The following is a 115,343-nucleotide window of genomic DNA, read 5'->3' on the forward strand; positions in this document are numbered from 1 at the left end:
TGGGGGTTTTTTTATGGGCCAATATTACAAAAGGTCTTTCCCTCAGAAATATTCCAAACAAAGGTGTAAGTCTAAACACGCTTTATCGTCTTATCGCAGATAGAACAAGATGATTTATGAAGTTTGCCTTATTTCTTACCTCTTTACTTATCCTAAGCTTATCCTATACAGGCTATGCACAAGAAACTACCGGAAGCCTAGAAGGCCGTATCACCGATGCCCACAACCAACCTATTGCCTTTGCAACGGTATTGATCGTAGACACGGCTACCAATGCCAAATATGGTGCCATTAGCACCGAAAATGGCCATTATTCCATTCAAAACCTGAGTCCGGGTTCAGCATATAAACTGGAAGCTTCCTTTATAGGTTATCGAAATTTTGAATTAGAACCGGTTACCATTTATTTGGGAGAGGTAACTAGGCATCAAATTCAACTTCAAGAAAGCTCATTGGACTTAGACGAGGTAATAGTAACCGCAGCTGAAGGCCAATCCAAAGGAAACTTTACAGTTTTAAATAAAAAGGCCATCGATAGAACCCCTACCATTAATCGTGGGATTCAAGACCTCACCCGAAACATACCCCAAAACAATCTCAATTCTTTTGCGGGGGCCAGTAATCGTTTTAACAACCTCAATATTGATGGTATCGCCAATAATGATGTGATTGGTTTTCAGGAGCCTGCCAGTGGCGCGGCTGGTTCTGCGGCCAACGGAACACCAGGGAGCCTCTCCCAAAGTCAACCTATTGGTTTTGGGGCCATTAAACAACTCTCCGTAAAACTAAGTCCGTTCGATGTCTCTGTGGGCAATTTTAATGGGGCCAATGTAAATGTGGTTACCAAAAACGGTACCAATACGCTCAGTGGAGAGGTTTATGGTTTTGGGAACAATCAGGTTTTGGTGGGCAAGTATGCCGATGGAGTCGCCCAAGATAGAAGCGGATTCTATGACTATCAGTGGGGCTTGGGTATCGGAGGTCCAATACTAAAGGATAAACTGTTTTTTTATTTGAATTTTGAACAGGGAGCCTCCAAAAATCCAGTATTGAACGCCCCGGGTTCGGCGAACTCGAATATCTCCTTAGATGATGTAACCCGAATTTCGGAACATTTACAAAATAACTATCAGTATGATCCTGGGACTTATGAAAGTGCGCAATTGCGAACATCAAGTACCAAACTTTTTACCCGATTGGATTATAATCTTTCCCAAGTACATAAGCTCACCCTTCGGAACAATTTTGTGGATAGTTATGCAGATAACCTGGAATGGAACAGCAGTATTTTCAATTTTGGGAACCAGGGCTATCGACATAATAGCAAGGCCAATAGTTTGGCGCTGGAACTAAAATCGAATTTTCAGAATAATTGGACCAACAACCTAACCCTAGGGTATAATACCGTACAGGAAAACAGGACTTTTAACGGACGGGTTTTTCCGCATATCCAAATCGCTTCCAATGCTACCAATCGTATTTTTGCCGGTACCTATCGCGAAGCATCTGTATATAATACCGATTTTTCCACAATTCAAATGGCCAATAAACTTACCCGAACCTTAGGGAAGGGACATTTGACCTTTGGTGGACTTTTTCAATACAACAAGGTGGATTATGGATTTCTTTCGGCTTGGAATGGTCGTTGGGAGTATGCCTCCGTAGATGACTTTCTGGCTGACCAGCCTAGAAGGGTCCGTGGGGTGTACCATGTATCGAACAACGACTACGATTTCGTGTCTAACCGTCCATCAGCCTCTATCGGGATTATAGAATCGGCCCTGTATTTACAATACAAAACCCAATGGAACGATAGATTCAATACTCAGTTTGGGTTACGAATGGATGGGCAATTTTTAACGGAACCCATCCCTATAGCGCCAGAAGTTTTGAATACCCCGGAATTCAGTCATTTTACCAACGAAATATCGAAAAAACCACAATTGAATCCTCGCTTTGGTTTCAGTTATGCCTTGGATGCCGATAAAAATTATACCCTAAAAGGAGGCACGGGATTGTTTTCTGGGCGTATTCCGTATCTGTGGTTTGCCTATGCCGAGTATATCTCAGGAACTGAATATTTGAATATAGATTTGAGGCCAACGGAAAGTTTGGAGTTAACCGAAAACCTAGGAGAATTGCAAAACCAACAGCCCAATCTTACCGAAATAAACCTGATAGATACCGATTTTACCTTTCCTCGTGATTGGAAAAGTACCTTGGCCTTGAATGTAAATCTGCCCAACCAATGGAAATTTAACCTCGAAGGGAGTTATACCAAGGTAATTGAAGGCCTGTTTTTCAAATCTATAAACCGTAAAGAAGTTTTTGAAACCTACGACGGAGCCGATAATAGGCGCTACTATAGCCTGCCGAGTGATGAAATAAAGGTCAACCCCAATTTCACCAATGTATTCGTATTGTCCAATACCAATAAAGGCTATCGATACAATCTAAGCTTTGGGCTGGACAAAACTTGGGGCAAATATGTGGGCTATCTGGGGTATACCTATGGGAAGAGTAAAGATGTTTCGAGTACGGTACGCAATTCGCCAGCGGCCAATTATGAATGGAACCAGGCGATTTTCGGTAATGACCCGGAATTGGCCTATTCCAATTTCGACCTAAGACATCGCATAGTTTCTACCCATAGTTATGAGTTCGATTTAGGTACGAAAAGTTCCCTTCTAGGCTCTCTTTTATATACGGCTAGGTCAGGAAGCCCGTATTCTTTCGTTTATCAGGGCGATGTAAACCGAGATGGTTCTTCACGTAACGATTTGGTATTCGTTCCTGCACAGCAAAACGACATACAACTGGTTCCCATAACCGATAGCGATGGTAATGTGGTGGTGACTCCCGAAAGCCAGTGGCAAGCCCTGGATGCCTATATTGAAGCTAATGGGTACCTTCGGGAAAGACGAGGGACTTACGCTGAAAGAAACGGGGCCAAAACCCCTTGGAACCATCAATTGGATATGAAATGGGTGTATTCTAAACGATTGGGCAAAGGTCAACGGCTTTCGGTGTCTTTGGATATGTTCAATGTGTTCAATTTTATCAATAAAGATTGGGGGCGCCTGGTGTATGTACCCAATGTATTGAATTCGAGTTTTAGCCTATTGCGGTTTGCAGGTGTGGCCAACAATGTACCCCAATACCAGTTCAATATCGATCCCAACGATCAACCCTGGTTGATCGATACCGAAAGCTCGCGTTGGAAAGCCCAATTCGGAATCACTTATGCCTTTTAGCAGTCGACTTTGGGTTACCTTTGCCAAAATAAATTGACGTGGATCAAATCGACCCCAAAGAAGAACGCCTGAATGTTATCACCCATGCCCTTGGTGCCATTTTGGCGGCCATTGGTTTTGTCTTATTGTTGGTAAAAAATTCAAATAAAACCGAGTATGCTACCCTGGCCGTGGTATTGTTCGGTCTTTCGGCGGTTATCCTGTTCACATATTCTACCCTTTACCATGCCGCCTCCGGGGCCATGATTCGTAGAAAATGGCGCATTATGGACCATGTGTCCATTTATTTGCTAATTGCGGGTACCTATAGCCCCATGGCCTTGATTTCGCTGGAACAAGGTAACGGCTGGCTGATTTTTGGGATAGTTTGGACCATTGCGCTGATTGGGGCTATTCTAAAACTATTTTTTACGGGAAGGTTCGGAAAAATCTCCCTGGCCTTGTATTTGGCCATGGGCTGGCTGGTGGTTTTCGATTTCAAGAACCTAAAGGAGGGGTTGAGTGCTACCGGATTGGAACTTATCTTTTTAGGCGGCGCTTTTTATACCCTAGGCGCCGTATTTTATGCGATTAAGAAAATTCCCTATAACCACGCTATATGGCATGTATTCGTTTTGGCCGGTTGGGCCAGTCATTGGGCCGCGATTTATTTTGAGGTGGTTTAACTCGATAATCGAGATTAGATTTGGGGTAATCGGTATTCCAGGTTTGAAGCCAAAACTCGAAGCTCGAATTAGTTTTGAAGGGTAGAACTCACTGCAATAACTCCCTATAATCCTCAAAAAAAGCTTCCATCTTATCCATATTGTCTTTGAGGAACAACATAGTCTCTTGCCAAGTGTCTTTATTGTGGATGCAAACTCCATTTAACCGAATGTATGCCCGAGAGATTTCCTTTCCGTTTGGAAGAATGAAATAATCTTCGAAAACCAATTCGGGAAGGGTTTCTTGCATTACGGTTCTTAGGCTTTCGACCTTTTCCCAGAGTTCGATTCGGCGTTCCAAGGGCACATCGCTAATCTCCAGGGCCACCTCAGCCTTTTTTAAATCGAAATGGAAGCGGAAGGCCAAGCCTTTGATCTTGGTATTGTACAACAACCATTTCCTAGGGAACGATTTTCCGAAGGAGATCCAAAAGTCTTGGCGTAGTTTTTTCGAAGCTTCCTTGCTGAACATTACAACAGATATGCGGTTCCCATTCCGAGCAGGATTACCACTAATTTTTGAAGGTTAAAACTGTGCCCCTCCGAACTTTCGAATAAGATAATGGTCGAAATGTGCAGGAATACCCCAATGGTAAGGGCCGTAATCTGGTTTTTGAATTCCAACAAGAAAGGGGCTTCATGGGCCACAAAGCTGCCCAAGGGGGTCATACCGGCAAACAATAGCATAAAGGCGAGCATACGCGGCATACCAACCTGGGCCGAGCGCAGATACACCCCTAAAATAAAGGCTACCGGAATTTTATGGATCATTATGCCATAGACCAATGAGCCGTGGTCGTGCAAGGGTAGGCCTTCTATAAAGGAGTGGATACATAGGCTTATGGTGAGGGCCAGCGGAAAACGGGCGCTGGCTTCCTGCATATGCACATGACCGTGTTCGGCCCCTTTGGAAAAGAATTCCAAAAATATCTGGATCAATATCCCTAGGATTATGAAAACCCCAATGGTTTTGGGAGAACCCGAAACATAAACCTCAGGTAGAAGTTCGAATAACGTAAGTGCCAACAGAAAGGCACCACTGAAAGCAAGTAGTAACTTAAGGCTTCCTTGTTTTTTCAAGGTAATCCATCCCGAAAGTAAAAAGCCGATGAATACGGCCAAAAAAGGTAATAAATAGGTCATGTATAAATGAAATTACCACGAATGCAGTGCACAAAAATACTGTATTTTTGCCGCATGGAAGGCAATTTCAAAATGATGGCCAAAACCTTTTATGGGTTTGAGGAAATATTGGCCAAAGAACTGCGGAACCTGGGCGCCATGAACGTGAAAGCCGGGGTGCGGGGGGTAACCTTTGAAGGGGATACCGGTTTTATGTATAAGGCCAACCTTTCGCTACGTACGGCCCTTAAGGTGCTAAAACAACTAAAATCATTTCCGGTAAACGATGTAAATGATCTTTATCGGAAAATCTACCAAATCGATTGGAGCCGTCATTTTTCGGTAGACCATACCTTTGCCATAAGCTTTACGGGGCGTTCGCAGGGTATTGATAATACGGTATTTGCGGCTCAAAAGATCAAGGATGGTATCGTGGATCGTTTTCGGGACGACCATGGTAAACGTCCTTCGGTAAATACACGCGAACCTGATTTCCATTTTGTGGTGCATGTGCAAAAAGGCCGTTGTTTCGTTTCCCTCGATAGCTCGGGCAGTTCGCTGCACCATAGGGGGTATAGAACGGCAACCAATATAGCCCCGATCAACGAGGTGTTGGCTGCCGGTATTTTGTTGTTGAGTGGCTGGGACGGACAGTCCGATTTTTTAGATCCCATGTGTGGTAGCGGTACCTTTTTGGTAGAGGCGGCCATGATTGCCTGTAATATTCCGGTAAACATTAACCGAAAAGGCTTTGCCTTTGAAAAATGGCCCGATTTCGATGCCGATCTCTATGAAAAGATATTGGATTCCTGCTGGAAGAAGACCCGGGAGTTCCACCACAAGATTATTGGGTACGATAAGGCCCCTTCGGCCGTAGAAAAGAGTATAGACAATGTCGTAAATGCCAATTTGGATGATTATATCGCCGTACGGCGGCAAGATTTCTTTCAATCGGAAAAACCGGTGGACGGACCCCTGCATATGGTTTTCAACCCACCTTATGGTGAACGTTTGAACATTCAGATGGAAAAGTTTTATGCCCGTTTGGGGGAAACCTTAAAACATGGGTATCCGGGGTCGAAAGTATGGTTCATTACCTCGAATCTGCCGGCTATTAAACATGTGGGGCTTAGGCCGAGTAGAAAAATTAAACTTTTCAACGGCAAACTGGAATCGAGACTATTGCATTTCGAAATGTATGCCGGTAGTAAAAAAGCGAAAAAACAATCTCATGGGACTCAAGACTAAATCGATATTGTACAATTTTTTGGCTTTTGCCCCGACCTATATCATTTTAAGGTGGCTATTCCAGTACTTTTTAACCGAGAATACGCTGGTATATACCTTGGTACCCGCCTTGATTGCCATGGTTCTGGCCCCAAGGTTCAAAGCTGTTAAAACCGAAGCTGGCGAAGGTTTGTTTATGCGATGGACCTTTATTAAAGGGGTTCGCCGCATCGATTAGATTGAGCTATTGTTGGTTGGGAATACGTTAAAAAGACCGGTTTCTATCTGATTATTCCTCCACCTCCTTGGGGGCTTTCTTCTTTTTATACAGCGGTAAAAAATAAGTAAGCGAGTAGTTGTAGGTGGCACCAAAACTACTTTCGTCCGTAACTTTTTGGAAGCCGGGAATCCATAGGTTGGGAAAATTATCGGCTGCCTTATCGTTTACCAAATAGCCGAGACGGATAGAGCCTCCCAAATAGAAATTGGCGAAAAGCTCGGCCTTTATACCCAAAACGGCTTCGATCCATAGGGCATTCAGCCCATCGTGTTTCCCGATTTCGGCAGTGCCTGGAACGAATTCATCAGGGCTCCACACCCGGTTGGAATCGTAAATGCGGTAATTCAAAACTTCTTGGCTATGGGTACTATAGGCCACACGACCGCCAACATGTATCATATTGCTCATACCATACCAATTATCGTACACATTATAATCGACCCCGGCCTTAAAATAGGTGCCCGAGGTGGTATACTCGTATAAAGTGGTTTGGGTATTGTTTTCTTCCGATCCCAAGGTTTCCTGTTGGGTGAACTCCTCCGTACCGAATTCGCCAGCGAGATATAGTTTTTCCTTTAAGCGGTAATCGGCCACAAATTCCAAGCCGGTATAATCCTCATTCAAAAATGAACGTACGATTTTACTTAAATCGATACCGGCCCTTAGTCCATAACGTTCCGATTTGGGTAGGGTATCGCCAACGACTTTGTCTTGGGCATTGACCCAAAGCATACCACAAAGGCAGAGTAGACTAATGAAAGATTTTGACATGGGTATCATTTTCGTTCGTTATTGTATCTACTACCACTTCAATGGAATCTATCCAATTGCCATTGGAACCCAATTCATTCGTTAAATCGTCGGTGACGCCTTCGTAATTAGCAACAAAACCACAGGCCCTGGAAACAAAACGGTCTTTTACCATATAATCAAAAGCGAGTTCATCAATGTTTCCGGTTTCATTGTTCGCATCTTGCGCAGCATTAATAATAAATCGAAACTCGGTTCGCTCTGTGTTTACCTTAAGAGGTAATTCGACTTTATTGAGACTCTGACGGTTTACAAGAATAGTGTCCTTTTCCCCATTTTCACCAATGATACGCAGATTGGGCACCGGAAGCAGATTATCGACATTATCGGTATCGTAAAACTCAATGATCAATCGGGGGGTATCGCCATCGACACAGATATCGTCTTTTTCGCAAGACGCTAGCCAAAATAAGCCACTCAGTAGAACTAGGGCAAGGAGACGTTTTAGCAGCATAGGTTAGGGTTCGATTTTAGGGTTTTCCCGTTTCTCCAAAAGTACGACATTTTCAACATGATGTGTTTGCGGAAACATGTCTACCGTTTGTAGTTTACTTACTTGGTAAATATGGTCCATTAAGGCCAGGTCACGGGCTTGTGTAGCACTGTTACAGCTTACATAAACCACTTTTTGCGGGGCGATCTTCAATATCTGGGCCACCACATCTTTATGCATGCCATCGCGTGGCGGATCGGTTATGATCACATCGGGTATGCCATGGGTATCTAAAAATTCTTGGGTAAAGACCTTTTTCATGTCCCCAACAAAGAATTCGGTATTGTGTATTTGATTGTTTTCAGCATTTACCTTGGCATCGGCAATGGCTTCAGGTACGGCTTCGATTCCAATCACTTTTTTGGCTTTTTGGGCCACGAATTGGGCAATGGTACCCGTACCGGTATACAGATCATAAACCAATTCGTCGCCTTTGAGATCGGCAAAATCGCGAGCTACCTTATACAGTTCATAGGCTTGTTCGGGATTGGTCTGGTAGAACGATTTGGCGGTAATTTTAAATTTTAGGCCCTCCATCTCTTCAAAAATGTGATCCCTTCCGGCAAAGACACGCACGTCTTGATCGTATATGGTATCGTTCTGTTTGGTGTTGATAACATACAACAAGGAGCTAATGGCCGGGAAGGTTTCCTGCAAATAGGTCATTACTTGGTTATGTCCGTCAGGGTCTATTTCACCAAACTGTACTAAAACCATGAGTTCGCCCGTGGTGGCGGTACGTATCATCAGGGTGCGTAATAGCCCTGTATGTTCTCGTGGGTCGTAAAAAGTAAGCCCGTTAGTATGGGCAAAATCGCGAAGTCCGTTTCGTATGTCGTTGGAGGGATCGGGCTGTAAATGACATTTTTTAATATCCAATATCTTGTCCCACATACTAGGGATATGGAAACCCAAAGCGTTTTTGTCGGTTATCTCTAAATCGCTCTCCAATTCTTCTTGTGATAACCAACGTTTGTTGGAAAAGGAGAACTCCATTTTATTGCGGTAGTAGTATTGCTTTTCCGAACCTAAGATCGGAGGCGTTTCGGGTAGGTCTACCCCCCCAATACGTTCTAGATGCTGAACCACCTCTTTTTGTTTAAAGAACAATTGCGAATCGTAGGCCATATGTTGCCATTTACAACCCCCGCAACTGCCAAAATGTTCGCAAACCGGCTCGGTTCGCCTGTCGGAATAGCTATGGAAATGTACGGCCTTGCCCTCAAAATAATTCTTTCGTTTTTTAAAGGTCTGTACATCGACCACATCACCCGGAATGGCGTTGGTCAAAAAAACCACCCTACCATCGGGGGCTTTGGCTACCGATTTTCCTTTGGCCCCGGCATCTACCACTTCCAGTTTTTCGAACAACTGGCGTTTGTTTCTTTTACGCATGGCGCAAAAATAGCTATTTTAAGGGTTTCCCAATCCTAAATAAACCCTAATGACGGTCTGGAATGAATAGCCTTGGGAACCTATGAGCTAAAACACCGTCTATAGTATAAAAGAAGTAGTTGGATTCACGTAAAACCATAGACGCTTGGTTGGTGCAAGAGTATAAAAATGGCCATAAAAAGGCCTTGGGGCTCTTGGTCAAATATTGGCATCCGAAATTATGTAGGCAGGCCTTGTGGTATGTCAAGGATTTACATTTGGCAGAAGATGTGGTTCAAGAAGCTTGGCAGGTAATCATTAATCAAATAATACGCTTACGGGATCCCCACCAATTCGGAAGTTGGGCCTATACCATTGTAACCAATAAGGCTAAAGATGCCTTACGTTTACAGCAAAAGGAACGGGTGAAAATGACGGCCTATTGGAAATCGGAACCCGGAATCGGAATGGAGGCAGAAGGGGATAGCAAGACCATTAAGCTCCAATGGATATTGAAGGCCATAAAGACCTTGCCTTTGGAGCAACAAGAGGTGTTGAACCTGTTTTATCTCGATGCCTACCACATTAAAGAAATAGCACAGATAACCGGGGTAACGGAACCCACGGTAAAGACCCGACTGTTTCGGGGCAGGGAAAAAATCAAAGAACTTTTAAAATCTAGGAAACATGAGCAAGGAAATGGATAAAATCGATAAGCTGATCAAAGAAGCTTTGAGTAAAGAAGAAGCCGCTTTTTATGACGAATTGGAAGAGCAAGGGTTGTTGGCCAAATTAGGGGCCGTTCATAAGGGTAAAATGGGATGGCTGGTTATAATGATGAATTTGGTAACCTTGGCAGCTTTTGTGTTCCTGATCTATTGTGGCATTAGGTTTTTCAACAGCGATCAAACCAACGAGATTATCCGTTGGGGCAGTGGGGCTTTTTTATGTATGATGTTAATGAGTATGATGAAGCTGTATATCTGGCTTCAAATGGATAAAAACGATATCATTCGGGAGTTGAAACGATTGGAATTGCAGCTGGCCGCCATGGCCCATAAAAAGTGAACCGGGCAAGATTAATGCTTGGGTTTCGGTTTGGGGTAGGTACGATTAAAAATAGTACCAACAGCTAGTCTTTGTTCTTTTGGTCTGAGGCCATCAAGTTACGGATGACCGTGAATGGATGTTGATGTGCCTCTAAAAATATTTTGTAATTTGCGCCTTCTTAGGGATGATTTCTCTCCTACGCTGAATTTCCGAGCTCTCGGAAGGATAAAGGTACAGCAGGAATAGTAGTTTTATTCACATTAACTTTTATTTAGAATGGCAGTTTTAGAACATTTGACATCGCAAGATGCCATGGCTTTGGAGAATCGGTATGGTGCCCACAATTATCACCCCTTACCTGTGGTTTTGAGCAAAGGAGAAGGCGTATATGTATGGGACGCCGAAGGTAAACAGTATTACGATTTCCTTTCGGCCTATTCGGCGGTAAACCAAGGGCATTGTCATCCCAAGATCGTTGGGGCCCTTACCGAACAGGCCCAAAAATTGACCTTGACCTCAAGGGCTTTTTACAACGATATGTTGGGGCGTTACGAAAAATACGCTACCGAGACCTTTGGTTTCGATAAGCTTTTACCCATGAATACCGGGGCCGAAGCCGTAGAAACCGCTTTGAAGCTTTGTAGAAAATGGGCTTATGAGAAAAAGGGTATAGCCGAAAATGAGGCACAAATCGTGGTTTGTACCAATAACTTTCACGGGCGTACCACTACCATCGTTTCTTTTAGTAACGACCCTGTGGCCCGCAAGAATTTTGGTCCATTTACCAATGGCTTTATAAAAATCGAGTACAATGACTTAGAGGCTTTGGAAAAGGCCCTGGAAAGCGATAAAAATATTGCTGGTTTCTTGGTGGAACCTATTCAAGGTGAAGCTGGGGTGTACGTACCTTCAGAAGGTTACCTAAAAGGCGCCAAAGCCTTGTGTGAAAAACACAATGTGCTGTTTATTGCCGACGAGGTACAGACCGGGGTGGCCCGTACGGGACAACTTTTGGCCGTGGATCACGAAGATGTAAAACCCGATATTCTTATTTTGGGCAAGGCCTTAAGTGGTGGGGTATATCCGGTTTCCGCCGTTTTGGCCAACGACCCAATTATGGAGGTGATCAAGCCCGGAAACCATGGTAGTACCTTTGGGGGTAACCCTATTGCTGCGGCTGTGGCCATGGCCGCCCTTGAAGTCGTGAAAGAAGAAGGTCTGGCCGAAAATGCCGAACGTTTGGGGCAATTGTTCCGTTCAGAAATGGACAAGTACATCGCTACCAGCGCTATCGTAAAATTGGTGCGTGGTAAAGGTTTGTTGAATGCCATCGTTATCGATGATACCGAAGAAAGTGAGACCGCCTGGAATATCTGTGTGGCCTTAAAGGAAAATGGTCTTTTGGCCAAACCGACCCATGGCAATATCATTCGTTTTGCACCGCCTTTGGTAATGGACGAGACGCAGTTGATGGATTGCGTTAGAATAATTACCGAGACCTTACAAGGTTTTGAGCGGTAATTGTTATACAGTAACTAAAGTCAAAATGCCACTGAGGATTATTCTTTGGTGGCTTTTTGTTTTAAAGGCATAATCGGCGACTTCAAATCCTGTAAATCTTCCGGTTTAATCCCTTTTTTGTATCCGTCAAAGCTAAATTTAGATGGGGTGTAGGGCCCTACAAAATCGATATTCAGGTTGGGCTTGATCGCTTTTTCCATACCCAAGGCCCAAAAGTGGGCGTTGATCAACAACCTTCTAAAGTCGTCGTTTAAGATATCTTCCGAGGCCCCATGGGTGGTGGTAAATACTTTTCCCTTGGCGCCATTGTCCATCGAATAGGTACGGGTCCAGACTACGGGCATTTCCCTTTTGCTGGTATCTTTGGGCGACTCGGGGGTCATGCCATTAAGGATGCGGCCAAGGGCCAAAACTTCGAGGTCCGGACCAATAGGCCAGGCCCTATACCCACCGCACTGTACCCAGGGTTGGGTAACCCCACTTAAAATAGGATGTGCTTTTTGGGACTCCTCTAGGATCAAAAGTGACGATTGTTCGTGATTTTTACCATAATGCCCTACCCAGGTTTCTCCGAGTATGCGCTCGCCAAAGCCCCCTTTCCAAGTCGTTTTATCCCCTTTGTATTGGAAATCGTAATGGTTCCAAGTTTGGTTTTCCTTGTTTTTGAAGGCATGGGTGCTGGTACGTAGCCCGATTACCGGTCCGCCCCGTTCCAAATAATCGTTCAAATGTTGCATTTGCGTATCGGGGAAATCCGCGAAACGCACGAACATGACCATAAGGTCGGCTTCTTTTAAGGCCTCGAAGCCGGCTATGTTGGAGCTACCCGGATGTATGTTCCCGTCAGCGTCCAATGCCCAAATCACGGTACATTCAAAGCCGTGGTGCTCGGCGAGTATGCGGGCCAAGGCAGGTAAGGTTTCTTCACCCCGGTATTCGTGGTCCGAGGCGATGAAAACTATTTTTTTACCTAGGCCCGGACCTGTGGAGCCCTTATAGGTTATACTATGTTTGTTCTGGGCGTTTCCTAGGGTAAAGCCCAATATCGTAATGAGTAATACTAAGTTTTTCAAGTTATTTCGGTTTGGTTAAAGAACTGCTTTTTCAAGTAGGGTTATAAGACCCGTATTTGCATCTAATCGGGCTTGTATTCCAATGGGTAGGGTCTGGTTGTGTTTTATATGTCCAAAACTGAGTCCGTAGGCTACAGGGATACCCATGGGCCCGAGTCTATCGCGTATCACTTCTTTTAGGCTAAACCCATCGCTGTTTGGCTTTTTGTCACAATCGTTAAAAATGCCTAGAGCTATTCCGGCAGCCTTATGAAAGCTCGGGGTCTGTAGCAATTGTGTAAGCATGCGGTCTATACGATAAGGAGCCTCACCCACATCTTCTAATAAAACGATGGCATTGGTAAAGTCGATTTCGTATGGGGTGCCGATCATGGCGTTGATCAAGGTGAGACTACCACCCACAAGTTTTCCGGTGGCTTGCCCACCAGTAACCGTATAGGGTGTATAGGCTTCCGGTAGCTCTTTCTCATTCTCGGGGATCTCGAATTCGGCATTGTCCAAAGTCAATGGAGCCGTCGGTTCAAAAAGTGTTTTCTCTACCCATTTTAAACTAAAAGGGTCGTCAATGGTACTGCCCACCGGACCGTGGAAACCTATGAGGCCTGTTTTTTGGTGTATCCCATTCAACAAGGCGGTTACATCGCTAAAACCCAGTAAGATCTTAGGTAATAGTTTTATCTGGTCAAAATCGATTAGCGGAAGAATACGAGTACAGCCATAGCCACCACGGGCGCACAAAATAGCATCGATATCGGGGTTGGCGAACATTTCGTTTAAGTCGGTAGCTCTTTCGGTATCGGTATTACTGAAATAGCCCGTTTTATTAAGAATTCTATGTGTATGTACAGGAACCAATCCTAAGTTACGGAGTACTTGGCTCGCACTATCCAAGATTTCGGGGGTTATTGCAAAACCAGGGGCTATTAAACCTACCGTATCCCCTTTTCGTAGACGTTTGGGTTTTAGGGAGGGTACACTTTCCAGACTATCAAACCCCATAAGGCTAGGTGTTACCATACCTATTGCTCCTGCAGCGATACTTTTTTTAAGGAAATCCCTTCGTTGCCCCATTTTCGGTTTTGGGCATGAAGATACGTAAATCAGGGTATACTATTGCCTTGGCGGGCCGTACGTTTTAATTGCCGTTGTATTTTACGAATGGCCGATTCAATGCTTTTTTCAGGTTCAATTATATTGTACTCACCCCAAAATTGTGGATCGGAAAAACCAATGGCTTCGTCGCTAAGGATAATGGATTGTTTTAAACGGTCTTTCGCCTTCGGAATTTCGCCACTGGTGTTTGGTCGCCAGTCGGTAATGGCCATTTCGGCATTCATACGATAGGGCGAGCTAAAGAGTTTGTTGTCCCATTTTACACGGAATTCGAGTACCACGTTACTATACCCGTAATACCATCTGCCGGCTTTTTCCCTATAATCTACACGGTAGGCCACATCGGTAGGCCAAACCTTAACATCTCTGGGCTTTTTACGGACGAATAAAGCCGCAGCCCGGTTTTTGTCGGTAATATTCAATGCATAAACCGCAGAGGTTAGAATCTTTTTTTCGGCATCTATATACAAAGTACCTCGGTACAAGGGGTCGCTGACCTCGGGTTTTTGATTAAAATCGATTATGTATATCAGTTTATTGTTTATTTGGGTAGACCCTTTAAAACTGAAATCATAGTAATCTAAACTACCCTCTGAGAAGACATAATCTGGGTATTTTACTAAATCCACGAATAGGGTATTAAAGGGCCCACCCTGTAGTTTAAGAGCAAGGGTGTCTAATTTGGTGTAGTCTGTACTCTTACGGGCTTTGTACAATTCTATTTTATCTTTTCGAATACTACCATAGGGGGCTTTGTGTATGTTTACCACGGCCTCGGATAACGAAACGTTCTTTTTCCTTTTTTTTATGGTTTCTCGATAAAAGGCGGTCATTACCGTTTGCTGGGAAAAATAATTCTCCCCTCTTTTTTTAAGGGCTTCCTCAAAAAGCCCACGGGCATCTTTAGGGGCACTTATATTCACACCTGATAGCTCTGTAATGGAAACGTTCAAAGCAATTTTACCGTTTTCCCGGTCTAAACTCGATAGGGGAATGTTCTCATTGGTATAGCCCAAAAAAGAAACGGTAATACTTCCATTTTCAGAAGAAGTTGGGACCTTTAATAAATACTCGCCTTCGGTATTGGTAATGGTGCTTACGTTGGTGCCATCTAGGCTTAAAGTGGCAAATACCAAGGCTTTTTTCGTTTTTTGGTCGGTAACCTTACCACTGAATTGTATAAATTCGGTGTTTTGCGACCAACCCAATCCGGCGGCAAGAATAATCAGTAGGTAAACCAAGTGTTTTTTTAGGATAGGAATTATAGTTGCCATGGCCTTTCTCTTTTAGTCTAATTTAATGAAAACGTAACGTTTCCCCAAAAATGAGTAGGCCAGGGGCTGTTTTCCTTACATCCTTTAAGGGTATAGGAAGTTTTTCGTTTTATACTTGCTGCTTTTCAGTGAATTGGTATGACACCAAAAGAGTGATGTTTAAGCAAGTTAAGCTATTGTTCCTTATGCCATGGGGGTTCCTTTCAAGTGTAGGGTGAACTCTCGTTTTGTATTCAATCGCTGTAATCAGAAACTAAAACAGGTTCTAAAGCTGCTGTGATTTTTATTAATATTATATTTCAAGGCCATACAAACTTCATGGTTTATTGGGATAGTATCTTTTTCCTTTTCTGGGAACATGATTCAAAATACTGCGTTAAAATCGGTTATAGCTTACCATTTAATACATTTTAAATCGGGTAATATTGAGTTCAATCTGTTATTGTTCTTAATGAACTTGTTTACAATAATTACCAAAGCGTAAAAATTATAAATGAGTTCATATAGAATATAGAACTTTTATATTTTTGTCTTAATGGATTCATCAAAAATTGTGGCCCCAAAAGTTTCTGTGATCATTAGCACGTATAATGCGGAAGCTTGGCTGCAAAAAGTACTGTATGGCTATAACTGCCAAATTTTTCGCGATTTTGAAGTGGTTATAGCAGACGATGGATCTGGGCCTAAAACCAAGGCATTGTTACAACAGCTACAACAAGAGGTTTTTTATCCCATTGTACATGTTTGGCAAGAAGATGAAGGGTTTCAAAAATCGAGGATACTGAATAAAGCGGTTTTGGCCTGTAATGCACCCTATATAATTATGAGCGATGGCGACTGTATTCCGCGTAACGATTTTGTAGGGGTACACCATGAGCATAAGAAACCCGGCTATTTTATTTCTGGTGGCTATTATATGCTTACTATGGGGGTTTCGCAAGAGATTACCCAGGCTGATATTGAGGCACAACGGTGTTTTAATGTGGCGTGGTTAAGGGAAAGGGGTATGCCCAAGTCTTTTAAAGATAGAAAGTTGACCTCGAAAGGTTTTGCCTCTACATTGTTAAATAGTGTTACCCCAACCAATGCGAGTTGGAATGGACATAATGCCTCGGGTTGGAAGACAGATATCCTTAAAATAAATGGCTTTGACGAACGTATGCAGTATGGCGGTCAAGATCGTGAACTGGGCGAAAGGCTGTTCAATTTAGGATTGAAATCGAAGCAGTTGAGATATACTGCGGTCGTTATTCATTTAGATCATAAAAGAGGCTATAAAACGCCAGAGTCGATCGCTAAAAATAAAGCGATACGAAAAGAAACGCGGAACCAGAAAAAGGTTTGGACCGATTTCGGCATCTCCAAATAAGGGAGTAACCTTGGTTTTACCTCAAATTTCGCATTTAAAAAAGCCCTCGTGTATAAAGAACTATACATGAGGGCTTTTTTAGTTTAAGGGATGCCGATTTATGTTAAGTTGTGAAACCTTAGCCCATTAAAAAAACCTTTAAATCGGCATAACTAGCTATCTTGATGAATTCTTTTTGCTTATCCATCAGCGTTTTGATGTTTTCGGGAAGGGCAATCTCAAAATCGAATACGCTTTCCATAACATCCAGAAATTTAATGGGATGCGCGGTCTCTAGGAAAATACCGAGTTTGTCCGGATGGTCTTCCATATACTTTTTTAACCCTAAATACCCAACGGCACCGTGAGGATCCATGGTGTAACCTGTACGCTTTTGTACATCGGCCATGGCTTCTCGGGTAGCATCGTCGGAAAAGGAAGATGAAGATAAATGCCCTTTTAGGCGGTCGAAATCATTACCATATATCTTTCGGATACGGATAAAGTTACTGGGGTCGCCCACATCCATGGCATTCGAGATAGTAGCAACCGATGGTTTAGGTTCGTATTGGCCTGTAGCCATAAAATCAGGGACCACTTGGTTGGCGTTGGTTGCAGCCACAAAATGGTGTACCGGCATACCCAATCGGTGGGCCATCATTCCGGCACAGATATTACCAAAGTTTCCGCTAGGCACAGAAAAAACCAATTCCTTGCCTAAGGCTTTGGTTTGTTTGTACGCCAATAAAAAGTAGAACATTTGGGGCAGCCAACGGGCCACATTTATCGAATTGGCCGAGGTCAACTGTCTTTTTCCGGTAATGTCGGTATCCAAAAAAGCCGATTTCACCATATCCTGACAATCATCGAAGGTACCATTGACCTCCAAAGCCGTAATGTTCTGCCCCAACGTGGTCAATTGACGTTCTTGAATATCGCTTACCTTGCCTGAAGGGTAAAGAATAACCACTTTTACCCCGGGTACGCCTAAGAATCCATTGGCTACGGCACCACCGGTATCGCCCGATGTGGCTACCAAAACCGTAACTTCTTGGTCTTGGTCTTTTGAAAAGTAGCCTAGGCAACGGGCCATAAAGCGGGCTCCGACATCTTTAAAGGCTAAAGTAGGGCCATGGAACAATTCCAAGGTTGAAAGGTTGCCATCAACGGGAACTACCGGAAAGTCGAAATCCAACACTTCAGAAACAATTTTTCGAAGTTCAGCTTCCGGAATAGCATCGCCAACAAAGGGCGAAATGGCCCGGTAAGCGATTTCTTCGGTTGAAAGGGTCTCTATGTTTTCGAAAAATTCGGGTTCCAGTTGGGGTATTTCCATAGGAAAATACAAGCCTCTATCCGGGGCTATACCTCGGATTACCGCATCTTTAAAACTGGTGTTGGGCGATTGTCCGTTTAAACTGTAGTACTGCATGTTTATAAGATTTTTACCCCACTTGGGTTTATGGGGCTTCTATGGATATCGAATTCGATACCGGTTTTTGAATAGACTTGATACATGGCCTCGGCCACTTTTTCGGCATTTTCAGTACCTTCGCTTAGAGCGAAAATAGATGGGCCCGATCCCGAAATACCCGAACCTAAAGCACCCGCCTCTAAAACGGCTTGTTTTACTTCTTGGAACTGCGGGATTAAGATCGCGCGTAAAGGTTCTACGATATGGTCTTCGAGGCTACGACCGATCAAGGCGTAGTCTTGGGTGTACAGCCCGGCGATCAATCCGCCCAGGTTGCCCCATTGCTTTATCCCATCTTTAAGCGATATCGATTGTTTGAGAATGTTTCTCGAATCGGCGGTCTTTACCTGTATCTGCGGATGTATGACCGTGGCATGTAATTCGGCCGGGGCATCTATTTTAATGATATCCAAGGGGTCGTAGGAGCGTACCAAGGTAAAGCCACCATACAGGGCAGGCGCCACATTATCGGCATGGGCGGCACCACTGGCCAATTTTTCGCCTTCCATGGCAAAACGTACCAAATCTAGGGTATCGAAAGGGGTACCCAATAGGTGGTTTACGGCCCAAACGGCACCTGCCGAGCTAGCGGCACTACTGCCAATTCCGCTTCCGGGTTTTATGCGTTTATCGATCTTAATATCGATGCCGTTCTTGAAACCTCCCTTTTCCAACAAGGCCTTTACGGCTACCCCAGCTACGTTTTTATCGGCTTCCAAGGGTAGGTCTTGTCCCAGTATTTCCGTAATCCGAACCTCTCCGGAATTGGTCTTGGTCAGGGTCATTTCGTCGCCGACCGTGTCTAAGGCCAATCCCAAAACATCGAAACCACAAGATACATTGGCCACCGTTGCCGGACAGAATACTTTTATGCTATCGCTTGCCATAACAGCTGGTTTATTGAGTTAAATAACGGCATTTTTTCCATGGCATTAAAAGTTTCCGATGCGGATGATGTCGGCAAAAATACCGGAAGCCGTAACATCGGCCCCAGCGCCTGCTCCTTTTACGATCAAAGGTTGCTCGGGGTAACGGTCGGTAAAGAACAATACGATATTATCGCTGCCTTCCAGATTGTAAAAATCGTGTCCTTGCGGAATATGTTGTAGGCCTACATTGGTCTTACCGTCCACGAATTCGGCCACATACTTTAAACGACTGTTTTCGTTTTGGGCGGCTGAGAATAGCTGTTGGAAATGTGCTTCGTTTTTCTCTAAACTGGCAAAGAAATCGGCATTATTGGTGGTGTCCAAGGCCTCTTGGGGCAAAAAGGAACGGTTTTCTATATCGTCCAGCTCCATTTGATGGCCACTTTCACGGGCCAAAATCAAGATTTTACGCATAACATCGACCCCGCTCAAATCTATTTTGGGGTCGGGCTCGGTATAGCCTTGGTCCATGGCTTGTTGCACTACCTCTTGGAAAGTAATGCCATCATTAAAGTTGTTAAACACGAAATTCAATGAACCGGAAAGTACGGCCTGTATCTTACGCACCCTATCCCCTGAAGCTATCAGGTTCTTTAGGGTATCGATTATGGGCAGTCCTGCACCGACATTTGTCTCAAATAAAAAGGGCGCATTGTATTTTTTAGCCAAGCTTTTCAATTCGGCATAATTACCATAATCGGCTGAACAGGCGATCTTGTTACAGGTAACCACCGAGATACTGTTCTTTAGATAGTTTTGATAACTTTCCGAAACGGCGGCACTGGCGGTATTATCTACAAATATGCTGTTGCGCAGGTTTAAGGTTTGTATTTTTTCGAAAAAAGAACCCTGGTCAGCTTTAGCTCCAGCGGCCAAATCGGCTTCCCATTGGTTAAGGTCTATACCTTCTTCATTAAAAGTCATGGTACGCGAATTAGCGATACCTATTACCCGAACGTTCAGTTTCAGGTTCTCTCGAAGGTAGCTTTGCTGTTGTTTAATCTGGTTCAGGAATTTACCACCCACATTACCTACCCCCATAACAAAGAGGTTGAGTTGCTTTATGTTTTCTTCAAAGAAACGCTCATGCAGGGCATTCAAGGCCTTTTTTACATCTTCTTTGCGTATAACGGCAGAAATATTCTTTTCCGAGGCCCCTTGGGCAATGGCCCTAATGTTCACATTGTTTTGGCCTAGGGTGCGGAACATTCGACCGCTTAAGCCCTGATGGTGCTTCATATTATCGCCTACCAATGCGATTATGGCCAATTGGGTCTCTACCTTAACCGGCTCTATTTGATTGAGTGATATTTCGTGTGCAAAAGCTTCGTTGATCACCTGTTCGGCTTTTTGTGCCATACTTTCCGAGATGCCCACACAAATAGAATGTTCCGAGGAGGCCTGGGTAATCATGACCACACTGATATCGGCCTGTGATAGAATCTGAAAGAATTTCATGGATACCCCAGGGATACCGATCATTCCCGGACCTTCCAACGAAAGTAGGGCAATACCATCGATATGACTGATGCCCCTTACGGTTTTGCCATTGCCATTGGTGTTTTCCGAAATCAAGGTACCTGCCTCTTCAGGGGCAAAGGTGTTTTTGATTACAATCGGAATCTTTTTTTGTAGCACGGGTTGTATCGTAGGCGGATAAAGCACCTTGGCACCAAAGTGGGAGAGCTCCATAGCCTCTTCATAAGAGATATGAGGTATGGCACGTGCTTGTTTTACCACCCGTGGGTTAGCCGTATACATACCACTGACATCGGTCCAGATTTCCAGTATTTCGGCATTGAGAGCAGCGGCGTAAATGGCGGCGCTGTAGTCAGAACCACCACGACCTAATGTAGTAGCGGTTCCCTGGGCGGTAGCGGCAATGAATCCGGGAGCTAAGACAACATTATAATCTTTAAAAAAGGCATCGCACTGGGCTTGGGTAGCTTCAAAATCTACTTGGGCCTTGCCATGTTGGTCGTCTGTGACAATGAGTTTACGGCTATCGGCATATTTGGCGTCAAGTCCCTCGGAGATAAAATACTGGCAGATCAAGTAAGACGATAAGAGCTCGCCGTAGCCCACGATCTTGTCTGAAAGCTTGGGGGTGATCTCCCCAATTAAAAAGGCACCTTCCAATAGGGTCTCCAGAACATTGAGTTCCTTTTTAATGTGGGCTAAAACCCCCGATTGGGCGGTTACTGGAATCAATGCCTTGGCCGCATCGAAATATCGGGTCTCAATAGCCTCAAGGGTCTCTTTATAACTTGTGTCCTGGGCCGCGGCCAAAGCTGCGGTCTGTAGTAGTAGATCGGTTACCCCACCCAAAGCGGAAACGGTTACCACGCAAGGCTCGTTATGGGACGATACAATCTTTTTTACTAAGCTTATGTTGTTGGCATTGGCTACGGAAGTGCCGCCGAATTTTAAAACTTTCATTCTGAAAATATTGTTGAGTGTGCCTTAAAAAGGATTAGAGGCTGTTTATATTTTGTTTTTGGAATTTGTTATAGGCGATTTTTTTGTCAAATGAGGCTTAAAAAGCGGAGTTTGGCAACGCCATATGAGCATTTTTATAACAAAAAGTGGCGAAAAAAGGGTCATAACAAAACTGAAGGGTAAAACTTAAACAGGCTCTTATTTAATGTAAAAACATTGGGAGGTTTGGAAACCTAAACGGAAGGAAATATACAGACTACCCCAAAGGGGTAATACCGGTAATAATAATGAAAATGCCCCTTCCGGAAACGGAAGTGTCAGTGTTGATCGAATTTTGCAATCTCGGGCACATAATCAAATGATATAGGTTCAAAAGTAGTACTTTTGATGTGCTGTGCAAGCGCTCTCACAAATTTTTCAATAATCGATAATTTTTCCGACCTAAATTTTAAGAATGAAGATTTTTAATGCCCAACAAATATATGATGCGGATAAATGGACGATACAGCGACAGGGTATCTCCAGTGATGAGTTGATGGAACGGGCTGCCATGCAGTTGTTTAATTGGATACATTCCCGATTGCAAGGTGGTGGTACACCTCTCTATATCTTTTGTGGGATTGGAAATAATGGGGGCGATGGTATTGCCTTGGCCCGGCATTTGGTAGAGCATGGGTACCACGTAATGCCCTTTGTGGTGAATTATAGCGAAACCCGTTCTAAGGATTTCTTGCACAATATGGAGCGTTTGAAGGAGCGCAAGGTGTGGCCGGTTTTTTTAAACGATGCCGATGACCTTCCAGAAATACCTAAAGAGGCTATAGTAATCGATGCCATTTTTGGTATCGGTCTAAATAGGCCTCCGGCCGATTGGGTGGTGAAACTGATCCAGCATATTAATGGTTCGCAGGCCTTTACTTTGTCGGTGGACATACCCTCCGGAATGTTCGTCGATAGGCCGGTCGCCGATTATAATGGCGTAATACAGGCAAACTTCGTTTTAAGTATACAAGCCCCGAAACTCGTGTTCTTTTTACCGGAAACAGGAAGGTTCGTGAATCAGTGGCAGGCTTTGGATATTGGACTTGATCCGGCCTTTTTGGCCGAAATGTCTACCGATTTTGAGTTTATAACCAAATATGAGCTGCTGCCGGCCTACCGATCTCGGGAACGATTTACCCATAAAGGGCACTATGGCCATACCCTGGTTATAGGAGGAAGTTTGGGTAAGATTGGGGCGGTGGCTTTGGCTTCTAAAGCCGCATTAAAGGCCGGGGCCGGCTTGGTAAGTAGTTATGTGCCCCAATGTGGACTGGTGCCCTTGCAGTCGCAACTTCCGGAAGCTATGGTCATTGTAGATCAAGGTGAAGGGGCGATTACTAATATTAAGTTTGATGTTGCGCCTACCGTAATCGCGATGGGTATGGGGCTCGGAACCGATGATAACACCAAAAAAACGGTGGGCGATTTTATCGAAGACACCGAGATACCCGTAGTATTGGATGCCGATGGGGTTAATATTTTGGCCCAAAAACCAGAACTCTTGCTAAAGTTGCCGGCCGGATCGGTACTGACACCGCATATCGGGGAATTGAAGCGTTTGTTGGGCGATTGGGGCAATGATTTTGAGAAGTGTGAAAAGGCCAAAAATTTCAGCCTACAATACGATGTGGTTTTGGTGATGAAAGATGCCTACACCATTTGTTGGTACAAAGGCAGGGGGTATATCAATTCTACTGGAAACCCAGGCATGGCCACAGCCGGAAGTGGTGATGTGTTGGCCGGCATCATCGCCGGTTTTATGTCCCAGGGTTACGATGCCCTTACGGCGGCATTGTTCGGGGTGTACCTGCATGGGAGCTCAGGCGATATAGCTGTCGAGGGTATGGGGTATCAAGCATTATTGGCCTCGGATCTGGTCGATAATCTGGGGAATGCTTTTCTAGCGCTTTTTGAAGTACCCCAAGCGCCACCGCAAGAAAGTGGTGGACAGAATGGGCAAGGCGGAAATCAAGCATAAAAAAACCGCACCCTAGGGTGCGGCCTTTCCATTTTCATGTTGTTCTCGAAATTTTCAGTCTATTTTACTTAGACTTTAGTTTTGTTTTTACCCATTCGATCGCGTTCTCATAATCGATAAAGAATTTCATCGGATTTTTGTAGAAAAGCTTTTCGATATTAAAATTATGCATATCGATCTGCTTTAACGATACGACCGCAAAGGCCTTTAAATTGTCCAATTGTCTTAGGTAGTTGTATACCGTAGGATCAATGGCATATGAGTTCTTTCGTAAACTGACATAGCCAAAATCCTTGTCCCTAAAGTGGATTTCCGAGATTCCGATAATTTGGTACATTCTTTCGAGGGTCAGGGTCGCTCCCTCATTAAAAATCGCTACCATATAATTGTCGTAAACCAAGACTTTTCCCAACTCCAACGCATATTCCCTAACTAAAACTTGTTTCTTAGTTTGCCCCAAGTTCATTCCATGTGTTTTTTTAGTCCTTTTTTAAAGGTCACATGAACATCCGGTCCGGTCATTCTTTTCATTTTAGAATGCTCTTTTCAGATGTTTCATCTTTATTACAGTGTCCGAAGCGAAAGTAAGGGCAATGCCATCATTGTTGAAAAAATTTAGATTAAAAGCCTAAATATCGTGTATAAGGTTAGCCAGATGATAATATTCTAAAAAGGTTGCGTGTTAGGGCCAAAAAAAACGCCCCTAAAAGTAGAGGCGTTTACGGTTTTAAAAATTGAAATATTCTAAGCTTCCGAAGACTCTTCCTTCTTTTTGATATCGATGGTCAACTCCTCCTTTTTGGCATCCATATCCATAAGAATACTGTCACCTTCCGATAGTTTCGCGTTTACGATCTCTTCGGCAAGGGCATCTTCTATATACTTTTGAATGGCCCTTTTTAATGGTCGTGCCCCGTATTGTTTGTCGAAACCTTTGTCGGCAATAAAGTCTTTGGCGGCATCGGTAAGGGTTAGGTTGTAACCTATGTCCTTGATGCGTTCGAAGAGTTTCTTTAGTTCTATGTCGATGATCTTATGGATGTCTTCACGCTCTAAAGCGTTGAAAACGATAACATCGTCTATACGGTTCAGGAATTCAGGAGCAAAGGCCTTTTTTAGGGCATTTTCGATAACGCTCTTACGGTGGCTATCTTCCTGTGCCTTTTTAGCGGCGGTACCAAAACCTACACCCTGACCAAAATCTTTTAACTGGCGGGCCCCGATGTTCGAGGTCATTATAATAATGGTATTCCTAAAATCTATTTTTCGACCTAGGCTGTCGGTCAAGAAGCCGTCGTCCAATACCTGAAGCAGCATATTGAATACGTCTGGATGGGCTTTTTCAACCTCGTCGAGCAATACTACCGAATATGGTTTTCTGCGGACTTTTTCGGTCAATTGCCCCCCTTCTTCATAACCTACATAACCCGGAGGGGCCCCAACCAATCGGGAGATGGCGAATTTTTCCATGTATTCGCTCATGTCTACCCGAATCAAGGCATCTTCGGAATCGAAAAGTTCCCGGGCCAATACTTTGGCCAATTGAGTTTTACCGACACCGGTCTGTCCTAAAAAGATAAACGATCCAATGGGCTTATTCGGATCTTTTAGTCCGGCCCGGTTACGCTGAATGGCTTTAGCTACCTTGGCCACGGCCTCGTCTTGACCAATGACATTGTCTTTGATCAATTGTGGTAACTCGGCCAATTTGTTACTTTCGGCTTGGGCAATTCGATTTACGGGTATACCACTCATCATCGAAACCACATCGGCCACATTGTCTTCGGTAACGGTTTCGCGATGAAGTTTACTTTCTTCTTCCCAACGTTCCTGTGCCTGGGCCAATTCTTTCTCCAACTTCTTTTCGTCGTCACGTAGTTTGGCGGCTTCTTCGTAACGTTGCTTTTTGACCACCGAATTTTTCAGCTCTTTTACATCTTCGAGTTGTTTTTCCAACTCCAAGATCTGTTGGGGCACATCCATATTAATTATATGTATGCGCGAGCCGGCTTCATCCAGGGCATCTATGGCCTTGTCTGGTAAAAAGCGGTCGGTCATATATCTGTTTGTCAAAGTAACACAGGCTGCCAAGGCCTCGTCGGTATAATTGACGTTGTGGTGGTCTTCGTATTTACCTTTAATATTCTTAAGGATCTCAATCGTTTCCTCTACAGAGGTAGGCTCTACCATTACCTTTTGGAACCTGCGCTCCAAGGCACCGTCTTTTTCAATATACTGACGGTATTCGTCTAAAGTGGTAGCTCCAATACATTGAATTTCGCCACGAGCCAAGGCTGGCTTGAACATATTGGAGGCGTCTAAGCTTCCCGTAGCACCACCGGCACCAACTATGGTATGTATCTCGTCTATGAACAAGATAATGTCGTCGTTCTTTTCGAGCTCGTTCATAACGGCTTTCATCCGTTCTTCGAACTGCCCTCTGTATTTGGTTCCGGCCACTAAAGAGGCCAGGTCCAAGGTAACCACCCGTTTGTTATACAAGATGCGACTTACCTTTTTGTTTATGATGCGCAGGGCCAAGCCTTCGGCTATGGCACTTTTACCCACACCAGGCTCCCCGATCAATAGGGGGTTGTTCTTTTTACGGCGGCTAAGAATCTGTGATACCCGTTCTATTTCCTTAGTACGGCCAACCACTGGGTCTAGTTTGTTTTCCTCCGCCATCTTGGTAAGGTCGCGGCCAAAGTTATCCAAGACCGGGGTCTTCGATTTTTTGTTGGCTTTTTGACCTTGGTTGCCACTGCCACTAAAACTGCTACCTCCTTTGTCGTCTGCCATATCGTCAGAGTCTTCCGGGAAAGATTCGGCCCTTGGTGATCCAGAAAAGTCTTCTTCGCTGGTAATCATTGACTTAAATTGGTCTTTTACATTGTCATAATCTACTTTTAAACGATGCAAAAGCTTGGTGGTCGGGTCGTTTTCGTTCCGTAGGATACACAACAATAAATGGGCCGTATTTATTGAGGAGCTCTGAAACAACTTCGCTTCAAGGAAGGTGGTTTTCAGGGCTCTTTCGGCCTGTCGTGTTAAATGTAGGTTCTTTTTGTCTTTTTGTGCCATTTCGACACTTGGGTTGGCAGGACTCAGGATTTCGACCTTTCTACGTAGGTTATCAAGGTCTACATCCAGGGCGTCCAATATGCTGATGGCCTTACCGCTTCCGTCTCGTAACAGTCCCAGCATCAGGTGTTCGGTGCCAATAAAGTCGTGGCCTAAACGCAAGGCTTCTTCCTTACTGTAGGCGATCACGTCCTTAACCCGTGGGGAAAAATTATCATCCATATAAATGCCTTTCAACAATAAAATTACTAAATGTAAACGTAAAAAAAGCAAATACCGTACCTAGTTTCGTTAAACTATGGCTAAAAGCCGGAAAATGGGATTTTTTTTCATTTTCCATAGGCCATAAATCGGTTTTTATCGTAGATAAAGGGTGTTGATAAATTCTTTAACAAAAGAACGTTTATCATCGGGTGGGAAGTGCCTATTTACGTATATTGGCATAATTTTTTAACCAATTTGATTCAGTGATTTAATATGGCGGAAGGAGAAAAGTTAATTCCCATAAATATTGAGGATGAAATGAAGTCCGCTTACATTGATTATTCAATGTCAGTGATTGTTTCTAGGGCCCTGCCCGATGTACGCGATGGTTTAAAACCGGTACATAGAAGGGTGCTCTTCGGTATGCATGAATTGGGAGTTAGATCTAGTAGTTCCTATAAGAAATCGGCGAGGATCGTTGGGGAGGTGCTCGGTAAGTACCACCCACACGGAGATACATCGGTTTACGATACCATGGTGCGTATGGCCCAAGAGTGGAGCTTGCGATATATGATGGTGGATGGCCAAGGTAACTTTGGTTCTATAGATGGCGATAGCCCTGCGGCTATGCGTTATACGGAAGCCCGTATGCGCAAGATCTCAGAAGAGATGTTGGCCGATATCGATAAGGAGACCGTTGATCATCAGTTGAACTTCGATGATTCTTTACAAGAGCCCACCGTATTGCCAACCCGTATACCTAATTTATTGGTAAACGGGGCTTCGGGTATTGCTGTGGGTATGGCTACCAATATGCCACCACACAACCTTACCGAAGTGGTAGACGGTACCGTGGCTTATATAGATAATAACGACATAGAGGTCGATGGCCTCATGGAACATATCAAAGCACCCGATTTCCCAACAGGGGGGATCATATATGGTTATGATGGGGTGCGCGAAGCCTTTAAGACCGGTAGGGGGCGTGTGGTAATGCGTGCCAAGGCCGTTATCGAAGAGGTACAGGGTCGTGAATGTATCGTGGTCTCCGAGATTCCGTATCAGGTGAACAAGGCCGATATGATCAAAAAGACGGCCGAACTGGTAAACGATAAGAAAATAGAGGGTATCTCTACCATCCGCGACGAGTCGGATCGTAAGGGAATGCGTATCGTGTACATCTTAAAACGCGATGCCATACCTAATATCGTTTTAAATACCTTATATAAGTATACGGCCCTACAATCTTCTTTTAGTGTCAACAACATCGCCTTAGTTAACGGAAGGCCCGAATTGTTGAACCTAAAGGATATGATCCGCCACTTTGTAGATCATAGACATGAGGTAGTGGTGCGCCGTACGGAATTCGAACTTAAAAAGGCAGAAGCTAGGGCGCATATCTTAGAAGGTTTGATCATTGCCTCGGACAATATCGATGAGGTAATCGCCATTATCCGTGGCTCTTCAAATGCCGATGAGGCACGAACCAAATTAATGGAGCGCTTTAAACTTACCGAGATCCAAGCCCGTGCCATCGTAGAAATGCGATTACGTCAGTTGACCGGACTGGAGCAGGATAAGCTGCGTTCTGAATATGACGATATCTTGGCGGCCATTGAAGACTTTAAGGATATTTTGGCGCGTAAAGAGCGTAGAATGGATATCATCAAAGAAGAATTGATCGAAATCCGTGACAAGTATGGCGATGAACGCCGTTCCGAAATAAACTATGCCGGAGGTTCTTTGAATATTGAAGACATGATTCCGGATGAGCAGGTGGTAATTACCATTTCGCATGCCGGATATATTAAGCGTACCTCGGTAAATGAATACCGTACCCAAAGTAGGGGCGGGGTTGGTCAGAAGGCCTCCGCAACACGTAACCAAGACTTCTTGGAGCATTTGTTCGTGGGTACCAACCACCAGTATATGCTGTTCTTTACCCAAAAAGGGAAGTGTTTCTGGATGCGGGTGTTCGAGATTCCGGAAGGTAGCCGTACTTCTAAAGGCCGTGCCATCCAGAATTTGATCAATATAGAACAAGACGATAAGGTAAAAGCCTTTATCTGTACCAAGGATCTTAAAGATTCGGAATACATAAACAGCCATTATGTAATTATGGCTACCAAAAAAGGAGTGGTCAAAAAGACATCTTTGGAACAATACTCACGTCCGCGACAGAATGGTATCAATGCCATTACCGTGCGCGATGGCGATGAGTTGTTAGAAGCCAAATTGACCACGGGTACCAGTCAGATCTTGCTCGGACTTAAGTCTGGGAAGGCCATTCGATTCGACGAGGCGAAAACCCGACCTATGGGCCGAAACGCCTCTGGGGTACGCGGTATAACCTTGGGCCACGATGCCGATGAGGTAATTGGCATGGTTTCTGTAAACAACCATGATGAAAACATTTTGGTGGTCTCTGAAAAGGGCTACGGAAAACGTTCCAGCCTTGAAGATTACCGCGAGACCAACCGTGGTGGTAAAGGGGTAAAGACCATTACCGTAACAGATAAGACCGGTGGGTTGGTAGCGATCAAAAGTGTTTCGGATGAAGACGATTTAATGATTATCAATAAGTCGGGAATCGCCATTCGAATGAGTGTTAACGATCTTAGGGTTATGGGCCGTGCCACCCAGGGGGTACGTTTGATAAACTTAAAAGGAAAAGATTCTATTGCCGCAGTTGCCAAAGTAATGAAGGAGGATGAGGCTGTAGAAGGAGAAGATGTAAATGATATGGATGTTGATGTAGATACCAACGATAATCCGCAACCAACGGAAGAATAAAACACTAAATTAAATAATTCAATTACTAAGAAATGAAAACAACAATTTCGATAATCGCGGCTTTGGCCTTTACTATGGTCGGTTTTGCTCAAAAAAATGAGATCAAAGCTGCTCAAAAAGCCATCAAGAAAGGTGATTTTGCCGCTGCAAAAACCGCATTGGAAGGAGCTTCTTCTTTGATAGGGGCCGCTGACGATAAAACAAAGGCGCTTTATTATTATACACAAGGGACGGCCCTTAAAGGCTTGTCTGCCACCGATAACAGTGTGCTTAAAGATGCCGTAGCTGCTTATAAAGAGTTAATGGCTGTTGAAGAAAAGAGCGGTAAAAAGAAGTATTCGGCTATGGCCCAACAAGACCTTCAGGTAATGACCGGAGAGGTGGTTAATGCTGCCGTTGCCGATAACAACGCCAAGAATTTCAAGGGGGCTTCGGAGAAATTATACATGGCCTATCAAATGAGCCCAACCGATACCCTTTATCTTTACCATGCCGCAAATTCGGCGATTAGTGGTCAGGATTACGAAGGGGCACTTGGCTACTACAATGAGTTAAAAGAAATCGGTTACGATGGTAGTGGGGTTAAGTATACGGCTTTGAATACGGCTTCAGGTAAACGTGAGGAAATGGACAAGATGCAGCGTGATCTGATGATCAAGTCCGGTACCTATAAGGATCCTAAAGATGAAAAAATCCCATCTAAACGTTCTGAAATCATCAAGAACATTGCTTTGATCTATACCCAATTGGGACAAGATGAAAAAGCTTTGGAGGCCTTTAAAGATGCCCGCGCCAGTTACCCAGGCGATGTAAACTTGATCTTAAGCGAGGCCAACCTTCATTTTAAGCAAGGTAATAAAGAAAAGTTCAAGGAGTTAATGGCCGAGGCCATCGCCTTAGAGCCAGGTAATGCCGATTTACACTATAATGTGGGTGTGATCAATATGGAGCAAGGTAATAACGAGGAAGCTAGAAAGGCGTATAATAAAGCCTTGGAAATCGATCCCAGTTATGTAAATGCTGCTTTGAATATTTCTACTTCCTATGTTAACGAAGGGAACGAATTGGTAAACCAAATGAACGAATTGGGTAGTTCTAGGGCCGATATCGCCAAGTACGATGAGCTTAAGGCTAAAAAAGATGATTTGTTCAATAAAGGGGCCCAGATTTTGGAGGATTCAGTAAAGAGTAATCCTGACAACCAAAGTTTATTGACCCAGTTGAAAAACATTTATGGGGCTTTGGGTGATACCGAAAACTTTATGCGCGTTAAAAAGTTATTGGGCGAGTAATCCCAGTTTCAAATACATAAAAAAGCCTCGGAAAATTTCCGAGGCTTTTTTTTGCGATGACCGGAAATAGTCATGTATTATCTGGTCAGTACTACTGCCGAAGCGCCGCCCCCACCATTACAAATGGCGGCAGCACCGTGCTTACCATCGTTTTGCTTCATAACATGGATCAGGGTAACCAATATTCGGGCACCTGAACAGCCCAGCGGGTGTCCTAAGCTTACGGCGCCTCCATTTACGTTCACATTACTGTCGTTTAGGCCTAAAATCTTCATATTGGCCAAACCAACCACTGAAAAAGCCTCATTTAATTCAAAATAATCGATATCGTCCAATGTCAGCTTGGCCTTGTCCAGGGCTTTAGGTAGGGCTTTGGCAGGTGCAGTGGTGAACCATTCGGGTTCATGGGCCGCATCGGCATACGAAGAAATGGTAGCCAAGGGAGTAAGGCCTAACTCGGCCGCTTTATCGGCACTCATAAGTACCAGTGCGGCGGCCCCATCGTTTATGGTAGAGGCATTGGCAGCCGTAACCGTACCTTCTTTGGTAAAGGCCGGACGCAAGGCTGGAATTTTGTCCATACGGACATTCTTGTACTCTTCATCTTCAGCGACGATAACAGGGTCACCCTTACGTTGGGGTACGGAAACCGGTACTATCTCTTCTTCGAATTTACCAGCTGCCCAAGCATCGGCCGAGCGTTCGTAAGATTGAATGGCAAAAGCATCTTGATCTTCCCTGGAAAAGCCGTATTCGGTGGCACAGGCATCGGCACAAACCCCCATGGCGTTTTGATCGTAAGCATCGACCAAACCGTCCCTTTGCAGACCATCCTCCATTTTGGCCGGACCAAATTTGGTGCCTTTACGCATGTGTACATAATGCGGTATAGAACTCATATTCTCCATACCACCAGCTACTACGATATCGGCATCGCCCAAGGCTATGGCCTGGGCTCCTTGCATTACGGCTTTCATACCAGAGGCACAGACCTTGTTTACGGTGGTACAGGGTACGGTATCGGGTATACCGGCATAAATAGCGGCTTGTCGGGCTGGTGCTTGGCCCGTGCCTGCCTGTACCACATTACCCATCAATACCTCGTCTACCTGCTCGGGTGCTAGGCCTATTTTATCAAGTGCTCCTTTAATGGCGGTAGCGCCCAATCGGGGGGCAGGGATACTTGAAAGTGATCCTAAGAAACTTCCCATGGGTGTGCGAACCGCGGAAACTATTACTACTTTGTTCATGTGCATTTAGTTTTGATTCCCAAATTTACGAATTGCCGGGCATATGCTTTGCCAAAGCTATGATAGGCTATGGTGTGACTTTCGAGTTTCTTAAACCTGGTTCGGATTAGCAATACTGCTAACGGTTTTATACATTTGAAGTAATCCTTCCGGTCATGACAAAGTTTATCGACAAGGTTTTTAAAAACCAGTCCTTATTATACAAAGCCTTACTCTATATTCTTTCCGTAGTCGTTATTGTTATGCTTTTTCCGCGTGGAGGGCAGTTCAAATACGGTTTTCAAAAAGGAAAGCCTTGGCAACATGCCGATTACTATGCCCCTTTTGACTTTTCAGCCAAAAAAACCGAAGCAGAGGTCGAGGCAGAGCGTAATGCCATTAAAAACGATCAGGATTACTTTTTTTCCTATGATGCATCCGTAGCACAAGAGGTCCAAAACATGTACAGTGCTGCCTTTGATGCCGTTTTCGAACAAATGGATATGGGCCGAAGGGATCGCGCTCGAGTTAAAAATGAGGGGTTGGTTCCCCTAAGTGAATTGTATGAAATCGGTTTGCTAAAAGAAGTGCCCGATCGTTTTGGTGGGAAAGAGGTTTTTGTAGTAAAAAACCATCAGGCGCAGAAATATGAAGTAGAAAATTTGCCTACACTTAGTACGGCCAACCGGATTTTAAGTGGGTTCTTGACAGAAAACGGGCTATCGGAATATGAAGAGGCGCTGCAATCGGTCTATTTTTCCATTTTACGCCCAAATCTAACCTTAGATGAGGGGCTTACCCAAAAAGCCCTTGACGAGGCTTTGAACAAGGTTACCTTGACCACAGGTATGGTCGATAAAGGCAAATTGATCATCGCCAAAGGTGAAGTGGTCGGTGAGGCCGAGTACCGCGTACTCGATTCGTTAAAACAAGAATATGTATCCGAAGTCTGGAACGATCGTAATCTCTATTTGATCATCGGGGGTTATAGTCTGTTGGTAGCCCTGGTGTTATTAATGCTGCTCTTGTTCCTTAAAAACTATAAACCCGACATTTTCGATAACAACACCAAGGTAACCTTCATCTTCGTCAATATTTTGCTGATGGTGTTCCTCACCACCTTTATGGTTACCTATAACGAAGCCTGGATCTATGCGGTGCCCTTGTGTCTGTTGCCCCTGATATTAAAAACATTTTTTGACAGTCGGGTCGCTTTCTATACCCATGTGTTAACGGTTTTGATCTTGGGTTTTGTGGTGCCCGATAGTTTCGAGTATATATTTCTACAGATAACGGCGGGTATAGTGACCATCCTTTCGGTTGGGGAGCTGTATCGCAGGGCCAATCTTTTTATTTCGGTGGGACAGGTTACCGGCACCTATCTGTTGGGCTATTTGGCCTTTCATTTGATACAGGAGGGGCAGCTGGAGAATCTGGATTGGATCTTAATGGCAACCCTCTGCCTAAACGGGCTGTTGACCCTGTTCGCCCTGCCTTTGGTATATGCCTATGAAAAGTTATTCGGGTTAGTGTCCGATGCCACTCTGCTCGAACTGTCCGATACCAACTCAAAACTGCTAAAACAATTATCCAATAAGGCACCGGGTACCTTTCACCACTCGCTTCAAGTCGCCAATTTGGCCGAGGCCGCGGCCAACGAAGTAAATGCCAATTCCCTTTTGGTCAGGGTAGGGGCCTTGTACCACGATATCGGCAAAATGGAGAACCCCACCTTTTTTACCGAAAACCAGATTACCAATGTGAACCCACACGATGAATTGGAACCCCACGAAAGTGCCCAGATCATTATCGGCCATGTGTTGCAGGGTATAGAGTTGGGCAAAAAACATAAACTACCCGATCGTATAATCGATTTTATACGGGTACACCATGGTACCAGTTTGGTATACTATTTTTTCAAAAAGGCACAGGAAGCATTAGGGGACGAAGTAAATGAGGCCGATTTCCGTTATCCGGGTCCCAAACCTTTTTCGAAGGAAACCGCGATTTTGATGATGGCCGATGCCGTTGAGGCGGCCTCCAAAAGTTTGAAAGACCCGAACTTTAATAGTATTAATGACTTTGTGGAGCGGATTATTGGGGGACAAATGCAGGCCGGACAATTTTTGAACGCTAATATTACCTTTAAGGAGGTAGAACAGGTGAAAAAGGTGCTTAAACGTAAATTGGTCAATATCTACCACTTACGGGTCGAGTATCCGGAATAGCGGAAAACATCGCTTTATTTTTTCAAAAAAATGTGCCAAAGCCTTGCATTCTTGTATGTGAAAAGGTACATTTGCAACCGCATTTTAAGAAATGCACGTTCTTAAATACTGGAGAGGTGGCAGAGTGGTAATGCAGCAGATTGCTAATCTGTGAACGCGCAAGTGTTCCCCGAGTTCGAGTCTCGGTCTCTCCGCATCTCTTTGTACCGGCGAAGAACAAATTTTCTTCGGGGTGTAGCGTAGCCCGGTTATCGCGCCTGCTTTGGGAGCAGGAGGTCGCAGGTTCGAATCCTGCCACCCCGACTTAAAAATCCAGTATCCATTTCGGTGCTGGATTTTTTTTGGTCCATGTTTAGTTTTTTTCTTGCTGAAATGAATTAACCCAATTCCAATTAGATTAAAATTGTAAAGGTCGTGGGGTCTCCCGAGGCTTCGGGACTGCCACCCCGACTTAAAAATCCAGCATCTATTTCGGTGCTGGATTTTTTTTGGTCTATGTTTAGGTTTCTTCTTTCTGAAATGAATTAACCCAATTTCAATTAGATTAAAAATGTAATGGTCGTGGGTCCTCCCGAGGCTTCGGGACTGCCACCCCGACTTAAAAATCCAGCATCCATTTCGGTGCTGGATTTTTTTTGGTTTATTCAGAGCTTGATTGGTGATAGAATAAATGATTCGATCCCATTTAGAATTATAACATATTGGTCGTTCTCCCAACGCTTTGGAACTGCCGCCCCGAAAACCTAATATGGCCCTCAGTGTTGCTCGGGCTCTATTTTTTGGTTACCGGAACTAATTTTGCGTTGATAGTCCAAAAATTACACTATAGTTTCCCTTATGTTTCCACAGATTCTAGACAATATGAAAGCCTTTTTTTATCGTTATCGAATTCACTACGGTTAAAATCGAAAATATATGTTATCGAATTCGAATTCACCAATCTTCCTAATATTGTTTCGGTAAACATTAATACGCGCTCAAACGTGTATAAGATTTCTTATTATCAATCAAAAGGTTTTTGTCTGCCCCATGGTCGGTGTGCCATTTGTGATTATTAACTGAGCAGCGAATTCATTTTGGAACAGTTTGTCGCAATTGCGCTGAAAATCCTCCAGACATTCAGATAGATTCAGTCGAGCCCCCATGTAAATGGCCCTTATGGTATTGGGGTCCGAAATACGGTTCGTCTTGATAAATTTATGGGCTAGGCTCCTACTCTTGGCCATTATGGTATCTGTCATTCCGTGCTGGCATGAGTGGAAATCCACAACGAATTTTGGGCAAAGCTGTTGAATTTGATACTTGTTGGACTCCGTAAAATCCTTAAGGATCTTACGATGTCGATTTTTGAATTGAATCAATAAGGAATCTCTCATGTTGTTTAGGTTTAACTTTTCGAGCGGTTATGTCCAAGGACAAGGCGCCTCCCTTATATGGGAATTTAAATTTCATTGATTTTCAATCTCTGAAGCGTTTCTCGCCTGAAAAGGCATTTTTGAGGTTATCGTGGGAACTATTCCGAACCAACATTTGGACATGTTCAATGTCATCCATGAAACATGAACATGTCCGTTCTACCTCATATCGTTTTTACCACATAACGGTAATTCCAACGTAAAATGAATAATTGCATAATGATTTTTATGGAATCCTTATAGGAGAGCTTGGAACCATCGGCATGTATCCAACGTTTTAAAGGTTGCTCACATATGGCCGCAACGGCTTGCTTTTTACCATATAGTTTACGCATACGCATAAAAATCTCAACATCGAACAGCCATCGGGTAACGAAGGGTCTCGAGAACATTTTATCGACCAAGTCCCTTTCCATTACCTTGGCTCCACATTGGGTATCCTTAAAGGGCATGCCCAATATTTGCTGAATCGCCAAATTAATGGATTTGCTGATGATCTGCCTAGCGGACTCCTTATTAATATCAGCTCCCATCCGACTTATCCTTGAGCCACTTACGATTTTGAAATCCGATTTTTCAAGGGTTCTGACCAGTTCATCAAAATCCCTGAAATCGGTGGAAAGGTCGGCATCCAAGTAACCGATGTATTCGAATTGGGGATCTTTCGCCAAATGTAACATTCCCTGCCTAACGGCCTCTGCCTTACCCCCGTTCTGTTCGCAATCATAGACACTAATGTTATCTTCGTTACCCTTACGAATCTGATGAAGCACCTCAAGGGTGTTATCGGTACTACCGTCATTTACGAAGCATAGGTGATAGCCTAAGTTGGTAAATGCGAATTTCTTGAACGCTTCACCTAACAAGCGGTCTGCCTCATTGTAACAAGGTATGACTACACCAACACCATTTTTTCTGACCATTTGGCCTTCAGTGTCCGAGTTGACCGTCGTAAGCGGGCCTGGGGATCCTATGGTTCTTTTGATTCGGGCCAAAACCTCATTCAGTCCCAAGGGCTTTTTAAGGTAATCGTTTATACCTAAATCAAAATTTTCAAGGATTACCGCTTCCGATGTATTGCCCGACATTACCAAAATTGGGGTGTCCTTTTTCCTGTCGTTTCGAATATAGCGAACCACTTCAAGCCCATTGCTTGCATTATCATGTTGTTCAACCGATCCTGGCATGTTCATGTCTAGTAATACTAAATCAGGTTCGAAAGTATCGTAAAGGGCTATACCCTCGGTTGTGGAGGCGGCTGTTTTTACTTGGTAACCTGCCTCGGTCAGTTTTTTTTCCACGGATAACAGTATAAGCTGTTGATCATCGATGGTCAGTATCTTCATAAAGTAGGATTTAGGTTTTTATTCAATTCGGGATGGTAACAAAACTAGTTTTTACATAATTTTTGGAAGACCTAAAGTAGTTCGGTGTACGTTTTCTGTAGACGAATGGAAAATTCTGCAAGACAGGTGGTTGCCCTGATATGAATAACAATATTTCGTCGATAATACTGTTATATTCCCTATAGTTCCTATGTATCGCAAAACGTATAGTTTATTGGCATTGGCCCTGGTTTTTGGGTTGATATTCCATGGTGTGGGTATTTTTTTTACCCTTGAGACCACCTATGATGCCTTGATCCATCTATTCTTTGCCGATCACTATGCCAAAGATTGGTTCGAACCGTGGGATTATCGTTGGTATACGGGCTTTACGGTACAGGCCTATCCACCCTTGGTGCATCAATGTATGGCATTGCTTTCGTATCTAGGAGGACTAAAATTCGGACTGTTTACCATGGCCATTTTGGTAGTTGTACTTTTCATTACCGGTGTATATCGGTTTGCATTGGTGCTGACCACCAACCAAAAAATGGCCGGTTACGCTGCTTTAATGGGGGTGTTCTCCTCTATGTTTTTAGAAACCTTGCATCTTTTTGGGCAATTGCCTAGCTTGATGGGAATCAGCGTTTTACTGCATGCGCTTCCTGAGATATATGCATGGATAAAACTTGGGCGTATCCAACATTTATTAACTTCACTTTCGCTGATAGCCTTAACGGTAACTTCACATCATGTTACCCCTATCTTTGGCATGGTTTTCTTCGTGTTCCCTTTAATCGGTTTGGTGATTATGGATGTTTCACGAGACCAGGTAGATAGTAACAAAGAGATTGTTTTTTGGGTTTTTTATAGGGTGTTCAGGCGCTTGTTCTGGCGAATAGTTTCGTTCGGTATGGGGTCTTTGGTTCTCATTATCTTTTGTATGTTACCCTATTGGATAAATACTAAGAAAAATCCTATTACTCAGGTTCCGATCCCACATGGTTCTCGAGACAACTTTTTGGAGGTACTTTCCTCTGGGTTGGTCTTTTTTATAATCCCATGGGGTGCACTACTACTGCTGATACCATTTTTGTTTTATCGTTTTTATAGTAAACGGTTATTGTTCTTCGGACTGTCTTTTTCTTTATTGTCCTTACTGGGAACGGGAGGCACTACACCGCTTCCGAAAATGATGTTGGGGCAAAATGCATTTGAGATATTGACACTCGATAGGTTTACGTTATGGGCCACTATTATGGCGTTACCTTTATTGGGGGAGTTTACCTATAGGCTGGCAGAAGGGGATTTCAAACAAAAGATTATCGCTAGATACCGTAAGACCACCCATTATCTGATTTCGGCCATTTTCGGATCGGTGTATATAGGAATGGCAATTTTTACCATGAGTTTGGGATATTTTAGACCGGCCCAACCCCAAAAGATAAAGATGCTGCCCATTGTAAACTTCCTGAATCAGGACCAACACGACCAATGGAGGTATTTAACTTTGGGTTTTGGTGATCAAATGGCCTGGTTATCGGCTCAAACCAAAGCCATGACAGTCGATGGCAATTATCATTCGGCAAGAAGGCTGCCCGAACTGACCACTAGGGCCATTGAACGGTTGGAGAATTCGAAATTCAGAGGGGTAGAGGGCATTGGTTCTTTACAACAGTTTTTGACCGTTCCCGAAAAATATAGTTTAAAGTACATTTTCTCGAACGATAAGTTCTATGATCCCATCCTATATTATTGTGGTTGGCAACGTTTGCAACAATTGGAGAACGGTATCATGGTTTGGGAAAGGCTTAATGTAAAACCCATTCCCAAGATTATACCCAAGGAAGATGTTGCCGATTTTCTAAAAATAATGTGGGGGCTCATTCCCATGGGGACGTTGATAATCGCTTTTATAATCAACATACAAATGTTATGGTGGCGTAAATTGAGGGGCATAACCTGGGTGAAGGTAAATACCATAAAGTACCTACCGTCTTTTAAAGGCCCGCATAAGGCGCTTGGTTATGTAAACGGATTATGGGTCCTAGGGCTAATGGTACTGTTCATGATAAGTATGTATCGGTTTTATCTATATAGTAGTGCCCATCATAGTCCAGAAAACGTAATCAAAGCTTATTATGACGCATTGGATTTTAAAGAGTTCGAAAGGGCCCACTCTTATCTCGATCCCGATAGTGGCATATCCATTTCCCAATATATGCTGGAGGTTTCGGTAAGTGATGGGTTGCTCAGCTCCTACGCTAAATTGGATTCGATCGGAATCGAGGTACAAGAAAGGGATTCGGCCAGTTGTTTGACTAAAACGTATACCCAATGGATCACCCCATTGGAAAAGGTAGCGGACAGTATTCAACTGGAATTGATCAAAAAACAGGGGAAATGGTATATTAAAGCTTTGGCCAAGGATAACGATATACCTCCAAATCAATTGATGTCCAGTAACCAAACAACGTATTTTAACCATGGTAGACGCCGTGTAACTACGGAACAGACGCATCATGAGGATGTACTTCGCCAGCCTTTGTTGGAAATCTTATCGGCTAAACTGGTTAAGTACAACGGCAAGTACAGTATTATAGGGAGTATACAGAATATAGATAATGTACCGGCCGATGTATCCCTGAAGGGTACCTTGTATAATGACAGGGATAAGGTATTGGCCAGTTATGATGCCAAATATCATATAAAGCACAAATTGATGCCCAAAGAAACAACCCCGTTCAGAATCGATTTCGAGGGCATAGCATGGTCCTCGACCCTAGACACCATTCCACCCACCTTCGATCCCGACACCTTTACCCCTATAGATTTAGATGAGGTCCCGAAGACGTTCGACCTACAATGTTCCGGTAATATGGCAATAACGGATCTTTACAAATCTTTGGCCCTGCAACAAGTGTTTCTTGATGGAAACAGTGTTCAGGGGACTTTGTTCAATTTCGGGATCCAAGAGGTTACGGTGCCCCAATTGATTACCTCGTACTATAAAAAGGACGAAGGCCTGGTATGGGTAGATCATCATTTCGTTTTGGATGGGGTCCGTATTCAACGTAAACAACGGTTTACCTACGATCTTGCCGACACAAATAGGTTGGAGGTCGTTTATTCCGGACTCGAAAATTGCTATGTAAATGGAATACCGAACAATGATATCGTAAACAAATACACCCATGATACGACAAATGAATATTCCACACTGGGTGCCATTCATTTAAACGATGGTACTACCGATTACATTCGAATTGATCTGAACCCTTTTATCGGAAACCCCAAGTAATGAAATATAAGGTGCTTCTAATACTCATTTTTGGCGTTTTTGTTTGCTGTAGGCAAAACGGAACCGATGCGATTCCGGAAAATTACGGACTGTATAAATTACAGGGTAAAACGTCTTATTTGGCCGGGGATCCTATTAACATGGCATTTGAGGGTGAACCCAGGGACAGCTTGCGTTTGTGGGTCGATAATGTCTGGGGGAGCACTGTTCTGACCTCTATTGATTCCCTGAGGCCCATTTTTAGTTTACCTGAGGTGTTACGAAATAAATCGGGATATGTAAGTTGGGCATTGTTGATCGGGAGGAAAAAACTTTTGCATGGAGGATTGACTATTGAGCCGGCCCAGATCAACAAGACAATGATGGAAACCTATATGGGACCACCAAGTATTTTTAACCATAAAAATGATAAAGGCATGTTCGTGGCATTCCCTCAGGATGTTTATGGCAACCCGGTTCGTGATGCCTCCGAGGTTTGGGTTAATAAGGAAATGGGTGATAGAAAGGAAACCGAGGTTTTCAAGACTGAGCATATGATCGTGTACGATTATATTTATCCAGGTACAAAACCTGGTAAAATATTCGTGTCAGCCCAATTTAACGATCAAGTTTCCAAAGAAATGGTCACCTATATCCTACCAACCTATCCTACGGATTTTACCATAGATTCCCAAAGAGTTCATGACTTTGCCGATGGCAATCAGATGGTGACTTTAAATACATCGATAATTCGTGACCGCTACGGTAATACGGTTGCCGATGGAACCTTGGTACGTTTTCATATTGCCGCCTCTAGCGGTGGCGAGATCCAAACAGTAGGGCAGACCCTTAATGGTGTAGCCAGGGGCATGGTGTTACATCCAGAACAACCTGAAATTTGGCAAGTGTCCGCCATCATACCCAAAAGGGCGTTTAGTAATACGATCCGTCTTGGGTTCAAGGCTGCGGTCCTTGATTTCGATATAAGGTTCGAGCCCCAAGAAAACCTGGTGGTCCTAGGTCCTATAAAAGGGTATATGCAACAATTGGTGCCCGATGGACTTTCTGTAAGTTTGACTATCCTCGATCCTAAGGGCAAGCGTTTACATCACCAATTTGCCACAACCCAGAATGGGTTTGGGAAAATCTATCTTCCTTCTTTCTTGCAAGGCGCGGAAGGTCGGATACAGGCCAAGGTTTCCGGAATAACCAAAGAGATCGAACTACCATGAATACTACCAAAATCATATACAGGACTTTTTTGGTTGGCAGTTTCGTAGCTATAAATACGTTGATTATATACGGCATCTCTGCTTCCTGGAATTTTTTGAATACGGGGGCCGATCGTTCCAAGATGCTACATCTGACCCAAAAATTGGAATTGGCCTATTTACCGAAAATGCACTGGGATTTGGATGGCCAAAAAGGCCGGCCCATGAATAAACAGGCCTTAAAGGAACTGGAAGCCGATTATAGAAGTGCTTGGTATGTCAAGAATATGGCGTTTCGGAATAATGATCCCTTTGGTCTCGACGATTTCTTTACCAAAAGTGCCAAAGCCGAACTGTTGGCGTTGCTTAACCTAAATATACAAAATGGGGTAAGTCAAAGATCGACCACCATTACACATCATATTCAACTTGAGTTTTATAGTCTTGATGGAAAAATGGCCATTTTGACCGACCACATGGTTACCGGTTATCAAGAAACCTACCAACGGGGTGAATTGACTTATGCCGGACCTACGCAAAACAGCTACCGTGTAATGTTATTACTGGAAGATGGTTTTTGGCGAATTCGTCAAATGATAAAGACCAAGGGGGAGGAAGTTATAGTGAAACCGACCCAGGTCGGAATTTCGATTGGGGCCCTTAAAGGGATAAATTATTATCCGAAGTCACATCCGTGGGAAATGTTCGGGAAGCACCATGACCCGGCCATTTTGGATGCGGATTTTATGAAGTTAAAGTTGATGGGGTTCAACTCGATACGAATCTTTATACCATATGAAACCTTTGGAAGGGCCCATGTAGATGAAACCCAATTGAAACAAATATTGGAACTTATGGATATTGCCGCCGAAAAAGATCTAAAGGTCTTGATAACCTTGTTCGACTTTTTTGGGGAATATGATATGGCCCACTGGACCCTGGCACATAGACATGCCGAAAAACTAGTAACGACCCTGAAAGGGCATAGGGCCTTATTGGGATGGGACATTAAAAACGAACCAGATCTAGATTTTGACAATTATGGGAAACGCGAAGTTCTTACATGGTTGGAGTTAATGATAAACCGGTTAAGGGAATGGGATGATGTGCACCCGATAACCATTGGTTGGTCTACGCCGGAAGCAGCGGTTTCTTTAAAAGAAATGGTCGATTTCATTTCATTTCATTATTATGGTCCCCTAGAGGAATTCGATAACAGGTTTTCCGTACTTCGAGAAAAGGCAAAAGGGAAAAGCATGGTACTTCAGGAATTTGGAAAATCAAGTTATAAGGGCATATGGAATGCGTATATGGGCTCTGATGAAGCTCAACTTGAGTATATGCGAGGAATTAAGAAAAGATTGGATGCGAATGACCTGTCGTTTTATATATGGACCCTGCATGATTTCGAAAATATCCCCAATAAGGTTGTCGGTCCCAGACCTTGGCGAAAGGCCCATCAACGTAATTTCGGTCTTTTGGATGTACTGGGGAAGGAAAAACCGGTTAGTACTTTAGGCTGGGGAAATTGAAAAGGGGATGGAAACCAATGGATCCACCCCCTTTTGGAAACTAACCAAAATTAATACCTATCTCGTTATTAAAATTTCCTCAAGTTCGGGTTTTTCTTCTAGGTTAAGCTTTTGTTGGGTATCCTTGGCCATTTGTATAGCCTTAAAGTATTGTAGGTATAGCTCGGCTATTTTCGACATAGGCAGCGAGCAGGCCGCTTTATAATTTTGTATGCCCAGGCTCCTCCTGTAGGCACCGTCCATTAATATTTTTTGAATCGCATTGGCCAAAGATTCCACATTTTCCGGTTCAAAGAATTCACCTTGGTAACCCTCCTCACGGACCAAGGTGGCTAAATCACCCAGGTCGGGTAGGGCAACGGCCCTACCATAACTACCGGCTTGGTGCAGCACTCCCGAACTTCCTGTGGTTGAGGTGTATGGGAATATGACCACGGCGCTTTCACCGAACAATCGGGGAACATCCTCTTCGGCCACATATCCGGTAAACCGTAATTGAGGGATATGGGCGTAACGTTTGGCCACCCCTTCCAGATAACCCGGGGTATTCGGACTGTCCGTTCCGGCAATAACGATTTCTATGTCCAATCGGGTGCGGGCTCGAATAGCGGCTACGGCCTCAATAAGTACCTCTACTTTTTTATAGGTGCCGAATTTACCGAATGCCATTACTTGCAGGGGGCCTTCGGGTAAATCATAGGAGGGTTCGGGTGGGGTCTCAAAACTACCATGTGGTATTATGGCAACATTCCTGACCTTGTATTTTTCTTCCAGTATACCTTTATATTTACTTATGGTAACGGCCAAGACATCCGAGGCCAGAACAAAGCGGGTTAGCATACTCCCTATAAAATTGTAGATGCGCTGTAACCATTTGTTTTTTGTAAAACCTGCATTGTCAAGGTCTACTTTTTCAAGAATATTATGGAGCAACGAAATGGTGGGTATACCCATTGATCGACTTACAAAGGGTAACATTAGTCCCAGCGCGGCCGGAACTTTCTTGTCCCCGAACTTTAAAAACTGTAGGTTGAATAGTACGGCATCTGGTTTTACCTTGCGGAGGGTACGGGCCACTTTGAATAGATTTCGGTAATCATTAAAGTTCCAGCATTCCTCAACGCTTATCGGACAACCTGCCCCGGAAAAGGCAAGGTCTTTTGGGGATTGGGTAACATCGGTTAATAAAACCAGTTCGGTAACCTCATCTTGAAGACGAAAGTGCTTGACCAAGTGGTAACCGTATTCGGTTAGGGTAACCTTGCTCGGAGGGTAGGCGGTAACTATTGCTAACTTCATGTGGTTAAGTTTGTTAAAAGGTTTTGGGTACTTTAGTAAAGATGCCAAAAAACCGGGTTGGGTCCTTTGGATTCAGGATGGTTGACATAATTCTGTAGACGAATGGAGAATCACATCTGTTAAACGTTAGTCTCTCTTTGTGACACGGACCTAATCGTTTATCCGGATGTTTTTTTTCTTACATCATAGCGTATGTAGTAGATCAGTTGAGTGATTAGGAGGGCGGACATTGCAATGAGTTGTACCTGTACGACCATGCTCAGGGTGCCATGGAAAAATATGAGGAGCAGGACCTGGACACATCCAAATATGGCGGCCAACCAAATAGGGGTGTAGCGATCCAGCGATAGGTAATAGTATGTGAATATGTTGGCCACTGCGAATAGTGAGGTGGCCAGGGCATATTGCCAAAGTAAGGCGCTCATTGATAAGTAGGCGCCACCGAACAAGGCCCTGATGACGAATTCCGGGAAAAGGGCACAGAACGATACGATACCGATCGACAAGGCACTGATGTAGCTTACATACCTCAATAACATAGGGGTGGTTGGAATACCCTCTTTTTTGGCCTTTACCACTTCAGGGAGTAATAACATAACCAACATCCAAGCAATAAAGTAAACTACCCTACCAATGAGGGCCAGTGAGGCATATAGCCCCGCTTGTTCGTCAGCAAAATATCTTTTGACCAATATAATATCGCTATTATTGATCAATATTTGGGTCAGTTCGTAAAAGGCCGTTATGGCGATAAAATGTTTGATCCTTTTTTTTAACAAGGGGCTTAATCGAGACGGGCGAAAAATTCTGGAGGGTTTTAACTTCATGGGGAATGACCCCATAACCAAGGAGATAAAGATCCCAAAAGCTACAAGAACCCCATGTTGAAATGGCAATAGGATAAGGGCCGCGACGGTTATAAACAAACGGCCCCACATTTCCGATTGATAGGAAACCGCTAATTTCTTAAATTCATGTGCCCCCTGGTTTTTGCCCCTATTGATGCTCATCAAAAAATAGATGGGGATACCTATTCCGAATATTCGGAACATTAAGGCATTCTGGGTATGGAAAAATTGTTGAAGGGAGGGTGCTCCAACATAAACGGTAAATCCAAACAAAGCCCCGGCCCACAGGCCATACCTGTACAATTGATCGGTCACGGCCTTTCGGTCTGTACCATCGGTCTGTGCGATAAATTTTGCAACTGTCATTTGAAAGGTCATCCCGATAAAGGATAATACCAAAAGGAGCGTGATCATAAGGGCGGCCTCCGCAAAGGCTTTCGGCCCTAATAAACGTCCCAAGATCAAATTATATAAGTAGTTGCCCCCATTGACCACCATAGTACTGATCATAAACCATTGTTTGGGAGTAATTTTCCTTACCAATACCAATAGTGCTCCCATGCTAAAATATTATTCGGTTGATGGGGACTATAAAAACCTGTATTTGGCCAAAAACGATAACCGATGGGCATTTAAAAGGAAAGGGTCCCTGTTCAAGTAAGAGACAAGGGGTTTTCCATAGAGGGGCTTCAAATGAGGTCAACATAATGGTCTGGGGTGTAAATAAGGGATTCGGGATTTACAAATATCAGCGAATTTGACTTTCATTTAGGGGCAGTGTAGGCCGATGGTCGATTACTATAGACCAATGGCAGGTATTGCCCTTCGGCTGCCTGGGTGGGGGTGTTACCTTTACAATACCTTGAAAACCAATAGGGATATGACTCTTGTTAACCAAGATTCCCTGTACAACTTGACCAATGAAACGCACCTTTTTAATTCTTTTGGGCCTATTCCAATTTATGCAAATTTGGGGGCAATCGTTAATGGAGGAAGGCTTCCGATATTTAGAGCTTGGACAATTTGCCAAGGCAGAGATTTTTTTTGAGGGTTATCTCAAAAAAGATCCGGGTAATAAAACGGCCCTAATCTGTTATGGCAGGGCCGTAGGTTTAAATGGCAGACCAGAACTGGCCCAAGAACGTTTTTCACAACTTCTTAATGAATATCCCAATGATCTGGAGGTGAAATTGAACTACAATGAGTCTTTGTTATGGGATAAACGTTTTTCAGAAGCCAAACCCTTGTATGCGGTTTTGGTAAGGGATTACCCAACCAACTTTGCGGCAGTCTTAGGCTATGCCAATACCCTGAGTAACCTTAAAGAATATAAAGCCGCTTTGGAATGGGTGGAAAAGGCTTTGCGATTACAACCTAACGATCCAGGTGCGAAAACGTCCAAGAAATACATCCATCTTGGCTACGCCGATCAATGTGTCAAACAACAACGTTATAATCAAGGAGAGGTATTGTTAAAGGGTGTCTTCAAAGATTTTCCAAATGACCAGGAAACCCTGTTGAACCTAGCCAACCTCTATATTATAAAGAAAGAGGTGGAGTCTGCGAGAAATGCCTACAGAGACTATGTGAACCTACCCAAGGATTCCATCAAGGCCTTAAACGGTATGGCATTGGTAGAACATATAGATGGAAAGGATAAAAGAGCGCTACAGTTGGCCGCCTTAAGCAAACAAAAAATAGATGGGTATGATGATCCGCCCCTGCGTGAGCAAACCTATAATAGGTATGTACAGGCCTTGATCTGGAATAGAAAGTTCGTGAAGGCCAAAAAGATGATCGATAGCCTTTTTGTCCGGGAACCCGATAGGGATTGGATTTTGGCACTGCGGGCCACCTTGGGCCTTTATACAGGAGACCCCAATAGTAGTATACGGGATTATGAAAGGATTTTGGTAGAAGATAGTGCTTCATTCGATGGGAACCTAGGTTTGGCCAATGCACTTTTCGCTTCCGGACGTATCAAACCCGCTTACGGTGCGGCCTATCGGACCTTATATTTTTTTCCGAATCAAAAAGATGCCACCCTTTTCTTGGAAAAAATCAGTTTGGGGCATGTACCTGGGTTGGATCAGCATTTTGGGTATTCGTTCGATAATGGAAAGAATGTCGCTTTTTTCTCCAATACAGAGGTGAAAGTACCCCTTTCCACCCAGTTGGGGGGTTCATTGGCATATGGTTATAGAACAACCAAGAATACAGGGAAAGGTAACAGGGCGTATACCCATTCCGCGATTGGTGGATTATGGTATAGGCCATGGCCAAGAGCCGTTTTGGAAGGGAAATTGGGCTTGAATATTTCCGACTATGGGGCAGGGTCTTATACACAACCTATATTGAAGGTGCAATTGGCCACCCAGACTTTTAAACTGCACCGTATGACCGCAATTTACCATAGGGAGATGCAAAATTTCAATGCCGACCTTATTGCTAGGGAAATCGTAATGCAGCATTATCGTATAGATTATAATCTGGGTACGAATTTTGGTATGGGTTGGTTTAACCAGTTGATGTTTACGACACAAAACGATGGAAATGAACGCAAGCTATTGTTTACCTCCTTGTACTATAACCTTATGTTGAAACCCCTTGTGAAATTCGGTGTCAATTATCAATACATGGGTTTTGCCGATCAAGTACCGACCATATACTTTAGCCCGGAACGATTCCAAGCCATAGAGATTTTTGGGGAATTCAAAGGGAACCTTGCGAAAAATACGGAATTGGCCTTACTTGCAGCAACGGGGCGCCAAAAAGTAGAAGAAGACCCACTTACCAATACATTACGTGCCGATTTAAGTGTAAAACAACGGTTTTCGAAACGCCTGGAAGCTTCCGTATATGGGAGGTATAGTAATATCGCCTCAGCTACGGCGGCCGGATTCGAGTATTCCGAATTCGGGCTGAGGTTGTCTTGGAAGATTTCGAAGACCCCGATCTTTAAATTCACCCCTTGATCATTCCGATCTTTTATAAACGAAATCCCATCATCGTCTTAACCAAGTATGGCTTTGTAATAGGACTTTTCATGGATTAAAAAAGTCCATGGCCTTTGGACCATGGACTTAACAAACAACCCTATCCAGGATATGTTTTCCCAGAAGCTTATTCTTTGATGAGTTTTCCCCCATAGGATTTTCCGTTACTGAGGTCGGATAGTTTGTAGGCATAGACCCCACTGGCCAATTGGTTGAGATTGACATTAACATGGTTATCATTATTGGTGTTAAGGACTTGGGAGAACAGAACTTGGCCATTTAAATGTGAGATCATGACCCATACCTTATCGGTAGGCTCTGGTAATTGGATCGAGGTGGATTCTGTAAACGGGTTGGGATAGTTCATAAGCTTTAGGCTATCCAAGTCACTTTCCGCCTTTTTGATTTCAATATCATCTGGGTACAAGGGGTCCCCAAATAGAGTAGGACCTGTGGCTTCATTTTCTTGTGCATCTGGATTTGTGGCGACAATGACCACCCCGGCTACTTCTAGGACAAAAGGGGAATAGTTTTTGTAATCCCCTTGGATAGAAAATACGATGGAACGTAACTTTTCGAACTCGACCGGTTTGCCTTCGTGATTTTTAAAGTCGGAGAAGGGCAGATTTATTTCGGTTTCGTCTGTATTGGAACCAATTTTTAAGCGTAATCGTTCATTCCAGTCGGTCGTTGCATCCGTGACAAGGCTAACTTCGATTTCTTGACTGTTTTTTAAGTTGAGATCAATGGACTTGTATGTTGTTATCGGTAATTGCCGGTCACCGGCCATTAGATTTCTAAAAACGTTGATGGTTTCTTTGACCGCTCCGGTAGCGATAATACCTCGTTCTACCGTATGTCCTTTTTTTGTTGAGGGGGTGTGGGGTGTTATTTTGAACGACTCCAAGGAATCTACGGCGGTATTCATATCCGTTCCCCAAGGACCGTCTGCCAAATACATGGCATCGTGTTGATATGAATTTTCGGCTATTATCGAGAGGCCCATGTCGAATAAATGACCGGTTTCTATGACAAGGGTCTCTTCCCAATCCCCGTTTAGATCGATTACTTGGTTCAGGTTCTGGTACTCATTTTGCTCGGTAGTCTTATAGTTACCATCTAAAAGCAGCCATTTTGAGTTCTGTTTGTTGACGATTTCCAAGTGAAGTTGCCCGTTTTTATACGCACCATTCTTAAAAAATACAGTTGGTAGTATATTATCTTTAACTTCCTGTTTCAGTTGCTTTTCTTTGTTTAAGGTGTTGATGACCGAGTTGGCCAGAGTACTGACCTGCCCCATGTGGTTACCCCATATTTGGAAATTTTTATAGGCCCCTTTCGGATATTCCTCAATATTCCAAAGGCTATAAAGGCTTTGGTGATTACCGTGGTCCATTACCGAGAAAACTAAAGCATATTCTACATTTCCATTTGCCCGCTCTAACTCAGAATAAATGAGTTGGTATCCTTGAAGGGTAATGGTACGTAGATCCAAAAGCGTAGAACCGTTCAATCGATCGCATATCGTCTTGGTGTGATTATAAACGGCATCTTTAGTTTCCGTGGCAAGCGCTGCCGATACCCGTTTGTCAGATTGGTAATAATCAATCGAAAATACTTTGTCGGCATTGGTAATTCCCAATAGGTCTTCCGGGCTCGAAACATACGGGGTTTCGTTTCCGAACATACCGGTTGGTGGAAAATAATCATCTAAACTACCTGACTTGGCGCCAAGCGACTTATAACTTTTCTTATCATACTTAAACTGTAAACTTCTTTTGTTTTTGAAGGTATTCTTCTTGCTTCGGTCAAAATTACGTTTGGCGATAAGACTAGCTAAATCTCCATTACTTTCAAGACCGCCATCATTACCAGAGCTCACCGGGGTATGATCGGTTATCTTATTGTAATTGTTTCGTTTTATGGCGGAAAATGGATTTGCCGTTATGTAGAATAGGGCGTCGTTAAAATCATTGTCGCAACTGCCATAGTCCCGACGAATATCTTCAAAACCAAGTATGATTCTTTCGTTATCGGGATCGTTCAATAATACATTATGATACCTTAAGGCTTCGTCGGCTTCCGGATTAAAATCGGTTCCCGAATGCAATTGCCACAGACCTGAGGTAACCTTACCCTTCCACCCATTGGCCAATAGTACCCATCCGATGCCCGTACCTGCCTCGAACCTTCCGATTTTTACCTTATGGCCCACTTCCAAACTACCTCCACTATTGAGTGCCGATACGTTTGGAAAGATAATGGTTATATCCTTGTTTTTAGGGGCCTTAGTTAGTGGGTTGTCAATGGAATAGGTGTAAAACCCCAAAACGTTTTTGTATCCTGCGCCTTCCCCAACGAAGGTTACCCAAACGTCTGCATCTTCTTCAAGGATCAAATCGGTATCATATCCAGAACTAATGTAATGCGGATTATATTCGGGTACAGGATAGCCCTCAGGCAGGGCATCGGCGATTAATTGTAGGGTCTGGTCAGAAACGTCATCCTTACCATCAAAATACAATGGAGTTCCATCTGAGGTATATTCTCCCAAAAAACTATAGTTCTGGGCAAAGGAAAAAGAGATTGCGAAAAAAGCGGAAAATAGTAGTATAAGTCTCATGATAAGTAGGTTAAGGCTTTTCTCAAAATTGCCAAAAACTACTTTTACATAGGGTGGTCTATCGGTGAATCGACATTTTCGATAGACCGTTGGCTTTACACCCCCGATGTTTATTTGCCCATTTACACTAAAAGTTAGGGCTTTGAGGAAACCATAGTTGTATTGGTAAGGTGTTGATTTATAGCAGGTTCAACCTACGCATCAATTCCGGACGGTTCGAGCGACTGATAGGGACTACGCTTTTTTCTATTAAAACACTGTTGTCCTCGATGTCGATGATTTTGGAGAAATTGATGATGTACGACCGATGAATCTGTAAGAATTGGGCTTCCGGAAGTTTGTGGTAAATGCTTTTTAAGGTCGTATGCACCAAATACTCTTTGGTATCGGTCTTGATATTGATATAATCCCCTTTGGCCTCAATAATCAAGATATCGTTGAATTTAATTTTTATCAATCGCCTATCGATATTGATGTAGAGATCTTCACCCAAGGGGTTTGTGGTGGTTTGGTCCTCAGTTGTTTTGGGGCGGGCCACCATGGAGTTACGAATTTTTTGGATTGATTTTTCAAAACGTTCGGGATGAATGGGTTTTACCATATAATCGATTATCGATTCATATTCGTAAGAGGCCAATGCAAAACCTGTATCTGAAGTGGTCATCACTATTTTTGGGGCATTTTGCAAGGTCTGCACAAAGTCTATACCGGTAAAACCTGGCATGTGGATATCCAAAAACAGGAAATCTACCTCGTTTTGGTTCAGGTATTTAATGGCATCAATGGCATTGTCGAATTCCTCAACAACATCAAGGTCTTCCACCCGCGAACACAATTGCGAAATAATGGCCCTGGCTGCGGCTTCGTCATCAATAATCAAACAGTTCATACCCGTATGGTCTTTAAGTAGTACTCCATGTAGTCTAAGACCTCCATAAAGGGAATATGGCCCGATGGATCGTTTTCCCTTAAGGCACTCTCGTGTTGTACCGCCATTTCATAAGACTGGTCTAAGCCTAGGGCATTTATCTTGTGTCTTATTTTATGTACGTTCTCAGAAGCCGCCCTGTAAGCCCCGGTGACAATATTGTTTTCATATTGGGCTTTTTCAAGAGGGAGTTCGCTTTGCAAGATGCCGATGAATTTTTTACGGAAGACCTCATCGTCCCCGGCAATAGTATCTATATAGTCTAATTTGGCCTGTTCTTTCATGCCCGGTGTTTTTTTATTGTGAAGTAAAAGGTGGTTCCTTGGCCCACTTCAGATTCGAGCCATACACGTCCTTCATATAGGTCAATAATCTTCTTGACAATGGAAAGTCCAATGCCTGTAGATCCGTCTTTTGTGCCTAATGATTGAAAAATCTTAAAGATTTTTTCATGGTATTCCTTAGGGATGCCAACACCATTATCGCGAATGCTGAAGGTCCAATGGGAATTTGATTCATCACAACCGATTTGAACAAGACCTTCCTTTTTTTCGATATGCATAACGGCATTGGATAAAAAGTTCTGGAAAAGTTGGTGGATCTTGGTTTTATCGGCCTTAATGGTCGGTAAAGGGCTAGTAATCTCGATGTTTACATGACTAGGGATATAGATAATTCCCATAATGTCCTTTACTACATGGTTTAGGTTTACTTCAATCTCCTTATGGTCCTTACGACCAATACTAGAATATTTTAAAATACCATCTATAAGATTGTCCATTCCCTCAATCTTATCCTGGATCATTTGGATCTGTTCGAAACCATTTTCGTCTAAAACATCTTGGTGATCTTCTCTTAACCAGGTAGCTAGGGCACTTACGCTACGTAGTGGCGATTTTAGGTCGTGGGATACGATATGGGCGTATTCGTGTAATTCTTTGTTACTGACCTGCAACTCTTTCAGTAATTGTGCTTTTTGTAGTTCGAGTTGTTTGTGTCCCGTAATATCTAAATGTATACCAATGGAACCGATTATACGATGACGTTCATCATATCTCGGGGCGCCACTGATCAACCAATGTCGTGTTTGGCCTGATTTATGACGCACCTTAAGTTCAAAAGAGGCCGTTTTCTTTTTATCTACCGAGTTCGAGCTATCATTGATTAAGGTCATTTGTTGGTATTCCAATAACTCGCTAGCGGTCTGGCCCAATAGTTCCTGTTCCGAATAGCCACTCATGGCACAGAAACTTTGGTTTACCATTTGGATCTTATCGAACTTATCGACTTCAACAAGACCTAGATTCATGTTGGCAATGATACTGCTGTATTTTTCCTTTTCTGCCTGGAGATTCTGTTTAAAGGTACGGCGAAGGGTTATGTCTTTATAGGTCCAAAGGTGTCCCATATAATTCCCTTTACTAGATATGGGTATATAGTCCCTTTCAAGAAACCTTCCGTCTTTTGTCTCTAGTTCGTCATCGATTACGGTAAGCCTATTATTATGTATGGAATCCAAGTTTTCTTCAAAGGTTACGGGCATGGGGAACACCTTTTTCAAACGATTGGTCGTTTCGGAACAATTTTGACCAATTAAGGCCTCTGGCGTTTCATCGATGTCGAACATCTCACAGAATTTTTCGTTGGTTAAGGCAATCGAGCCTTTCTCATCTTCCAACAATACCGCTAGATCAAGGTTTTTGATTAATAAAGCCAGTCTGCTTTCCGAGGCCGCCAATTTTTCTTGGGCTTCGAGCTCGGCCGTTATATCTTCTATAATGGCCAATCTATAATCGATATCCCCATCTACTTTACGAATGGCACTCACGGAGGTTTTGGCCATAAAAGTACTTCCGTTTTTACGCCTATACCGTTTATTGATGGAGAAATGGTCCAGGTTGCCGGTTCCCATTTGTTCCAACAGGCGTTTTGATGTGGCGAATTCTTCCTTAACCGAAATATCGGCTACACTGAGTTGTTTGATTTCATTTAAACTGTATCCGAGCATGTTCAACATGGCGGAGTTGCATTTGATGAACTTACCATCTACCGAGAGAACTATACCCAAAGGGGAATTCTCAACTATGATGTCTAGTTGTTTCCGCTGCTCGGACAATAGGGCCTCGATTTCCATTTCCTGGGTGATATCCCTAATGATCCCCTGGGCCGCAATCGGGTGCCCTTCTCGGTTGTAGATCAAACTGGCGTTGATTTGGACATACTTGGTCTGGTTCTTTCGTGTATAGATCTTGGCCCTATAGTTTTTTAGTACACCGACCTTTAACAAGGTTTTGGTAGATTCTTTGGTATATTCCGCAAAATCTGGATGTACCAGTTCTTGAAGGTTTAAAGATTCTTTGTTATAATCGAAACCCAAAAAGGATTTGGCCGAATCATTGGTTTTAATGACCTCAAAGTTCAAATCCATGATTACATAGGGGTCGATGATATTGAGGAAAGCCGAATCCATTTCGTCAGAACGTTCGTCTAGTAGAGCGTTCAACCGGGCATTGGTCCTTTTTAGGTGTTCGGCAGTATCGTATAAGGCCTTGGATTTTTCCTCCAAAATCTTTTCGGCCGTAAGCCTGGCCTTTTTTTGACGGTCTAATGCCCGTTTTAATATGTCGACCTCGTTATGCGGCATTTTGTACGATATCAAATCGAACCTCCGTTCCGTCTTCCTTTAAAAGCTCATAGGAAACCGTTGCTGTGGCATTGAAATGTTCAAAGCACTTTTCGATTAAACCATGGGCCAATCGATAAAGTCCCCTTGATGAACTGTATACCATGGAAATCGAGGTGTCGCTCTTTTCCAAAATTTTAAAGGTCGGCAATTCGGCATCCGGATATAACTTCTTTACATGAACATGGATGTGATCCTCTATGGAATACAACAAACCGATTGGGGAAGAATAACTCTGGATAATTTCTGGATGTGCACGACCAAGGCTATTGAAAAGATAATGCCCAAAGGCGTACAAAAGGTTTTCGATAGGCTTGTTTACCAACTGGTTCAATTGGGTTAGCAAGGCTACCATTTCATTAAAGTCGTAGGTTCCGATAGAGGTATAGATCCCTTCGGAAGGTAGGTCGGAGGCTTCGATTATGGCATCAACGGTCTCAAGGCCGAATTCGGCCTCGACCATGTCCAAGAACTCCGTGAACACGATTCCTTTCATTTCGAAAAAATATGATTAAAAGTACTATAAGTAACTCTAAATCAATATAATTTATTGTGAAAGGGCTAAAATTGTCAGGCTTTGACCAATTCGTTGATATTCCAATAATCCAAAACGGTCTTTATACGTTCTTCGTAGGCTTCATACTTTAAGGGTTTAATAATATAACCCGATACACCAATACGATAGCATTCCAATAGATCGTCCCTATTTTGGGAGGTGGTTAGTATTATCGTAGGTAGGTATTTTATCTGCTCATGCTGTTTTAGTATCCCCAGGAACTCGATGCCGTTCATGCGCGGCATATTGAGGTCCAAGAAAATAATGTCGGGCAGTTCTGCCCCTGTTTCCAGTATTTCCAAAGCCTCTTCACCGTTTTTCGCTTCCGTTAGGCTATACTTGGTCTCAAGCTTGCTAAGTGCCCTTTGGAACTTCATTGTTTCTATGTCGTCGTCCTCGATCAATAATAGGTTCATCGCCAAATATTTTAAAGCCAAATTACGACCTATTTAAATATCATTTACGTAACTGTAGTTCAAATTGGAAAATGTGTAGACGAATGGTGTCGAATTAAAGCTTAATGAAATTGCTTTATAAGATCGATTTATAGTTTATATGCGCTATTAATTTGAACTGGATCCATAGGACTTTGGATAATAAAAATCAATAAGTCTTACGAATTGGTTCGATACAATCAAACTCTTCAGTATAAAAACCGTGTTTTATAACCTAGGGTTATGGTTAATTTGGTTTAAACTATGAGTTTGAATTTGCAGAAATATTTGGATTGAAAAGGTATTGTGGTTGACTAAGGGTTGTCACAACAAAACCTTAACGAGAAACAAGAATTTGATAAGCACGACTTTTGAAAACTAAAAAAACTGGCGAACCAAAAAGAAGTCGGTAAGGATTATAAAGAAAAGCTCAAGGTTTCAATGTTAAGTTTTTTGGTTAAGCCGTATTCGCTTCTTGAAGTAATTCTAGTCATGTTGTATAACCCTGAATTTCCATTTCATTACTTTAATCGTGTTCAAACCATTTTAACTGTTTTCTATTCATATGGAAATACATGAATTGGGTTTCACCCGAGGCATTGGGACTGCCACCCCGACTTAAAAATCCAGCTTCTATTTCGATGCTGGATTTTTTTTTGGTCTCGCAAAAGAAATGTTGGTACTTGTTATAGCACATTTCCCCCAAAACACCACGCTTCTGTATTCGTACTATCTCAATATATAGCTGGTGTTTTCTAGCCAGTACCTACTTTGTACTTTTGGGTATACCTGTTCTAATAGCATGAAATCTTTCCTTTTCTTTCTTTTTCTTTGGGTTGGCTGCATCGTATACGGACAGACGACCTACAAAATCGAAGGTTTTTCTTCACAATACCGGGCTGAATTGCATATTGAAAAGGGCTACGAAGATCAGGTCTTTAAAAAAGGGAGGCTTTTGGTGTTCGACGGCCAAACCCAAGAGCTGTTGATCGAGTTGCCTTCCGAAGAGTTTACGGTACATCTAAAATCAACGGGTACGGTTAAGACCAATATTATCGAATGGCCTTATGGTGAACAATCGGTACTTTTCTATGAGGATTTAAATTTTGATGGCCGAAAAGATTTGGCCCTGATGGATGGGCAGCATAGTTGTTACCATGGTCCATCTTTTCAAGTGTATCTTGTGAGCGACCAAGGTTTACGGCATAATAAGGCCTTTAGCCGCTTGGCCCAAGAATATTGTGGTATGTTCCAGATCGATCATGAAAATAAAAGCATCTATACCACGACCAAAAACGGCTGTTGTTGGCATCAGTTTTCCACTTTTAAGGTGGTAGATAATACGCCTGTTCCCGTTTCCGTAGTGGAGGAAGATGCCATGCATTTTCCTTTTCTGACGACCACCTTGACCGAGTGGCCGAATGGAAAAAAACAGACGAGCATCTATAAAACCATAGATCTGCAGCAAGAAGATGTGCAGTCGAGGCTCTCGTTCACCTTGGCCAAAAGTGGGAAGGAGTTGCTTTTGTATACCTTAGAAGATGAAGTGTTGTATTATCTACTGCTACAGCCCAATGGGGCCATTGAGTTCGCTTACCCAGCAGCCGGAAGTGAAGCCGAGATAGATTTTATGTGGAATACCCAAGGAAACAGCCTAGGGTTTACCAACCAAGGGGCGCACTATGAAATCTATGAAACCCGAAAAGGGTATAGGCTGCATAAAATTGGGGTCCGGGTAAGGGTGAACGGAAAACGGTATCATTTAAAAGGCGATGTAAAGACGGTCAAAGGTAGTTTAGAGGCTTTGCGCCAGTTGAATCTATCGAATGTGGGAAAAGAATAACAGCCTTTAACCGATTCGGAAATAGGGAACATAAGAAAACGATGGATTTTTTAAAAGAATACAACAAGCACCAAAGCTATCTGAAGGAGCATATCAATTTGCAATCGGAAAGACAAAAGAAAGAGATCGTCGTTGCCCTGATCCACTTCTGTTTTATACTGCCCAGCTTTAAAGGGTTGGTAAAAGAACACATAGGTCGAGAGGTGCAATTGGATCGGTTTCTAGATGATTTTGAAGCCCAAAACCTCGATGAATATACAGTAGCATCGGCAAAGGCCCTAGGTGACGAGGATCCCTATGCCGACGATTTTAAGGAATGGGACCCCTTGGATCTATTGGTACTGAATATGTTCGATTACCTGCTAATTGAAGATAGGACCCAATGTGTTTTACGGATACTCAATGGAGTGATCGAGCTGTTGGACTATTACCATCAATTTTCCGATCGACCCCAATATTGGAGCCATTTATTGCAAACGGAATTATTACGACAAAAGGAAATCCTAAAGTCAGAAAAGGTCCGCTACGATTTGTATACTAAAGTCTATAGTTCGGAAATGTTCCAGATTGGATAGGTAAAAAACTCTATGGTAATTCTTGTTAAGAAGATGGGAACGAACCATGCTGGGCTTCATGAAGCGCACGAAGCTAAAAAATAAAAAATTTAAAAATGAATGATGTACCACAACCTTATCATACAGTTATCGGAGATGAAATAATTGTTGTTGTTTTCGGAAATGAACTGATTGATTTAAGCGGTTGCGAAGTAGATGCTGGAGACCCTTTTTGCTATATAATGGGAACAGATGCTTGGTTTGAAAAACAAAACACAAATGAAGGGAGTTTTCTAATTGCTAAAACATATGACAAGCATTTTTTTAGCATAGCTATTGACCATAAGACTTCAAAATTATTGAATAAACCAAAAGGGATTTTAGTACTTACACCAAATTTCCCATTAAAAGCAGAAGACATTCAACAAACTAATGATTTAGAAAAATTACGAAAATGGATAGATACTGAAATCGGCGAAAAAAACATGGGAGGGACCATATATTGTTTCTACACTGAAGAAGCCAAAAGAAAATATCATCAAGAAGAGTAGACGTTCGCAAACCTGCCCATCCGGCAGGCGGGAAGAAGCATAAAAAAACAATTGACATATTTTAAAAAAGTCTCTAAGTATTGCCAAGGCCGTTAGGTTTGCCAATAACAACTAAAACCCCAAACACACCTCTGGGTTAAAACAGCAGAGGTATTCCAAATAAGTAAGGTAATCGGTAAATTGGAAATTGAAGTAGTTTAAACCAATTCATATAAAAAAGGGAATGGTTCCCTTAATAAACACAAAGATGAAAACATTTCAATTGGGTGCGCTGAAGTATACGGTTTCGATGGTAATATTAGTTTTTGGCTTGGCCTCTTGCCGCCAAATTCAAAATACATCACCTAAAGAAACGCAAACCAAGGCTGAAATATATGATTCCTATATATCGGAATTGCATGCTAGAGGGCAATTTAATGGCAATGCCCTGATAATTGAAAATGGAAAAATCGTGTATCAAGGAGCGTTCGGGCTCGCCAATTACGAACCCATTGATTCTTTGAAACTGAATGGGGTATTTAGACTTGGTTCTGTCAGTAAACAATTTACCGCCATGGGTATTATGATTTTAAAAGAGGCAGGTAAATTAACTTACGAGCAAGATATTAGAGCCTTTCTTCCCGAGCTTCCCTACCAGGGGATAACCATACGGCATTTGTTGAACCATACCTCTGGATTACCCGATTACTCGAGGATAATGGACCAACACTGGAAGAATGATTTGGCATATGACGATCCCGAAAGGTTTATTTCCGGAAATGAGGATGTGTTACAGATGTTATGTGAATATAAACCCCCGGTACATTTTAAACCTGGAGAAAAATGGGAATATAGCAATACGGGTTACAACTTGTTGGCGACCCTAATTTCAAGGGTTTCGGCTATGCCTTTTAATGCGTTTATGCAAGAAAAAGTATTTGGGCCCGCTAAAATGTCAAATGCTTGTGTGTATCAGTATATGCCTGGTTTTGATGATAAAATGCCAAACCGGGTTTTTGGCTTCGGTACTAAATTTAACGGCAATGATAAGTTTTCTACTGATGCCCATTATCTAAATAATGCCAAGGGTGAGGGGGGCGTCTATGCCACATTGGAAGATCTTACGAAATGGGACCGCGTATTATATACCGATTTACTCGTTTCAAAACAAACCATGGAAGAGGCATTTACGCCGGGGATACTCAATAACGGCAATCGAACCGATTACGGTTTGGGTTGGTTTATTTCTAAATCCCCCAATGGAAAGAAAGTTGTAAAACACAAGGGAGGTTGGGCCGGCTTTTTAACTAATATATATAGGGAAATAGAAGAGGAAAACTGTATTATCACCTTAACGAATAATAATAGCCGTTACTTTAATATAGAAGAGGGTTTAATAGATATTCTACATAATAAACCGCCTCGGTATCCAAAAATATTCATTGCTGATGTCTTCGGGAAAAAGGTTCAAGATGAAGGGATAGTAGCTGCCATTGCCTATTATAAAAAACTAAAGGCGGAACAATTCGATAACTACGTTTTTAACGAGTATGAGCTCAATTTTTTAGGGTATGAACTATTGGAAGATAAAAAAGTAAATGAGGCCTTAGCTGTTTTTAAATTGAATAAAGAGGCCTATCCGAATTCGGCCAATGTATACGATAGTTATGGCGATGCCCTACTGGAAAAGGGAGATACGGTTAACGCGTTGATTAATTTTAAAAAAGTAAAGGCCCTAGATGCTGAGTTTTTTGGTATTCATGAAAAAATTGAAAAATATGCTTCGCCAAAGAATAGCCAATGATAAGTACACCATTGTAACACTAAATCCATTCAAATATGGGTAAGCCGTAATTACTCTGATTCATTTTGGGGAAGGAAACCTTCCTGAAAAAAAATCAATCCAAGGCTGTACATTATGAAGTGTCATCCAGCGCATATAGATTCAAATTTCACGAATACCAAACCTCCGTTTTAATACGATTTCGATTGGCCTATTTTTCGACCGGATAGCCTCATAGTTTATTGTAAAATGGATATTGTGTTTCAATTTATTATCAAATCACTATGCACTTAAAAAGAAGGCTCCAGATTTCTTAACAAGCTTTTTTCAACTGTTTAACGTAATGGATGACATGGTCAAAAGTAAACTGAAAAAAGGATTCATCACCTGGTTCATTACCACCACCCTAGGGCTTGTCGGGGTTTTGGTAATCATTGCTATGATGGTCTATATACTTTTTGAAAAAATAGAATTCTTCCCTTTGTTTATGGCCTTTTGGTTAAGCATAATGGTGCTTGTAGTACTGGTCATATATAAAGATTTTAAGCGGATCCTGATCGATGAAGCTTCTCAAACCTTAACCTATTATTCCATGTATCGTCCGTTTGGGAAAAGCATGGTATTGCACCAGTATAAGGGATATATAGTATCGGAAGAATATGGTGCCTATGAAACTTATAAGACCTTGCATCTGATCGACACTTCAAATACCACCGTGTTTAAGATCAGTGGTTTGTTCTATGCCAATTTTGACGAACTGTGCCAAGCGATCCCATTGAAGCCCATCAAAACAAAGCATTTGGGCTTTTGGAAGTATGTACAACTAGTGTGTACCGGTCGTATCGATATTACAAAACTTTGAAGCTAAAAGCCCCTGACGTATGTTCATGTATGGGTTTTCTTGACCGGAAACTATACTGTAAAAGGGAAAGTAAGTGATGAAAAAATCGGTTATGCTAGTGGCAGTGGTATTATTTTTAAAGACCAACGCCCAACAGATAAGGGAGGTCGGTTTGGGTTTGTTGGAAGTCAATACGGACCATGATCTATTGTTGTTCGAGCATTTTAAGGACCAGGATCCGGCTGTTCAAATTCAATGTAAACCATTGAAAAATGGACAAGTTTCCTTCGAAAGTGACTTGGAGCTGGAGCCCTATGCCCTATACGAAGGGGATGAAGAAGGGGGGTACCCCAAACTACAATTTGTGGTTACCCAAGAATCGCCGCTGTTTTTTAGGGTAATCGTTAATGCTAAAACGGGAGCGCAATACTATATCAAAAAGAACGAAAAAGCCGCGTACTATCTAACCCATCAGGCGCTGACGGATAGCAAATCGGAAAGAAAACCATTTGTTGCCCAATGGTATGTTTATGAAACCTGGTGCCGTTACCTAAAGCGGGTGTATGTGGAATTGGACCCGAGTGACATTTATGACAAACCCCATGGGGAGTCCCTAGTTACTTCAAAGGCCCCTAGATTACTACCGTTTACGGTCGAAAAAATGCAGGGTGAATGGATAAAGCTCAAAAAAATGCCCTTACCCGCAGCCAACTTTTTGCATAACCAAAACTATGAAGGCTGGTATCAATGGAAAAAAAACAACCGCTTACGCATACAGATCATCGAAAACACCCTAGAATAGAAAGGGAGGTAGCAAAGCGGCTTATAGGGTATGAATTAGAATCCTAAGATTAGTCTGGTATCTCGACCCAAGGATGGTATCGATGTGGGATTTTGCGAATTGATTTAACGACCTAACCCAAATCAGGATTTGGGTAGAACCTCCACATTAAGTAACCCAAAACTTGATCTCAGGGAATCCCCTGAATTTTTTGGTTTCAGGGAATGCCCTGAACGATTTCTCTTGGTCTGGATTTAAATTGCCAACAGTTAATAATCCAAAAACCAATTGTTATGAAAACCCTGAGAACCCTTTGTTATGTAGCTGCTGCCTTAAGTCTTTTTCTGAGTTGTAAGGCCGAACCCTTGGAGGGCGATGAACAGGCCCCCGTAATCGAGATTATGTCTCCGGTAGAGAATGAAGAATTCTATACTATTGCCAGCAATACGGCACCTAGTGTTTTACAGATTCGCGCCAAGGCTACTGATAATAATGCGGTAACCTTCGGCATATTAACCATAGCAGATCCCAACGGTGATCTGGCCGATGTAGATTTTGATACCAACATCAAAGAAAACAATACCGTAATGGAGCTGTCTTCTGATTTTAGTACAGACACGCCAGGTACCTATACCCTGCGTTTTTTGTTCAGGGATGCCAATGGAAATGAGGCAAGTACCTCTAGAACGGTACGATGCCTGCATGTTGGGGGTGATACCGATCTGGCCGCAAAAAACTAGGCGGCTTCAGATGGGTTTGGGTAACTGATCTTGCCCTAGCGCCCACTCCAAAAAGCAAAAAAGCATTTGCATTTCCCATACGAATGAAAAAATCAAAAGATGAAACAGCTTTTCTATCGCATTAGTTTGCTCCTCCCTCTTTTGGGGTTTTGCCAGCACGGAATCAACTATAAGGCCATAATCCATGATGCCGATTCGGTCGCGACAAACCGCGGGCTTATCCTCCAATTCAGCATTATAGAAAATGCAACTACCGAAGTTTATGTAGAAACGCATAGTTTGACCACCGATGCCTTTGGTATCATTGTGACCCAAATTGGGGAAGGCGCGCCTACGCTGGGTAGTTTCCAAACTTTGGACTGGTCCCGGGAGTATTTTCTGGGCGTGCGGATGGATTTGGGCAATGGATGGATAGATTTAGGAACCTCGGCCTTTAAAAATGTGCCTTATGCCTTTCATGCCCAAACAGCCACCAGTCTTAGCGGTCCACTTCCGGATAGGGGTAATCTAGAGAAAATAGAGGAGAACGGGCAGCAAGGCTATCGTTTAGTCGATGCCAATCCAGAAAACCATGGCAATATCGGGGATTTTGCGGTCGATCTTTCGCATCAATCCTATCCTTCGGAAACTACGGGTGCCACCGGAACCTATGCGTTCGCGGCCGGTAATAATACCTCGGCCACCGGTGAGGCTGCTATTGCCATGGGGCAGATCGCCCAAGCTACCGATTTTGGGGTGGCTTTGGGGTATGGGGCCAGTGCCGAGGGCCATTACGGCTTGGCCTTGGGATATAACCCTACCGCTGCGGAACGATATTCCATTGCCATTGGGGGTAGTAGCTATGCGGCATCCGAGGCGTCGGCGGCCATAGGATGGGGTACTTGGGCCCAGAGTCGTTCAGAAACGGCCATGGGACGATATAATACCCTGTATACCCCTGAAATCGAAACCGGATGGTCGCCAAACGATCGTCTTTTCATAATCGGTAATGGCTCTAGTGCAGGTAGTCGTAGCGATGCCCTTATCATCCGGAAAAATGGGAATACCGAAATCAATGGGGCATTGACCATAGACGCTACCAACGATGATACAGGCTATACCCTGCCTAAGGCCAAGGGCGATGCCGGGGCGGTTTTGGTTATGGATGCCAATGGTACCGATACCCGTTGGCAAAATGCCGATGGTTTCGGACAACTCCTAAAAGTACGATCCGGTTTTAACCAGGGCTTCCGGATCAATGGTAATAACCCTATGTATTATGGTGAAATTGGCGATAGGGCAGTAGATCTAAGTATGGCGACAGTAGGCAATGCTATCGGTGCCACTGGCGATTTTTCCGTAGCTATGGGTAAAGATGCCCGGGCAACGGGAATATATGCGGTGGCTATTGGAAACGGACCTTTGGCCTCGGGCCAAGAGTCGGTGGCCATGGGCCGGCTTACCGAGGCCACGGGCAATTTCTCTACCACCATGGGCGGGAATACGAAGGCCGAAGGTACCTACGCCACGGCTATAGGTTTTGGTACCCTAGCCGTAGGCGATGCAGCCACGGCCCTGGGGGTGGGTTCCCAAGCCCTTGGTTATGCCTCTATGTCCGTGGGACTGTCTAGTATTGCCGTCGGCGAGTACTCGACCAGTATGGGATTGGGAACGATGACCGAAAGTATGGGCCAAACCGCATTAGGGCTTTATAACACCATAGCGTCGGGGTCTGAGGACACTTTTGAGAATACGAATCGCTTGTTCGTAATCGGGAATGGGACTGCGCCCAACAACCGCAGTGATGCCCTTGTTTTGCTCAAAAATGGAAATGCGACACTACATGGTAACCTGACTTCGGAAGAAATCCATGGAACCGATTCTGGCGATGCCGATATGAAGGCCTATATCTACGGACTGGTAGCCCCAAGTGGGGGGCGGTCGGCGGCATCTTCCGAGGGCTTTACCGTAGACCGTAGGGCACAAGGTGTCTACAGGGTCAATTTTAGCAACCCACCGGCCAGCCCCAGTAGCTATATCGCCATAGCTTCTTTAAACGATATCGGTTTTATCACCACCACCCGAGAACGGAACTATGTGCTGGTCAATACCTACGATACCTCAGGGACCCTGGCCGATCGTTCCTTCAGTTTTGTGGTCTATAAAAAATAAACGGTGATGGAAAGACTCCTTTTGTTCGTATTCCTCATAGTAAGTCAGGCGACCTTTGCCCAAGTACGGGTCAAGACCTCCGTAATGGATAATGGGGGCGATCTGGCCCAAATAGGAGGGGTGCATGTTATTTCCACCGTAGGTGAAGTTGTGGTACAAGAACATACCATAGCAGATCTAGAGATTTCCGAAGGATTTCTGGGTAAGTCCATGCTAACCATATATTTAGCCGACGATGCCGACGATGCCGACGATGCCGACGATGCCGACGATGCCGACGATGCCGACGATGCCGATGATGCCGACGATGCCGACGATACTGCGGACGAGGGAGATAATCCGATCATATTGGATGAGGTGATTGGCCTGTTCCCCAACCCTACCGTAAATGAGGTACGCTTTCAACTTCCGCAAGGGGCCAACTTTATTGTTTCCATACATGATGTTAGCGGGAAACACCTCATTACCCGCTCGGCCAACCAAACCGATTTTGTCCTCGATTTAACCGCCCAAGCCAAAGGCCTCTATATTATATCGATGGTAAACCAAAACAACGGGCAATTCCATGCCTTTAAAATCATAATGCAATGAGAACCATTTTAATGTTATTGATCAGTATGACCGCATTTTCACAAACCGCCTTCAATGGTATTGCCATTAATGCGCATATACCCCAAGGCTGGCAAGTACAGGAAGAGAATTATGGTCAGATTTTGTTGGCCAATCCCAACGAACAGGCTGCCTTGATCTTGATGGAACATGGTTGGGGCTCTGAACAACAGCTTTTGCAGAATATGCAGCAGAATATTCAAGAAGAGGGTATGGAGGCGGCCTTGGCCAGTGATATCATGCAGCTTGAAAATGGCGACTATATAGCCTTGTACCAAGGGTATGCCAACCAACAGGAGATTATTTTGGTGGCCGTGGTCTCTCGAAGTAGTTTATGGGGCATTGGCGGGGTCATGACCTTGGTTATGGCATCCAAACCGAGTTTTAACGATGCCTTGCAAGACCTGGCCGTGGTGGTTTCCAAATCGATTAAATACCGCACTTTTATGAATGCGCAGGCCCAACAACGTGCCGCTATGTTCAAGGGGAGGAAATTAGTAAAATATAGTTCCAATCATACTTCGGATTACTATGGGGACATCAGTATCGCATCAAGGAGTAAGACGACCATAAATTTTTGTTCGAGTGGCCGATTTGCGCTTGATGGCTATTCCGAATTTAGTGCCGGTGGCCCGGCCATGGATGGTGAAGTGTCTTCCGACAATAGTGCAGGGGTAGGGTTGTGGAGCCTTATGGTCATAAACGATTATATGGTGCTACGCTTGGTCTCCAACGCCGGAGAGGTGAATTATATGCCCATAGAACGTTATACCGAAGATGGTGCTTTTTACATTAATGGTGATAAGTGGGTAATCGGTGGAAGCGAAATCTGTAATTAAAAGCTATGTTCTGTTCAATTTTTGATACATTTAAATGTTAAAAATTCCGCTTTTGAAAGCCACGCGCCTTATTCCGTTTTTAATCTGCAGTCTAAGTGTTTTGTACTGCCAAGGTCAAGTAATGGCGACCATCGATAGCCTGAAGAATGACTTAAAAAGAACCGAGGTTACCGATTCTACCTATATTACCAATAACCTGCTTATTGGCGGTTATTTTGCTTCGGTCAATATAGATAGCAGCGGGGGTTATATGCGAAAGGCCATTAAAAGGTCATTGGCCACGGATCGGTATAAGATCGTAAAGGGTCTCGGTAACCTGGGGCTTATCCATTTTTATCAATCCAATGCCGACTCGGCACGCTATTACTATGACCGTGCCTTAGAATATTTAGATCAGAAAGATAATGCTGTAGAGCGTTCTACGATTTATGCCAATTATGCCCTGTCTTATCAAAACTCAGATGCCCATGAAAAGCGATTGGAGTACAGTCAGAAGGCAATCGATTTGGTGGAAGATGACCCCAAGGAAGTGTGCTTGTTGTATTTTAACCATTCTTTGATCTTACAAGAATTGGACGATATCAAAGGGGCCAGGGCCTATTTGGAAAAAGCCTGGGAAACCAGTAATATCTCAAAGGATTATCGTGTAAATGCCGCTGCATTAAAACGTTTGGCACAATACAGTATTGAAGATAATGACTTAGATCAGGCCAGGGCTTATCTAGAAGAAGGCTTGGAACTTTGCGATATTTTGCAGTCTCCGGAAACCAATTATCATATTTATAGCGAATTGGGTAAACTGTACGATACCATGGGGCTTTATGGTAAAGCCGGTCCCTTTTTGAAAAAAGCCCACCAGAATGCCGTGGCCCGTAATCATAAGTTCGAGATCATGGCCTCCTATATTTATTTAGGGAAACATGAATTCCTTCAAGGAAATTACTCCAAGGCAAACGACTATTTTGAACGATTCGAGGCCTTGTACCAAATCCATCCAGAGCCAAAGTTAGGGGTACAGGCCTATGCTACTTGGGGCGGATCTGAACATAAACGGGGGAGGTATAAAAAATCCAATGAAATTTATTCGAAGTATATAAAATTGAAGGATTCGGTCTTTTCCGAGAACAGTAGAAAGGCCGTGGCCGACGCCGAAACCAAATACCAGACCGAAAAGAAGGATAAGGAGATAGCCACCCAACAATTGGCCTTGAGCGAGCAAGAAGCACAAATCCAGAAGAAACAGGCGCAGAACAACTATATGCTAGGGGCCGTTTTGTTTTTGGCTACGGCGGGACTCTTATTACTCTTTTTGTTTAAACAACGCCAAAAGCGAAAAAACCAAGAATTATTAACCTTAAAGCGCGACTTTCAGATAAAAACCTTGGAGTCGTTGATTGAAGGGGAGGAAAAAGAACGTTTACGTGTAGCCAAAGAGTTGCACGATGGGGTTAATGGCGATTTAGCCGCCATCAAGTATAAATTGTCTTCGCTCTTGGAAATGAACCATACCGTAATACAAGAGGCGATTACCATGATCGATGATTCCTGTAAACAGGTCCGGGCCATTTCGCATAATCTAATCCCTCCTTCTTTGGAGAACTTCGATTTGGTAGAGGCTACCCAGATTTTTTGCTCGAATTTGAACGATGTACTTCCCGAAACTGAAATTGTATTCCTTCATATCGGTGAAACTGTCGGTATGCCGAAAAAGGCTGAGGTAAATGCCTTTAGGATCATTCAGGAACTGGTGAACAATGCGGTACGCCATGCAGAAGCCACCCAAATAGACGTTCAACTTAGCTCACGTGAAAACACGGTACAGATTACCGTAGAGGACGACGGAAAAGGATTCGATTCGGAGAAGTTGGGTAATGAGGGGATTGGCTTGGGTAATGTGAGATCTCGTATAGATTACTTGAAGGCTACGACAGATTTTATATCCAATGAAAAGGGAACCTCGTATACCATAGAATTTAATAAAGATGAAATATATGGTGACTAAAATCGCGATTACCGATGACCATGAATTGGTACTCCAAGGCATAGCGACTATGCTGGAGAATACCTCCGAGGTAGTGATAGCAGGCTTGTATAAAAATGCAGCGGAGACCAAGCAAGGTATGGCCGATGAATTGCCCGATGTTTTACTACTCGATATAAACCTGCCCGATATAAATGGTATTGATCTAGCCAAACAATTGCTAAAAAAGTATCCCGATCTAAAAATACTGGCCCTCACCAATTTTGAAGATGTTTCTTTTGTAAAACGGATGCTTAAAATTGGGGTTCAGGGGTATTTACTTAAGAATACCGATAAGTTAGAACTATTAACCGCGATCTCCACGGTTTTGTCAGATGAGGTTTATTTACAATCCGATATTCAAAAGAAGCTTCTCAGTCAGACCAAAAAACCGGCGGATAATGGTTTAAAACCTAAATTAACCCGTAGGGAACAAGATGTTTTGGTAGCCATTTCAGAAGAATTGACCACTCAAGAAATTTCAGAAAAACTATTTATTAGCCCCAAAACGGTAGAAACCCATCGTATGAATATTATGAGTAAGCTTGGTGCCAAAAATAGTGTAGGCATTATTAAGATCGCCTTAGAAAAAGAATTGTTATAGCCGAACTAAGCCTTCTGTTCCATTTTCCAAAACTCCCACCATTTCCGGTTTTCATCTATAGGTAATGTCTCATCTGAAGATACCAAGGGTAACCTGTTTTCTATGGTATCTAGTTGAAACCGAACGGCCTTGTCGGTAGGATCTATGTCTTGTACGCGCTGCCCTATCAGGGTTTCGATTTGATGACAAATAATGTCATACAGCTCATCGGTTTCCTTTTCCTTGGCCAGTCGTTTACCACTATCTTGCAAGCGTTTCCCGTTTATTTCTAAAACCGCCCGTAATTCCTTACCATCTTCGCAATAATTTAAATGGTAGGCCTTTTGGGTTTCCGAAAGGGCGAAACATAGGGTGTTTACATGAGGTAGGGCACAGGTTTCGGCATAGCGCTCCATATCGAGGAACAAAATCGTGCCTTGCTTGCCGAAATAGACATCGCATTCATTGGCCTGCCTATTATTGTCTGCTGCCGATTTAAAATCTATTGGCCTGGGGGCACTGAGTTTAAATCCAAGATGAGTTGCCAATTCATATATTCGGCCATGCATATTTTGGTTTATGGCCAAGCCTGAGATATTATATCCCATAGGGGTGATTATTTAATGGTTGTTAATGTGTTTAATAGACGGATTGGGCAAGATTACAATGCCTTTGTAACCGAGCTTTAAAAGTTTTCTTTAAAGAGAGGTGTTTTTATTGATTTTGTTGGTTGACAGGTTTTAAATATAGACTTAAATATAAGAATATTAGAATTGGTTTTTATTCCTAGTGTTATGTGGGTTACGCGATAAAACTAGCTAGATTCTTAGCGTAAAGCAACTAAAATGAAGGAATAACCCTCATTTTGTAAACTTTTTATTAGTCTACTGACCGAATAAATTGTTTTAGGATTAACATAAATATGTTCTTATTGCGCAAAATAAAACAAGACTGGTGTGGTGCCAGCAACAGGGTAGTTTACTAGAAATGGAAAGTTGGCTTAAATACTGCTGCCTAATTGGATTAAATTCACACTAATAATCAAATAGGCCGTTTCTCCCAAGGGATTCATGAGCATACTGGCCTTAACGGGTAGTTTTAGCCCAGGGTTAAGTTTAAATTGTTTGGTAAAACTAAGTCCAATATTATTTATACCGGCTTTATCGCCATAAAAGGTGGGGCCATTGAAATCGTGCCAGCTAAAACTGCCTCCCAAATGAAGATTTAGCTTGTTGTTGTTCCAATACCAGTTGTGCTTTAATTCTATGTATTGCGAATACCTTTGGTCGGTTCGAACGGTGTAGGATTCATCTCCAGCTTCTATTGTCAAAATATCGGTATCCCGTCCGAACAAAAAAGTAGAGGTGTTCAAATCCCATCGGTTTTGATTGTCTAGTTTTATATGTACCAAAAAATCGAGCAGCCCCCGGGTAGTGGCCTTGTCAAAATCGAATAAACCTGTTGGTTCGGGTATATCAGTAATACCTGAAGTAAAATTGTAATAATAGTCTAGGCGCAGGTCGAATCGAGCTTTGTGAAAGATTACGATAAAATCGGTTTCTTGATAACTCGCATCAAAGGCTACCCCACCATACATGCCAAAAATCCAATCTCCCGTTAGGTATCCAGCATTGGCGGCCAGGGTTGGGGCTTTACCGGGTAGAAGTCCCCTAAAGTAGTTTTGTGATTTTAAGGTAAGGGACATATCCCATCGGGGGGTAGTTTGGGAGATATCGAATAAGCTATCTTCTACAATGGTGTCTTCTTGTTGGGCCAAACAAAGATTGGCTACCAAACCTAAAAGACAGTACAACCCGATTTTATATGGGTTAAACATAGGTTGGCGATTTTATGGATGTGTTAAGGTTTGTCTATAGGGAATACTTTGCCTTGAAATACGGTTCCCCAAATTTCTATATCCTTTAATTTAGTTGGATTAACTTTTAAAGGGTCTTCTTCCAGTATTACGAAGTCGGCCTTTTTTCCGGCTACGATCGAGCCTATCTCGTGTTCTTTACGCATAATATAGGCCGCATCTATGGTGATGGCCCTTAGGGCATCGTAAACCGAAAGCTTTTGACTTTCGTAATTGGCATTACCATTGATGGTTTCTCGGTTTACAGCTGTCCAGACAGAGGTTAATGGACTCAATGGTGCCATAGGACAATCGGAATGGAAGCCTATGTTAAGTCCGTATTTCTTGGCGTTACCCAGGGGTACCATATTTCGCGCCCGATCTTCGCCCAACCATTTCTCGGCATAAATGTCGGCCAACATAAATTGGTAATACGGATTGGCCGAAATTTGGGCATCTAAAGCCGCCAAATGCTTTAGTTGACTTTCGGTGGCATAGGCAAAATGCTCTAATGCCGTACGGTGGTCGGTTCTTGGGTGCTGTTTTTGCATACGTGAAATATGATCGATCAATACATCGGTACTCATATCGCCATTGGTATGGAAGTGCAATTGAAACCCTTTGTTCCAAAAATACTCGGCCCAATCGTAGGTGGTTTCGGTAGGTGCCAACCAAGCTCCTATATGTCCATCGATATATCCGGGGTAGTTAAATTGAGATAGTCCAGAATAGATAGCCCCGTCTAGCATAAGTTTAAAGTGGTCGTCAAAAGAGACGTTGGGCGTACTGGCTTTAGTCCATTCCTGTATTTTTTTATAGGCCGTATCTTGATCGATACCGGCTACCATAAAGTAGGTGATGATCGGGGTGAGCACGATCCTCGTGGCCACATCGTCCCGATCCATCGATTTATGTATTAGACCGATCTCCTCGTCGGGGTTACCGAAAATACCAACGCCCATATCCATGGCAGAGGTTACCCCAGCCATATGCAACATCTTTACGAAATTGTCCATTCCGGCCCCATATCGTTCCGGACTGAACATGAACTTCAGTTTTTCGTGGGTAAATATTTTTTTGGCGCCCAATTCACTAAAAAGACCTTTGTCGTACTTGATATGGATGTCCCCCGCTACATCACTTTCCTTCATGTCCAATAACTTCAGTGCCGCCGTATTCAATACGACCTCATGAAAGGAGCGGTGCCATAACAATACCGGTTTTTTGGGAAAAAGCTCATCAAGTTTATCGCGGTATACATCGCCATGCCATAATTGATGATAGCCCCAAGTAATATAGGGTATGTTCTTATCTTTCTCCTTTTTGAAAAAAGCGTTCGCCTTGGTTTGCAATTGGGTTACATATTCTTCATGGGTTAGTGCGGCCGGAAAATTTCCGGTCGGTAATTGCCAGGCCTCTGGTGCAATAAAATCGAATTGTGTAAGAATGGCCGGTAAGGAAGGGTGCACATGGGTGTCAATAAACCCGGGCATAATAATCTTGTTCTCAAATGTTTTATCGTAGGTAACTTTTATATTATCGGTCCAGGCTTTAAGCGTCTCGAGTGTACCAACGGCTACGATTTTACCATCGGCCACAGCCACGGCCGTAGCATCTGGCAAGGCATTTTCCATGGTAATGATGCGCTTCGCCGTATAAACGGTTAGCTCTTTAATGGGTTCTTGGGCTTGTGTGTTGATCCAAAGACCGATACATAGCAATAGGACTAGTTTTTTCATTTGAAGACTTTTGTGGTGAACGGTTGATTGCGATACCTACGAATTTATGAAAAACGCCATTGTTTTCATACTTGTGTTAGTTATCTTTTTCTTCAGGAAACCCAAGGAATTTTAACACCCTGTTATTACCCACTAAGGCATTTTCGGGTCTTGGGAAATCGGTATTGAAAACCCGTAGTTCCTCTGGCGAAAGTATGGTGGTGAAACTCTCGTCGTAACCATTTTCATAAGTCAGGTTTTTCGATCTAAGTCTTAAATGATGGGCAAAGAAATGATACATGGCTACCCTTTTCGAGTAACCGTAATCGTGGCGTTCTAAGGGTAGATGTACATTAACGGCCTTGTGTTCTGCGTGGTAAAGGGCATATACTTTTTGAATGTAGGGGTATTCTATTATAGGGGTGTTTCGGGTCCAGTCGTCACCGTTAGAAATGAGCAACAAGGGCCGCGGAGCCGTCAAGGCAGCGATTTCTACATTGTTGGTTTGAAAACCAGGACTTTGATGTACAGGCATACCACTTTCACACACACAACCGCCAAAAAAATGGGCCGATACCTGAACGGTAGGTGCGGCAGCTGTAATACGTGGATCTATGGCTGTTAACATAAAACTTTGGGTGCCCCCACCCGATCCACCGGTAATACCTATTCGGTTGGGGTCTACATCGGGTCTCGATACCAAATAATCCAAGACCCTTTTACTGTTCCAGGTCTGTAGTAATAGGGCAATGGGCATTTTGTGGTCTATTTGTCCACTTTCACCATAGCCTACCATATCATAGGCAAATACGATGGCGCCCATACGTGCCAAGGCAGCGGCTCTTTTTTGAACATAGTGGGTAAAGCGTTTGTTTTTTAGATGCCCATGCGGACTTAGAACCGCCGCGTAGTTTTTCTTTTCGGTAAGTGGCCGGTACAAGTTACCGGTAACATAAAACCCAGGGAAGCTCTCTATGGCAATGTTTTCAACACTATACCCATCCATGAGCCGTTTACTATGAATCATAGGGTTCAATGACCCTGAAAATCGAGTCATTTTTTCCCATTGCAGACCTTGGCGTATTTGAGCCCTGATTTGTTCGGCCCGGATTTCCCAACTTGCCCGATCGTGCCATGTTTTGGCAAATGCCTTCAATTTTAAATTGGCCTCGTCTTCGGTCCAGTAATGGCCTTGACAAAGTTCTTGGGCAACTAAAGTATTTACCGAGAGTATAACTACCCAAAAGAATGCAATGGATTTCATGCCTAGGTGTTTTCTCGAAAAACTATGGACTTCCGTAGAAATACAAGCCTTATATCTTGCCTAAGTTTAATAGGATTTATGCGCTGCGAAACTATTACAAACCTGGTGTTATTCCGTGGGCTCAATTTTAATCAACTGAAGGGGCCCATTATTTGGAGCTACCAATAGGGCCTTACCGTCATAAATCGAAATGTTTGTCAATTGTTTTACATCACCATCTAGGAACAGACCGGTGTTATGTGGTACCATAGCTTTAAACCCCTGGTTTTCGGATCCAAAAAGCAACTGTCCGTAACTAGCGTCGTTTCTTGGTGTCTCGATTTCTGAACCGTATAAGTTACCGGCCAGGATGAGGTCGGTTAGGCCATCTTGGTTCAAATCGGTTCCAACGATGCCATTTACAGATGAAAATTGGGCCTGGGCAGGCAGGGTTTTAGAAACAAACTGGGCTTTACCTTGGTTAATAAAGATGGTTGAGGCAAAGTTGTAGGCGCTTAGTTGATAGGCATTTTCCAGTTTTTTATTGCCAAGAACATCACTTAGGGTAGCCATACCAAAAGTATTATAGTCTGCAAATTTCTTTTTGATAAACGGCATTTGATTAGAGCTACATTCCCTGCCACGTAAGGGATATTGCTTGCCTTGGTCATAATAACCCAGAACAATATCGAATGTTCCATTTTCATCAAAATCGTCGGCAAATACTTCAAAAGGGGTTTGGCTAGTGGCCTTATACTTATAGTTTACACCTAAATTACCGCCAATTAGGTCAAGCAAGCCATCGTTGTTCAGGTCTACAACGGCCAAGCTGCTCCACCAACCTTCAAGTTTGTCACCTATTAGCTGCTTTTCAAATCCTGTGGTGCGATTCATAAATAGGGTAGGGGCCATCCATTCGCCCAGTACTACAAGATCTAGGCGATTGTCGTTGTCCATATCGGCCCAAATGGCATCGGTAACCATGCCTAGTTTGCCGTCTTCTACCAAGCTTTCCGATTTTGTTAGAAATCGGTTTTTTCCCTCGGTGGTTAGGTTTTCCAAAAGTAGACTTTGACCCGGTAGGGGGTATTGGCCTGGGTGTTGGCGGCCGCCAATAAAAAGGTCTAGGTCACCGTCTGCATCATAATCGGCGGCCGCAATACATCCGCCACTTGCCGTAATACTTGGGAGCACATCCGTGGTTCTGCTAAAAGTACCCTTGCCTTGATTTTCGTATAAACGGTCTTGGTAGTCAGTACTGCCTACCGGCGCTTCATTGCCACCGGAGACGACGATTAGATCTTGGTCGCCATCATTGTCGTAATCAAAGAACAATGCCGCCATATCTTCATACTTTTTATCTAGGTCAATGGCAGTATTGAATAATGGGGAAAATGTCCCCTTAGATTCTTGAACGAATAGTTGTCCTGAGAATCCTTTTGCCCCACCGAGGAAAAAGTCATCAAGACCATCACCATTAACATCGCCTACGGCCAAAGCCGGACCAAGTGTTGACATGCGATGCGGCAGTAGCTCTTCACGCTCAAAATCGTTAAAGATGTTTTCTTGGTGCTTCGCCAAAGGTGATAACCTATGACTGATATCGGAAAATACCTTTTCTACTTTGGAAGGCTCTGGCTTTTGGGAATGGGCATCTTTATACTCAAGGGTAAGTAATTGATCAGGAGTCACATCCGTTATTTCTTGGTGTTTGCCACTGGGCCAAGTAATTTGCACCCTAATATCGGTAGTGTTAGTCCCCAGTCCAAAATGGAGTATGCGACTACTGGCCGATTGGAACCCGCGGCTGGCATAAAACTCTTGTATTTGGTTTTGATCTTCTTGCTGAATGGTAATTCGCGCACCGATTCCATTTCTATTGCCATTTGGACCGTTTAGTTTAATTTTTAGATAATGATTTTGGTCGAGCTCATTCTGGTTGTTTTTGTATATAAATGAGGCGTCGTCGCTGTTGTTAACCACCAGATCTAAGTCACCATCATTGTCAAAATCGGCGTAGGCGGCCCCATTAGAACTGGTTTTGGGTTGGGTAATAGGTACCGATGAAAAACTGAGGTCTTTTTGGTTCAAATAGATTTTATTGTACTGTTTGCGAGCCGGCATTCGATTTAAAAGATCGGCCACAAATTGGTCTTTGGTTTTCAGTTGACCTTGTTTTAACTGATGTTCCCTTTTTTGCCGGTATTTTACAAAATCGTTGTTCCTGAAATCGCGTTTGATCCCGTTCGATATAAAAAGGTCTTTGTTGCCATCGTTATCCAAATCGAGAAAGAGGGGTGCCCAGCTCCAATCGCTACTCGCCACACCTGCCAATTGGGCTATGTCTGAGAATTTGGGTAAATCGTCCCTAGAATCTACCCCTTGGTTTAATTGTAGGCTGTTGTACATATATTGGTAATGCTGCCCCGCATCTACATGACGTTGGAACCGCTCGGGATCCATACTACTCATACTTGTTTTTATGCCGTAGTTATCTTCTGCCATCATATCGACAGCGATGATGTCTAGCCAACCATCGTTGTTGCTGTCGGCTATATCGGTGCCCATCGAAAAATTGGAGATATGTTTGGTACTACCCTTTACACTTTCGAGAAAAGTTCCGTTTTGTTGATTGATGTACAGGTGGTCTTTCCCAGAAAAATCGTTGGCTACATATATATCGGGCCATTGGTCGTTGTTTAGGTCGCCAAAAGAAAGCCCGAGCCCGTAACCCAACATATGGTTTATGATACCTGCCTGCTCGGTTACATCTACAAAATGGCCCTTATCGTTCCGATATAGGCGCTCGCCCCGGTTCTTTGAAATCGTTTGGTCTAGTTTTACGATATCGCGTTCGTCGTAGGTATCAATACCATGATTGATCAAAAACATATCCAAGTCTCCGTCTCGATCATAATCGAAGAACCCGGCTTGGGTTGAAAAATTGGGGAGGTCAAGGCCATATTGGGAGGCGCGTTCCTCAAATTTCGGAACGCCGTTTTCGATACCTATGTTTACCAATAGGGCATTTCGACGTTTGTTCTCATCTTGAAACCGGCCCGTACGGCATATATATAGGTCTAACAGACCGTCTTGGTTGATGTCTACAGTGGTTACCCCACTTTCAAAGCCTTTGCCACTATCGGCTTGGGCCATTTGGGTGATATCTTTAAAGGAAAGATTGCCTTGGTTTAGGTATAACTTGTTTTTAGAGAGTGTAGAGACAAAGTAAATGTCTTCGAGACCGTCGTTGTTGAAATCGCCAACGGCCACGCCACTGCCATTATAGAAGTACTCGTAGAAGAGCCCATTCATATATTCAGTCTCTCGCAGTTCGTTGGCAAACGAAATTCCGGAGACGGAATCGGGAACGACCTCCAACAAATTTTTGGGCTTAGATTTTGGCATCGATTGTTGTTCCGATTGGCACGAGCCCATCAAAATCAATACGGTGAGGAGTAGGGTGGCTTTGATTCCGGTTGTGGTTTGGATTTGGAATAAAGCAAAACGTTTCATGATAAATGATTTAAAGAGTTAAAACCCACCCGAAAAATCGGGTAGGTTCCAACTCAAATAACTAAACAACCAAACTAATTAATTCAAATTGTTAATAACCAGGGTTTTGTATTAAAACATCCGGTAATTTGTCTATCTCGTTTTGGGGTAGTGGGGCTAGATAATTCTTGGCCGAGAACACCCTGTTTTCTACTTCGAATATACCGTAGGGTTTTCCTTGGGCATCAGTTCCGGTCATTTCTCCGTTGGGACCAATACGCATCCCATGAATGGGTTGGTTAAATAGGGTTTCGGCAAGCCCCCAACGCCTTATGTCAAAAAAGCGGTGTTCTTCAAAGGCCAGTTCTACCCTTTTTTCCTGTCGGATTCGTTCGCGCATTTGTGCTTGCGAAAGTCCGGCCGGTAAATTGGGCATTTCTACACCGGGCCTACTCCGAACCTGGTTTATTGCGGCATACACACTGGCATCTGGACCAGCGGCCTCGTTTTGGGCCTCGGCATAGTTCAACAATACCTCGGCATAACGTATAATGGGCCAGTCATTTGACCCACCGGTGTTCAAGAACCCGTCGAAGCTCTCGTCGGTGAACTTGTTCAGGTAATAGCCTGTTTTGGTGGCATCACCGTTTTTCTCGATCCCATCTAAGCCACCCAAACGGGTTTCGATGGTACGCCCCCTATATTCGGCCCCTTCGTAAAGAATGGTGGCATAAAATCGAGGGTCTCTGTTTTCATAGGGCGAGTCGGCACTGTACAGGGGTGATTCATCTATGGGTAAACCGTCGGTCATTTCGAACGCATCTACTAATTCTTGGGTAGGCCCTGTACCCCCCCAGCCTCCGGAAAATCCAACGGGAGTGTTGAATAGATGGGCCCAATGCCTGAAATCTGGGTCTTGGAATTGCTTGTCGAAGATTAGCTCGTCGTTATTATCGTTTGCGGCATGGAACTGCGCATGATAATCAGGGAAGAGACTATATGTGCCGGCATCGATAACTTGTTTACTTGCCGCGGCAGAGGCCCCCCACTTTTCTTGGTACAAAAGCACCCGGCCTTTAAGGGCCATGGCAGCGCCTTGGGTGGCACGGCCGGTGTTTTCCGAGCCGTAAACTGCAGGTAACAGATTTGCAGCCTGGTGAAGGTCTTGAACCACAAAGTCTCCAATTTCATTGGCCGTACTACGAGGAATATTGAAATCGTCGTTTAGGGAAAGGGGTGCGGTAAGTAAAGGAACCCCACCATAGTGACGCATAAGATCAAAATAGTAGAACCCTCTTAAGAAATAGGCTTCACCAAGCATACGGTCTTTCCATGCGGAATCTTCTACTTCGGCATTGGCTACGTTGCTCAAAAATAGGTTGGCTTGTCGGATCATGGCGTAGTTATTGCCCCAGGTGCCTCCCATAGGGTAATTACTAGGGCCATAATCGCCTCGGTTAAAGGCTTGGCCCGATGGCCAGCCATATGAATTTTCACCGTCGTCAGTAGCGGAGCCCAACATATACCAACCCCGTGTAAAACCGTCGGGCAGGCCTTTGTACATTTGGTTGATAACCAGTTCCATAAGGGCTGGGTCTTCCCATACATCGCCAGAATTCAATTTGTCTTGTGGCGTTAAGTCTAAAAAGTCGTCTTCACAGGCCCCTAACAATCCGATAAAGAGCAAAAGAAGATATAATCTTATATGTTTCATTGTAAACGTCATTTCGTGGGTTAATTAAAAGCCAATACTCAATCCGAGTGTGTATGATTGGGTTTGTGGGTAAAATGAGCCACGGCCACTTGGTGCTTCTGGATCAAAGTTCTCAATGTCTGAAAGGGTAAAGAGGTTTAATCCCGATAGGTAAAGCCGAAGCTGGCTTAGTTTAAGCTTATCCAATACCGGCGAAGGGAAGTTGTATCCTACTTCAACGTTCTTTAACCTGATATAATCGGCATCTTGCATCCAAAAAGATGATTGTACCCTATTGTTGGTGTCTTCGGTAAGTAACCTTGGGTAGGCCGCATCGGTATTTTGTGGGGTCCAGCGGTCTAAGTGTTGTTCCAGCACCTTTCCGCCGTTAAAGAAAGGGAATGCGGCTTCTTGTGCCAGGTAAACGTTAAAGTCATGGGCCCCTTGTATTTGGGTGCTAAAGTCGAAACCTTTATAGTCGAAACCAAAGGCGAGACCGAAAATGGCATCGGGTACACGACCGGTAACCCCGATAAAATCGCGATCGTTGTCGTCGATTATACCATCTGGGGTGCCATCGGGACCGCTTACATCTTTATACTTAATATCGCCGGGGGCAATGGCGCCAAAGCCCGATTGGTCGGCATGGTTGTCAATCTTTGCCTGTGATTGGAACAGGCCTTCGGCTACGAGTCCGAATTGTGAACCGATCGCCCGCCCGGTACGTTTTAGGTTTTCGGGCACCGATTCGGGCTCACCAATCTCTACAATCTCATTTTTTGAAATGGTGTAGTTGGCCTTGGCCCAATAATTGAAGCCGCCAATATGATCTCGGTACGATAGTACGAACTCGACCCCTTTATTATCTACGATACCAAAATTTTCCCGAGGTAATGAAGCACCTACGAAATCAGGTACGATACGGGTAGGGGCCTCTAAGATATCTTCGGTACGCTTGGTAAAATAGTCGAATTCGAGCGCTAAACGATGATCGAACATCTCTAGGTCGAAACCAATATTACTAATGGTCGCTGTTTCCCAGGTTACATCGGTATTGGGTATTACCCCTGGGCGTATCACAGCGATAGGACTTCCGCCTATGATGTAGTTTCCGTTGAAATCAAAGGCATCTAAGAACTGGAATTGACTAATACGGTCGTTTCCTAACCTACCCCATGATCCCCTGATCTTAAATTCGTCAAGATTGGGTATGTTCGATAAGAATTTCTCTTTGGTCAGTCGCCATCCGGCAGAAAAGGAAGGGAAGAAACCCCAACGGTTTTCCTTGGCGAAATTCTCAGAGGCGTCGTACCTGAAACTGGCTTCCAATAAATATTTGGTATCGTAGGCATAGGTGACCCTGGCCAAATATCCTAGTCGGGACGAATTATAGGCCAAACCACCGTTTTGGGCGCTAGCCGCATCACCAAAGTCGAGTTGAGGTAGGTTTTGCGAAGTTAGGTCTAAACGACTTGCGGTAAAGTAATTGGATTTATGAACGGCCTTTTCGGCCCCAATTAAACCGGTAACCTGATGTTTTTCACCGAATAAACGGTCGTAATTCAGGGTCATGTTGTAGGTTGTAGTAGGGTCTGGTGTACCAGAATTACTGCTTGGGGCTCCTTGCCTGTAAGTCTCCGATATACGCGATTGCCCGAATTCGGTGGGTATATATTCCCCATTGGCCGGATTGTATTCGTACAAAGTATATGGGTTAGAGACGCTTTTGATAAAACGGAAGTTTCTATCTACGGCCATATAACCTTTAAGCATCAATCCGTCTATTTTTGGTATTTGGTATTCGAATCCAATGTTTCCAAAAAAGATATTGTTGGTGTCTTCGGTATAACCACCACTTTTGGCTTGTTCTATAGGGTTGTTACCCGCAAATCCTAAGCCGGGTAATCCGTTAGGATAATATGCCGTGGTAGTTGGGGCGTTACGGTTTAAGCCGTTAAAGTAAGAGCCAATAGAATTGGATGGCGAATTCCTGATTTCTTGGCGCCCTCCGAGATCTAAAGAGACCTTAAGGTTGTCGGTAACCTGAAAATCTACATTAGAGCGGAAATTGTACCTTTTGAAATCTACATGTTCTACCAAACCATCTTGGGTAAGCACACCACCGCTGGCAAAGTAGGTTACCCTATCGGAACCACCACTTATGGATAGGTTGTGTTGGTACTGCATGGCCGAAGACTTAAGCCCGTCGGCATACCAATCGGTGTTTGGATGGGTAATGGGGTCGGAACCCGTCCTGAATTTTTCAAGGTCTTCTTCGGTGTATAATTCTGCCTTACCCTCATTTCTTTTCGCTTCGTTGAACAGAACGGCATAATCGTAACTACCCAGATATTGTGGGGTTTCGATGGGCATGGTCGAAGTAATCTCGGTGGTATAGTTTATGGTAGGTTTTCCCTTGGCACCACGCTTGGTCGTAATCAATATGACCCCATTAGCACCTCTAACACCATATACCGCGGCGGCAGAAGCATCTTTTAAAATGGTAATGTTTTCTATCGTATTGGGATCTATTTGGTTAAAAGCCCGTTGTACCCCGTCGACAATGATCAGCGGTGCCGCGTTACCCGTAGTTCCAATACCACGAATTAATAGGTCGGAGGCATCTGAACCTGGCTGACCACTACGTTGGGCGGCAAAGAGACCTGGAAGTCTACCGACCAAGGCGTTGCTAACATTGGCAACCGAACTTTGGTTAAGCTCTTCACTATCTACCGAGGTAACCGCGCTGGTAACGTTGGTCTTTTTCTGGGTGCCATACCCCAAAATCACCACTTCGTCCAAGGCTGCGGCATCTTCGACTAAGGTTACATTCATGGTAGTCTGCGTACCCACGGGAATTTCTTGGGTGGCAAAACCTACATAAGAAAAGACCAAAATATCATTTGGTGATGCCTCGATCTCGTAGTTCCCATCGAAATCTGTGCTGGTACCTTGGGTACTGCCCTTAACGATTACCGATGTGCCAGGTAAAGGGGCGCCCATGGAATCGGTTATCGTACCCGATATACTTTTAGTTTGCGCGAAGCCCAATCCTGTGAAAAATACAAAGATCCCCAAAAGGCCTTTTGAAAGTAATTTTTCCATTGATCTGGTTTTAAATTGATTCTACTTAATTACAAGTGGTCAATATTAACCTGAAGATCAAGGTGAAGCCATAGACTAAAAGTTGCGTTGTATGGATTTATTAATTCCGTGTCTTAACTACCAAAGTTTGTGTTTTAAGATGCTCTAAATCAGAATTTTATATCTAAGTGTAAAAATGGTCACACCGATAAAAAACCAAATAATCAGACATTGAGTTTGTACTTTTTCGGCGACATTCCCATATGTTTTTTAAAACTTCTTGAAAAATATAGTGGATCTTGGAACCCCATTTTATAACTGATTTCCTTAATGTTCAAATCAGAGTATTGTAGGTATTCACATGCCTTTTGAATTTTCTTTAAATTGAAGTAATTGATCAAAGAATAACCGGTACGTTTTTTGAATATAGAAAAGATATAAGAAGCACTATAATTAAACTCCTTGGTAATATCATCTGTTTTAAGGGGTCGCTCTAAATTGGCTTCAAGAAATACGATTATAGATTCTACAATGTCCTCGATTTCTTCCGGAGCATCTTTTTGTGCTATATGGTCATAAACAAATAGACTTATAAACGAAAGGGTAGACAGGTTTACATATTCCAAAGGTGGGGTTAAATAACTTTGGGTTAGGGTACTGTAAATATTCTTGAATTGTTCTACCCTTCTACTCTGGTATGGAATACTTACTACTGTATGTTCAAGATCGGTGTACCTCTTGTAAAGGTTGCCTGCCAAGGTTCCTTTAAAATGAATCCAATACAGACTCCAGGGGTTGTCTAAAGCCGAACCATAAGTGTGGGGTGTATTCTTAGGTATTATTAAAAACTGGTTTGGTCCAATATGGTGGCGTTCCCCCTCAGATTGGTACCAGCCTTCCCCTTCTACACAATACATGAAAATGTATTCATCGCTACCATGTTCACGGGTTCGTTTGTGGCGCATGGCCCTCGGAAAATAGCCAATATCGGTTAAATGGAAGTTTTGAATGATCGGATTTTCACGAAATCTTTTTTTAAGACTATCGGGTAGTACGATCATTTTTTGCCCCATAAAGCCATCGCGTTGCGAAAGATTATCCATGTTATTCAACTTTTTTGCTTGTTTAGTTCTTTAAACGATGCATTAACTTTACTCTACTCAGAGATTTTACCTTCCGTATTTACAAAAACATAACTTTCGAAATGTGATACGGTCTAAACGTCATATATTATGTACAATTCTTTGTTACTAAACTGGTCGCAAATTAGCGATAAAGATAATTCCTACACGGATAACGGTATTGTTCTACAATATGTTATTATAGATATGATTTATGGAAACGAGGTTTACGAGTGTTAAAATTTATGATTCATGTATGAAAATGAATCGAAAGTCATTAGCCATAAAACCTTTAAAACTTAGTAGTAACAAAGTCTGGAGGGCATTTTTTCAACCTAATCACCAGTCCATTTTAATATGGGCCCTTTTTCTTTTTGGGGCAGTGGTCTGGGGGCAAAATAAAATTGACCTTACTGGACAATGGCAAGTCGTTTTACAGGAAAATGAAACCTTTGGTCGAAAATTTCCCCTGCATAAAAGTCAGGGAACCATTGGTTTACCTGGTTCTTTAGCCGAAAATAAATTTGGTCACCGAACCGAGGGATCACAATATGGCGTGCTAACCCCTGCCTATACTTTTGAAGGTGTGGCGGTGTATACTAGACAAATACGAATACCAAAATCTTGGCAAAATAAGCAGGTTAGCCTTTATATAGAACGGGTGTTGTGGCAATCTAAGGTCTTTGTGAACGATACGTTAATGGGGACCCAAGATGCATTAGGTACACCCCATATACATAAATTGGAGGGGCTAAAACCAGGAGATTACACGATTCGGGTAGAGGTGGATAATAGAATGATCCATAATATTGGCGATAAAGGCCATGCTTATGGTGCCTATACCCAAAGTATTTGGAACGGTATGGTAGGCCGGATCGAACTTTGGGCCAAAGATCCCTACCATATTAACGATGTGCGTATCTACCCCGATATTACCAACGATCAATTAAAATTAGTATCGGAAGTAAGTTTACCCAAGGCTAAGAAGGTCAGTTTTGCTATAACTATCCGCAATTTGGCTACGAATGCTGTGGTATATGAACGCAATTTTAAACAACGACTACAGGCAGGCAAGCATATCTTAAATAAGATTTTGCCCATGGAACGACGCTTACAACCCTGGTCGGAGTTCGATCCGCAACTTTATGGTTTTGCCCTTACTATGAAATCGGGGAATTACCACGATAGTGAACAACGGGAGTTTGGATTTGTAGAGTATGGCCATGACGGAACCAAGATCTTAGTAAACGGAAGCCCCGTCTTTCTAAGGGGCAATCTAGATTGTGTACATTTTCCCTTAACTGGGTATGCCTCGGCTTCCTTAGACGATTGGATCCAAATTTTTGAAACTTATAAATCATACGGACTTAACCATGCCCGTTTCCATTCTTGGTGTCCGCCGGAAGCAGCCTTTAGGGCGGCCAATCGAGTAGGTATTTATTTACAGGCTGAGGCCTCGATTTGGATCGATTGGTGGATGAGTAAGGATATGGTATCCGAAGGAAGGCCTGAGATGGATACCCGTGGCCATCCGAAAGGCCTGGGCTACGACAGTCTGCGCGATGCTTTCGTAATTGATGAAATGAACAGGGTTGTAGATACTTACGGCAATCACCCTTCATTTAGTATGTTTTGCATCGGTAATGAATTGGGCAATTCAAATTTTAAAGCCATGGCCCAATGGGTTTCAGATCTTAAGAAGAAAGATCCCAGACGGTTATATTCGGTTTCTACCGCACGCACCATTACGCCAACAGACGATTATATGGCCACCCATTATATTCCAGAAATTGGCCGTACCCGTGGTCTGCGTAGCGCTGGGACCGATTGGGATTTTGAAGCTGTTTATGCTCAAATGGATATACCGATTATCGCTCATGAGATAGGCCAATGGCCCGTGTACCCCACTTGGAATGAAATAGATAGCTATAGTGGGGTGCTCAAGGCCAGGAATTTTGAACAATTCCGAGCCTTGGCCGAAAAAAATGGCACGGTTAATCAAGATCAAGATTTTAGGATGGCATCGGGTGCCTTAAACCAAATGATGTACAAGTATGAAGTCGAGTCTTTTTTAAGAACACCCAGTTGTGCCGGGGTCCAATTATTGAGTATGCAAGATTACCAAGGCCAAGGCGAGGCTTTGATAGGCTGGTTAGATGCCCATTGGAACCCCAAAGGAATTACCACCCCAGAACAATTTCGGCAACATTTTAGTGAAACGGTCCCACTAATGCGTACCCCAAAGTTCGTTTGGGACAATTCCGAAGTGTTTACAGCCCGTTTGCAAATGGCGCATTATGGGGCCAAAACCCTACCCGAGGGTAAACTGGTTGCCCGTATTCTAACAGAAAATGATAGCATATTATTGAAGCATAGCTTTGATACCGAACCCATTGCCGTGGGCAGTTTGGTAGATATAGGGGTGTTGAACCTACCCTTTAGCGGATTGGAACAGGCACAAAAAATTAGGTTGCAATTACAATGGGCCGAAAGTGATATTCAAAATGAATGGGAGCTTTGGGTTTTTCCCAAAAACACACCCGAACTCCCAAATACCGACGTTTGGTATACCGATACCCTAGACGAAACCGCTCTGGCCAAGCTGCACCAAGGGGGCAAGGTATTGTTGGCCGCTCACGGTTTGGGAAGCCAAGAGAATAGCGTAGCTGTTAATTTTTATCCCTTGTATTGGTCCTTGACCTTTTTTCCGGGGCAAGGTAAGACCAGTATCGGTATGCTCGTACAAGATCAGCATCCGGTTTTTGACCATTTCCCTACCGATGCGCATAGCGATTGGCAGTGGGAACCTTTCGATAAAAATACTACAGGTTTTGTCCTAAATGAACTTCCGGCCAAATATAAACCCCTGGTACAGGTGGTAGACGATTTTCATAGAAACAATAAAGAGGGGGTCATCTTTGAGTTTAAGGTCGGAAAAGGAAAACTGTTGGTTAGTGGTTTTAATATACGGGATCATAGCATTCCTGGGGCTTCCCAATTGGAATATAGCTTGTTGAAGTATATGGATAGCGATGCCTTTTCACCAGATCAAAATATATCGGCCGAATTCTTAAAAGGGCTTTTTACGAAGATGGAGGAGGCACAAGGGGTCAAACTAGATGGAACATCCGATAAGACTTTACTACAGGTAGGGTCGGCGGGCAAATTAAATCGGTCATTAGAGACCTTGCCTTGGAAACCTGAACTAGACAGTGTAGCCATTCGGCGACCGGGTACCCAATATACCGTAAAAGCGCAAGGGGTTTGGAAGGATAGTCTGGCTACCGCTTGGCATGGCGAAGAGATGGTGTTGGATATTGAATGCCCAAAAGGGCTTTTGGGTAGTTTATATGTTTGGTTTCACGACTGGAACCAACAGGAGCGTAAGGGGTTATTGGAGTTTGAAGGTAGAAAGTTAAAACTGGGAGCTCATGACCAGAAAGAAGGGAAATGGGTAAAATTCCACATTATGCGCGAAGATAGCAACGATGGCAAATTGCGCCTAAAAACGAAATCAATCCAAGGGGGTAATCTCATGATTCGTGAGATTCGATTAGAGGTTGAGTAAGCTAAAGTTAGATTTAGGTAAATTGAGATTTAACATTATCTTAAGTAGGGCTACTGGTAGGGCTCTTTTTTAGGCTGTACTTCTTTTTTATAGATTTGGTTCAATAGCCCCTACTGATTTTGGAACCCATTGTAAACATAGCAAGCCTAAAAGAACGCAATCGAATCGTGTTCCGTGCCTTCTTTAAGGCGCATTATACCAATTTGGTAGCTTATGCCCATGGTTTTCTTTTTGACCGAGGGGCCAGCGAAGATGTGGTTCAAGAAGTATTTATCAAATTCTGGGAAAAATTACCCCATTTAAACATCACCGGTACCCCCAAGGGCTATGTTTATGCTATGGTGCGTAATGCTTGTTTAAACCATTTAAAGAAAATCAAGGTAACCGATACCACCCATTTGTTGGAGATGAATAATATGGTTGTTGCCTCCTACGATTTTGATGACTATTCCCTGGAAAATAAAAGGCTTATTTATAATCAAATTTTAAAAATCGTAGAAGAGCTGCCTCCCAAGATGCGACAGATTTTTGAAATGCGCTATTTCTACAATTATAAATACAATGAGATAGCCGAAGAATTGGATGTTTCCGTAAATACCGTCAAAATCCAATTAAGACGCTCAAAAGTGCGCATTGCCGATATGTTATCGGCCCTCTTGCTGCTTTTGGCATCCTCCTAAATTTAGAGCCCTTTTTTTACCGTATTTGTGGTTGGCCTGTGTTTTTTTTGAATTTTTTATTCTGTTTTTGTCACCCATTATTAGGAGCGGGTTGTCATAAGGTTAAGAGAGCGTAAAAAAATGCAGCTAGACATCCGAATACTATTAAAGAAGATCCAAGGAAAACTGACGCCTAAAGAAAAAGTGCGTTTCGATCGTTGGTATTCTGAATCCGAATCGCATCGGGCCTATTTCGAAAAGGTACGGTCCGAAATGGAAGGAGAAGCGGATGACGATATAGATCCTGAGGAGGCATGGAAAACCTTGTCCCCAAAGTTAGGAGCCATTAAAGAAGCCAATACTGGCCGCCTTACATTTTGGCCGTGGGCCGCGGCCCTAGTGGTGGCTGTAGCATCGTATGCCTTTTACCATACGTTTACCGATACAGATATACCGGAAGCTATAGTGGTTAGCCGGCCTAAAACCATTTCGATCGGTACTGATAAGGCTACATTAATTCTAGGCGATGGATCTGAAGTTGCCCTTGAAGAAGGTGCCACACACGATTCCAATGCCCATAAAAGTGACGGCAAGTCAATAATTTACAGCACGGCACAGCAAGGTAATGCCAACCTAAGCTTTAATACGTTGCGCATTCCTAGGGGAGGGCAGTTTTTTGTGCAACTGTCCGACGGTACCAAAGTTTGGTTGAACTCCGATACCCAATTGCGGTACCCGGTAAACTTTGTCAAAGGTGGCGATAGAAAGGTAGAATTGATCCAAGGCGAGGCTTTTTTCGAGGTGGTTTCTAGCCATGCTTCCGGTTATGGAGCTTTTCATGTGCAACATAAAGAACAAAATATTTCGGTATTGGGTACCCAGTTTAACGTAAAGGCCTATGCCGACGAACAAGAGGTAGCTACGACCTTGGCCGAAGGAAAATTGAAGGTTTCCGTATCTGGTAATAAAGAGCTATTGCTTCCGGGCAACCAGGTGGTGTGGCAGGGCGATACATTACAACAACAGGCAGTAGATGTATATGACCATATCTCCTGGAAAGAGGGTATGTTCAGTTTTAAAGATAGAAGCCTTGCCGATATCTTTAAGGTGTTGGCCAGATGGTACGATATTGAAGTAGACTTCCAGAATCAAGTAGCAGCAGATACCGAGTTTAATGGTTTATTTAAAAAACATCAGAAAATACAAGATATACTGACCCTAATGGAAGGGTCGGGAATTGCCACTTTTACCATAGAGGGAAACACCGTTACAATACAATAAATGCAGACAAATATGACGTAAAAACGATGAGATGAAAAAGGGAACGGAGCCTAGATCTGGAAAATTTAAACTTCCATTCCCGAGACTTTAATTAATTAAGAGATTAACTAACTAAACAGCTAATTTATGAAAACTAAAATTAGTGGAGGATTTGCTACACCCCTAAGAAAAATCCTTCTGATAGCTATGAGGACGCTTATTTTACTTTTGTGCGTAACAGCTTTCGGATTTGCCCCGAAAACGGGCTTTTCCCAAAATTCTTGGATCGATATACCTGAAGACAAAACCGTAACGGTAGAAGAGGTCTTCGATTTGATCAAAGAACAGACCCAACATTCCTTTTTCTATAAATCCGATTTATTTGATAATGCCCCAAAGGTGTCGTTGAAAAAAGGAAAGATTAAAGCCGATGCTTTGTTACAAAAAAGTCTGTCTTTCGGCAATTTTAAATATAGTTTTAATGGTAATGGAGCTATTATTTTAGAGCGACAGGCTCCTAAAAAAGAAATGCCCAAAATGGCGTTTCAACAAACCATTAGTGGTACGGTAACCGATACCGATGGAGTGCCTTTACCAGGCGCATCGGTAAATGTGAAAGGTAATGAAAGCGTAGGTACCCAAACCGATTTCGATGGTAATTACGAACTTCAGGTTTCCGGGACCAATGTGGTTTTGGTATTCCGTTACTTAGGTTATATAAGTCAAGAAATAAACGTTAGTGGTTCTGGTAATAGTGTTATTAATGCCCAGTTGGCCGAAGACGCCCAAGGTCTCGATGAAGTTGTAGTGGTGGGTTACGGTACCCAAAAACGTAGCGATGTAACCGGTGCCATAAGTTCTGTAAAGAATGAAGAATTGAACAAGGTTGTTGTAACTAACGCCACCGATGCTTTACAAGGTAGGGTTTCAGGTGTAACCGTTACCTCGTCTTCCGGTAGTCCGGGTACGGTTTCCGATGTAGTTATTCGTGGTTTTGGTAGTTTCGGAAACAACCAACCGCTTTACATTATAGATGGGGTACAGGCCGATCCTTATTATTTAGACCCCAACGATATCGAGTCTATGGAGGTGCTTAAAGATGCAGCTTCAGGGGCAATCTATGGTACCAGGGCAGCCAATGGGGTAATCATCATTACCACCAAAAAAGGTAAAAAGGGTATGCCAAAAGTAGAGATCAACAGCAGCATTAGTTTAAATAGTGCCCGAGAGACTATGGATCTTTTGGATGCCGATGGTTATGTAGCCGTGCACCGTGAAATGTATGAAAATGCAGGTGCCGAATTACCAACTTATTTAACGGATACCCCAAATGTAAATACCGATTGGATCGATGCTACCCATCGCGATGGCCAATTGAACCTTTTAAACGTACGCGTTTCCGGGGCCTCTGATAATATCAACTATTCTATTGGCGGCAACTATGCCGATGAAGAAGGTATATTGATCGGTTCGGGCTTTACCAAAAAAGGCATCAATGCCAATTTGGGGATAACCAAAAACAAATTAAAGGTTGCGGCTAACCTTATTTATAGTGAGACCGATCGCGAGCCTTATAAATTCTCTTTACGCGAAACCTACTTTATCTCTCCATTAATCCCAATATACGACGATACCAAACCATCGGGCTTTGGCTATCGCGATGGCGATATTCCCGATCATAGAAATCCGGTGGGTGAAGATTTCTACCTAGAAAACCACAGTGAAACTAAATATTTCTTGGGCTCGGTAAACGTGAGTTATGAGATTATCGACGGATTGACCGCTGCAGCCAACTTGGCCTATTCGGTAAGCGATCGATTCACTAGACAGTTTCACAAACCTTTCCGAGTTAGGGATGTAGAAGACAATGATCAAAGACAGTTTGCGTATTTACTCGAATATGATAACGAGTTTCAACGGGTAAACCAAGAGTACACCCTACGTTATAACTTCGATATCAATGAACAACACGATTTTGAGCTCTTGGCCGGTTACCAACGTATTCGTGAACCCTATCGTTGGAATAACTCCCAGGCCGAAGGTTATAAAATTGAACGTGAGGTCAATGACGATGGCGATATCGTAGAAACCAAGGTGCCAGCCGAAATTTTAGATGAAAATTTCAAAACCTTGAATGCCTTTAACGATGGTACTTATTCTAGCGAAGGCACCAATGCCGAGTACAGTTTAGTATCACAATTCGGGAGGGTAAATTATTCCTTTAAGGATACTTACCTCTTTCAGGCCAGTGTACGCCGCGATGGTAGTTCTAAATTTGGGAGTAATAACCAATATGGGGTGTTCCCATCCTTTGCTTTAGGTTGGAAACTGACTAATGAAACCTTCTTGGACAATGCCGATTGGCTCGATTTCTTAAAACTACGTTTTAGTTGGGGACAAGCGGGTAACGATAGTGCTTTAGGCTATTATGACTATGTGGCCTTAATCTCGCAAGGGAAAAGCCAAGGGAACGGAGGTTATGTGTTTGGATCGCCCCAGACCTCACAACAAGGTAGTATTGCCCGTGATCTTCAAAACGACGATTTACAATGGGAAACCAATACCTCGGCCAACTTCGGGGTAGATTTTGCTGCTTTCGGGAACAAACTTTCCGGTGCGATCAATTACTATAACAGTACCACCGACGATCTTTTGATTACCAAAGTGGTTTCGCCTGCCGCCGGAGTAAATGATCCTGTGGTCAACGTAGGTGAGTTCCAAAATAAAGGATTTGAGTTTGAGTTGGGCTATACCAATAAGGACAACGCTATCGGTTACTCTGCCTTCGCCACCTTTACTACCATTAACAGTGAGGTAACCAAACTGAGTAATGCAGACCAAACTTTATACGGTATAGGGTTGTTGTTCGGATCGGATCACTTTGTAAACCAAACTAAGATAGGTTACGAACCTGGGGCGTATTTCCTCCCGGTAGCCGATGGAATTTTCCAAAGCCAGGCCGAAATCGATGCCCATAACGTAGATGGTAACCCAATACAACCTGAGGCTGCTCCAGGAGATATCCGTTTTGTGGACCAAAATGGCGATGGGGTTATCAATTCCGATGATGAGGTATATCAAGGTTCGGCCATACCCGATTTTGAATATAGCTTAAACTTAAGTGCCGATTATAAGAATTTTGATTTGAATGTTTTCCTACAAGGGGTAGGAGGTACCAAAATCTATAATGGTAACGACTTTAGGTTAATGAGTATGGATACCGGTCGTAATTTCCGTACCAATGCCTTAAACGCTTGGACGATAGACAACCCAAATACAAACGTACCGCGAGCTGTTTTGGGCGACCCTAACCGAAACAATAGGGCCTCTACACGTTTTCTTGAAGATGGCGATTACTTAAGGATCAAAACCATATCCTTGGGGTATTCGATTCCGGATGCCATTCTTGATAAGACGGGTATTAATAGGTTGAGGTTATATGTAACCGGACAAAACCTGTTCACTTTTACCGATTATAGTGGTTTAGATCCCGAAGTAGGGGCCAGTATTTCCGGACAGAACCAAAGTATCCTTTCCCGAGGAATTGACCGTAACCTGTATCCGAAGACCAAATCGTTCATTTTCGGACTTCAGTTAGCCTTTTAATCTTTAAAAATCGAAAAAATGAAAACTTTAAATACATTTCTTTGTACAGCTTTGTTTTTGGCGGTTTTTATCGCGTGTGACGATGATAAGTTCCTAGAACAAAAATCGCCTGATCAATTGACTTCTTCCTCCTTTTGGCGTAGTGTGGAAGATGCCGAATCTGGTCTTGTGGCCGCCTATTCCGAATTGGAGTCCCGTTCCAACTTTTGGGATGGTTGGCAAGAAGGTAGGCCTGTAGTCGAATACTTCCGCTCCGATTATTCCCTACCTGGTCCCGATGCCTCTAATTATGCCCATTGGATGGAAATTTTCAATTTCAACTATACCAATGGTCATACCTTTTTAAATGTCCTTTGGACCACGAATTACAAAGGCCTCAATTTTGCCAATCAAGTAATTACCAAAGTAGGGGAGATGACCGATGATCAAATTTCGAGTGCCGACCGCCAAAGGGTTATCGCCGAGGCTACTTTTTTAAGGGGATATTATCATTTTAAACTATTAAGTCTTTTCGAGCAGATAATCGTACGCACCGAATTGCTGTCTGCCGAAACCTTGGATCAGGCATTGGCGACCCGTGCCGAGGCTTGGGCCGTGATCTTGCAAGATTTTGAGGCCGCCGCTGCCGCACTACCCAATACGCAACCCAATGATGGTATTGGTAGGGCTACCAAAGGGGCTGCCTATGCCTATTTAGGTAAGGCTTACTTGCATAAGGCTGGTGATCCCAGTGCCTCAGAAGAATCAGATATGGGCAATGCGGCCAATGCCCTAAAACAGGTAATCGATTTGGGTATTTATGAACTTTATCCAGATTTTGTAGGCAATTTTAATGGTGAGAACGAAAATAATATCGAATCGGTTTTCGAACTCCAATTTAAAAGTGGCGATGCCACCTCTTGGAACGCCACTCGACTTCACGCTTTTATTGGCGACTGGTGTATTGGCGGTTGGGGTGGTTTAGAAGCCACTATGGGCCTTGTAAATGTTATGAAGACCGAGGGTATGGTGGCCAGCAACGGACTCTACGATAACAGATTGTATGGATCATTATATTTTAAAGATCCCTACTATAATGATACGGAAACCAATGCAATGCAAGGGGGTACTTGGGACGCCCAAGTGGCAGACACCTATGGCAGTGCCGATGCCAAGGACGACAGTGCCTATTATCGTAAATGGTTGCCTAACTATGTATGGAACAACCGTTATATAGGACTTAATGTAACCCTAATGCGTTATGCCGATGTATTGTTAATGTATGCCGAAGCCTTGAACGAGACCGGAAGCACAGGCCAAGCCATTCCTATTATAAATGAAATTCGGGCTACACATGGTTTAATGCCACCTACTACGGCTAGTTCTCAGGCCGAAGTTAGGGATCAGATCATACATGAGCGAACCATGGAATTAAGCCTGGAATCGGTACGGTTCTTTGATCTTCGCCGTTGGGGCATGTTGGACCAGGCCATGCAGGAGGCAGGTAGATCGGGCTTTAGTGCCGCGGAACACTCCTATTTTCCAGTTCCTTTATCTGAAATACAAGCCAACACTTTAATCGATTAGTGTAATTGTTTGAGTAGTCAAAACCCGGTACACCCAGCTGTACCGGGTTTTTTGATATGCAACCCATGCCAAGAGGCAGGGCAGGGGTAGTGAAGCGTTCTTATGGCTAGCTTTCGTAAATTTAGGATAGGCCATAACGAAAAACGGTCTGGCCAAGAAGATTTGGGGGTAATTGTTGTACAGATAAGGGGTATTTGATATATTTGCCCCGCTTTAGAGCAACCGGTCGCATAGCTCAGCTGGATAGAGCATCTGCCTTCTAAGCAGACGGTCGCAGGTTCGAATCCTGCTGCGATCACTTCGAGCAAGGAAGCTAACCGAAAGGTTGGCTTTTTTGTTTTGTGGAAGACAGGAAACCTAAGTTTTCTAAGTCTGGAAGAAAACGGAAAAGACAAAGGCGATAGCTTAGCTTCCTTACTTGCAGTAGTGGGCACAAAGGATATATAATCCTGCTGCGATCACGAATAAATAGTCCAAACAAAAAAACGCCAAGCTCGCTTGAGCGTTTTTTTGTTTGGACTATTTTCAAAGCGGAGCTTTGGAGGATGACCGAAGGTAATCCTGTTGCCCGATTACGAACGCAAAGTTCAAAACGAGAAATTCCAAGCTCGCTTGAGCGTTTTTTTGTTTGGACTATTTTCAAAGCGGAGCTTTGGAGGATGACCGAAGGTTATCCTGTTGCCCGATTACGAACGCAAAGTTCAAAACGAGAAATTCCAAGCTCGCTTGCGCGTTTTTTTGTTTGGGCTATTATCCAAGTTGAGCATTGGGACGGGGAAGTCCTACTTCTCTATTTTATTCTTTGAAGATATATCGGCCACTATTACTAAATGGGAGTCAATGAAAGGGTAGGCCGTCCCATCCTGGAAAAAAAACTGCGCTTTGGTTGTGAATACGAGTTATGCCAGAGGCAAAGAACGAATATGGATTTTTTTTTGGGGGGGGAATCGTCCATGAACGGTTATTACTGAATAAACCGGATTGCTGTCGGCCAAGATGCTCCTAGTTTCAATTGTACTGGGGATAACCCCTAGGTAGTTTACTGGGCACTCCCCGCCGATTATTTCGAAAATCAAATGGTTTTTATTATAACAGTTATACGACTAGTAAGTGGGTGGGGCCTATATGAGTTTGATCACCTTTAAAAGGTTTTTATTCATAAACGTTGTTGTTTCGAATTTCAGGTTGTAGGTTAAATATTTCATGACCTACAAGAAACACTCCTACAAAACTGTTTAGACCTAGTATAAGTTTATACGCAAATGTTATTTTTTAGGCTTTTTCCCTCGTCCTATTCGGATTTATTTTTAACTTTAGAATTATGACAGGCCTTATAAATAAAGGGTTCTGAGAAAAACGAAGCGTAATGGAAGCTAATGGTTTGGTAATGTGGATCAGGCCCTTTTACCACAAATCAACGGTTGGTTTTCATAGTTAAGAAATGTTGATAAAAATGTGTATAACCGTATGAATCGTGGGGCGTAGGGTACTGTTTAAGGCGTAATTTTAAGATATAACCACAAAATTTTACGTCATGAAAAAAGTACTGTTGGCAGTTGCTGCCATTGGCTTGTTATTTGTTAATTACAGCTGCGATCCAGATTCTGCAAATGAAGAGTCCTATGAGTTACAATCACCAGAAAAAAAGAAGATTCGAGCCCCAGGCAGCAACAATTAGTGTAATGGCCATACTGATTATACTCAGTAGGTTTATTTATGTATTTTATTTAGGGGATAACGACGTCGAAGGTAATTTCTTTGGCTTCGCGTGGTTATCCTCGTTTTTATATACAGCCGGTAATGAATTGGCCTTTCTTTCATTTGCCTTTATTTTATGGTATGCCACTAAGTTTATGGAGTATGACCACGCCAGACCGTTTCGGTACCTATCTTATCTGATTACTTTTGTGGGTCTGTTTTTCTTGTCTTGGGTGGCTTTTGAAGAAAGAGGCTTCAGCCTGTTTCAAGAAGTAGTGTTTAGTTTGATATCTTCGCTCATTGCTCTCGGTTTGGGGGTATGGATGTACCGTTTCGCCGATCGTTATTTGGCACGCGGGGAGTTCTTAAAAAGCAAAATCCGGTTCCTGCTCGATTTTATTTTCGATACCGCTGTCGAAAAAGGTTATATCAAAGACGAGTTACGCGATGAATATGACGAGGATATCGAAGAGGTTTTGGAGCAACTGAATACGTAATCGTATTTCATGAATTAAAAGATACGGCCCCAACGATGTATACTTAGCTCGACATCCATGAGATAGTATTTTTTCCAAATTCCTTCTTCTTTTGAATCAAGCGGACTAAGATCTACCAATAAATTGCGTTCCGTAGGTTCGTATTTCTTTTGAAACTCCGAGGGTAGGGCGTATGTAGCAATATAGGTGCGGTCTATTTTGGCCTCCGATACCACCCCATCGTTAAATCGTACTTTTACCGTATTACCTGGAAATAACCGGGCCTGGTGTTTCGGATTAAAATAAGCCCGGATCTGTAACTTTTCCGGATTGTGAACTGACAGTACTTCCTGTTCTCGATAACAGACCTCCGAAGGCTGCAATTGTATTAAGCCCCCAATTCCGTTTAGCGGACTAATGTAATGTCTGTAACCCATGCCTTGTGAATATTGGGCTACGAGGCTATTTCCAGTGCGTTTTAGACTTTGCTTTAAGTGCATTAAATGGGCTATTTCTTCGGCTACCTCCCATTGAAGCCCTTGGGTCTGTGCTCTCTTTTGATCAAAGATCTCGAGTTCAGAACGCGTGGCAATACCGAGGACTACTTTGTCTACAAGCCATGGTCTCTGCTTGTCCAAATCTTGAAGCTGACGAAGAAGCGCATCCGATTCTATTTGCTTAAACCCAATCTCTTTTTCCAAGTCCCAGAGTTTTTGGTTATGATCTTCGTTTATCTGTTTTAGGCGTAACTCGTTTTGGAACAATTCCGTGTCGTTTTCCATGAAGTATGAAAATAGGGTGTCACCCTTTTTTATGGTATCGCCCTGGGTTACCATAAAACGATCTAAGCGTATATCTTCGGTAAAACTAACCGATACCTTTTGTAAAACGATCTGACCGTTTCCACTGATTACGTTAATCGTTTTGTAAAGGAAATGTGTTATAAAACTTATCAGAAGTAGTAAGAAGGAAACATACAGTATCCTGTCCAAGGTCCACTTCCTTTTCTTTATCACAGGTTCTTCTACCATACGTAGAATGCTACCTTTTTGTTTAAAACTGAACTTTTTCATCAAAGCTATTTTTTATATGATTGAATAAGGCATTTGCATCTGTAATGTAGTATTTGGGTAGGCCCGAGCTCACCATAATGTTTTTTGGGATGAGTTCTTCCGGTGTTAACTGTTCCAGTTCTGAAGTCGTTTTCCATAGTATAAACCCTTCAGAACGTAAGCGCTGCTCCACTGAATGTTTGGCTAACCCGGTAAGATGAATGTGATGTATTCGTTGGCTTAACAAGAAGGAAAGCAACACATTTAACTCCTTTTCCCCGATATCGGGCGCGACACCCACCACAATGGGGCTAATATGTTGTAGGTGCGCAGCAGGGCTAAAGCTTTTATCGAAACTTTTGGCTGATGTGAAATTGGCGGTAAAGGCCATTCCCAAGAGCTCAAGGTACATTTGCCCCAACAGGGCATGGGATTCGTATTGTAGGGCAAACCAGTCGTCGCGTAATTTTAGGGTGGAGATTTGGGTATCTTTTTTTTCCATACGGTGGTACAATCGCTGCATAAGCAATTTATGGCGTAGCAATTCCATTTGGTATTGAAGACTTTCCCATTGCTTGCGTTTTTCCATGTATTGCAAGTAATACACGGCGAGTTCTTTTTCTTGGTTTTGGCGTTGGGCCTCATTGTTTTGGGTATCGTAAGCCTGTTGCATTGTTGCTGTTTTACGGCTCATCTTTTTCGATAGGGGTATGGCAAATTGAAAACCGATAATGGGAGCCACCCTTTCGGTTCCCAAAAGATCTTGGGATGCCTGAACCTGACCATAAAATTGCAAACTGGGCATATTAGCCTGTTTAAACAACAAGGCTTGTTTTTGGGCAGCTAGGTATTGTAAACTGTCTGGGGCACTTTCTTGTCTAAAGTGATTGATTATGCCATTGAAGTCAATGTCGAAAACCGGTGGTTTGTTTGGGGACAATTCAGGTATATCGTTACCCTTAACTAAGGTGCGACTCGTGTATAATTGATTGGAAACAGTCTCTTTTCTTTGTTTCCATTCCACGAGTTCATGATAAGTGATAAAGCGTTGCTCATAAAGCTTGGCCAACAAAGGTTCTGCTTGGGTAATAAATGCGAGGCGTTCTTCCAATATACCAATGCCCTGATATTGAAAATGGGTTAGTATACCGCTATATCGTAGGCCATATTCCTTTCGCTTGCCAAGAGATTGTGCATGGTTGCGTAGCTGTTGTCTTTCCAAAGCAACAACCTTACTTGCCAATTGATGTTGTTTCCATCCAGATTTAAGAAGATCCCAATGTAGACCTGTTTTCAGGAGAATTCGGTTGGCCGATAAGGGGTCGTCTTCTTCCCAGACTATACCACTACCATTCCATCGTCCGTTGGCGCGTACCGATAGGCCTTTGTTCCGCAAAAGATCTTGTTGTTGTGCTTGCATAAGACTATCGCGAAAATAAGGTATGGTGTCCACAGGATGGAATAAGAGACGTAGTCCTGCTTCGACATGCTTATTCGAATGTATTTGGGGTAGGGTGGGGACAGGAAAAGCGGTGAAAAGCCTTTCGAAATCCGATACGAGCGCCTTAGATTGCTGGGCGTGTAACGTGCCTATGTTAAATAAAAAGCTGAGGATGATAAGTTTTGGGACTGACATATGCCGAAAATAGGGGGTTCCCGGCAAGAAAAAGACCGTAAATTGACCAATTGGCCCTAACTGGTGACCAATTAGATTTGGCTATTGAAGAAGGTTTAGGTTGCCCAATAAAGATTCCCTGTAGGTGTTGCCCAACGGAATGACCTTACGTCCGATTACAATGGTAGAGTCTTCGATATCCACTATTTTGGAAAGATTCACCAAATGGGACCGATGTACCTTTTTAAAGTCTTTTTGCGGTAATAAGGTCTCTATGTTCTTTAAGGTGGTATGTACGGTCAAAGGATCTCCTTTTTCCATTACGATGTCAATATAATTGCCCTTGGCCGAGATGTATTGGATCTGATCGCATTCGAGACGGATAAGCCTTTTGTTTATGTTTACATAAATGGTGTTGTCCTGGAGTCGGGCGCTAGGTCTTTTATCTTCCACTTTTCGTACGGCTTTTAAGAAGCGGCCGAACTCGATCGGTTTTACCAAAAAATCGACGGCGCTGTACTCAAAAGCGGTAACCGCTTGGGTTTCGTCTTGGGTGATTATTATGGTGGGTATGTCCTTTAAGTGCTCCATGACCTCAAACCCATGTAGGTCAGGTAGGTTCATATCTAAAAAAACCAGCTCTACCGGATGCTCGTCTATAAAAGAAAGGGCCTTTAGCGGCTGTTCAAAACTGGCCATTAACTTCAGGCCGGCTTTTGGACAAAAATCGGCCAGCATATTGGTGTAAAATGGATCGTCTTCTATAATTACCGTATTCATATTCTTAAGGATTGCTTGGGTAAGATGGACAGTGCATGGGAAATGGCCTCCGTAAGATCGAAAACCTGTTGGGTATCGAGTTGACCCTTGGCCAAATGTTTTTCCAATGTTCTGGTCAAGGTATGGGTGCGTTTCATTTGTAAAAAGGCGAATTTGCCCCCTAATTTGTGTACAATATCGCGTAACTCCCCAAGTTTGTTATGGTCTACCGCTATGGGAATCCGTTCCAATGCGGTTTTGAATTCATTTTGTAGTAGATCCAACATCTCGGCCCGGTACTTTTGGTTGTCTATAGAATCGAAATTTTGAAGTGAAGGCCGTTCCGCTTGATCAGGGGTAAAGCCAACTAATTTTTCGAAATCGGACAGTGTTAAGGGTTTCGGTAGCACCAAAGGTGGTTTTTCCTTTAAAAAACTAGGTTGTAAACTACCATTGGTAAGTATGATATAGGGGGTAACATTCAATAAACCGGGATGTTTGGCGTAATGTTCGCCATGAATGAATTGGTCGAGAATAAGCAGATCGACCCGATGTGACGCCAAATATGCTTTACATGACTCGAAATCGGTTACGATATGTAGCATGATACCCGGATTTTGCTCGGCCAACCATTGCATGTTCCGAATATCCAAAGGGTCGTCTTCCAGATATAGTATATGTTCGTAGATCAATGCCATTATCCCGGGGTTTTGCTACTTTGCCAATAGGCGGCTATTTTAGAAATGATTTCGTTGTAGGTGTCCAGATCAAAAGGTTTAACAAAGTATCCGGCTACCTGATGGTCGAAGGAGAACAAGATATCGTCCTGGTTTTCAGAACTACTCAAGACAATTATCGGAATCCGCTTTAAAGAGATATGGTCTTTGATCCGCTCCAGAAACTCCAATCCGTTCATAACGGGCATACGAAGATCCAAAACAATGACCTTGGGCAGTACATTGATATGGGTCACCAAATAATCCCACCCCAATTGACCGTTTTCGAAATTTAGCATAGGTATGTTATGCCCCAGATCGCTCAAAGCCATTTTAAATTTGATCAACTCCAAGGGGTCGTCTTCCAAATAAAGTATATAACTGCTATTTTCCATAGATACAGATACTTTTAGATAGGGTGAATTCAAATTGGGTGTATTCCCCTTTTTGGGAGTCTACCGAGATACGGCCGCCCAATTCCTCTATGATTTTTTTGACCAAAGAGAGACCTATGCCCGTATTTTTTCCATTTTGGGTCAATGTGTTGAACATTTTGAAAATTCGGGTAAAGTATTGGTTGTCTATGCCTTCGCCATTGTCCCATACCGTAAAATGATAATAATCGGCATCTTCGCGAACACCGACACGAATGATTCCTTGGGGTTTGTCGTTATGGCGAATGGCATTGTCCAATAGATTACTGAACACTTGGGTAAGCTTGGCTTTGTTAACGTAAAGATTCGGGAATTGGCCTTGTTTTTCAATACCGATATGTAAAGGCACTTGTAATAATTGTATGGCTTCATCGATTAGTTCGGAAACATCGATTAGTACCCGTTCTTCTTGCGATTGGCTTACCCTGGAATAGGATACGATACCTTCGATAAGGGCATTCATTTTGGTGACCCGATCTTTCATTTGATGCATATATCCCTGCATTTTAGAGCCTAGGGCTTCATGCGACATCCAACCTAAAACCGTATTGATCCCGGTAAGCGGTGCCTTAAGATCATGGGAAACGATATGGGCAAAACCTTCAAGATTGGCATTGATTTCCTCTAGCTGTTCTACGGTTTGGTTGAGTTTGTTTTCCGCTATCTTTTGTTCATGTATGTTTACGATTACGGCCAAACTGTATTTGGTTTCTCCCTGCACATCCAATATTTCCGAAACATGGGTACTGGCCCAAAAATAGGAGCCGTTTCTGCGTTCGTAGCGTTTCTGCATCGAAAAACCGTTAATCTCCCTATTGTTCAATTTCTGGGTCTGGTCTACCGAAGGGCCCCTGTCGTGTTTATGACTGATGGCAGACACGGTTTTACCGATAAGTTCTTCTTTCTCATAGCCCAACATTTGGGCAAAAGTGCTGTTGGTCTGTAGGATTTTTTCGCCTTGCGACAGAACGATACCAACGGCCGAGTTTTCGAAAAGTTCAAAATGCTCTTTTTTTAATTCGTTCAGCTGATCGTCGCGGGCTTCTAAATTGGCGTTAAGACGTTGGTTGAGCCTTTCGAGCTCTTTATTCTTGAAAAATAGTTCCCTAGACTTTTCCTCAAGTATCGTCTCCGCATGAAAACGTGCGGCTTTTTCCCTTTTCAGTCGTTTATGTAGCCAGCTAGCCTCCAAGTTTAGTTTTTTTCTATGGTAAATATCACGTGACTTCCATCTGCCGCCACATTTTCACGTGTCAAGGAGAAAGCCTGGTTAAAATGATGCATGGTGCCCTCAATAAGCCCTTGGGCCAGATCCGGTAGTTTCCGCTCTGAGGTATAAATTAATTTAAGGGTAGTATCGTTTACATCTTCATAACTAAAGGTAGGAAGCTTGGTCTTGTCGTAGATCTTCCGCACTTCTACATGTATATAGTCATCAATACGGCGCAACATATCGAAACTGTCGTTCAAATGTGCCATAAGATGGGCATATCGCTTGGAAAAACTTTCGAAAAGAAATAGACCGAATTCCCGTAAAAGCTCGGGAACCGGAGTACCGCTATGTCCGTGAAGTTGGGTAAGCAGACTTACCATTTCGGCATCGGGGTAGGTACCCACCGCCGTATAATGCCCTTCGGACTCTAGCTGACTATCTTCTATGATTTTCTCGGTAACTTCCTCGCCATAATAACGATCCATCATTTCTAGGAACTCTACGAATACAACGCCTTTCATATGAACTATTTTGTGTAGCGGTTTTGGTATGGGCAGTATAGTACACCATGAATAGGGTTACTAATACCCCTTATGTTGTTCCGTTTCCAAACTGGAAGAGGATATGATAGGACCGCTAATTGTTTTTATACTAAACGTTACGTTTTAAGATTTATTGGTTTCCCTGGTCTATCTTGTATTTGGTTAGAAACCAAGTTCTTTGGCCTTTCGGGAAGATTTGTAGGGGTTCCAGGGGTCGTTGTACGATTCTTTAAAGAAAAACTCCTGAAAATAGGCCCGGGTTCGTACGAACCGTAAAAAGGTACCGGTATACAAAGGCATTAACCAAACATAGCGTAACAGTTTTTTTTCTTCACGCCAACGTTCAGAGAATAGTAGTATAGATCCCATTTGAACATAACTGAATACCAGATACAAAGTCAGGTTCATGGGGATTACGAACTGTAAAGAACTGTTGTAGTTGATACAGATATCGAGCATATAGATCCACCAGCTGATGTTCAGAATCAGATTATAGAATATATTTTCACCCAGGGAGAAAAAGTTATTCCATTTAAAATTGGCGTTTGGTGAAAAGACATCCTTATGTTTCCGTACCCGGAAGCGTATAATCGATTTATCCCAGCGTAAGCGTTGTTTGGCCAGTTTTTTAAACGCATCGGGGGTACTGGTCATACAAATGGCCGTAGGCGAAAAATAGATACGATGGCCCGCTTTGCGGAACTTTACCGTAATATCGCCATCGAGGCCCGGGCCTATATCCCAACCCCCCAGATTTTTCAATACATCGGTCTTAAAGGCCCCAAAAGCCCCCGAGATAATTTTATAGATACCCAGTTTTGAGGTAATGATACGTCCTACCGATACGGTTTTCAAGTATTCTATGGCCTGCATGGTTGAGGCGAGGTTACCCTCATAATCCCGCACTTTAACATTACCACCAACGGCCCCGATCTTGGGGTTTAAATAAAAAGGTATCAAGACGTTTTCAATGGCATCGCGGTCAAAAGAGCAATCGGCATCGAGATGCACAATGTATTTACCACTGCTGTAATGTAGGGCCAAATTGGCGGCTGAGGCTTTACCACCACGTTGTTCGTTGCGGATAAAGCGGTCTATAAGGCCATTGGCTTCCAAGTTCCTACCGATAATAGGGGTTTGATCGTCGGAGCCGTCGTCTACAATGATCAGTTCAAAATGGGTATAGGTTTGCTCGGCCAAAGATTTGGTGAGCTTAAAAAGATGTTTGCCCTCGTTTTTACCCGGAATGATCACCGAAACAAAGGGCTGTTCGCGAAATAAACGGCTTTGGGCCTCTTGCCATTTTTGGCGGTCTTTTTTTCGATTTATCCAATTCGATAGATAGACCCAATAATCAATGGTTACGTATCGGGTAAGCTCGAAAAGTACAAAGTACCAGAATACCCGAATCAGTTTCGGAAGCCCAACTTGGGACCAGTATTGCAGATATTCGGGTAAATGTTCGTACATGATCAGTTGATTTTTTCAGAGGCGATATGTACTTCTAAGCCAGGACCAATATTATCGGCTAAGAGCATATTCAGGTTTTTGTTCATTTTTTCTTGGATCCCGATAAGATTATTAGGCGATAGGTCCAAGACTAATAGTTGAATGTTTTGGTCGGTTCGTAAAATGTGTAGATGGCTTTGGGTATAAGTTTTGCACAATTCCGCGATTTCATCCCAGAGATGAGTTACGAATTGTGGGTTAAGGGCGTCTAGTATTTTGCCTTTCAGGGAAACGGTCAACCGATAACCATGGTACCCTTTTGGGGTTTTCCGCTTTTTTTCCTGTTTCACGATTTCATGGAAAACGACATTGTTTTGGGAGATGGTTTCGGTTTTCTCAGGGGCCAGACCAGATTCGGCGGCCATAAGGCCTTTTGATGTGAGTTTGTAATCATAAAGTTCTATTTCGCGTAGTTCGGCAAGGGCATTCGAATTGCCGCAACTATGGCATTGGGCCTTCATATCGGCTTCCTGAAATTGGTGGTTACAACTTTGGCATCCATGCATTTGGGAGGGTTTGTCGTAGTCGATTCCGATGTGGCGGAGGCCTTTATGGCATTTTGGGCATTGTAGTTGGTCGCTGTCGGGCTGCTTAAATGCTGAAAGAGGGGCCACATGGGCACAGGGAAAATGATGTATGATATCTTCGGCCCCGATATCGATGGATCCGCATTTGGGACAAGTTTCGGTAAAGAACAGGAAACTATCGGCACAGCTGCCACATAGCGGGATACGATGGTTCAGGTTTCCTTCCAATACACCCGATTGGGCCATTAGATCTAAGGTCGATATCATTTTTTCGGGTTCCTCACTAAAGGCTAGTCCTATAAATGGATAGTCAAAACCCAAGGATTTGGTCCTGATTTTAACCGGGCTCAGGCTGCCTTGGCGCGAGTAGATAAAATTCAAGGTTTTCTGTACCGTTTGCTCGGCAAAGCCACTATGGGTTATGGTGGTAACGGATTCAATCCGATGCTGTATCGTTTTTACTTTTTTACTACTGCCCTCATCGAATGTACCATCGGTATGTAGGTTTAGGTTCGGCGGTAAAACGTCCTTGGAGAAAACGGGTAAAAGGTATATGTTGGGATTGTCGTGTCCTCGAACACGATCAATGATCTTAACGTTCTCCTTCGGGTCATTCGATTGTAGTAGGATGGCATCATAAGAAGCTAGATCTTGTAGCAGTTCGTTTTGCCAACGGTCTAGTTGTACAAAAGTCACACCTTGGTGCTCGTAACCGGTTTTGGCATTATGTCTTACGATCTTTAACATGATCTAGCTTTTTGGACACTATGATGATTCATTGGTAAATCTAGCCTTATAGATTGGCAGTTTTGGTCGGAATCTGATGTAGTGGGGTTAGTTGTTGATGAACTTGTTTTTTCTTTTGATGATGCCTATAGTTCAAAATATGGGCTATAAGGGTACCTAATAGCATAATGATTACGTACACCATGCCTATCTGTAAATACAATTGGGTGTTGACTTCTAAAGTTTCCATAATTATCGGATTTGAATGTAATCTTGGGTTGCTATGGCCGATGCCGGAATGGTATTCACTTGAAAAATAGCATCGTTAAAATCTTTATCGCCTTGGGGTATACTAATGTCCTCGAAGCAGATAATGGTGGCCTGACAGGCCGAGTCGTGAAAAATTAAACTTTGTTGATGGCCACTGCCATTAAAGGCAATGTCGGTATGTTGGCTGTAAAAACCTTCGGTTATTTTTTGGTTGCGCCAGCCATCGGCAATTACAAAGAAGCCGATTTCGGTTCCGGCTGGGAAAGTGCCGAGCAATTTAACGGTATTCCCAGGGATCAACTCCCCACCAGAACCTTGGGCCGAAGCATTGGGAAAGATTACGATTTTAACCACTTCGTCCAGTGAATTTGGCGGGGTATCGGTATCGTAGTAATAATAGCCCAATACGTTTTTATATCCGGCACCTTCATTGATAAAGGTTACCGAAACTTCGGCCTCTTCCGTAAGTACGATATTTTTCATTGGATGCTCGAAATATTCAGGATGGGCCGTTAAGGCGTTTTGGCGCTCAGGGAGTATGGCGGTGAAGAGGTTGGGAAGTAACTCTGAACAAATATCTTCGTCTTCCTCTAGGGTTATGGGTTTTCCGGTATTGGTGTATGGGGTAACCGTCATATAGGGCGACTTTTCCTGTTTGTAAAGAATATGGAAACCACCTAAGCCCTTACATACGAAAACATAATCGTTTTGGGCAGTTACGTAGTTGGCCGAGGCCGGCATTTCTACCCGGTCCCAGACGAACATGGGATTTATGGTTTCCCCATCGACTACATGCTCGCCAATGGCAATTCCGTCAGCCCCATTGGCGATATACATATAGTCTTCATCCAAACTTATAGCGTTCGTGTTTCCTTCGGTAAGCATATTACCTTTGCTTTCGTTCAGTAAGGCTCCCGTGTTTATATTATAGGCCTTAAGACCCGTACCTCCCATGGCACAATAAATTTTGTTGGGATCAAAAGGGTCGAAGGTTATAGTGTTTTTCCCTCTTTGCGCTTGTTCAACATTAAGATGGTCAATTGGGGTAATGTCGAAAGAGGTAAGTGTGGTTCCTATATCACTGGGCTTACCTGTATACAAGGCGGCATTATTACCGGTGGTCAGGGTAATAAAATCGGAACTTTCCCCTTGGCCATTGAGTTGCAAATATTTAGCGTTCGCATAGGCATCGAAACTTTCAATAGCCAAACTGTTCCGGTTTATTTTGAACGTACCGCCATAGGTTTTACCCCCACTCACCAAAATGGAAGTATTGGTGTACGCAATACCATTGGCCGAAGCCGATATACCATTGTTTAAGGCGTTCGACAGGTTGATGCGATCATAGCTATCGGCCTCTGGGTTTAATCGGTAGACTACGGCACCTAATTTTTGATGGGAGGTAGCCACCCAAATTTCAGTAGAACTTATGGCCGTAATGGCATTGACATCGGCTTGGGTAAATTGGATCTGTTCCAACAGCTGGGGTTGGGCAGGATCACTAATGTCGATTATTTCCACGGCCCCCAGATGCTGGTCACCTTGCTTGTTGTATGATACATAGGCCCTATTACCTTGCACGGCACAATGGGTGGCACTTAGGTCTATGGCATTGATCTGCGGAGCCGATAATTGGGCTACCCAGGTCCAGTAATAGGGTTGCTGGTTGGTGGTCTCAGCATCGTTCGATGCATTTTTACCGGTTTGGTCCGATACTACTGTGGGCAAAATACTTCGGTTGATCGGCAGCATACGATCAGCCTTAAAGTCCACATTAAAGAATACTTCCTTGGGCTCTAGTTCAGTACCCGTGGTTTCAGAAATGGGCGCATCAGTATCGTTGGTACAGGCACAGAAATAGCCTAAGTTTATTAAAACGAAAAGGGTTATTAATTTTTTCATGTCGAATTGATTTTTATAGAAATGACCTTAATGTGTTGGTAGGCCCGGTTTTTTCGATTTACCCTCTTTAGAGACTTATGTAGGTATATTGATCGGCATACTTTTTAAAAGTGCCTCTGATATCGAAGATTAAGCCGTCACTAGAAAGCTGCTCTTTCCAACTTAGGTCTTCGTGGTATGCCTTGTGATCGACGGCCATGACCACGATATCGTATATCTTAGAACGATGTGAGGTCTTGCTTAAGGCAATGTCGTACATACGATCTACCTCGTCTACTTCGGCCAAAGGGTCTTCTACGGTGATATTGAAGCCGAAGGATTGGAGGTTTTTGATCAGGTTTACCACTTTGGAGTTTCGTACGTCCTTCACGTTCTCCTTAAAGGTGATCCCTTTTACCAACACCTGTAACGCTTCGGGTTGGCAACCAAAGGCACAAGAGGCTTTTAAGAGTTTCATGGCCAAGAAGGTGGTCATTCTTTCGTTGGTGTCCCTACAGGTTTGCAATAGGGAAGGGGATAGATGCATTTCCTTGGCCTTGTGGATCAAATAGTATGGATCTACCCCAATACAATGTCCTCCGACCAAACCGGGAAAGAAATTCAAGAAATTCCATTTGGTACCTGCAGCCTCCAAAACATCTTTGATGGCCACATCCATGCCGTCGAACAGATAAGTGAGTTCATTCATTAAGGCAATGTTTACATCGCGCTGGATGTTTTCGACGACCTTGGCGGCTTCGGCCACGTTAAGGGCTGGAGCTTTATGTACCCCGGCCGTGACCACTTCGGCATAGACTTGGGCTATGGTATCCAAGGCTTTTGGGGTACTTCCGGAAACAATTTTGGTTATAGAATCGAAAGTATGTACCGTATCACCCGGATTGATTCTTTCTGGCGAATATCCCACAAAGAACCCTTCATTGTAGCGCAACCCACTGATAGACTCCAGAATAGGTACACAAACCTCTTCGGTACAACCGGGGTATACGGTAGATTCGAAAACGACAATATCGCCCTTCTTCAACACTTGGGCTACCGACTTTGTGGCACTGACAAGTGGGTTTAGGTTCGGATGGTTCGACCGATCTATTGGGGTGGGTACGGCCACGATATAAAATTTGGCCTGGGTCAGTACTTTGGTCTCCGCACTGAACTTAATATCCTTGCCTTTGAACTCAGTCGAAGCGATTTCACCACTGGGGTCGTGCTCGACCTTAAGATAGCCCACCTTTTCGGCATTGATATCGTATCCGACTACTTTAAATTTAGAGGCCATGTGTAGGGCCACAGGTAGTCCCACATACCCGAGCCCTACAACGGCAATGGCGGCCTTCTTTTTCAGTAGGTCAGTGTATAAGTCTTGTTTCTTAAAGGCAACTTTAAGGTTGTCGTTTTGGCGAACTTGTCTTGTATAGGCTCTTGCGTTCATGGTATTTTGAATTTTGAAGTTTCTCCATTCAAACTACCAGAAGGCCTTGTTTTTAATAGGGTTTCTAGGTTTAGTAGTGTATAGCTAGTGACGAAAACCTGATTTTTGTTGATGGGGTTTTTGGGCTAACCGGATTATTTACCTCAAGAGCATAGTCGGACCAAGAGGCCATAGAATAGCTGAATCCCTTTTTCAATGAGCTCATCGGGGAAATCATAATCGCTATGGTGTAAGGCCGGGCAATTTTCACCACTGCCCAAACCGAACAAAAGACTCGGGAACTTTTTGGAAAACCAACCGAAATCTTCCCCAAAGCGCAAGGCATGTTCTAGGGTTTTAATGCTTATTCCTTGCTCTTGGCAGGTCGATTGTAATTTGTGAACCAATTGGGTATTGTTTTGTACCCCCGGGAAGTATTCTAGCCAATTTAGCTGGAACTGTAACGCTTTTTTGGCAGCCAATTGTGTTACATACGATTCAAATTCTTGCTTTAAGGCTTGCAGATTGGCATCTGACCAAGTCCTCAGGGTATAATGTACTTTGGCTTTTCCGGCGGCAACTCCATAGGCCAGTTGCCCCAAGTTTATATGGATCGGGGTCGCTAAGGCAAAAGCCGCTTGGGAAGGATCAGCTACCTCCTTATGCTTGAAAAAAGTAATAATATCTGAAATGGCTTCAGCCGGATTTATACCGTGATGAGGTTCCGAGGCATGGGCGATTTTGCCTTCCAAATGCAATGCCAGGCTGACCACGCTTGCCGTAAATCCAGCTTCTTTGACCAAAACACTTCCTAAAGCATATCCTGGGAGATTATGTAGGGCCAAACAAAAATCGGGAGCGATGTCATTGAATTTTGGGTCTTGAAGAACGGCATGGGCACCCTGGCCATTTTCTTCTGCCGGTTGAAATAAGAGCACTACCTTTCCGCAAGTCAATGGGTTCTGGGTTAGCGCAATGGCCAAACCACATAAGATGGCCATATGTCCGTCGTGCCCACATTTATGCGATACCCCATCGTGTTGGGATCTATGGGAAAAGGTATTGGCTTCTGTTATGGGCAAGGCATCCAGTTCGCAACGAACCAATACCGTTGGGCCTTCCTTTTCCATTTGATATACTGCAGCTAAACCGTGACCACCAATGCCTTCGATGATTTTGGGTTGGCTATGGGCCAATAAAAAGGCCTTTACCCTTTGGGCGGTTTGCTTTTCCTCCCCGGAGAGTTCGGGATGTTGGTGTAAGACCCTTCGAAAATCGCGTAATAGCTGTTCCATAGAACCAAATATTACATATTACGGTAAGCTGACCAAAACTTCGCGATTACTTTTTGCAATCGATACCATCTTCATATATTAGCCAGACTCAAAAACAAGGCTATGGATATTAGGATGAAGAATAAGGGATTGACCTTGCTTGTCGCGGTTTCTTTGATGATCGGGTGTGGCGGGAATTCACAGAAGAAGGAGGAAAAACATGCTTTTACCAATGCCTTGGTTTCCGAGACTAGTCCGTACTTGTTGCAACACGCCCATAATCCGGTAGATTGGCAACCTTGGGGAGATAAAGCCATGGATCAGGCCAAAAAGGAAGGGAAACTTCTGATAATCAGTATCGGGTATGCCTCTTGCCATTGGTGCCATGTTATGGAAGAAGAGACTTTCGAAGATGTTGCCGCGGCCGAGTTTATGAATACTAATTTCGTAAATATCAAGGTAGATCGGGAAGAACGCCCCGATGTCGATCAAGTATATATGACGGCCCTACAGCTTATTTCAGGAAGCGGGGGCTGGCCTTTGAACGTGGTGGCCCTTCCCGATGGTAGACCGGTGTATGCAGGTACTTACCATACCAAGGAGCAATGGATGTCGGTGTTGGGTAAGATCCAGGAACTCTATCAAAAAGACCCCGAAAAGGTAACTACCAGTGCCGAGGCTTTGGCCCAAGGTGTACGCGATGTAAATGTGGTAGAACCACCAATGGACGAAAATCTATTGGACGAAAAATTCGTGACCAATAGTGTTATGGCTTGGCAAGAGCAATGGGACCAGGCCTATGGTGGGCGAAAAGGCTCCCAAAAATTTATGATGCCCGCTACATTGGACTTTCTAATGGATTATGCCGAACTCACCCAGGATAATTTGGCCAAATCTTTCGTAAAGACCACTTTGGATCAAATGGCCAAGGGTGGCATTTATGATCATATTGGCGGCGGATTTTATCGCTACAGTACCGATCCAGAATGGAAGATTCCGCATTTCGAAAAAATGTTGTACGATAATGCCCAACTCATCGGACTGTACAGTAAGGCTTACAAAGTATTTGGGGACGACAATTATAAAAATATCGCCTATGGTACCTTGGATTTCTTGAAGCGGGAAATGAAAACCCCAGAGAAAGGTTTTATGGCGGCGATGGATGCCGATACCGATGGGGGCGAAGGTGCCTTTTATATCTGGAAACCCGAAGAGTTGAAAACGGTCCTAGGGGCAGACTATGAGGCTTTTGCCAAAGTATATAATTTAAATGAAGATCAAGCTTGGGAACATGGCAGTTTTGTTTTGCGTAAAACCCAAGATGCCCATGAAAAAGAAGCGGAATGGCATCAAAAACTTTTGGAGGTTAGAAACCAAAGACTACGCCCGGCTTTAGACGATAAGATCATCGTTTCTTGGAATGCCCTTTTAATAGATGGTTTGGTAGAAGGGTATAAGTCTTTTGGGGATGCGACCTTTTTGAAGGAAGCTAACGATATCGTGGCCTTTGTGAAGGCATTGGGTATGGAAAACGGGAAATTGATCCATTCCTATAAAAAAGGTGGTAAGCATGTGGCCGGTTTTTCTGAAGATTACGCCTTGTTGGCGGAGGCCCTTTTAAACCTGTATTCCGTAACGACGGATGAATCCCATTTGGAGTTGGCCCAGGATCTGATGGCCAAGGCCGAAACGTTTTGGGAAGAAAATGAGGGGATGTACCGTTATAAGGAGGCCTCGGAGCTTATTTCAAAAATCATTCGTACCGACGATGGGGTAATCGCTTCGCCCAATGCGGTTTTGGCCAATAACCTCTTGCAGTTAGGCCATTTGGAATACGATATGGATAAAATTGGTCGTGCCAAGGCCATGCTGGCCAAAATGGGGAGTACCTTATCGGCCAATTTGTATAACCATGCCAAATGGGGACAGCTTTTGTTAGGTACAGCCTACCCATATTACGAAATAGCTGTAGTAGGGGACGATGCCAAGTCGCGTATGAACGAAATGCACGCCATGCATTTACCCAATGCTTTGATTATAGGCAGTGAGAGCGATAGCAAACAACCTTTGTTTGATCAACGTTATGTGGTCGGGGAAACCTTTATCTATGTTTGCCAAGAAAGTACCTGTAAGCTTCCGGTAAAAACTACCAAAGAAGCCATAGCCCAAATGCGTAACTTTAGTTTAGGGTTTTAGAAGCTATTATTAATTGCGTTTGTTTGGTATGTCACATTGAGCGCCGTCTCTGCAGACAGGCAGGCAGTCGAAATGCTTTACAAAACAATTCACGGCCATCCGAAACTTGACGGATTAGGACTAAAAGAGCAAGGAATGAAGAGAAAAAACCACTGAATTTTCGTTCGTGGCCTAAACCGAATCCAAAAGATTTATCTTTCCTGATTTATTCAGTTGTTTCAAAGAAAATGAAATCATAAAACACGGTGTGTCAAAAAGTCTGTTTTATAACTTCTATCAGCGAAGCGTCCCGATAACAATCGGGATAATAACTAATTTCCGGACACTTTTTTACACATTTTAAATATGTCTTCGACTGCGCTCAGACTGACATTTGATTGAAATTTGTTTTTTCTATTTACGTTTTACAAACTGTAGATAATCGTTGTTTTTGGCCGCTACTATATAGTTCTGTCCATCAATACGTATCGGTTTCATATCCTTAACATCCCCGGGAGTGTAAAATCCGCTATTTCGGGCCTCAATTGGGGTAAAACCTCCCTTACCGTCACCGGACAATAACAGTCCGATACCGGCATCGTTTCTTGGGGTTTCTACTTCAGAGGCGTGTAGGTTGCCCGCAACCAATACATCTTGGGTGCCATTTTGGTCGAAATCATCAACGAGAATTTGGTTGATGCTCGACAATTGCGCCATAACCGGTAGCTGGTGTCTTTTAAAGCCGCTTCCAGTGTTCTCCAAATACACACTAGCAAACGATTTAACGGAATAGTGCAAGGACTCGTCCAATTCCTTTTCCGTATAAATATCCTTCAAAGTTGCCGTTGAAAAAGAGTTGTAATCCTTGAATTTCGACTTAATGGCAGGCATCTGTTGTGAAGAGCATTCCCTACCACGAACCGGGAATTGGGTGCCATCGTTATGGTAGCTTAAGACAATATCGTTGGTTTGGTTACCGTCGAAGTCGTTGAAAAATATATCGAAAGTAGCGTCGTCCTTAGCTTTGTATTTATAATTTTCGCCAAGGTTGCCTAAAACGTAGTCCATATCGCCATCTTGATCAAAATCGGCCTGGGCCAGACTAAACCACCAACCCCGGGTATCGGAAAGGCCAAAGTTTTCCGTCTCATCGGTAAATTGCCCTTGGTTGTTTTTGAAAATGGTTATAGGCATCCATTCACCAACGATAATCAAATCCGTCCAGCCATCTTGATTAAAATCTGTCCAAAGGGCATCGGTAACCATACCCAGTTTTTGGGCATTTGGCAATTTATGCGAGCTGTCCACAAATTTTGGGTTCCCCGTAGTACTTTGGTTTTCCAAGAGAAAACTTTGGGCCGGACTAGGATAGTTGCCAGGTACCAAACGACCGCCTACGAATAGGTCTAGATCGCCATCTTTATCATAGTCAAAAGAGGCTACACGGCCGCCGCTACTTATCATTTGAGGCAACGCGCTATCGGTTTTGGTAAAAGTGCCATCGCCATTATTCCTATATAAACGGTCTTGTAATTGTGGGGAATCAGGCGCAAACTCATTACCACCACTTACGATGTAAATGTCTAGAAGATTATCGTTATCGGCATCGAATATATGGATGCCAATATCCTCTTTTCCCCTGTCTCCCTCAAAAACCGATTCATTGGTGGGCTTGAACCCAGATTCAGTTTGGAAATAAACGGTTGTGGGTTGCCCGGAAGCCCCGCCTACCACCAAATCGTCCTTACCGTCTTTGTTGAGGTCGGCCACAGCAACATCGGGGCCAAAATTTGAGGTTTTATGGGGTAGTAGAATCTCTTTATCAAAATCATCATAGTAGTTTTCTTCGTGTTTATGCCTCAAGAAATCATTTTCCAAAGGGCTTGAAAAGAGCGTGTTGTCATTCCTTGCAGATGACTTTAATGAAGTGGCATCAGTATATGCTAAAGTAAGTTTATGGTTGGTCTCTATATTTTTCAATAGCTGATACTTACCATCGGGCCATTGTACCCGAACACTGTCTACTTGTTGTGCATTACCTAAACCAAAATGGAGTAGGGGTGGTACCGAACTTTGGAAACCACGGCTAAGCATAAGTTCCTGCATCTGTAATTGCCCCCCTTCATAGATACTGATTTTAGCCCCAATACCTTGTGGGTTTAAAGAATCTCCTTTAAAAGCTAATTGTAGATAGCGATTTTCTTTTATACCCGTATTTTCAAAAATAGAGGCTGGAGCATCTATATTGTTGATAACAATCTCCAAATCGCCATCGTTATCCAAATCGGCATAAACGGTACCATTGGAAAAACCTTTGTATTCCAAGCCCCATTTTTTGTTGGCCTTTTCAAACTTTAATCCACCTTTGTTCTGAAAAACAAAATTGTCTATGGGCTCCGAAGGAATGGCCATGCTCATCTGTAGAAAACTGTCTTTGCTTATTTGTTTTTTCTCTAGGGCGATAAAATAATCGCGGTTGTTTATTTCCCTACGGGTACCATTGGCCACGAAAAGGTCTTTGCGTCCGTCGTTGTCCAAATCGGCAAAGAGTGGGGCCCAACTCCAATCAGTTGAAGCTAGTCCGGAAATACGGGCTACATTACTAAAGTCAGGAATATTACCTCGCAGGTTACCGTTGTTCAGTTGCAAACTGTTTTGCATATACTGGTAATGGAAACCGGCATTTACGGTACTCCAAAACAAATCGGGGTTCATACTGGCCATATTGGCCTTGGCCCTGCGATTGTTTTTGGCACTCATATCTAGCTGAAAGAGGTCTAACAGGCCATCGTTATTAAAGTCGGCCATGTCGGCGCCCATCCCATAGAAGGAAGTATTTTTCATCGATTCTTGGGCCGTATCGCTAAAGGTGCCGTCACCATTGTTCATAAACAGATAATCTGGGGTACTAAAATCATTGGAGACATAGATGTCGGGCCAGCCATCGTTGTTCAGATCACCTACCGAGGCGCTTAGGGTAAGCCCGTATGACAACAACCCGGCTTTTTTAGTGACATCGGTAAAACTGCTACCATCGTTTCGGTAAAGACGATCCGATTCAATATATTTTAAATAATCTTGTTTGAATTTGTAATACTGGTTAGGTGCATTAAAAGGGGTGGGCGGGTAATTGGCCACGTACAAATCTAGGTCGCCATCGCGATCATAATCGAAAAAGACGCCCTGAACGCTATTTCCGGCATCGGCTATTCCCAGTGCTTCAGCTTTTTCAGAGAAGGTGCCGTCGCCATTGTTCAAAAAGAGTTGGTTTTTTTTGTTCCCGTTTTTTCCTCCTACCGAACAGTAAATATCCATATGGCCGTCAGCATTGATATCGACCATGGTGGTGCCGGTATACCATCGGTTATCGCCTGCAATTTGTGCGGCATTGCTTATATCCTTGAATTGTAGGTTACCTTGGTTCAAATAAAGCTTGTTGGCTA

82 protein-coding genes and 3 tRNA genes (1 of these 85 running past the window's edge) are annotated in these 115,343 nt (G+C 43.4%); 39 read left to right on the forward strand and 46 right to left on the reverse strand.

The window, feature by feature from the left end:
* Positions 1-116: 116 nt before the first annotated feature.
* Both B7P33_RS17720 and trhA read left to right on the forward strand, forming a co-directional pair.
* Positions 117-3,254, forward strand: a complete 3,138-nt coding sequence (locus B7P33_RS17720) for a TonB-dependent receptor (protein WP_097443575.1) — start codon at positions 117-119, stop codon at positions 3,252-3,254.
* A gap of 38 nt (positions 3,255-3,292) precedes the next feature.
* A complete protein-coding gene (gene trhA / locus B7P33_RS17725) occupies positions 3,293-3,919 on the forward strand; it encodes a PAQR family membrane homeostasis protein TrhA (RefSeq protein WP_097443576.1) in 627 nt (208 codons plus the stop codon).
* 88 nt (positions 3,920-4,007) lie between these two features.
* Here the strand turns inward: trhA and B7P33_RS17730 are convergent, their stop codons facing one another.
* Both B7P33_RS17730 and B7P33_RS17735 read right to left on the reverse strand, forming a co-directional pair.
* Positions 4,008-4,430, reverse strand: a complete 423-nt coding sequence (locus B7P33_RS17730) for a DUF4268 domain-containing protein (RefSeq protein WP_097443577.1) — start codon at positions 4,428-4,430, stop codon at positions 4,008-4,010.
* Positions 4,430-5,101: a ZIP family metal transporter gene (locus tag B7P33_RS17735; protein WP_097443578.1), complete on the reverse strand. Its 672-nt coding sequence runs from the start codon at positions 5,099-5,101 to the stop codon at positions 4,430-4,432. The genes B7P33_RS17730 and B7P33_RS17735 overlap by 1 nt, the downstream gene beginning before the upstream one ends.
* Before the next feature lie 54 nt (positions 5,102-5,155).
* On the opposite strand from B7P33_RS17735, the gene B7P33_RS17740 reads away from it, so the two are divergent.
* Together B7P33_RS17740 and B7P33_RS17745 are read left to right on the forward strand one after the other, a co-directional pair.
* Positions 5,156-6,328, forward strand: coding sequence for a THUMP domain-containing class I SAM-dependent RNA methyltransferase (locus B7P33_RS17740; protein ID WP_097443579.1), 1,173 nt, complete (start codon positions 5,156-5,158; stop codon positions 6,326-6,328).
* Positions 6,312-6,545: a hypothetical protein gene (locus B7P33_RS17745; protein ID WP_141402509.1), complete on the forward strand. Its 234-nt coding sequence runs from the start codon at positions 6,312-6,314 to the stop codon at positions 6,543-6,545. Before B7P33_RS17740 ends, B7P33_RS17745 begins: the two co-directional genes overlap by 17 nt.
* A 51-nt stretch (positions 6,546-6,596) precedes the next feature.
* Here B7P33_RS17745 and B7P33_RS17750 read toward each other — a convergent pair whose 3' ends face one another.
* The 3 genes from B7P33_RS17750 to rlmD are packed head-to-tail and all read right to left on the reverse strand — an operon-like array spanning position 6,597 to position 9,285.
* Positions 6,597-7,358, reverse strand: coding sequence for a DUF6048 family protein (locus tag B7P33_RS17750; RefSeq protein WP_245871833.1), 762 nt, complete (start codon positions 7,356-7,358; stop codon positions 6,597-6,599).
* The gene (locus B7P33_RS17755; RefSeq protein ID WP_097443582.1) at positions 7,339-7,851 is read right to left on the reverse strand and encodes a DUF6452 family protein; all 513 of its coding nucleotides are present in this window, start codon (positions 7,849-7,851) and stop codon (positions 7,339-7,341) included. The genes B7P33_RS17750 and B7P33_RS17755 overlap by 20 nt, the downstream gene beginning before the upstream one ends.
* Positions 7,852-7,854: 3 nt before the next feature.
* Entirely contained in the window at positions 7,855-9,285 is a 1,431-nt protein-coding gene (gene rlmD, locus B7P33_RS17760) for a 23S rRNA (uracil(1939)-C(5))-methyltransferase RlmD (RefSeq protein WP_097443583.1), read from the reverse strand.
* Between the two features lie 119 nt (positions 9,286-9,404).
* On the opposite strand from rlmD, the gene B7P33_RS17765 reads away from it, so the two are divergent.
* The 3 genes from B7P33_RS17765 to rocD all read left to right on the forward strand — a co-directional run bounded on the left by B7P33_RS17765 (position 9,405) and on the right by rocD (position 11,835).
* A complete protein-coding gene (locus tag B7P33_RS17765; RefSeq protein ID WP_097443584.1) occupies positions 9,405-9,971 on the forward strand; it encodes an RNA polymerase sigma factor in 567 nt (188 codons plus the stop codon).
* Complete coding sequence (locus tag B7P33_RS17770) at positions 9,952-10,332, forward strand: DUF6768 family protein (RefSeq protein WP_097443585.1); 381 nt, start codon at positions 9,952-9,954, stop codon at positions 10,330-10,332. Before B7P33_RS17765 ends, B7P33_RS17770 begins: the two co-directional genes overlap by 20 nt.
* Before the next feature lie 258 nt (positions 10,333-10,590).
* Complete coding sequence (gene rocD, locus B7P33_RS17775; RefSeq protein ID WP_097443586.1) at positions 10,591-11,835, forward strand: ornithine--oxo-acid transaminase; 1,245 nt, start codon at positions 10,591-10,593, stop codon at positions 11,833-11,835.
* 38 nt (positions 11,836-11,873) lie between these two features.
* Here rocD and B7P33_RS17780 read toward each other — a convergent pair whose 3' ends face one another.
* Genes B7P33_RS17780 through B7P33_RS17790 form a run of 3 tightly spaced genes read right to left on the reverse strand, consistent with a single transcriptional unit; the run spans position 11,874 to position 15,295 of the window.
* Positions 11,874-12,908, reverse strand: a complete 1,035-nt coding sequence (locus tag B7P33_RS17780; RefSeq protein ID WP_097443587.1) for a ThuA domain-containing protein — start codon at positions 12,906-12,908, stop codon at positions 11,874-11,876.
* A gap of 15 nt (positions 12,909-12,923) precedes the next feature.
* Positions 12,924-13,979, reverse strand: coding sequence for a S66 peptidase family protein (locus B7P33_RS17785; RefSeq protein ID WP_097443588.1), 1,056 nt, complete (start codon positions 13,977-13,979; stop codon positions 12,924-12,926).
* A 29-nt stretch (positions 13,980-14,008) separates the two neighbouring features.
* A complete protein-coding gene (locus tag B7P33_RS17790; protein ID WP_097443589.1) occupies positions 14,009-15,295 on the reverse strand; it encodes a carboxypeptidase-like regulatory domain-containing protein in 1,287 nt (428 codons plus the stop codon).
* Positions 15,296-15,830: 535 nt separating this feature from the next.
* Here B7P33_RS17790 and B7P33_RS17795 point away from each other — a divergent pair.
* Positions 15,831-16,664, forward strand: coding sequence for a glycosyltransferase family 2 protein (locus tag B7P33_RS17795; protein WP_097443590.1), 834 nt, complete (start codon positions 15,831-15,833; stop codon positions 16,662-16,664).
* 118 nt (positions 16,665-16,782) lie between these two features.
* Here the strand turns inward: B7P33_RS17795 and thrC are convergent, their stop codons facing one another.
* From thrC to thrA, 3 genes are read right to left on the reverse strand one after another with little or no spacing between them, the layout of a single operon-like run.
* Positions 16,783-18,075, reverse strand: a complete 1,293-nt coding sequence (gene thrC / locus B7P33_RS17800; protein ID WP_097443591.1) for a threonine synthase — start codon at positions 18,073-18,075, stop codon at positions 16,783-16,785.
* Between the two features lie 2 nt (positions 18,076-18,077).
* Positions 18,078-19,004 (reverse strand): homoserine kinase, encoded by a 927-nt coding sequence (locus tag B7P33_RS17805; protein ID WP_097443592.1) that lies wholly within the window; start codon positions 19,002-19,004, stop codon positions 18,078-18,080.
* Positions 19,005-19,049: 45 nt separating this feature from the next.
* Entirely contained in the window at positions 19,050-21,485 is a 2,436-nt protein-coding gene (gene thrA / locus B7P33_RS17810; RefSeq protein WP_097443593.1) for a bifunctional aspartate kinase/homoserine dehydrogenase I, read from the reverse strand.
* A 454-nt stretch (positions 21,486-21,939) separates the two neighbouring features.
* On the opposite strand from thrA, the gene B7P33_RS17815 reads away from it, so the two are divergent.
* Positions 21,940-23,505, forward strand: coding sequence for an NAD(P)H-hydrate dehydratase (locus B7P33_RS17815; RefSeq protein ID WP_097443594.1), 1,566 nt, complete (start codon positions 21,940-21,942; stop codon positions 23,503-23,505).
* Positions 23,506-23,569: 64 nt separating this feature from the next.
* On the opposite strand, the gene B7P33_RS17820 is transcribed toward B7P33_RS17815, so the two are convergent.
* Positions 23,570-23,971 carry an STAS/SEC14 domain-containing protein gene (locus B7P33_RS17820; RefSeq protein ID WP_097443595.1) on the reverse strand — a complete coding sequence of 134 codons (402 nt, stop codon included), beginning with the start codon at positions 23,969-23,971 and terminating at the stop codon, positions 23,570-23,572.
* A gap of 278 nt (positions 23,972-24,249) precedes the next feature.
* Entirely contained in the window at positions 24,250-26,808 is a 2,559-nt protein-coding gene (locus B7P33_RS17825; protein WP_097443596.1) for an ATP-dependent Clp protease ATP-binding subunit, read from the reverse strand.
* A 255-nt stretch (positions 26,809-27,063) separates the two neighbouring features.
* Between B7P33_RS17825 and gyrA the strand changes: the two genes are divergently transcribed.
* Together gyrA and B7P33_RS17835 are read left to right on the forward strand one after the other, a co-directional pair.
* Positions 27,064-29,583, forward strand: a complete 2,520-nt coding sequence (gene gyrA / locus B7P33_RS17830) for a DNA gyrase subunit A (RefSeq protein ID WP_097443597.1) — start codon at positions 27,064-27,066, stop codon at positions 29,581-29,583.
* Between the two features lie 32 nt (positions 29,584-29,615).
* Positions 29,616-30,875, forward strand: coding sequence for a tetratricopeptide repeat protein (locus tag B7P33_RS17835; protein ID WP_097443598.1), 1,260 nt, complete (start codon positions 29,616-29,618; stop codon positions 30,873-30,875).
* Positions 30,876-30,952: 77 nt separating this feature from the next.
* On the opposite strand, the gene B7P33_RS17840 is transcribed toward B7P33_RS17835, so the two are convergent.
* Positions 30,953-32,125 (reverse strand): thiolase family protein, encoded by a 1,173-nt coding sequence (locus B7P33_RS17840; RefSeq protein ID WP_097443599.1) that lies wholly within the window; start codon positions 32,123-32,125, stop codon positions 30,953-30,955.
* Between the two features lie 155 nt (positions 32,126-32,280).
* Here B7P33_RS17840 and B7P33_RS17845 point away from each other — a divergent pair, with 155 nt between their 5' ends.
* The 3 genes from B7P33_RS17845 (at position 32,281) to B7P33_RS17855 (ending at position 34,635) form a co-directional block, all read left to right on the forward strand.
* The gene (locus B7P33_RS17845) at positions 32,281-34,332 is read left to right on the forward strand and encodes an HD family phosphohydrolase (protein ID WP_097443600.1); all 2,052 of its coding nucleotides are present in this window, start codon (positions 32,281-32,283) and stop codon (positions 34,330-34,332) included.
* Between the two features lie 110 nt (positions 34,333-34,442).
* Positions 34,443-34,526: transfer RNA gene (locus B7P33_RS17850), tRNA-Ser, on the forward strand.
* A gap of 34 nt (positions 34,527-34,560) precedes the next feature.
* A tRNA-Pro gene (locus B7P33_RS17855) sits at positions 34,561-34,635 on the forward strand.
* Positions 34,636-35,339: 704 nt separating this feature from the next.
* On the opposite strand, the gene B7P33_RS17860 is transcribed toward B7P33_RS17855, so the two are convergent.
* On the reverse strand, positions 35,340-35,708 hold the full coding sequence (locus tag B7P33_RS17860) for a hypothetical protein (protein ID WP_097443601.1): 369 nt from the start codon (positions 35,706-35,708) through the stop codon (positions 35,340-35,342).
* Positions 35,709-35,911: 203 nt separating this feature from the next.
* Entirely contained in the window at positions 35,912-37,093 is a 1,182-nt protein-coding gene (locus B7P33_RS17865) for a glycosyltransferase (protein ID WP_097443602.1), read from the reverse strand.
* A 190-nt stretch (positions 37,094-37,283) separates the two neighbouring features.
* Here B7P33_RS17865 and B7P33_RS17870 point away from each other — a divergent pair, with 190 nt between their 5' ends.
* The 3 genes from B7P33_RS17870 to B7P33_RS17880 are packed head-to-tail and all read left to right on the forward strand — an operon-like array spanning position 37,284 to position 43,095.
* Positions 37,284-40,373: a hypothetical protein gene (locus B7P33_RS17870; RefSeq protein WP_097443603.1), complete on the forward strand. Its 3,090-nt coding sequence runs from the start codon at positions 37,284-37,286 to the stop codon at positions 40,371-40,373.
* Positions 40,373-41,584, forward strand: a complete 1,212-nt coding sequence (locus tag B7P33_RS17875; RefSeq protein WP_097443604.1) for a hypothetical protein — start codon at positions 40,373-40,375, stop codon at positions 41,582-41,584. The genes B7P33_RS17870 and B7P33_RS17875 overlap by 1 nt, the downstream gene beginning before the upstream one ends.
* Complete coding sequence (locus tag B7P33_RS17880) at positions 41,581-43,095, forward strand: cellulase family glycosylhydrolase (protein ID WP_097443605.1); 1,515 nt, start codon at positions 41,581-41,583, stop codon at positions 43,093-43,095. Before B7P33_RS17875 ends, B7P33_RS17880 begins: the two co-directional genes overlap by 4 nt.
* 57 nt (positions 43,096-43,152) lie before the next feature.
* On the opposite strand, the gene B7P33_RS17885 is transcribed toward B7P33_RS17880, so the two are convergent.
* Positions 43,153-44,394 carry a glycosyltransferase gene (locus B7P33_RS17885; RefSeq protein WP_097443606.1) on the reverse strand — a complete coding sequence of 414 codons (1,242 nt, stop codon included), beginning with the start codon at positions 44,392-44,394 and terminating at the stop codon, positions 43,153-43,155.
* 158 nt (positions 44,395-44,552) lie between these two features.
* Positions 44,553-45,803, reverse strand: coding sequence for an MATE family efflux transporter (locus tag B7P33_RS17890; protein ID WP_097443607.1), 1,251 nt, complete (start codon positions 45,801-45,803; stop codon positions 44,553-44,555).
* 359 nt (positions 45,804-46,162) lie between these two features.
* On the opposite strand from B7P33_RS17890, the gene B7P33_RS17895 reads away from it, so the two are divergent.
* Positions 46,163-48,217: a tetratricopeptide repeat protein gene (locus tag B7P33_RS17895; protein ID WP_097443608.1), complete on the forward strand. Its 2,055-nt coding sequence runs from the start codon at positions 46,163-46,165 to the stop codon at positions 48,215-48,217.
* A gap of 148 nt (positions 48,218-48,365) precedes the next feature.
* Here B7P33_RS17895 and B7P33_RS17900 read toward each other — a convergent pair whose 3' ends face one another.
* The 6 genes from B7P33_RS17900 to B7P33_RS17925 form a co-directional block, all read right to left on the reverse strand.
* On the reverse strand, positions 48,366-50,861 hold the full coding sequence (locus B7P33_RS17900; protein ID WP_097443609.1) for a DUF4114 domain-containing protein: 2,496 nt from the start codon (positions 50,859-50,861) through the stop codon (positions 48,366-48,368).
* A gap of 178 nt (positions 50,862-51,039) precedes the next feature.
* Positions 51,040-51,750 carry a LytR/AlgR family response regulator transcription factor gene (locus tag B7P33_RS17905; RefSeq protein WP_097443610.1) on the reverse strand — a complete coding sequence of 237 codons (711 nt, stop codon included), beginning with the start codon at positions 51,748-51,750 and terminating at the stop codon, positions 51,040-51,042.
* Positions 51,747-52,073: a histidine kinase gene (locus B7P33_RS17910; protein WP_097443611.1), complete on the reverse strand. Its 327-nt coding sequence runs from the start codon at positions 52,071-52,073 to the stop codon at positions 51,747-51,749. Before B7P33_RS17910 ends, B7P33_RS17905 begins: the two co-directional genes overlap by 4 nt.
* Positions 52,070-54,433, reverse strand: coding sequence for a PAS domain-containing sensor histidine kinase (locus B7P33_RS17915; protein WP_097443612.1), 2,364 nt, complete (start codon positions 54,431-54,433; stop codon positions 52,070-52,072). The genes B7P33_RS17910 and B7P33_RS17915 overlap by 4 nt, the downstream gene beginning before the upstream one ends.
* The gene (locus B7P33_RS17920) at positions 54,423-54,968 is read right to left on the reverse strand and encodes a heme NO-binding domain-containing protein (RefSeq protein ID WP_097443613.1); all 546 of its coding nucleotides are present in this window, start codon (positions 54,966-54,968) and stop codon (positions 54,423-54,425) included. Before B7P33_RS17920 ends, B7P33_RS17915 begins: the two co-directional genes overlap by 11 nt.
* 74 nt (positions 54,969-55,042) lie before the next feature.
* Entirely contained in the window at positions 55,043-55,444 is a 402-nt protein-coding gene (locus B7P33_RS17925; RefSeq protein ID WP_097443614.1) for a response regulator, read from the reverse strand.
* Between the two features lie 820 nt (positions 55,445-56,264).
* Here B7P33_RS17925 and B7P33_RS17930 point away from each other — a divergent pair.
* The 12 genes from B7P33_RS17930 (at position 56,265) to B7P33_RS17985 (ending at position 68,757) form a co-directional block, all read left to right on the forward strand.
* Positions 56,265-57,305 carry an XAC2610-related protein gene (locus B7P33_RS17930; RefSeq protein ID WP_097443615.1) on the forward strand — a complete coding sequence of 347 codons (1,041 nt, stop codon included), beginning with the start codon at positions 56,265-56,267 and terminating at the stop codon, positions 57,303-57,305.
* Positions 57,306-57,346: 41 nt separating this feature from the next.
* The gene (locus B7P33_RS17935) at positions 57,347-57,880 is read left to right on the forward strand and encodes a hypothetical protein (RefSeq protein WP_097443616.1); all 534 of its coding nucleotides are present in this window, start codon (positions 57,347-57,349) and stop codon (positions 57,878-57,880) included.
* A gap of 95 nt (positions 57,881-57,975) precedes the next feature.
* Positions 57,976-58,410, forward strand: a complete 435-nt coding sequence (locus B7P33_RS17940; protein WP_097443617.1) for a hypothetical protein — start codon at positions 57,976-57,978, stop codon at positions 58,408-58,410.
* A gap of 247 nt (positions 58,411-58,657) precedes the next feature.
* The gene (locus tag B7P33_RS17945; RefSeq protein ID WP_172435990.1) at positions 58,658-60,193 is read left to right on the forward strand and encodes a serine hydrolase domain-containing protein; all 1,536 of its coding nucleotides are present in this window, start codon (positions 58,658-58,660) and stop codon (positions 60,191-60,193) included.
* Positions 60,194-60,515: 322 nt separating this feature from the next.
* Positions 60,516-61,034, forward strand: a complete 519-nt coding sequence (locus B7P33_RS17950) for a hypothetical protein (protein WP_097443619.1) — start codon at positions 60,516-60,518, stop codon at positions 61,032-61,034.
* A gap of 76 nt (positions 61,035-61,110) precedes the next feature.
* Positions 61,111-61,815 carry a hypothetical protein gene (locus tag B7P33_RS17955; RefSeq protein WP_097443620.1) on the forward strand — a complete coding sequence of 235 codons (705 nt, stop codon included), beginning with the start codon at positions 61,111-61,113 and terminating at the stop codon, positions 61,813-61,815.
* A 272-nt stretch (positions 61,816-62,087) separates the two neighbouring features.
* Positions 62,088-62,534 carry a DUF5011/hyalin repeat domain-containing protein gene (locus B7P33_RS17960; protein WP_097443621.1) on the forward strand — a complete coding sequence of 149 codons (447 nt, stop codon included), beginning with the start codon at positions 62,088-62,090 and terminating at the stop codon, positions 62,532-62,534.
* Positions 62,535-62,633: 99 nt separating this feature from the next.
* A complete protein-coding gene (locus tag B7P33_RS17965; protein ID WP_097443622.1) occupies positions 62,634-64,685 on the forward strand; it encodes a hypothetical protein in 2,052 nt (683 codons plus the stop codon).
* 6 nt (positions 64,686-64,691) lie between these two features.
* Positions 64,692-65,276, forward strand: coding sequence for a T9SS type A sorting domain-containing protein (locus tag B7P33_RS17970; protein WP_141402510.1), 585 nt, complete (start codon positions 64,692-64,694; stop codon positions 65,274-65,276).
* Positions 65,273-66,133: a hypothetical protein gene (locus B7P33_RS17975; RefSeq protein ID WP_097443624.1), complete on the forward strand. Its 861-nt coding sequence runs from the start codon at positions 65,273-65,275 to the stop codon at positions 66,131-66,133. Before B7P33_RS17970 ends, B7P33_RS17975 begins: the two co-directional genes overlap by 4 nt.
* Before the next feature lie 52 nt (positions 66,134-66,185).
* On the forward strand, positions 66,186-68,135 hold the full coding sequence (locus tag B7P33_RS17980) for a tetratricopeptide repeat-containing sensor histidine kinase (RefSeq protein ID WP_172435991.1): 1,950 nt from the start codon (positions 66,186-66,188) through the stop codon (positions 68,133-68,135).
* Entirely contained in the window at positions 68,125-68,757 is a 633-nt protein-coding gene (locus tag B7P33_RS17985; RefSeq protein WP_172435992.1) for a response regulator, read from the forward strand. The genes B7P33_RS17980 and B7P33_RS17985 overlap by 11 nt, the downstream gene beginning before the upstream one ends.
* 5 nt (positions 68,758-68,762) lie before the next feature.
* On the opposite strand, the gene B7P33_RS17990 is transcribed toward B7P33_RS17985, so the two are convergent.
* From B7P33_RS17990 to B7P33_RS18025, 8 genes are all read right to left on the reverse strand, one after another.
* The gene (locus B7P33_RS17990; RefSeq protein ID WP_097443627.1) at positions 68,763-69,344 is read right to left on the reverse strand and encodes a hypothetical protein; all 582 of its coding nucleotides are present in this window, start codon (positions 69,342-69,344) and stop codon (positions 68,763-68,765) included.
* 392 nt (positions 69,345-69,736) lie between these two features.
* Positions 69,737-70,573 carry a hypothetical protein gene (locus B7P33_RS17995; RefSeq protein WP_097443628.1) on the reverse strand — a complete coding sequence of 279 codons (837 nt, stop codon included), beginning with the start codon at positions 70,571-70,573 and terminating at the stop codon, positions 69,737-69,739.
* Positions 70,574-70,596: 23 nt separating this feature from the next.
* A complete protein-coding gene (locus B7P33_RS18000; protein WP_097443629.1) occupies positions 70,597-72,330 on the reverse strand; it encodes an amidohydrolase in 1,734 nt (577 codons plus the stop codon).
* Between the two features lie 76 nt (positions 72,331-72,406).
* Positions 72,407-73,573, reverse strand: a complete 1,167-nt coding sequence (locus B7P33_RS18005; protein ID WP_097443630.1) for an alpha/beta hydrolase family protein — start codon at positions 73,571-73,573, stop codon at positions 72,407-72,409.
* Positions 73,574-73,681: 108 nt separating this feature from the next.
* The gene (locus tag B7P33_RS18010; RefSeq protein ID WP_097443631.1) at positions 73,682-77,068 is read right to left on the reverse strand and encodes a VCBS repeat-containing protein; all 3,387 of its coding nucleotides are present in this window, start codon (positions 77,066-77,068) and stop codon (positions 73,682-73,684) included.
* 91 nt (positions 77,069-77,159) lie between these two features.
* Positions 77,160-78,761: a RagB/SusD family nutrient uptake outer membrane protein gene (locus B7P33_RS18015; RefSeq protein WP_172435993.1), complete on the reverse strand. Its 1,602-nt coding sequence runs from the start codon at positions 78,759-78,761 to the stop codon at positions 77,160-77,162.
* A 24-nt stretch (positions 78,762-78,785) separates the two neighbouring features.
* Positions 78,786-81,845 carry a SusC/RagA family TonB-linked outer membrane protein gene (locus B7P33_RS18020; RefSeq protein ID WP_097443633.1) on the reverse strand — a complete coding sequence of 1,020 codons (3,060 nt, stop codon included), beginning with the start codon at positions 81,843-81,845 and terminating at the stop codon, positions 78,786-78,788.
* A gap of 203 nt (positions 81,846-82,048) precedes the next feature.
* Positions 82,049-82,927, reverse strand: a complete 879-nt coding sequence (locus B7P33_RS18025; RefSeq protein ID WP_097443634.1) for an AraC family transcriptional regulator — start codon at positions 82,925-82,927, stop codon at positions 82,049-82,051.
* A gap of 703 nt (positions 82,928-83,630) precedes the next feature.
* Between B7P33_RS18025 and B7P33_RS18030 the strand changes: the two genes are divergently transcribed.
* The 8 genes from B7P33_RS18030 (at position 83,631) to B7P33_RS18065 (ending at position 95,799) form a co-directional block, all read left to right on the forward strand.
* The gene (locus B7P33_RS18030) at positions 83,631-86,513 is read left to right on the forward strand and encodes a glycoside hydrolase family 2 TIM barrel-domain containing protein (protein ID WP_172435994.1); all 2,883 of its coding nucleotides are present in this window, start codon (positions 83,631-83,633) and stop codon (positions 86,511-86,513) included.
* 119 nt (positions 86,514-86,632) lie between these two features.
* On the forward strand, positions 86,633-87,193 hold the full coding sequence (locus tag B7P33_RS18035; protein WP_172435995.1) for an RNA polymerase sigma factor: 561 nt from the start codon (positions 86,633-86,635) through the stop codon (positions 87,191-87,193).
* 120 nt (positions 87,194-87,313) lie between these two features.
* Complete coding sequence (locus tag B7P33_RS18040) at positions 87,314-88,453, forward strand: FecR family protein (RefSeq protein ID WP_097443637.1); 1,140 nt, start codon at positions 87,314-87,316, stop codon at positions 88,451-88,453.
* A 186-nt stretch (positions 88,454-88,639) separates the two neighbouring features.
* Positions 88,640-92,038, forward strand: a complete 3,399-nt coding sequence (locus B7P33_RS18045; RefSeq protein ID WP_245871834.1) for a SusC/RagA family TonB-linked outer membrane protein — start codon at positions 88,640-88,642, stop codon at positions 92,036-92,038.
* An 18-nt stretch (positions 92,039-92,056) separates the two neighbouring features.
* Positions 92,057-93,604, forward strand: coding sequence for a RagB/SusD family nutrient uptake outer membrane protein (locus tag B7P33_RS18050; protein WP_097443639.1), 1,548 nt, complete (start codon positions 92,057-92,059; stop codon positions 93,602-93,604).
* Positions 93,605-93,828: 224 nt separating this feature from the next.
* Positions 93,829-93,902: transfer RNA gene (locus B7P33_RS18055), tRNA-Arg, on the forward strand.
* A gap of 1,236 nt (positions 93,903-95,138) precedes the next feature.
* Positions 95,139-95,282 (forward strand): hypothetical protein, encoded by a 144-nt coding sequence (locus B7P33_RS19425; RefSeq protein ID WP_172435996.1) that lies wholly within the window; start codon positions 95,139-95,141, stop codon positions 95,280-95,282.
* A 4-nt stretch (positions 95,283-95,286) separates the two neighbouring features.
* Complete coding sequence (locus B7P33_RS18065; RefSeq protein ID WP_097443641.1) at positions 95,287-95,799, forward strand: hypothetical protein; 513 nt, start codon at positions 95,287-95,289, stop codon at positions 95,797-95,799.
* A 14-nt stretch (positions 95,800-95,813) separates the two neighbouring features.
* Here the strand turns inward: B7P33_RS18065 and B7P33_RS18070 are convergent, their stop codons facing one another.
* The 13 genes from B7P33_RS18070 to B7P33_RS18130 all read right to left on the reverse strand — a co-directional run bounded on the left by B7P33_RS18070 (position 95,814) and on the right by B7P33_RS18130 (position 109,746).
* Positions 95,814-96,851, reverse strand: coding sequence for an HlyD family secretion protein (locus tag B7P33_RS18070; protein WP_097443642.1), 1,038 nt, complete (start codon positions 96,849-96,851; stop codon positions 95,814-95,816).
* Positions 96,832-98,466 (reverse strand): hypothetical protein, encoded by a 1,635-nt coding sequence (locus tag B7P33_RS18075; protein ID WP_097443643.1) that lies wholly within the window; start codon positions 98,464-98,466, stop codon positions 96,832-96,834. Before B7P33_RS18075 ends, B7P33_RS18070 begins: the two co-directional genes overlap by 20 nt.
* 81 nt (positions 98,467-98,547) lie before the next feature.
* Complete coding sequence (locus tag B7P33_RS18080; protein ID WP_097443644.1) at positions 98,548-99,225, reverse strand: LytR/AlgR family response regulator transcription factor; 678 nt, start codon at positions 99,223-99,225, stop codon at positions 98,548-98,550.
* Positions 99,222-99,902 (reverse strand): Hpt domain-containing protein, encoded by a 681-nt coding sequence (locus B7P33_RS18085; protein ID WP_097443645.1) that lies wholly within the window; start codon positions 99,900-99,902, stop codon positions 99,222-99,224. Before B7P33_RS18085 ends, B7P33_RS18080 begins: the two co-directional genes overlap by 4 nt.
* A complete protein-coding gene (locus tag B7P33_RS18090) occupies positions 99,902-100,315 on the reverse strand; it encodes a response regulator (RefSeq protein WP_097443646.1) in 414 nt (137 codons plus the stop codon). The genes B7P33_RS18085 and B7P33_RS18090 overlap by 1 nt, the downstream gene beginning before the upstream one ends.
* Positions 100,305-101,546 carry a sensor histidine kinase gene (locus tag B7P33_RS18095; protein WP_097443647.1) on the reverse strand — a complete coding sequence of 414 codons (1,242 nt, stop codon included), beginning with the start codon at positions 101,544-101,546 and terminating at the stop codon, positions 100,305-100,307. Before B7P33_RS18095 ends, B7P33_RS18090 begins: the two co-directional genes overlap by 11 nt.
* Positions 101,547-101,548: 2 nt before the next feature.
* Positions 101,549-102,088 (reverse strand): heme NO-binding domain-containing protein, encoded by a 540-nt coding sequence (locus B7P33_RS18100; RefSeq protein WP_097443648.1) that lies wholly within the window; start codon positions 102,086-102,088, stop codon positions 101,549-101,551.
* Between the two features lie 183 nt (positions 102,089-102,271).
* Complete coding sequence (locus B7P33_RS18105) at positions 102,272-103,579, reverse strand: glycosyltransferase family 2 protein (protein WP_097443649.1); 1,308 nt, start codon at positions 103,577-103,579, stop codon at positions 102,272-102,274.
* A gap of 2 nt (positions 103,580-103,581) precedes the next feature.
* Complete coding sequence (locus B7P33_RS18110) at positions 103,582-104,892, reverse strand: TackOD1 domain-containing metal-binding protein (RefSeq protein ID WP_097443650.1); 1,311 nt, start codon at positions 104,890-104,892, stop codon at positions 103,582-103,584.
* A 46-nt stretch (positions 104,893-104,938) separates the two neighbouring features.
* Positions 104,939-105,121 (reverse strand): hypothetical protein, encoded by a 183-nt coding sequence (locus B7P33_RS18115; RefSeq protein WP_097443651.1) that lies wholly within the window; start codon positions 105,119-105,121, stop codon positions 104,939-104,941.
* 2 nt (positions 105,122-105,123) lie between these two features.
* Positions 105,124-107,043, reverse strand: a complete 1,920-nt coding sequence (locus B7P33_RS18120; protein WP_097443652.1) for a DUF4114 domain-containing protein — start codon at positions 107,041-107,043, stop codon at positions 105,124-105,126.
* A 67-nt stretch (positions 107,044-107,110) separates the two neighbouring features.
* The gene (locus B7P33_RS18125; protein ID WP_097443653.1) at positions 107,111-108,472 is read right to left on the reverse strand and encodes a nucleotide sugar dehydrogenase; all 1,362 of its coding nucleotides are present in this window, start codon (positions 108,470-108,472) and stop codon (positions 107,111-107,113) included.
* 143 nt (positions 108,473-108,615) lie between these two features.
* The gene (locus tag B7P33_RS18130; RefSeq protein WP_097443654.1) at positions 108,616-109,746 is read right to left on the reverse strand and encodes an amidohydrolase; all 1,131 of its coding nucleotides are present in this window, start codon (positions 109,744-109,746) and stop codon (positions 108,616-108,618) included.
* Between the two features lie 102 nt (positions 109,747-109,848).
* Between B7P33_RS18130 and B7P33_RS18135 the strand changes: the two genes are divergently transcribed.
* Positions 109,849-111,921 carry a thioredoxin domain-containing protein gene (locus B7P33_RS18135; protein WP_097443655.1) on the forward strand — a complete coding sequence of 691 codons (2,073 nt, stop codon included), beginning with the start codon at positions 109,849-109,851 and terminating at the stop codon, positions 111,919-111,921.
* 393 nt (positions 111,922-112,314) lie between these two features.
* Here B7P33_RS18135 and B7P33_RS18140 read toward each other — a convergent pair whose 3' ends face one another.
* Positions 112,315-115,343: the 3' portion of a CRTAC1 family protein gene (locus tag B7P33_RS18140; protein ID WP_097443656.1), read on the reverse strand. Its footprint extends 256 nt past the window's final position; the window shows 3,029 of its 3,285 coding nt (coding positions 257-3,285); its start codon lies off the right edge, out of view — the gene reads right to left on this strand; it ends in the stop codon at positions 112,315-112,317.

Source organism: Sediminicola luteus (assembly GCF_002514735.1).
In the GTDB taxonomy this organism is placed as follows: domain Bacteria; phylum Bacteroidota; class Bacteroidia; order Flavobacteriales; family Flavobacteriaceae; genus HQA918.

Bases quoted from the DNA above. Each gene is read 5' to 3' on its own strand.
- B7P33_RS18075 (WP_097443643.1), bottom strand. From the start codon at position 98,466: ATGTCAGTCCCAAAACTTATCATCCTCAGCTTTTTATTTAACATAGGC.
- B7P33_RS17915 (WP_097443612.1), bottom strand. From the start codon at position 54,433: ATGCCGCATAACGAGGTCGACATATTAAAACGGGCATTAGACCGTCAA.
- B7P33_RS19425 (WP_172435996.1), top strand. From the start codon at position 95,139: ATGAAAAAAGTACTGTTGGCAGTTGCTGCCATTGGCTTGTTATTTGTT.
- B7P33_RS17735 (WP_097443578.1), bottom strand. From the start codon at position 5,101: ATGACCTATTTATTACCTTTTTTGGCCGTATTCATCGGCTTTTTACTT.
- B7P33_RS18025 (WP_097443634.1), bottom strand. From the start codon at position 82,927: ATGGATAATCTTTCGCAACGCGATGGCTTTATGGGGCAAAAAATGATC.
- B7P33_RS18080 (WP_097443644.1), bottom strand. From the start codon at position 99,225: ATGAATACGGTAATTATAGAAGACGATCCATTTTACACCAATATGCTG.
- B7P33_RS18115 (WP_097443651.1), bottom strand. From the start codon at position 105,121: ATGGAAACTTTAGAAGTCAACACCCAATTGTATTTACAGATAGGCATG.
- B7P33_RS17770 (WP_097443585.1), top strand. From the start codon at position 9,952: ATGAGCAAGGAAATGGATAAAATCGATAAGCTGATCAAAGAAGCTTTG.
- B7P33_RS17755 (WP_097443582.1), bottom strand. From the start codon at position 7,851: ATGCTGCTAAAACGTCTCCTTGCCCTAGTTCTACTGAGTGGCTTATTT.
- B7P33_RS17910 (WP_097443611.1), bottom strand. From the start codon at position 52,073: ATGAAAGAACAGGCCAAATTAGACTATATAGATACTATTGCCGGGGAC.
- B7P33_RS17930 (WP_097443615.1), top strand. From the start codon at position 56,265: ATGAAATCTTTCCTTTTCTTTCTTTTTCTTTGGGTTGGCTGCATCGTA.
- B7P33_RS17875 (WP_097443604.1), top strand. From the start codon at position 40,373: ATGAAATATAAGGTGCTTCTAATACTCATTTTTGGCGTTTTTGTTTGC.
- B7P33_RS17945 (WP_172435990.1), top strand. From the start codon at position 58,658: ATGAAAACATTTCAATTGGGTGCGCTGAAGTATACGGTTTCGATGGTA.
- thrC (WP_097443591.1), bottom strand. From the start codon at position 18,075: ATGCAGTACTACAGTTTAAACGGACAATCGCCCAACACCAGTTTTAAA.
- B7P33_RS17745 (WP_141402509.1), top strand. From the start codon at position 6,312: ATGGGACTCAAGACTAAATCGATATTGTACAATTTTTTGGCTTTTGCC.
- B7P33_RS17940 (WP_097443617.1), top strand. From the start codon at position 57,976: ATGAATGATGTACCACAACCTTATCATACAGTTATCGGAGATGAAATA.
- B7P33_RS18045 (WP_245871834.1), top strand. From the start codon at position 88,640: ATGAGGACGCTTATTTTACTTTTGTGCGTAACAGCTTTCGGATTTGCC.
- B7P33_RS17935 (WP_097443616.1), top strand. From the start codon at position 57,347: ATGGATTTTTTAAAAGAATACAACAAGCACCAAAGCTATCTGAAGGAG.
- B7P33_RS18010 (WP_097443631.1), bottom strand. From the start codon at position 77,068: ATGAAACGTTTTGCTTTATTCCAAATCCAAACCACAACCGGAATCAAA.
- B7P33_RS18020 (WP_097443633.1), bottom strand. From the start codon at position 81,845: ATGGAAAAATTACTTTCAAAAGGCCTTTTGGGGATCTTTGTATTTTTC.
- B7P33_RS17905 (WP_097443610.1), bottom strand. From the start codon at position 51,750: ATGAACTGTTTGATTATTGATGACGAAGCCGCAGCCAGGGCCATTATT.
- B7P33_RS18105 (WP_097443649.1), bottom strand. From the start codon at position 103,579: ATGTACGAACATTTACCCGAATATCTGCAATACTGGTCCCAAGTTGGG.
- B7P33_RS17960 (WP_097443621.1), top strand. From the start codon at position 62,088: ATGAAAACCCTGAGAACCCTTTGTTATGTAGCTGCTGCCTTAAGTCTT.
- B7P33_RS17860 (WP_097443601.1), bottom strand. From the start codon at position 35,708: ATGAGAGATTCCTTATTGATTCAATTCAAAAATCGACATCGTAAGATC.
- B7P33_RS18130 (WP_097443654.1), bottom strand. From the start codon at position 109,746: ATGGAACAGCTATTACGCGATTTTCGAAGGGTCTTACACCAACATCCC.
- B7P33_RS17815 (WP_097443594.1), top strand. From the start codon at position 21,940: ATGAAGATTTTTAATGCCCAACAAATATATGATGCGGATAAATGGACG.
- B7P33_RS17955 (WP_097443620.1), top strand. From the start codon at position 61,111: ATGAAAAAATCGGTTATGCTAGTGGCAGTGGTATTATTTTTAAAGACC.
- B7P33_RS17870 (WP_097443603.1), top strand. From the start codon at position 37,284: ATGTATCGCAAAACGTATAGTTTATTGGCATTGGCCCTGGTTTTTGGG.
- B7P33_RS18110 (WP_097443650.1), bottom strand. From the start codon at position 104,892: ATGTTAAAGATCGTAAGACATAATGCCAAAACCGGTTACGAGCACCAA.
- B7P33_RS17925 (WP_097443614.1), bottom strand. From the start codon at position 55,444: ATGAACCTATTATTGATCGAGGACGACGACATAGAAACAATGAAGTTC.
- B7P33_RS18070 (WP_097443642.1), bottom strand. From the start codon at position 96,851: ATGAAAAAGTTCAGTTTTAAACAAAAAGGTAGCATTCTACGTATGGTA.
- B7P33_RS17730 (WP_097443577.1), bottom strand. From the start codon at position 4,430: ATGTTCAGCAAGGAAGCTTCGAAAAAACTACGCCAAGACTTTTGGATC.
- B7P33_RS17985 (WP_172435992.1), top strand. From the start codon at position 68,125: ATGGTGACTAAAATCGCGATTACCGATGACCATGAATTGGTACTCCAA.
- B7P33_RS17995 (WP_097443628.1), bottom strand. From the start codon at position 70,573: ATGTTTAACCCATATAAAATCGGGTTGTACTGTCTTTTAGGTTTGGTA.
- B7P33_RS18065 (WP_097443641.1), top strand. From the start codon at position 95,287: ATGGCCATACTGATTATACTCAGTAGGTTTATTTATGTATTTTATTTA.
- B7P33_RS17790 (WP_097443589.1), bottom strand. From the start codon at position 15,295: ATGGCAACTATAATTCCTATCCTAAAAAAACACTTGGTTTACCTACTG.
- B7P33_RS18040 (WP_097443637.1), top strand. From the start codon at position 87,314: ATGCAGCTAGACATCCGAATACTATTAAAGAAGATCCAAGGAAAACTG.
- B7P33_RS18135 (WP_097443655.1), top strand. From the start codon at position 109,849: ATGGATATTAGGATGAAGAATAAGGGATTGACCTTGCTTGTCGCGGTT.
- B7P33_RS18005 (WP_097443630.1), bottom strand. From the start codon at position 73,573: ATGAAATCCATTGCATTCTTTTGGGTAGTTATACTCTCGGTAAATACT.
- B7P33_RS17880 (WP_097443605.1), top strand. From the start codon at position 41,581: ATGAATACTACCAAAATCATATACAGGACTTTTTTGGTTGGCAGTTTC.
- B7P33_RS17740 (WP_097443579.1), top strand. From the start codon at position 5,156: ATGGAAGGCAATTTCAAAATGATGGCCAAAACCTTTTATGGGTTTGAG.
- B7P33_RS18090 (WP_097443646.1), bottom strand. From the start codon at position 100,315: ATGGAAAATAGCAGTTATATACTTTATTTGGAAGACGACCCCTTGGAG.
- B7P33_RS18015 (WP_172435993.1), bottom strand. From the start codon at position 78,761: ATGAAACATATAAGATTATATCTTCTTTTGCTCTTTATCGGATTGTTA.
- B7P33_RS17820 (WP_097443595.1), bottom strand. From the start codon at position 23,971: ATGAACTTGGGGCAAACTAAGAAACAAGTTTTAGTTAGGGAATATGCG.
- B7P33_RS17825 (WP_097443596.1), bottom strand. From the start codon at position 26,808: ATGGATGATAATTTTTCCCCACGGGTTAAGGACGTGATCGCCTACAGT.
- B7P33_RS17835 (WP_097443598.1), top strand. From the start codon at position 29,616: ATGAAAACAACAATTTCGATAATCGCGGCTTTGGCCTTTACTATGGTC.
- rlmD (WP_097443583.1), bottom strand. From the start codon at position 9,285: ATGCGTAAAAGAAACAAACGCCAGTTGTTCGAAAAACTGGAAGTGGTA.
- B7P33_RS17895 (WP_097443608.1), top strand. From the start codon at position 46,163: ATGAAACGCACCTTTTTAATTCTTTTGGGCCTATTCCAATTTATGCAA.
- B7P33_RS18000 (WP_097443629.1), bottom strand. From the start codon at position 72,330: ATGAAAAAACTAGTCCTATTGCTATGTATCGGTCTTTGGATCAACACA.
- B7P33_RS17720 (WP_097443575.1), top strand. From the start codon at position 117: ATGAAGTTTGCCTTATTTCTTACCTCTTTACTTATCCTAAGCTTATCC.
- B7P33_RS17920 (WP_097443613.1), bottom strand. From the start codon at position 54,968: ATGAAAGGAATCGTGTTCACGGAGTTCTTGGACATGGTCGAGGCCGAA.
- B7P33_RS18120 (WP_097443652.1), bottom strand. From the start codon at position 107,043: ATGAAAAAATTAATAACCCTTTTCGTTTTAATAAACTTAGGCTATTTC.
- B7P33_RS17795 (WP_097443590.1), top strand. From the start codon at position 15,831: ATGGATTCATCAAAAATTGTGGCCCCAAAAGTTTCTGTGATCATTAGC.
- B7P33_RS17750 (WP_245871833.1), bottom strand. From the start codon at position 7,358: ATGTCAAAATCTTTCATTAGTCTACTCTGCCTTTGTGGTATGCTTTGG.
- B7P33_RS17845 (WP_097443600.1), top strand. From the start codon at position 32,281: ATGACAAAGTTTATCGACAAGGTTTTTAAAAACCAGTCCTTATTATAC.
- B7P33_RS17885 (WP_097443606.1), bottom strand. From the start codon at position 44,394: ATGAAGTTAGCAATAGTTACCGCCTACCCTCCGAGCAAGGTTACCCTA.
- B7P33_RS17785 (WP_097443588.1), bottom strand. From the start codon at position 13,979: ATGGGGCAACGAAGGGATTTCCTTAAAAAAAGTATCGCTGCAGGAGCA.
- B7P33_RS18100 (WP_097443648.1), bottom strand. From the start codon at position 102,088: ATGAAAGGCGTTGTATTCGTAGAGTTCCTAGAAATGATGGATCGTTAT.
- rocD (WP_097443586.1), top strand. From the start codon at position 10,591: ATGGCAGTTTTAGAACATTTGACATCGCAAGATGCCATGGCTTTGGAG.
- B7P33_RS18050 (WP_097443639.1), top strand. From the start codon at position 92,057: ATGAAAACTTTAAATACATTTCTTTGTACAGCTTTGTTTTTGGCGGTT.
- B7P33_RS17900 (WP_097443609.1), bottom strand. From the start codon at position 50,861: ATGAGACTTATACTACTATTTTCCGCTTTTTTCGCAATCTCTTTTTCC.
- B7P33_RS17970 (WP_141402510.1), top strand. From the start codon at position 64,692: ATGGAAAGACTCCTTTTGTTCGTATTCCTCATAGTAAGTCAGGCGACC.
- gyrA (WP_097443597.1), top strand. From the start codon at position 27,064: ATGGCGGAAGGAGAAAAGTTAATTCCCATAAATATTGAGGATGAAATG.
- B7P33_RS17805 (WP_097443592.1), bottom strand. From the start codon at position 19,004: ATGGCAAGCGATAGCATAAAAGTATTCTGTCCGGCAACGGTGGCCAAT.
- B7P33_RS17965 (WP_097443622.1), top strand. From the start codon at position 62,634: ATGAAACAGCTTTTCTATCGCATTAGTTTGCTCCTCCCTCTTTTGGGG.
- B7P33_RS17890 (WP_097443607.1), bottom strand. From the start codon at position 45,803: ATGGGAGCACTATTGGTATTGGTAAGGAAAATTACTCCCAAACAATGG.
- B7P33_RS17975 (WP_097443624.1), top strand. From the start codon at position 65,273: ATGAGAACCATTTTAATGTTATTGATCAGTATGACCGCATTTTCACAA.
- B7P33_RS18085 (WP_097443645.1), bottom strand. From the start codon at position 99,902: ATGGCATTGATCTACGAACATATACTATATCTGGAAGACGACCCTTTG.
- thrA (WP_097443593.1), bottom strand. From the start codon at position 21,485: ATGAAAGTTTTAAAATTCGGCGGCACTTCCGTAGCCAATGCCAACAAC.
- B7P33_RS18125 (WP_097443653.1), bottom strand. From the start codon at position 108,472: ATGAACGCAAGAGCCTATACAAGACAAGTTCGCCAAAACGACAACCTT.
- B7P33_RS17840 (WP_097443599.1), bottom strand. From the start codon at position 32,125: ATGAACAAAGTAGTAATAGTTTCCGCGGTTCGCACACCCATGGGAAGT.
- B7P33_RS17990 (WP_097443627.1), bottom strand. From the start codon at position 69,344: ATGGGATATAATATCTCAGGCTTGGCCATAAACCAAAATATGCATGGC.
- B7P33_RS17865 (WP_097443602.1), bottom strand. From the start codon at position 37,093: ATGAAGATACTGACCATCGATGATCAACAGCTTATACTGTTATCCGTG.
- B7P33_RS17950 (WP_097443619.1), top strand. From the start codon at position 60,516: ATGGATGACATGGTCAAAAGTAAACTGAAAAAAGGATTCATCACCTGG.